At 72.7% G+C, this 114,941-nt stretch carries 92 protein-coding genes, 4 tRNA genes, 19 pseudogenes and 1 riboswitch (2 of these 116 only partly in view); of the genes and pseudogenes, 52 read left to right on the top strand and 63 right to left on the bottom strand.

The features are described from left to right. A protein-coding gene (locus DA06_RS10755) for an alanine/glycine:cation symporter family protein (protein ID WP_043499879.1) crosses the window boundary here: on the top strand, positions 1-475 show its end. 950 nt of this gene lie to the left of the window's left edge; 475 of the gene's 1,425 nt are visible here — the last part of the coding sequence; the start codon falls outside the window, past its left edge; it ends in the stop codon at positions 473-475. Positions 476-523: 48 nt separating this feature from the next. Here the strand turns inward: DA06_RS10755 and DA06_RS10750 are convergent, their stop codons facing one another. Beyond that, positions 524-646: a hypothetical protein gene (locus DA06_RS10750; RefSeq protein WP_418607667.1), complete on the bottom strand. Its 123-nt coding sequence runs from the start codon at positions 644-646 to the stop codon at positions 524-526. A 20-nt stretch (positions 647-666) separates the two neighbouring features. Then, complete coding sequence (locus DA06_RS10745) at positions 667-1,038, bottom strand: Rv2175c family DNA-binding protein (protein WP_043499873.1); 372 nt, start codon at positions 1,036-1,038, stop codon at positions 667-669. Positions 1,039-1,219: 181 nt separating this feature from the next. Between DA06_RS10745 and DA06_RS10740 the strand changes: the two genes are divergently transcribed. Beyond that, on the top strand, positions 1,220-2,698 hold the full coding sequence (locus tag DA06_RS10740; RefSeq protein WP_418607666.1) for a LysM peptidoglycan-binding domain-containing protein: 1,479 nt from the start codon (positions 1,220-1,222) through the stop codon (positions 2,696-2,698). 282 nt (positions 2,699-2,980) lie between these two features. After that, positions 2,981-3,691 (top strand): annotated as a pseudogene (locus tag DA06_RS10735) (protein kinase domain-containing protein); the annotation flags it as partial. Here the strand turns inward: DA06_RS10735 and DA06_RS10730 are convergent. After that, positions 3,645-4,898 carry an MBL fold metallo-hydrolase gene (locus tag DA06_RS10730; protein ID WP_418607665.1) on the bottom strand — a complete coding sequence of 418 codons (1,254 nt, stop codon included), beginning with the start codon at positions 4,896-4,898 and terminating at the stop codon, positions 3,645-3,647. The pseudogene DA06_RS10735 and the gene DA06_RS10730 overlap by 47 nt on opposite strands. A gap of 115 nt (positions 4,899-5,013) precedes the next feature. On the opposite strand from DA06_RS10730, the gene DA06_RS10725 reads away from it, so the two are divergent. Then, positions 5,014-5,958 carry a PadR family transcriptional regulator gene (locus DA06_RS10725; protein WP_418607664.1) on the top strand — a complete coding sequence of 315 codons (945 nt, stop codon included), beginning with the start codon at positions 5,014-5,016 and terminating at the stop codon, positions 5,956-5,958. A gap of 275 nt (positions 5,959-6,233) precedes the next feature. Here DA06_RS10725 and tsaD read toward each other — a convergent pair. The 3 genes and pseudogenes from tsaD to DA06_RS10710 all read right to left on the bottom strand — a co-directional run bounded on the left by tsaD (position 6,234) and on the right by DA06_RS10710 (position 9,925). Further along, a pseudogene (tsaD, locus tag DA06_RS10720) lies at positions 6,234-7,278 on the bottom strand (tRNA (adenosine(37)-N6)-threonylcarbamoyltransferase complex transferase subunit TsaD). Positions 7,279-7,444: 166 nt separating this feature from the next. Further along, positions 7,445-9,607 carry a 4-alpha-glucanotransferase gene (gene malQ / locus DA06_RS10715; RefSeq protein ID WP_052436630.1) on the bottom strand — a complete coding sequence of 721 codons (2,163 nt, stop codon included), beginning with the start codon at positions 9,605-9,607 and terminating at the stop codon, positions 7,445-7,447. An 87-nt stretch (positions 9,608-9,694) separates the two neighbouring features. Beyond that, positions 9,695-9,925 (bottom strand): glucose PTS transporter subunit EIIB, encoded by a 231-nt coding sequence (locus DA06_RS10710; RefSeq protein WP_043499863.1) that lies wholly within the window; start codon positions 9,923-9,925, stop codon positions 9,695-9,697. Positions 9,926-10,199: 274 nt separating this feature from the next. Here DA06_RS10710 and DA06_RS10705 point away from each other — a divergent pair, with 274 nt between their 5' ends. The 3 genes from DA06_RS10705 to DA06_RS10695 all read left to right on the top strand — a co-directional run bounded on the left by DA06_RS10705 (position 10,200) and on the right by DA06_RS10695 (position 12,888). Beyond that, on the top strand, positions 10,200-10,334 hold the full coding sequence (locus DA06_RS10705; protein ID WP_418607662.1) for a hypothetical protein: 135 nt from the start codon (positions 10,200-10,202) through the stop codon (positions 10,332-10,334). 1,055 nt (positions 10,335-11,389) lie between these two features. Continuing rightward, the gene (locus DA06_RS10700) at positions 11,390-11,869 is read left to right on the top strand and encodes a hypothetical protein (RefSeq protein WP_043499855.1); all 480 of its coding nucleotides are present in this window, start codon (positions 11,390-11,392) and stop codon (positions 11,867-11,869) included. Positions 11,870-11,928: 59 nt separating this feature from the next. After that, positions 11,929-12,888, top strand: a complete 960-nt coding sequence (locus DA06_RS10695) for a tetratricopeptide repeat protein (protein WP_418607660.1) — start codon at positions 11,929-11,931, stop codon at positions 12,886-12,888. A gap of 228 nt (positions 12,889-13,116) precedes the next feature. Here the strand turns inward: DA06_RS10695 and glgB are convergent, their stop codons facing one another. From glgB to DA06_RS10655, 8 genes and pseudogenes are all read right to left on the bottom strand, one after another. Further along, entirely contained in the window at positions 13,117-15,387 is a 2,271-nt protein-coding gene (glgB, locus tag DA06_RS10690) for a 1,4-alpha-glucan branching protein GlgB (protein WP_052436629.1), read from the bottom strand. Positions 15,388-15,519: 132 nt separating this feature from the next. Further along, complete coding sequence (locus tag DA06_RS10685; protein ID WP_418607658.1) at positions 15,520-17,628, bottom strand: TSUP family transporter; 2,109 nt, start codon at positions 17,626-17,628, stop codon at positions 15,520-15,522. A 13-nt stretch (positions 17,629-17,641) separates the two neighbouring features. Beyond that, positions 17,642-18,808 carry a mandelate racemase/muconate lactonizing enzyme family protein gene (locus DA06_RS10680; RefSeq protein ID WP_043499840.1) on the bottom strand — a complete coding sequence of 389 codons (1,167 nt, stop codon included), beginning with the start codon at positions 18,806-18,808 and terminating at the stop codon, positions 17,642-17,644. Further along, positions 18,805-19,881 (bottom strand): tartrate dehydrogenase, encoded by a 1,077-nt coding sequence (locus DA06_RS10675; RefSeq protein ID WP_043499837.1) that lies wholly within the window; start codon positions 19,879-19,881, stop codon positions 18,805-18,807. Before DA06_RS10675 ends, DA06_RS10680 begins: the two co-directional genes overlap by 4 nt. Positions 19,882-19,971: 90 nt before the next feature. After that, entirely contained in the window at positions 19,972-20,439 is a 468-nt protein-coding gene (locus DA06_RS10670) for a tripartite tricarboxylate transporter TctB family protein (RefSeq protein WP_052436626.1), read from the bottom strand. Positions 20,440-20,441: 2 nt separating this feature from the next. Continuing rightward, a complete protein-coding gene (locus DA06_RS10665; protein ID WP_418607655.1) occupies positions 20,442-22,034 on the bottom strand; it encodes a tripartite tricarboxylate transporter permease in 1,593 nt (530 codons plus the stop codon). Between the two features lie 63 nt (positions 22,035-22,097). Next, positions 22,098-23,081, bottom strand: coding sequence for a tripartite tricarboxylate transporter substrate binding protein (locus tag DA06_RS10660; RefSeq protein ID WP_043499835.1), 984 nt, complete (start codon positions 23,079-23,081; stop codon positions 22,098-22,100). A 45-nt stretch (positions 23,082-23,126) separates the two neighbouring features. Beyond that, positions 23,127-24,258: pseudogene (locus DA06_RS10655) on the bottom strand (tartrate dehydrogenase). A gap of 257 nt (positions 24,259-24,515) precedes the next feature. Here DA06_RS10655 and DA06_RS10650 point away from each other — a divergent pair. Continuing rightward, on the top strand, positions 24,516-25,439 hold the full coding sequence (locus DA06_RS10650; RefSeq protein WP_418607652.1) for a LysR family transcriptional regulator: 924 nt from the start codon (positions 24,516-24,518) through the stop codon (positions 25,437-25,439). A gap of 230 nt (positions 25,440-25,669) precedes the next feature. Beyond that, positions 25,670-26,008: an STAS domain-containing protein gene (locus DA06_RS10645; RefSeq protein ID WP_052436625.1), complete on the top strand. Its 339-nt coding sequence runs from the start codon at positions 25,670-25,672 to the stop codon at positions 26,006-26,008. A 139-nt stretch (positions 26,009-26,147) separates the two neighbouring features. Here the strand turns inward: DA06_RS10645 and DA06_RS10640 are convergent, their stop codons facing one another. Then, positions 26,148-27,470, bottom strand: a complete 1,323-nt coding sequence (locus DA06_RS10640) for an ANTAR domain-containing protein (protein WP_418607650.1) — start codon at positions 27,468-27,470, stop codon at positions 26,148-26,150. Between the two features lie 112 nt (positions 27,471-27,582). Between DA06_RS10640 and DA06_RS10635 the strand changes: the two genes are divergently transcribed. The 11 genes and pseudogenes from DA06_RS10635 to DA06_RS10585 all read left to right on the top strand — a co-directional run bounded on the left by DA06_RS10635 (position 27,583) and on the right by DA06_RS10585 (position 36,312). After that, the gene (locus DA06_RS10635; protein WP_052436623.1) at positions 27,583-28,044 is read left to right on the top strand and encodes a hypothetical protein; all 462 of its coding nucleotides are present in this window, start codon (positions 27,583-27,585) and stop codon (positions 28,042-28,044) included. Further along, complete coding sequence (locus tag DA06_RS10630; RefSeq protein ID WP_043499831.1) at positions 28,031-29,065, top strand: chemotaxis protein CheB; 1,035 nt, start codon at positions 28,031-28,033, stop codon at positions 29,063-29,065. The genes DA06_RS10635 and DA06_RS10630 overlap by 14 nt, the downstream gene beginning before the upstream one ends. Before the next feature lie 9 nt (positions 29,066-29,074). Continuing rightward, positions 29,075-29,374 (top strand): annotated as a pseudogene (locus DA06_RS10625) (hypothetical protein); the annotation flags it as partial. A gap of 253 nt (positions 29,375-29,627) precedes the next feature. Continuing rightward, positions 29,628-29,993, top strand: a pseudogene (locus DA06_RS10620) (CheR family methyltransferase); the annotation flags it as partial. A 175-nt stretch (positions 29,994-30,168) separates the two neighbouring features. Then, complete coding sequence (locus tag DA06_RS10615) at positions 30,169-31,110, top strand: PAS domain-containing protein (RefSeq protein ID WP_418607648.1); 942 nt, start codon at positions 30,169-30,171, stop codon at positions 31,108-31,110. A gap of 256 nt (positions 31,111-31,366) precedes the next feature. Beyond that, on the top strand, positions 31,367-31,636 hold the full coding sequence (locus DA06_RS10610) for a hypothetical protein (RefSeq protein ID WP_418607647.1): 270 nt from the start codon (positions 31,367-31,369) through the stop codon (positions 31,634-31,636). 308 nt (positions 31,637-31,944) lie between these two features. Then, positions 31,945-33,150, top strand: a complete 1,206-nt coding sequence (locus tag DA06_RS10605; protein WP_043499828.1) for a hypothetical protein — start codon at positions 31,945-31,947, stop codon at positions 33,148-33,150. Between the two features lie 78 nt (positions 33,151-33,228). Next, entirely contained in the window at positions 33,229-34,476 is a 1,248-nt protein-coding gene (locus tag DA06_RS10600) for a hypothetical protein (RefSeq protein WP_052436622.1), read from the top strand. After that, a complete protein-coding gene (locus DA06_RS10595; RefSeq protein WP_418607645.1) occupies positions 34,473-34,739 on the top strand; it encodes a hypothetical protein in 267 nt (88 codons plus the stop codon). The genes DA06_RS10600 and DA06_RS10595 overlap by 4 nt, the downstream gene beginning before the upstream one ends. Beyond that, positions 34,736-35,440: a response regulator transcription factor gene (locus DA06_RS10590; protein ID WP_052436621.1), complete on the top strand. Its 705-nt coding sequence runs from the start codon at positions 34,736-34,738 to the stop codon at positions 35,438-35,440. Before DA06_RS10595 ends, DA06_RS10590 begins: the two co-directional genes overlap by 4 nt. 320 nt (positions 35,441-35,760) lie before the next feature. Continuing rightward, entirely contained in the window at positions 35,761-36,312 is a 552-nt protein-coding gene (locus DA06_RS10585) for a low molecular weight protein-tyrosine-phosphatase (RefSeq protein ID WP_043499821.1), read from the top strand. A 7-nt stretch (positions 36,313-36,319) separates the two neighbouring features. Here the strand turns inward: DA06_RS10585 and DA06_RS10580 are convergent, their stop codons facing one another. From DA06_RS10580 to DA06_RS10565, 4 genes and pseudogenes are all read right to left on the bottom strand, one after another. Beyond that, positions 36,320-36,892, bottom strand: coding sequence for a phosphoribosyltransferase (locus DA06_RS10580; protein ID WP_043499818.1), 573 nt, complete (start codon positions 36,890-36,892; stop codon positions 36,320-36,322). Positions 36,893-37,216: 324 nt separating this feature from the next. Next, positions 37,217-37,366 (bottom strand): annotated as a pseudogene (locus DA06_RS10575) (DMT family transporter); the annotation flags it as partial. A gap of 63 nt (positions 37,367-37,429) precedes the next feature. After that, positions 37,430-37,745 (bottom strand): annotated as a pseudogene (locus tag DA06_RS10570) (DMT family transporter). A gap of 10 nt (positions 37,746-37,755) precedes the next feature. Further along, a riboswitch (guanidine-III (ykkC-III) riboswitch) is annotated at positions 37,756-37,821 on the bottom strand. A gap of 116 nt (positions 37,822-37,937) precedes the next feature. After that, positions 37,938-38,393, bottom strand: coding sequence for a hypothetical protein (locus DA06_RS10565; protein ID WP_418607642.1), 456 nt, complete (start codon positions 38,391-38,393; stop codon positions 37,938-37,940). 302 nt (positions 38,394-38,695) lie between these two features. On the opposite strand from DA06_RS10565, the gene msrA reads away from it, so the two are divergent. From msrA to DA06_RS10550, 3 genes are all read left to right on the top strand, one after another. Beyond that, entirely contained in the window at positions 38,696-39,394 is a 699-nt protein-coding gene (gene msrA, locus DA06_RS10560; protein WP_043499813.1) for a peptide-methionine (S)-S-oxide reductase MsrA, read from the top strand. Between the two features lie 99 nt (positions 39,395-39,493). After that, positions 39,494-39,895, top strand: a complete 402-nt coding sequence (locus tag DA06_RS10555) for an FKBP-type peptidyl-prolyl cis-trans isomerase (protein WP_043499810.1) — start codon at positions 39,494-39,496, stop codon at positions 39,893-39,895. A 203-nt stretch (positions 39,896-40,098) separates the two neighbouring features. After that, a complete protein-coding gene (locus DA06_RS10550; RefSeq protein WP_418607639.1) occupies positions 40,099-40,266 on the top strand; it encodes a hypothetical protein in 168 nt (55 codons plus the stop codon). Between the two features lie 92 nt (positions 40,267-40,358). Here the strand turns inward: DA06_RS10550 and DA06_RS10545 are convergent, their stop codons facing one another. Next, positions 40,359-40,802: a hypothetical protein gene (locus tag DA06_RS10545; RefSeq protein ID WP_052436620.1), complete on the bottom strand. Its 444-nt coding sequence runs from the start codon at positions 40,800-40,802 to the stop codon at positions 40,359-40,361. A 256-nt stretch (positions 40,803-41,058) separates the two neighbouring features. Here DA06_RS10545 and hisF point away from each other — a divergent pair. From hisF to DA06_RS10530, 3 genes and pseudogenes are all read left to right on the top strand, one after another. Next, positions 41,059-41,828, top strand: a pseudogene (gene hisF / locus DA06_RS10540) (imidazole glycerol phosphate synthase subunit HisF). Positions 41,829-41,895: 67 nt separating this feature from the next. Next, positions 41,896-42,618, top strand: coding sequence for a hypothetical protein (locus DA06_RS10535; protein ID WP_043499804.1), 723 nt, complete (start codon positions 41,896-41,898; stop codon positions 42,616-42,618). Positions 42,619-42,690: 72 nt separating this feature from the next. After that, positions 42,691-43,155 carry a hypothetical protein gene (locus DA06_RS10530; protein WP_043499802.1) on the top strand — a complete coding sequence of 155 codons (465 nt, stop codon included), beginning with the start codon at positions 42,691-42,693 and terminating at the stop codon, positions 43,153-43,155. A gap of 9 nt (positions 43,156-43,164) precedes the next feature. Here the strand turns inward: DA06_RS10530 and DA06_RS10525 are convergent, their stop codons facing one another. Then, positions 43,165-43,422, bottom strand: a complete 258-nt coding sequence (locus DA06_RS10525) for an ATP-binding domain-containing protein (RefSeq protein WP_418607637.1) — start codon at positions 43,420-43,422, stop codon at positions 43,165-43,167. On the opposite strand from DA06_RS10525, the pseudogene DA06_RS10520 reads away from it, so the two are divergent. After that, a pseudogene (locus tag DA06_RS10520) lies at positions 43,409-43,897 on the top strand (NAD(P)/FAD-dependent oxidoreductase); the annotation flags it as partial. The gene DA06_RS10525 and the pseudogene DA06_RS10520 sit on opposite strands and share 14 nt — an antisense overlap. A 24-nt stretch (positions 43,898-43,921) precedes the next feature. Here the strand turns inward: DA06_RS10520 and DA06_RS10515 are convergent. Continuing rightward, positions 43,922-45,097 (bottom strand): ScyD/ScyE family protein, encoded by a 1,176-nt coding sequence (locus DA06_RS10515; RefSeq protein ID WP_418607636.1) that lies wholly within the window; start codon positions 45,095-45,097, stop codon positions 43,922-43,924. A gap of 255 nt (positions 45,098-45,352) precedes the next feature. Here DA06_RS10515 and DA06_RS10510 point away from each other — a divergent pair, with 255 nt between their 5' ends. The 3 genes from DA06_RS10510 to DA06_RS10500 are packed head-to-tail and all read left to right on the top strand — an operon-like array spanning position 45,353 to position 48,980. Then, positions 45,353-46,795 (top strand): DUF6049 family protein, encoded by a 1,443-nt coding sequence (locus DA06_RS10510; protein ID WP_418607635.1) that lies wholly within the window; start codon positions 45,353-45,355, stop codon positions 46,793-46,795. Continuing rightward, a complete protein-coding gene (gene murJ / locus DA06_RS10505; RefSeq protein WP_418607634.1) occupies positions 46,795-48,681 on the top strand; it encodes a murein biosynthesis integral membrane protein MurJ in 1,887 nt (628 codons plus the stop codon). The genes DA06_RS10510 and murJ overlap by 1 nt, the downstream gene beginning before the upstream one ends. Next, entirely contained in the window at positions 48,597-48,980 is a 384-nt protein-coding gene (locus DA06_RS10500; protein WP_043499767.1) for a very short patch repair endonuclease, read from the top strand. Before murJ ends, DA06_RS10500 begins: the two co-directional genes overlap by 85 nt. 19 nt (positions 48,981-48,999) lie before the next feature. On the opposite strand, the gene DA06_RS10495 is transcribed toward DA06_RS10500, so the two are convergent. The 5 genes from DA06_RS10495 to DA06_RS10475 all read right to left on the bottom strand — a co-directional run bounded on the left by DA06_RS10495 (position 49,000) and on the right by DA06_RS10475 (position 53,635). Next, positions 49,000-49,755, bottom strand: a complete 756-nt coding sequence (locus DA06_RS10495) for a trimeric intracellular cation channel family protein (protein WP_418607633.1) — start codon at positions 49,753-49,755, stop codon at positions 49,000-49,002. 140 nt (positions 49,756-49,895) lie between these two features. Further along, positions 49,896-50,813 (bottom strand): ABC transporter permease, encoded by a 918-nt coding sequence (locus DA06_RS10490; RefSeq protein ID WP_052436616.1) that lies wholly within the window; start codon positions 50,811-50,813, stop codon positions 49,896-49,898. Further along, positions 50,810-51,742, bottom strand: a complete 933-nt coding sequence (locus DA06_RS10485) for an ABC transporter ATP-binding protein (RefSeq protein WP_043499765.1) — start codon at positions 51,740-51,742, stop codon at positions 50,810-50,812. Before DA06_RS10485 ends, DA06_RS10490 begins: the two co-directional genes overlap by 4 nt. Before the next feature lie 191 nt (positions 51,743-51,933). Beyond that, positions 51,934-53,142, bottom strand: coding sequence for a phospholipase D-like domain-containing protein (locus tag DA06_RS10480; protein WP_052436615.1), 1,209 nt, complete (start codon positions 53,140-53,142; stop codon positions 51,934-51,936). Between the two features lie 103 nt (positions 53,143-53,245). Next, a complete protein-coding gene (locus DA06_RS10475) occupies positions 53,246-53,635 on the bottom strand; it encodes a hypothetical protein (RefSeq protein ID WP_043499763.1) in 390 nt (129 codons plus the stop codon). A gap of 196 nt (positions 53,636-53,831) precedes the next feature. On the opposite strand from DA06_RS10475, the gene DA06_RS10470 reads away from it, so the two are divergent. Together DA06_RS10470 and DA06_RS10465 are read left to right on the top strand one after the other, a co-directional pair. Further along, positions 53,832-54,101 carry a hypothetical protein gene (locus DA06_RS10470; RefSeq protein ID WP_043499762.1) on the top strand — a complete coding sequence of 90 codons (270 nt, stop codon included), beginning with the start codon at positions 53,832-53,834 and terminating at the stop codon, positions 54,099-54,101. Positions 54,102-54,267: 166 nt separating this feature from the next. Then, positions 54,268-54,675: a DUF4440 domain-containing protein gene (locus DA06_RS10465; RefSeq protein ID WP_043499760.1), complete on the top strand. Its 408-nt coding sequence runs from the start codon at positions 54,268-54,270 to the stop codon at positions 54,673-54,675. 2,991 nt (positions 54,676-57,666) lie between these two features. Here DA06_RS10465 and DA06_RS10460 read toward each other — a convergent pair. The 10 genes and pseudogenes from DA06_RS10460 to DA06_RS10415 form a co-directional block, all read right to left on the bottom strand. Next, positions 57,667-59,271: a xylulokinase gene (locus DA06_RS10460; RefSeq protein WP_043499746.1), complete on the bottom strand. Its 1,605-nt coding sequence runs from the start codon at positions 59,269-59,271 to the stop codon at positions 57,667-57,669. Positions 59,272-59,380: 109 nt separating this feature from the next. Next, a pseudogene (locus DA06_RS10455) lies at positions 59,381-60,173 on the bottom strand (ABC transporter ATP-binding protein). Beyond that, positions 60,173-61,075 (bottom strand): ABC transporter permease, encoded by a 903-nt coding sequence (locus DA06_RS10450; RefSeq protein WP_043499745.1) that lies wholly within the window; start codon positions 61,073-61,075, stop codon positions 60,173-60,175. The pseudogene DA06_RS10455 and the gene DA06_RS10450 overlap by 1 nt, the downstream one beginning before the upstream one ends. Positions 61,076-61,079: 4 nt before the next feature. Further along, positions 61,080-62,078 carry an ABC transporter substrate-binding protein gene (locus DA06_RS10445; RefSeq protein ID WP_052436614.1) on the bottom strand — a complete coding sequence of 333 codons (999 nt, stop codon included), beginning with the start codon at positions 62,076-62,078 and terminating at the stop codon, positions 61,080-61,082. Between the two features lie 356 nt (positions 62,079-62,434). Continuing rightward, on the bottom strand, positions 62,435-62,737 hold the full coding sequence (locus tag DA06_RS10440) for a hypothetical protein (RefSeq protein WP_043499743.1): 303 nt from the start codon (positions 62,735-62,737) through the stop codon (positions 62,435-62,437). Between the two features lie 39 nt (positions 62,738-62,776). Further along, positions 62,777-63,049, bottom strand: coding sequence for a hypothetical protein (locus DA06_RS10435; protein WP_418607630.1), 273 nt, complete (start codon positions 63,047-63,049; stop codon positions 62,777-62,779). A 271-nt stretch (positions 63,050-63,320) separates the two neighbouring features. Further along, complete coding sequence (gene dinB, locus DA06_RS10430) at positions 63,321-64,577, bottom strand: DNA polymerase IV (RefSeq protein WP_043499741.1); 1,257 nt, start codon at positions 64,575-64,577, stop codon at positions 63,321-63,323. A gap of 119 nt (positions 64,578-64,696) precedes the next feature. Further along, the gene (locus DA06_RS10425; RefSeq protein WP_418607628.1) at positions 64,697-65,623 is read right to left on the bottom strand and encodes a tripartite tricarboxylate transporter substrate binding protein; all 927 of its coding nucleotides are present in this window, start codon (positions 65,621-65,623) and stop codon (positions 64,697-64,699) included. A 166-nt stretch (positions 65,624-65,789) separates the two neighbouring features. After that, positions 65,790-67,415 (bottom strand): tripartite tricarboxylate transporter permease, encoded by a 1,626-nt coding sequence (locus DA06_RS10420; protein WP_418607626.1) that lies wholly within the window; start codon positions 67,413-67,415, stop codon positions 65,790-65,792. A gap of 12 nt (positions 67,416-67,427) precedes the next feature. Beyond that, positions 67,428-67,964 carry a tripartite tricarboxylate transporter TctB family protein gene (locus DA06_RS10415; RefSeq protein ID WP_043499736.1) on the bottom strand — a complete coding sequence of 179 codons (537 nt, stop codon included), beginning with the start codon at positions 67,962-67,964 and terminating at the stop codon, positions 67,428-67,430. Positions 67,965-68,254: 290 nt separating this feature from the next. Between DA06_RS10415 and DA06_RS10410 the strand changes: the two genes are divergently transcribed. After that, positions 68,255-69,025 carry a triose-phosphate isomerase family protein gene (locus DA06_RS10410; RefSeq protein WP_043499734.1) on the top strand — a complete coding sequence of 257 codons (771 nt, stop codon included), beginning with the start codon at positions 68,255-68,257 and terminating at the stop codon, positions 69,023-69,025. Between the two features lie 56 nt (positions 69,026-69,081). Here the strand turns inward: DA06_RS10410 and DA06_RS10405 are convergent, their stop codons facing one another. The 3 genes from DA06_RS10405 to DA06_RS10395 form a co-directional block, all read right to left on the bottom strand. Further along, complete coding sequence (locus DA06_RS10405) at positions 69,082-69,402, bottom strand: 4-hydroxythreonine-4-phosphate dehydrogenase PdxA (RefSeq protein ID WP_418607971.1); 321 nt, start codon at positions 69,400-69,402, stop codon at positions 69,082-69,084. Next, complete coding sequence (locus DA06_RS10400; protein WP_418607625.1) at positions 69,332-70,096, bottom strand: 4-hydroxythreonine-4-phosphate dehydrogenase PdxA; 765 nt, start codon at positions 70,094-70,096, stop codon at positions 69,332-69,334. The genes DA06_RS10405 and DA06_RS10400 overlap by 71 nt, the downstream gene beginning before the upstream one ends. A 298-nt stretch (positions 70,097-70,394) precedes the next feature. Beyond that, the gene (locus DA06_RS10395; RefSeq protein WP_043499732.1) at positions 70,395-71,105 is read right to left on the bottom strand and encodes a GntR family transcriptional regulator; all 711 of its coding nucleotides are present in this window, start codon (positions 71,103-71,105) and stop codon (positions 70,395-70,397) included. Between the two features lie 87 nt (positions 71,106-71,192). Between DA06_RS10395 and DA06_RS10390 the strand changes: the two genes are divergently transcribed. Next, positions 71,193-72,179, top strand: a complete 987-nt coding sequence (locus DA06_RS10390) for a sugar phosphate isomerase/epimerase family protein (RefSeq protein ID WP_052436613.1) — start codon at positions 71,193-71,195, stop codon at positions 72,177-72,179. Between the two features lie 145 nt (positions 72,180-72,324). Continuing rightward, positions 72,325-74,109 (top strand): dihydroxyacetone kinase family protein, encoded by a 1,785-nt coding sequence (locus tag DA06_RS10385; protein WP_418607623.1) that lies wholly within the window; start codon positions 72,325-72,327, stop codon positions 74,107-74,109. Between the two features lie 92 nt (positions 74,110-74,201). Here DA06_RS10385 and DA06_RS10380 read toward each other — a convergent pair whose 3' ends face one another. The 5 genes and pseudogenes from DA06_RS10380 to tkt form a co-directional block, all read right to left on the bottom strand. Then, a complete protein-coding gene (locus DA06_RS10380; RefSeq protein ID WP_043499723.1) occupies positions 74,202-75,125 on the bottom strand; it encodes a glucose-6-phosphate dehydrogenase assembly protein OpcA in 924 nt (307 codons plus the stop codon). Between the two features lie 91 nt (positions 75,126-75,216). Next, a pseudogene (gene zwf / locus DA06_RS10375) lies at positions 75,217-76,769 on the bottom strand (glucose-6-phosphate dehydrogenase). After that, positions 76,733-78,412, bottom strand: coding sequence for a glucose-6-phosphate isomerase (locus tag DA06_RS10370; RefSeq protein WP_418607620.1), 1,680 nt, complete (start codon positions 78,410-78,412; stop codon positions 76,733-76,735). The pseudogene zwf and the gene DA06_RS10370 overlap by 37 nt, the downstream one beginning before the upstream one ends. Continuing rightward, positions 78,409-79,548 (bottom strand): transaldolase, encoded by a 1,140-nt coding sequence (gene tal, locus DA06_RS10365; RefSeq protein ID WP_043499721.1) that lies wholly within the window; start codon positions 79,546-79,548, stop codon positions 78,409-78,411. Before tal ends, DA06_RS10370 begins: the two co-directional genes overlap by 4 nt. A 45-nt stretch (positions 79,549-79,593) precedes the next feature. Further along, a pseudogene (tkt, locus tag DA06_RS10360) lies at positions 79,594-81,775 on the bottom strand (transketolase). Positions 81,776-82,176: 401 nt separating this feature from the next. On the opposite strand from tkt, the gene DA06_RS10355 reads away from it, so the two are divergent. Together DA06_RS10355 and DA06_RS10350 are read left to right on the top strand one after the other, a co-directional pair. Beyond that, entirely contained in the window at positions 82,177-83,121 is a 945-nt protein-coding gene (locus DA06_RS10355) for a heme o synthase (RefSeq protein ID WP_418607618.1), read from the top strand. A gap of 10 nt (positions 83,122-83,131) precedes the next feature. After that, positions 83,132-84,068, top strand: a pseudogene (locus DA06_RS10350) (site-specific tyrosine recombinase XerD). 160 nt (positions 84,069-84,228) lie between these two features. On the opposite strand, the pseudogene DA06_RS10345 reads toward DA06_RS10350, so the two are convergent. From DA06_RS10345 to DA06_RS10305, 9 genes and pseudogenes are all read right to left on the bottom strand, one after another. Then, positions 84,229-84,432: pseudogene (locus DA06_RS10345) on the bottom strand (IS30 family transposase); the annotation flags it as partial. Positions 84,433-84,696: 264 nt separating this feature from the next. Beyond that, on the bottom strand, positions 84,697-86,352 hold the full coding sequence (locus tag DA06_RS10340) for a glycosyltransferase family 4 protein (RefSeq protein WP_418607616.1): 1,656 nt from the start codon (positions 86,350-86,352) through the stop codon (positions 84,697-84,699). A gap of 138 nt (positions 86,353-86,490) precedes the next feature. Beyond that, a complete protein-coding gene (locus DA06_RS10335) occupies positions 86,491-87,465 on the bottom strand; it encodes a phosphatidylinositol mannoside acyltransferase (protein ID WP_043499700.1) in 975 nt (324 codons plus the stop codon). Next, positions 87,462-88,112 (bottom strand): phosphatidylinositol phosphate synthase, encoded by a 651-nt coding sequence (gene pgsA / locus DA06_RS10330; RefSeq protein WP_043499712.1) that lies wholly within the window; start codon positions 88,110-88,112, stop codon positions 87,462-87,464. Before pgsA ends, DA06_RS10335 begins: the two co-directional genes overlap by 4 nt. Continuing rightward, a pseudogene (locus DA06_RS10325) lies at positions 88,112-88,634 on the bottom strand (HIT family protein). Before DA06_RS10325 ends, pgsA begins: the two are co-directional and overlap by 1 nt. A gap of 65 nt (positions 88,635-88,699) precedes the next feature. Continuing rightward, positions 88,700-90,724, bottom strand: coding sequence for a threonine--tRNA ligase (gene thrS / locus DA06_RS10320; RefSeq protein WP_418607613.1), 2,025 nt, complete (start codon positions 90,722-90,724; stop codon positions 88,700-88,702). A gap of 263 nt (positions 90,725-90,987) precedes the next feature. Then, positions 90,988-91,059 (bottom strand) — tRNA-Val (locus DA06_RS10315). 18 nt (positions 91,060-91,077) lie between these two features. Then, positions 91,078-91,148, bottom strand: a tRNA-Cys gene (locus DA06_RS10310). A gap of 33 nt (positions 91,149-91,181) precedes the next feature. Then, positions 91,182-91,254, bottom strand: a tRNA-Gly gene (locus DA06_RS10305). Positions 91,255-91,390: 136 nt separating this feature from the next. On the opposite strand from DA06_RS10305, the gene DA06_RS10300 reads away from it, so the two are divergent. Further along, a complete protein-coding gene (locus tag DA06_RS10300) occupies positions 91,391-92,218 on the top strand; it encodes an aminotransferase class IV (protein WP_043499707.1) in 828 nt (275 codons plus the stop codon). A 141-nt stretch (positions 92,219-92,359) separates the two neighbouring features. Continuing rightward, positions 92,360-92,431, top strand: a tRNA-Val gene (locus tag DA06_RS10295). Between the two features lie 181 nt (positions 92,432-92,612). Here the strand turns inward: DA06_RS10295 and DA06_RS10290 are convergent. Continuing rightward, positions 92,613-93,233 carry a YgjV family protein gene (locus tag DA06_RS10290; RefSeq protein WP_043499705.1) on the bottom strand — a complete coding sequence of 207 codons (621 nt, stop codon included), beginning with the start codon at positions 93,231-93,233 and terminating at the stop codon, positions 92,613-92,615. A gap of 186 nt (positions 93,234-93,419) precedes the next feature. Between DA06_RS10290 and glgX the strand changes: the two are divergent. The 4 genes and pseudogenes from glgX (at position 93,420) to DA06_RS10270 (ending at position 99,868) form a co-directional block, all read left to right on the top strand. Next, positions 93,420-95,542, top strand: a pseudogene (glgX, locus tag DA06_RS10285) (glycogen debranching protein GlgX). Next, the gene (gene treY / locus DA06_RS10280; protein WP_043499698.1) at positions 95,539-98,049 is read left to right on the top strand and encodes a malto-oligosyltrehalose synthase; all 2,511 of its coding nucleotides are present in this window, start codon (positions 95,539-95,541) and stop codon (positions 98,047-98,049) included. Before glgX ends, treY begins: the two are co-directional and overlap by 4 nt. 48 nt (positions 98,050-98,097) lie before the next feature. After that, complete coding sequence (gene treZ / locus DA06_RS10275) at positions 98,098-99,726, top strand: malto-oligosyltrehalose trehalohydrolase (protein WP_418607611.1); 1,629 nt, start codon at positions 98,098-98,100, stop codon at positions 99,724-99,726. After that, on the top strand, positions 99,629-99,868 hold the full coding sequence (locus DA06_RS10270; RefSeq protein ID WP_418607970.1) for a hypothetical protein: 240 nt from the start codon (positions 99,629-99,631) through the stop codon (positions 99,866-99,868). Before treZ ends, DA06_RS10270 begins: the two co-directional genes overlap by 98 nt. Positions 99,869-99,875: 7 nt before the next feature. Here the strand turns inward: DA06_RS10270 and DA06_RS10265 are convergent, their stop codons facing one another. The 3 genes and pseudogenes from DA06_RS10265 to DA06_RS10255 form a co-directional block, all read right to left on the bottom strand. Then, a complete protein-coding gene (locus tag DA06_RS10265) occupies positions 99,876-100,277 on the bottom strand; it encodes a DUF2399 domain-containing protein (RefSeq protein WP_418607968.1) in 402 nt (133 codons plus the stop codon). Positions 100,278-100,535: 258 nt separating this feature from the next. Next, positions 100,536-101,117 (bottom strand): annotated as a pseudogene (locus DA06_RS10260) (TIGR02679 domain-containing protein); the annotation flags it as partial. 88 nt (positions 101,118-101,205) lie between these two features. Beyond that, positions 101,206-101,847 (bottom strand): SbcC/MukB-like Walker B domain-containing protein, encoded by a 642-nt coding sequence (locus tag DA06_RS10255; protein ID WP_418607609.1) that lies wholly within the window; start codon positions 101,845-101,847, stop codon positions 101,206-101,208. Between DA06_RS10255 and DA06_RS10250 the strand changes: the two genes are divergently transcribed. The 5 genes and pseudogenes from DA06_RS10250 to DA06_RS10230 all read left to right on the top strand — a co-directional run bounded on the left by DA06_RS10250 (position 101,825) and on the right by DA06_RS10230 (position 106,608). Next, a complete protein-coding gene (locus DA06_RS10250) occupies positions 101,825-102,865 on the top strand; it encodes a hypothetical protein (RefSeq protein WP_418607607.1) in 1,041 nt (346 codons plus the stop codon). The two genes, DA06_RS10255 and DA06_RS10250, sit on opposite strands and share 23 nt — an antisense overlap. After that, the gene (locus DA06_RS10245) at positions 102,862-104,301 is read left to right on the top strand and encodes a hypothetical protein (RefSeq protein WP_043499684.1); all 1,440 of its coding nucleotides are present in this window, start codon (positions 102,862-102,864) and stop codon (positions 104,299-104,301) included. Before DA06_RS10250 ends, DA06_RS10245 begins: the two co-directional genes overlap by 4 nt. Positions 104,302-104,680: 379 nt before the next feature. Further along, a pseudogene (locus DA06_RS10240) lies at positions 104,681-105,004 on the top strand (alpha/beta hydrolase); the annotation flags it as partial. 229 nt (positions 105,005-105,233) lie between these two features. Further along, entirely contained in the window at positions 105,234-105,848 is a 615-nt protein-coding gene (locus DA06_RS10235; RefSeq protein ID WP_418607606.1) for a methyltransferase domain-containing protein, read from the top strand. Positions 105,849-106,278: 430 nt separating this feature from the next. Continuing rightward, complete coding sequence (locus DA06_RS10230; RefSeq protein WP_043499682.1) at positions 106,279-106,608, top strand: VOC family protein; 330 nt, start codon at positions 106,279-106,281, stop codon at positions 106,606-106,608. A gap of 50 nt (positions 106,609-106,658) precedes the next feature. Here the strand turns inward: DA06_RS10230 and DA06_RS10225 are convergent, their stop codons facing one another. Beyond that, the gene (locus DA06_RS10225) at positions 106,659-106,892 is read right to left on the bottom strand and encodes a hypothetical protein (RefSeq protein ID WP_043499679.1); all 234 of its coding nucleotides are present in this window, start codon (positions 106,890-106,892) and stop codon (positions 106,659-106,661) included. A 316-nt stretch (positions 106,893-107,208) separates the two neighbouring features. Then, positions 107,209-107,841 (bottom strand): hypothetical protein, encoded by a 633-nt coding sequence (locus DA06_RS10220; RefSeq protein WP_043499677.1) that lies wholly within the window; start codon positions 107,839-107,841, stop codon positions 107,209-107,211. Positions 107,842-108,101: 260 nt separating this feature from the next. On the opposite strand from DA06_RS10220, the gene DA06_RS10215 reads away from it, so the two are divergent. After that, positions 108,102-108,623, top strand: coding sequence for a PadR family transcriptional regulator (locus DA06_RS10215; protein ID WP_043499675.1), 522 nt, complete (start codon positions 108,102-108,104; stop codon positions 108,621-108,623). Positions 108,624-108,650: 27 nt separating this feature from the next. Further along, complete coding sequence (locus DA06_RS10210) at positions 108,651-109,409, top strand: alpha/beta fold hydrolase (RefSeq protein WP_043499673.1); 759 nt, start codon at positions 108,651-108,653, stop codon at positions 109,407-109,409. Positions 109,410-109,836: 427 nt separating this feature from the next. Here DA06_RS10210 and DA06_RS10205 read toward each other — a convergent pair whose 3' ends face one another. Then, on the bottom strand, positions 109,837-110,373 hold the full coding sequence (locus tag DA06_RS10205) for a DUF416 family protein (RefSeq protein WP_418607604.1): 537 nt from the start codon (positions 110,371-110,373) through the stop codon (positions 109,837-109,839). 960 nt (positions 110,374-111,333) lie between these two features. Beyond that, positions 111,334-111,579 (bottom strand): RHS repeat-associated core domain-containing protein, encoded by a 246-nt coding sequence (locus DA06_RS10200; RefSeq protein ID WP_043499668.1) that lies wholly within the window; start codon positions 111,577-111,579, stop codon positions 111,334-111,336. Between the two features lie 492 nt (positions 111,580-112,071). Between DA06_RS10200 and DA06_RS10195 the strand changes: the two genes are divergently transcribed. Beyond that, on the top strand, positions 112,072-112,266 hold the full coding sequence (locus tag DA06_RS10195) for a hypothetical protein (RefSeq protein WP_043499667.1): 195 nt from the start codon (positions 112,072-112,074) through the stop codon (positions 112,264-112,266). 27 nt (positions 112,267-112,293) lie between these two features. On the opposite strand, the gene dnaB is transcribed toward DA06_RS10195, so the two are convergent. Continuing rightward, positions 112,294-113,655 (bottom strand): replicative DNA helicase, encoded by a 1,362-nt coding sequence (dnaB, locus tag DA06_RS10190; RefSeq protein WP_043499666.1) that lies wholly within the window; start codon positions 113,653-113,655, stop codon positions 112,294-112,296. Positions 113,656-114,023: 368 nt separating this feature from the next. On the opposite strand from dnaB, the pseudogene DA06_RS10185 reads away from it, so the two are divergent. Then, positions 114,024-114,941 (top strand): annotated as a pseudogene (locus DA06_RS10185) (MATE family efflux transporter); it runs 394 nt beyond the window's last position.

The following is a 114,941-nucleotide window of genomic DNA, read 5'->3' as shown; positions in this document are numbered from 1 at the left end:
CATCGTCGTGTCCATGACCGGGCTGGTGATCATCACCACCGGCGCGTGGAGCAGCGGCGTCGAGGGGGCCGGGATGACGGCGGAGGCGTTCAACATCGGGCTCGGGCCGTGGGGCCACTACATCGTGACGATCTCCGTCATCTTCTTCGCCTTCTCCACCGTGCTCGGGTGGGCGTACTACGGCGAGCGGTGCATCGAGCGCCTCGCGGGCATCAGGGGCGTGCTGCCCTACCGGATCCTCTTCACGCTCGTGGTGTTCGTCGGGGCGACCACGGAGCTCACGGTCGTCTGGAACTTCTCCGACGTCATGAACGGGCTGATGGCCCTGCCCAACCTCGTCGGACTCGTCATCTGCGCCGGCCTGATCACGCGCGAGACGAAGGCGTACCTCGCCCACGACCCGAGTCTGCTCGAGGAGCCCTCGGTCTCGACGCTGGAGGGCACGGCCGCGCTGGAGCGCCTGGCGCGACGCTGAGCGGTCCCCCGGCCGGCGGTCAGTCCGCCGGCCGGGGCTGCCGGGACTTCAGCGGGCAGGCCGGGAGCCGCCGCCCGTGGACGACGGCGTACCGGCGTCCTCCGCCGCGTCGTCCGGATCCTCGGGCGTGCGCGGCTCCACGGCCACGTCCACGGCCGGCAGGTCGAGCACGAAGAGCCGTCCGGAAGAGGTCAGAAGGCGATCGTCTGGGCGGCCCGGCGCACCGCGTGCGTACGGCGCGCCCGGAGCGCGGCGATCGGCGTCTGCTCGAGCTCGTCGTGCCGGCTGTAGAGCCAGCGGAACGACTCCTCCGCGTCGTAGCCCGAGTCGGCCAGCAGCATCAGGGTGCCGCGCAGGGCGGGCAGCGGACCGGGGCCGTCCGGCTCGTCGGGACCGAGAAGGAGCTCGGCCGGCACGGAGGCGGCGCCGTTCGGGCCGTGCGGCACGGCCAGCAGCTTGTGGTCGCGCAGCATGGCGCGGACGTCCCGCAGGCGGACGCCCATCAGCTCGGCCACCTCGGGGACCGAGTACCAGCGCGCGGGTTCCCCGGGCAAGACGCTCACAGGAACAGCCTATTCGGATATCCGGACAAGCGGTTGTCGACACGCCACACTAGTCGCTACTGTCACACTTGTTTCAGTAGTCACATGTGCACCACCGATCACACAGTTCACACGAGTAGCCCCGGAGACGGGACTCGGGCGTCTGCAGCCGGTGTCCCCGTGCACGTTCCTTGGAGGATCGATGTCGAAGGTCGAGAACAGCTCTCGCACCACTGCCCGCACCCAGGCGGGACGGGCCGGTATCGGTCTGGCCCTCGCCGCTACGACCGCCGTGGGAGTCACCGTGCCGGCGGCGTCGGCGCACGCCGCCCCCGCCCAGCCCGCGGCGAGCGTGCACGGTGCGGTGCAGGGGGCCACGGCTCTCACCGCTCTGGCGCCGGCTGCGGCGCCCACGATGACGTACCGGGTCCGGGCGGGAGACACGGTCTCTCACATCGCCGCCCGTACCGGCTCCTCGGTGAGCGCGATCGTCCGGACCAACGGCCTGGACTCCCGTGCGCTGATCCGCATCGGCCAGATGCTGAAGATCCCCTCGGCGGCGACCTCCGACGCGCGGCCGGCCACCGCGAGCACAGCAGGCGGCGCGGTGACGCACACCGTCGCCCCGGGCGAGACCGTCTCCGGGGTGGCGCTGAAGTACGGCACGACCGTTGCCGCCGTCGTGCGGGCCAACGGCCTCTCCTCGCCGGACCGCATCTACGTGGGCCAGCGGCTCAAGGTCTCCGGCGCCGCGTCGCTGCCGACCTCCTCCGCTCCCGGCGCGACCTCCGTGCCGACGGCGCCGGCGTCGGCCCCGGCGGGCACCCACACCGTACGTGCCGGGGAGACCGTCTCGGGGCTGGCGAAGAGGTACGGCACGACCGTCCGGGCGATCATCAGCGCGAACAACCTTCGCTCCTCCGGGCTGATCTACGTCGGGCAGAGGCTCGTCGTCTCCGGCTCCGCACCCGCCTCGTCCGCCGCGCCGGCGAGCGCCGCGCCCACCGCCACGTCCGGGCGGTACACCGTCGTGGCCGGCGACACGGTCTCCGGTCTGGCCAAGAGGTGGGGCACGACGGTCTCCGCCGTCATCGACGCCAACAGGCTCGGCGGGAACGGCCTGATCTACGTCGGCCAGCGGCTCCAGGTCCCGTCCACGGCGTCGGCGACGCCGTCCACCACGCCCACGTCCAGCCCCCTGGTGCCGAACAGCTTCATGGGACGTACCTACCCCGAGGCCACCGTCGCCTCCGCGAACGCCAACAAGGCCACGCTGCTGGCGACCGGCGTCCCGTCTCGGGCGCACATGCAGTCGCTGGTGGCCCAGGTCGCCCGCCAGATGGGGGTCGACCCCGCACTGGCCCAGGCCCACGCGTACCAGGAGTCCGGGTTCAACCACGCCTCCGTCTCCCCCGCCAACGCCATCGGCACGATGCAGGTGATCCCCTCCTCCGGCGAGTGGGCCTCCCAGCTCGTGGGCCGCAGGCTCAACCTCCTCGACCCCTACGACAACGTGGTGGCCGGCGTGGCGATCATCCGCCAGCTGCAGCGCACGGCGCCGGACCTCGAGTCCGGTATCGCCGGCTACTACCAGGGCCTCGCCTCGGTGAAGCGCAACGGCATGTTCTCCGACACCAAGATGTACGTCTCGAACGTCAAGGCGCACATGAACCGCTTCTGAGGTCGTCAGCACCGAAAGGCCGGCCATCGGGCCCGGCCTTTCGGCGTCCCCGGGGCCAGGTCGGGCCCTCGGCGCCCCGGGCCCGGGCCGACCCTCGGCGTCCCCGTGCCCTGCCCGGCCCCCGGCGTCCCCACCGCCAGGCCCCGTCGCCCGCTCACGACGGCGACGTCCGCCCCGCGGTACGAGGATCCGGCCACGTACGGGCGAGACACGGCACGCCGCCCGCTCGGTGCGCGCCCGGGCGGTTACCCTCACGACGTGGACGCCACGACCCTCGACCCGATGATCGGCCACCTGGTCGACGACCGGTACGAGGTCATCTCGCGCATCGCACGGGGCGGCATGGCGACGGTGTACCGGGCGACCGACCGTCGCCTGGACCGCACCGTCGCGGTGAAGGTGATGCACGCCCACCTGGCGGAGAGCCCCGACTTCGTGGCCCGGTTCCGCCGGGAGGCGCGCGCGGCCGCCCGGCTCGCGCACCCGGGCATCGTCGCGGTGCACGACCAGGGTCTCGCGGGCGAGGCGAGCTACCTGACGATGGAGTACGTCGACGGACCCAACCTGCGCACGGTGCTGCGACGCGAGGGGGCCCTGGCGCTGGGCGAGGCGCTCACCCTGGCCGACCAGATCCTCGACGCCCTGGCCTGCGCGCACCGCGCCGGGCTCGTGCACCGCGACATCAAGCCCGAGAACGTCCTGCTGACGCCGGACGGACGGGCCAAGGTCGCCGACTTCGGGCTGGCCCGCGCCGTGACCGAGGCGACCGCCGCGTCGACGGGAACGGTCCTGGGCACGGTCGCCTACCTCGCGCCGGAGATCGTCACCGACGGGCGCGCGGATCCGCGGGCGGACGTCTACGCGGTGGGGGTGCTGCTCTACGAGCTGGTCACGGGCCGGCAGCCGTTCACCGGCGAGGCCCCGATCCGTGTCGCCTTCCAGCACGTCAACGGGCGCGTCCCGTCCCCGTCCGCCGTCGTGCCGTGGCTGCCCAAGGAGGTCGACGAGCTGGTGGCGGCGCTGACCGCGCGCGAGCTCGACGAGAGGCCCGAGGACGCCGCGGCCGCGCTGGCCTGGTGCGCCGCTGCACCACCACGCTCGACCCGTGCCGCACCTCGGCCAGCTCGGCGAACGACGCGCGGGGCAGCGTGGCGAGCGGTCCGTCCGTCCACCACTGCGGCCGGCCGCTCGCCGCGGCCGCCGGCCGGTCGATACCGATCCGGGCCAGCTCGCGCTGCGCCTCGGCGACCTGCCCAGGGGTCTCTCCGAGCAGCGTGACGGGCGTCCCCCACGGCAGCAGCCACCCGAGGTAGGTGGCGAAGCTGCCGTCGAGCCCGAAGTTGTAGGTGCCGGGCACGTGGCCGGCCGCGAACACCGTGCGGCTGCGCAGGTCCACCAGCCACTCGCGGGCCTCCAGCCGCCGCCGCAGCTCCGCCCTGTCAGCCTCCGCGGGCGCACCGAGGTCGGGCTCCTCCGGGCCCGCCGCGTTGAGCGGGGCCATGTGGACGTAGTACGCGGGGTAGGTGTCGAGGCCGGCCAGCACGTCCGCCACGTAGGCCTCCTCGTCCTGGGTCAGGACCGGGTTGACCTGGCGCTCCCGCCCGATCGTCGAGGCGGCGACGGTGTCACCGCCGGCCGCGGTGGTGCAGAAGCTGCCGAACCCGTGGGTGGGCAGGAGGCGGGTGTCGTCGGGCAGGTGGTCGGCGAGCCGCCGGGCGCTGCGGTACTGGTGGCGCGCGAGCTCGTGGGTGCTCGCCGGGCCGAGCAGGTCCGGCCGTCCGGTGGAGCCGAAGAGGAGCGACCCGCCCGAGAAGAGCGCCGGCGCCTCCCCCTGCAGGACGTAGGAGAGGTGGGTGAACGTGTGGCCCGGCGTCGCCAGGGCGCGCACGCGCAGCTCCGGGCTGACCGTGACGACGTCGCCGTCCGAGACCGGCGTACGGTCGAACGACACGTTGTCGTCGGCGTTGACCAGGTACTGCGCCCCCGTCCGTCGGGCGAGGGCGTACCCGCCGGTGACGTAGTCGTTGTGGACGTGCGTCTCGAGGACGTGGGTGATCGCCACGCCCGAGCGGTTGGCGGCGTCCAGGACCCGGTCGACGTCGCGCTGCGGGTCCACGACGAACGCGACCCGCCCGTCGTGGACCAGGTAGCTCCTGTCGCCCAGGGACGGAGTCTCGACGGCGATGATGGTGACGACCACCGGCCGGTCCTTTCCGCGCGGGCGGGGATCCTCACAGGTGGCCCCGCCCCTCGTGTGCAGTATGCACCTGCACCCGCTAGTTGCGTATACCTAGTAGCGCTTATAACCTTCGAGCGTGCCCGCCCGATCCCCGGCCACCCGGGACCCGCAGCTGCTCAAGGGCGTCCTGCCGATGCTCGTCCTGGCCCTGCTCCGCGAGCAGGACTCCTACGGCTACGAGCTCGTCACGCGCCTGCAGGACTCCGGCCTCACCGACGTCGCGACCGGGTCGGTCTACCCCGTGCTCACCCGGCTCGAGCGCGACGGCCATCTGGCGTCGTACCTCGTGGCGTCTCCGGCGGGACCGGCGCGCAAGTACTACACCCCCACCGACGCCGGCCTGGACCACCTCGGCGTCCAGCGACGCAGCTGGCAGCAGCTCGGCGACGTCGTCGCCGTCGTCATGACCCCCCGGCCCGCGCCGGACCCGACCCGTCCCGGAGGCACGACCATGACCGCACCCGGCTCCGCCGCCGCGACAGCCCCTCGTGCCGGTCTGCGCGACCGCCTCCGCCGTGAGCGGTACCTGCTCGCGCTGGTGCTGTGGCTGGACGACGACTATCCCGCCGCCCAGCGCCGGGCCCTCGTCGCCCAGCTGCGGGGAGACCTCGACGCCGCCGCGGCGGACACCTCGATGCCCGACGCGATCAGCTCGCTGGGCCCCGCCCGCCGCCTGGCCGGGGAGTACAGCGACCTGCTCGACCGCCGACGGCCGCGCTGGGGCCTGGGCGCGGCGTGCGCGGCCGGGTGGCTCCTCCTGGCGCTCGTGGCGACCGCGATCTTCGCCTGGGCGCTGTGGCAGGTGGCTCCGGCGACGGGAACGGGCGGCGCCACGGCCCGGCTGCTGTGGGCCGAGCTCACGGTGGTGAACACACCCCGGGAGTCGTCGCTCGCCTGGCGTTCCGGCTTCCCTTGGACGCTGATCGTCACCCTGGCGGTGTTCGCGGTCGGCGCGCGAGCCTGGCGGGCGTTCCCGCGACGGAGGCGCCCCGCCGAGAACGCACCCGCGGGACAGAACTGACCCGGCAGGCGGGTGGCGCACGGTCCGCCCGACCTGGTTCCTCGCCCCGCCGACGCCTGCCGGTACGCGCCCGACCTGGTTCATCGGCCCGACCCCTGCCCGTCCGCGCCCGACCGTCACCGCCAGACCACGTTCCTCGTCCTGCCGACGCCAGCCCGTCCGCGCCCGACCAGGTTCCCCGCACCGCCGGCGCCCTGACCGGTTCCTCGCCAGCCCCCCCGACACCTGACCGGTTCCTCGCCGCCGACCCGATGCCGGCCCGCCGTCGCGCAGGCTCAGACGCGCACGAGCTCCAGCGGCATGCCGGAGTCGGTCGGCAGGTCCAGCGGCGACGGTGCCGCGCCGGACCGCACCAGCGCCGAGCCGAGGGCGGCGATCATGGCCCCGTTGTCCGTGCAGTAGCGGATGGGGGGGGATCCGCACCGTGATCCCGTGCGCCTCCGCCCGCTCGGCGGCGAGCTCGCGCAGCCGCGAGTTGGCGGAGAAGCCCCCGCCGATGACGAGGGTGTCGCACCCGCTGCGCTCGCACGCCGCGAGCGACTTGGTGACCAGGACGTCGGCGACGGCCTCGGAGAAGCCGGCTGCGACGTCGGCCGCCGGGACCTCCTCGCCGCGGTCCTGGCAGGCCTCGACGTACCGGGCCACCGCGGTCTTGAGACCGGAGAACGAGAAGTCGTACGGGTGACGCGCCTTGTCCTTGCCGGACGTCAGGCCGCGCGGGAAGCGGATGGCGCCGCGGTCGCCCTCGCGGGAGAGCCGGTCGACGTGCGGGCCGCCGGGGTACGGCAGGCCGAGGAGCCGGCCGACCTTGTCGAACGCCTCGCCGGCGGCGTCGTCGAGGGTCTGGCCGAGCTCGACGACGCCGGTGGCGATGTCGTCGACGAGCAGCAGCGAGGTGTGGCCGCCGGAGACGACCAGGGCGACGAACCGGTCGGGGAACGGGCCGTGGACGAGCTCGTCCACGGCCGCGTGGCCGATGACGTGGTTGACCCCGTAGAGCGGCTTGCCCGTGGCGAGCGCGAGAGCCTTGGCACCGGAGACGCCGACCGTCAGGGAGCCGACGAGCCCGGGCCCGGCCGTGACCGCGACGGCGTCGAGCTGGCCGAGGTCGACGTCGGCGACCCCGAGGGCGGCGTCGAGGGTGGGCACGAAGGCCTCGAGGTGCGCACGCGACGCGACCTCAGGGACGATCCCGCCGTAACGGGCGTGCTCGTCCATGGAGGAGGCCGTGACGTCGGCGAGCAGCTCCCGGCCACGCACGAGGGCGAAGCCGGTCTCGTCGCAGGAGGTCTCGATGCCGAGGATGAGGGGTTCGCTCACCGGACCAGGGTAGTCGCCCGCCGGCGTCGGGCGCGGACCGGGGCACGGCGGCGCAGGACGGCCGCGCGCCACTGCTGGTCCACACCGCTGGCGACCGTCCGGTCGGGCGACGGACGCGTGCCAGGCACCCGGGAGGCCGGGGCGCCGGCGCGAGGGGGGCTGGGCGTCAGGCGAGGCGGTCGTCGTCGCCGAGGGCGGCGCGCACGGCGGCGACGAGGGAGAGCAACCGGGCAGAACCGGGAAGGTCCTCGACCATGACCACCTGCTCGGCGCCGTCCGCCAGGGGCAGCTTCCAGTTGGGGTACTCGGTGTCGGTGCCCGGCTGGTTCTGGGCCCGCCGCTCCCCCACCGCGTCGGTGAGCGAGACGCCCACCAGCACCGCCGGCGTGCGCAGCACGTACGCGTGCAGCGCCTCGACGAGCTCCCGCTCCGTGGGCTCGTCACCGACCAGCCCGTGCTCGCGCAGGCGCGCCACCATGCGCTCACGCTCCGTCCGCGCCTCGCCGCGCACCTTCTCCACGGGCTCGGTCAGCAGTCCGAGCCGCTCGCGCAGGTCGACGTGCTCCTCGGCGAGGTAGCCGGCCACAGGCGGGAGGTCGTGGGTGTCGACGGTCGCGAGCACCAGGTTCCGGTAGGCGTCGGGCTGGAGGGGGTGTCCGGCGTCGTCCTTCTCGAACCACAGCACGGACGTGCCGAGCACGCCGCGGTCCTCGAGGTAGTCCCGCACCCACGGCTCCACCGTTCCCAGGTCCTCACCCACGACGGCGGCGCCGGCTCGGGCGGCCTCCAGGAGCAGCACGCCCACCATTGCCTCGTGGTCGTAGCGGACGTACGTGCCCTCCTCCGCGCCCATGCCGTCCGGGATCCACCACAGGCGGAACAGACCGAGGATGTGGTCCACGCGCACCGCGCCGGCGTGGCGGAGCACCGTGCGGGCCATCTCGCGCAGCGGGGCGTAGGAGGTGCGCGCCAGGGCGTCGGGCCGCCACGGCGGCTGGCTCCAGTTCTGCCCCTGCTGGTTGTACATGTCCGGCGGCGCGCCGACGCCGATGCCCTGGGCGAACGCCTCCCGGTCGATCCAGGAGTCGGCGCCGCCCGGGTGCACGCCCACGGCGAGGTCGTGCATCACGCCCAGGCCCATGCCGGAGTCCTTGGCGACCTGCTGGGCACGGGCCAGCTGCTCGTCCGCGACCCACTGGAGCCAGATGTAGAAGTCGACGCGTCCGGCGAGCTCCCGGCGGGCACGGGCCACGTACGGCGAGCGGATGTCGCCCAGCTCCTCGGGCCAGCCGGTCGCGGCGTACTTCTCGTGCAGCGCGCACCACAGGGCGAAGTCCTCCAGCCCCTGGCCCTCCTCGGCCCGGAACCGGTCGAGCGCGCGCTGCCGCGACCGGCTGCGACCGGCCGCGAACACCACCTCGAGCGCCTCCCGCTTGGCGGCCCAGACGGCGTCGCGGTCGATCGGCGCGTTCGTGGCGTTGGTGCCGCGGACCTCCTCGGCGGCCCACTCCACCAGCGCCCGCTGCGGGCCCGGCAGGTACGCGACCTCGCGGACCTCCTCCGGGCGCACGTAGATCGGGTTGACGAACCGGCGTGTGACCGGCAGGTACGGCGAGGGCGTCATGCGACCGCTCGGCTCCGCGGCGTGCAGCGGGTTGATCAGGAGAAAGTCGGCCCCGAGGTCCCCGGAGAAGCTGGTCAGCTCGGCGAGGTCGGACAGGTCCCCGATCCCCCACGAACGCGCCGAGCGCACCGAGTACAGCTGCGCCATCAGCCCCCACCCGCGCGCGGTCGCCACGGCGGGCCGCGGCAGCCGGTCCGGGGTCACCGCGAGCGGCGAACGGCTCTCGGCACCGCCGTCGACGCGGGCCACCAGCTCGTGCCACCCCGCGGGCAGGTCGGCGGGGAGGACGAAGGTCGCCCGCCCGGTGAGGACGCCGTCCACCTCGCGCGGGGGCACCCAGAGGTCCTTCTGCCCCAGCCGCCGCGTCCCGCCGTCCTCGAGCTCCACGACGACGGCGACCTCGGAGCCGTCGGGGACGTGGACGGCCACGTCCTGCTCACGTCCCTCCCGCACCACCACGGACGGCGGCAGCACCGCGCGCCACGGCGCGACCTCGACCTCGGCGAGCGAGCCCCGGACAGCGTCCTCGGTGCCCGCCGGAACGCCGAGCGCCGCGAGGACGGCACGGATCGTGCCCGCCGAGACGACGCGGTGCTCGCCGGTGTAGTCCCAGAACTCCGTGGCGACGCCGAAGCTGTCCGCCAGCCGGCGCAGCTCGGGAGAGGGGATGGTGGTGTCCGCGGCCGGTGCCGGGCTCGACGTCATGGTGCTCCTCGGTGTCGACGGACGTGCACCGCCGTGGGTTCCGTGCCGGGGGTCCTGCCCACGCCGGCACGAGTTCGGCCCGCGGCGCTACAGCAGCGCGCTGATCTGCTCGGCCAGGTCGTCCGCCTCGGGGCCCACGACGATCTGCACGACACGGCCGACCCGCACCACGCCGAACGCACCGGTGGCCTTCAGGTCGCTCTCCCCCACCACGGCAGGGTCGCGGACCTCCACGCGCAGGCGGGTGATGCACGGCTCCACGTCGACGACGTTCGGCGCACCCCCCAGGGCGGCCACGATGCTCTCGGCCTTGTTCATCGAAACTCCTCCAGCTGGGTTGAGACGGTCTGCGTGCGGGATTTGTCACGTTCCCGCGACCTCCCCCGAGCCTACCCGCGCGGCAAGCGTGCACCATCGGATCGCCTCGCGCACGCAGGCCGCCGGGCCCTCGCGGCCGCGCGGTCGGCGGCACGCGCCCGGTGCCTGACCGGCAGCTCCACCCCGGTCCCCGTGGGGCGCACCCGGCGCGTGCGGCGAGCGGGAACGTCCGTGACGGGCATGATGGGGGGCAGCCGTCAGGACAGGAGTTCCCATGAACAACGAGGCCACGGGCAAGGACGCCCCGGGCACCGCCACGTCCGGAGCCGCCGACCTCCACGCGTCGGGGTCACGCCACGGCGGCCGCACCGAGCGGGCAGGAGCGCGGGACGGACGACCACGCCGTTGAGGCGGGGGTGGCGAGCGGCGCCGGAGTCGTCCCGGCGTCCGACCGGGCCGCCGAGTTCCGCACCGTCCACGAGCCGGCCGAGGAGCTCCAGCCGGCGGAGGAGCGCGCGCGGGAGGAGGCCGCCCGCTGGACCGAGGGAGAGACCGCGGACGACGGGGCCCCCGTCCCGGATCCGAGGAGACGGCGGCGATGCCGGTCGTGGAGTCGACCGAGGAGACGGCCGCGATGCCGGTCGTGGAGTCGACCGAGCAGACGGCGGCGATGCCGGTCGTGGAGTCGACCGAGGAGACGGCCGCGATGCCCGTGGTCGAGCCGACCGAGGAGCGCCAGGCCGGACCGCCCGGGGCCGGCGAGCCCGCGACCGGAGAACCTGGGACCACGCGCCCGGGTCCGACCAGCGGGCGGGCGCCGGCGAGCAGCAGGACGACCGCCAGGGATGGCGCTCGTTGTGGGGGTTCGGCACGAGACGACGACCGAGCGACGAGGGGGAGGAGCAGCGATGAACCGCGTACGGACCCGACGCGTGCGCGCCGCCCTCGCCGGCGCCGGTCTATCGGTCGCGCTCCTGGCCGGCTGCAGCGCACAGCTGCCGCAGCCCCAGCCGGAGGAGGTCGCCGACACGCCACCGCCCGCCCTCGACGAGGACCGGCTGGGCCGGATCCTCGAGGAGGTGCAGACCACCGTCGCGGAGGCTGACGAGGCTCGCGACCCCGAGCTGCTGAGCCCACGGGTCACCGGTCCCGCGCTGGACATGCGCGGCGCCGAGTACCGGCTCGCCGAGGCGACCGACGGGGACAACGCGCCCGACCCCCTGACCACGGCGCCGCAGGTGGCCGCGGTGTCGGCCACCGAGGACTTCCCGCGCCCCGTCGTCGTCATCTCCCAGGTCCCCGAGGGGGCGAACCTCCCGCTGCTGCTGGCGCTGGAGCAGTCCGAGGCCCGCGAGCAGTACAAGCTCTGGGGATGGGTGACTCTCTTCCCCGGTATCGAGACCCCGGCGATGTCGCACCCCGACGCAGGGTCCGCCGTCGTCCCCCCCGGACGCGGACAACCTCGTGATGCCGCCGGCGGACGTCGTCGTGCGGTACGTCGACACCCTCAACAAGAGCGACTCCGAGTACGCCGACCAGTTCGCCGACGACCCCTACAAGAAGTCCAGGGCCGAGAGCACCACCCAGCTCGACACCGCGATCGAGGCCGCCGGCGAGGCCAGGGTCACCGCCGAGCCCGGTGACGACGGCCCGCTCTCGCTGGCCACGGCCGACGGCGGAGCGGTCGTCATCGGGGAGCTGCGCTCGACCCTCACCCTGCGCAAGACGGTCCCCGGCTCCGAGCTGCGGGCCGGCGGCACCGTGGGCGCCCTGCTCGGCGACAACACCGAGGTGCTGGGCACGGTCTCCGGTACCTCCGACGTGCTCGTGGCGTTCTACGTGCCCCCCTCCGACGCGGACGACAAGACCGTCCGCCCGCTCGGGGCCAACACGGTTCTCGTGGAGGTCACCCGTGACGACGCCGCGGCGCCGGCCGAGGAGTAGCCGGTCCGGGCCGTGGTCGGCGTAGGGTCAGCAGCAGCGAACCCGGACGAAGGAAAGTGATGAGCGAGCCCACGCCTGGCATGAACCTCTACGGCGCCGTCGACCTGTCGTCGCTGGCGACGCCGCGGCAGCAGACCACGGGCGTCCCGGCCGGCCCCGGCGGGGCGGGAGACGGTGCGGGCGCCGCGGTCCCGGGCGCGGTCGTCGTCAAGGTGACCACGGCGACCTTCGGGGAGACGGTCCAGCTGTCGACGCAGGTGCCGGTCCTCGTCGACCTGTACTCGGCACGGTCGGCCGCCTCGGCGCAGCTCAGCCCCGTGCTGGAGAAGCTCGCCCGGGAGTACGGAGGCCGGTTCCAGCTGGCCCAGGTCGACGTCGACGCCGACGCGCAGATCGCGGCCGCGTTCCAGGTGCAGTCCGTGCCGACCGTCGTCGCTGTCGTCGGCGGGCAGCCGATCCCGCTGTTCCAGGGGGCGTACCCGGAGGAGCAGATCCGCCAGGTGCTGGACGAGGTCCTGCGCATCGCCGCCCAGAACGGTGTCACCGGCGTGCTGTCGCAGGAGAGCGGGGAGCCGGGCGAGGAGGAGCCGGCCGAGCCGCCGTTGCCGCCCCTGCACGCCGAGGCGCTGGAGGCGATCGAGCGTGGCGACCTGGACGCCGCCGAGGACGCGTACACCAGGGCTCTGAAGGAGAACCCGGGCGACGGCGAGGCACGCGCGGCGCTCCTGCAGGTGCAGCTGATCCGCCGGGTGGACCACGACGACCCGCAGGAGGTGCTCGCCGCCGCTGCGGACGCGGCGCCGGCCGACGTGGCGGCCCACCTGGCGGCGGCCGACGTCGAGGCGGCCACGGGCCGGTTCGGTGCCGCGTTCGAGCGGCTTGTCCGGGTGGTGCGCTTCACCTCTGGCGACGAGCGGGAGCAGGCTCGTCTGCGGCTGCTCGAGCTGTTCGAGATCGCGGGACCGACGCACCCGGACGTCAGCCCCGCGCGCCGGGCGCTCGCCAGCGCGCTGTACTGAGGAGGAGCACGGCCGCAGAGCCCGCGCGACGAGACAGCCGGGCAGCCACGCGCCTACCGGTGCGGCACCCCTGCGACGAGATCGAGGTTCTGGCTCGGAATCGAACCAGAACCTCGATCTCGTCAGGGCCGTGCGGGTGGTGCCGCGGTCATGCCGGTCCGGCTGCGGTCATGCCGGCCGGGCTGCGATCACGCCGGCCCGGCTGCGGTCACGCTGGCCCGGCTGCGGTCACGCCGGTGGGGCCACCCTCGTCCCCGTGGTGCCGGCGTCGACGGAGCTCTCGGGAACGAACCAGACGGCGCCCATGGGGGGCACGCGCAGCGCGGCCGACGCCGGCCGGCCGTGCCACTGCGGGCCGGAGGCGTCGACCCGGCCGAGGTTGCCCACCCCCGAACCGCCGTACTCGGCCGCGTCCGTGTTGAGGACCTCGCGCCAGCCGCCTGCCATGGGGAACCCGACCCGGTACCCCTCGTGCGGGGTGCCGGCGAAGTTCACCACGCAGACGACGACGTCCTGGCCGTCCTTGCTCCGGCGCAGGTAGCTGAGCGTGTTGTGGTCGCCGTCGCCGGCCTCGATCCACTCGAAGCCGGTGTGGGAGAAGTCGTCCGACCACAGGGCCGGGTGCGCGCTGTAGATCTCGTTCAGCCGCGCCACCAGGGCGGCGACGCCGGCGTGGCCCGGGTCGTCCATGTGCCACCAGTCCAGCCCGCGTGCCTCGTTCCACTCGGCCTCCTGGGCGAACTCCTGCCCCATGAAGAGCAGCTGCTTGCCCGGGTGGGACCACTGGTAGGCCAGCAGCGCCCGCACACCCGCGAGCTGCTGCCAGCGGTCTCCCGGCATCTTGGTCAGCAGGGAACCCTTGCCGTGCACGACCTCGTCGTGGCTCAGGGGCAGGACGAACTGCTCGGAGAACGCGTAGACGAGCGAGAACGTCAGCTCGCCGTGGTGGTAGCGGCGGTTGATGGGCTCCTCCGCGAGGTAGCGGAGGGTGTCGTTCATCCAGCCCATGTTCCACTTCAGCCCGAAGCCGAGGCCGCCGACCGACGTCGGTGCGGTGACGCCCGGGAAGGCCGTGGACTCCTCGGCGATCATCATGATGCCGGGGACCTTGCGGTAGGCCGTCGCGTTCGTCTCCTGCAGGAAGCTGATCGCCTCGAGGTTCTCGCGGCCGCCGCGCACGTTGGGCCGCCACTGACCCGGCTGACGGGAGTAGTCCAGGTAGAGCATGGAGGCCACGGCGTCCACCCGCAGGCCGTCGACGTGGAACTCCTGCAGCCAGTAGAGAGCGTTCGCCACGAGGAAGTTGCGCACCTCCCGCCGGCCGAAGTTGAACACGTACGTGCCCCAGTCCTGGTGCTCGCCGCGCAGCGGGTCCGGGTCCTCGTACAGGGCGGTGCCGTCGAACCGGGCCAGCGCCCACGCGTCCTTGGGGAAGTGCGCGGGCACCCAGTCGACGATGACGCCGATGCCGGCCCGGTGGAGGCTGTCGACGAGGAAGCGGAACTCGTCCGGGGTGCCGAACCGGGCGCTGGGCGCGTAGTACGAGGTGACCTGGTAGCCCCAGGAGCCGCCGAACGGATGCTCCGCCACGGGCATGAGCTCCACGTGCGTGAAGCCGTGCCGGCGCACGTGCTCGATGAGCTGGTCGGCCAGCTCGCGGTAGCTCAGACCGGGCCGCCACGAGCCGAGGTGGACCTCGTAGACGCTCATCGGCCCGGAGTGCGGGTCGGTCGAGGCCCGCCGCTCCAGCCAGTCCTCGTCGCCCCACTCGTAGGTGGACTCGTCGACCACCGAGGCGGTCGCGGGCGGTTCCTCGGTGCGCCGCGCCATCGGGTCGGCCTTCTGGTGCCAGGAGCCGTCGTGGTAGCCGATCTCGAACTTGTAGCGCTCGCCGGCGCCGATCCCCGGCACGAACAGCTCCCAGACGCCGGAGGCGCCGAGCGAGCGCATGGAGCTGCCCTGTCCGTCCCAGGCGTTGAAGTCGCCGACGACGCGCACGGCCCTGGCGTTCGGCGCCCAGACGGTGAAGCTGACGCCGCTGACCTCGCCGATCTCGCCGGGGAACCTGCGCACGTGGGCGCCGAGAGCGTTCCACAGCTCCTCGTGCCGGCCCTCGCCGATCAGGTAGCGGTCCATCTCGCCGACGGACGGCAGGAACCGGTACGGGTCGTCGACGACGGACGTCTCGTGGCCGTAGGTCACCCGGATGCGGTAGTCGGGAATCTGGTCCCCGGGCAGGACCGCCACCCACACGCCGTCCTGCTCGTGGGCGGCCTCGTAGGTCTCGTGGGCGGTCACGACGGCGACGGCGTCGGCCAGGTGCCGGACGGTGCGCACGGTGACGCCGGAGGGCCCGAGGTGGGCGCCCAGGACGGAGTGCGGGTCGTGGTACCGGCCGAGGGCGACCTCGTGCAGGAGCCCCGGGTCGACGGGGACCGGACCGGCGGCGGGGTCGGACGGCGCGCCGGAGACGGCCTCGGTGTGTGGTTCACGATCCATGGGTCTCACTCTTCCATCAGCCGTGCGGGCGCGCTCATCGTCGCCCGCCGGGGCCCGGTCAGGCCCCGAGGATCCGTTTGACGCCCGCCAGCGGGATGTGCAGCCAGTCGGGCCTGTTCCGCGCCTCGTACGTCACCTCGTACAGGGCCTTGTCGAGCTCCAGCGCGTGCAGCAGGGCCGGTTCGTCCCGGGGGTCGCTGCGGGAGATGTGGGCGTAGCGTCGAGGAACGCCTCCCGCGCGCGGCGTGCCCAGCCCTCGCCGTCGGCGCCCGGCACGGAGCCCGCCGCGTAGTCGAAGGAGCGCAGCATGCCGGCCACGTCGCGCTGGGGCAGGTCCGGCAGCGTCCGCTCGGCGAGCGGGCGCAGGGGCTCACCCTCGAAGTCGAGGAGCACCCAGCCGCGGCCCGGCACGTCGAGGACCTGCCCGAGGTGGTAGTCGCCGTGGATGCGCTGCAGCCGCGGCCACCACGCGGACGCCCCCGCACGGAGGAGCGCCTCCACGCGCTCGGCGCTGCCGGCGAGGTCGGGCACGTGCTCGCAGGCGGTGGCGTACCTGGCGCGCCAGCCTCTCAGCGCCTCCGCCCGTGCCGCCTCGCCGGGCTCCGCGGTCGGCAGGACGGCGGCGAGGGTCGCGTGCACCTCCGCCGTCGCCTCCCCGAGAGCACGGGCCCGCGGGGCGATGTCCTGCCCCCTTTCGAGCGCGTCGAGGGCGACCCGCCACGCGTCCGGCGCGCCGGGCAGGAACTCCTGCGCGAGGGCCAGGTGCCCGGAGAGCTGGTGCGCGCCGTCAGGCGCCGGCCACTGGCCGAGCAGGTCGCCGACCGGCCGTGGCACGCGGGTGGAGCCGGCGCGGGCGAGGGCCTGCTGCACCTCCACGTCGGGGTTGCGGCCCGGGTGCAGCACCCGGAACACCTTGAGGATCACCGGCCGTTCGTCGCCGTCGTCGGGATCGACGGTGTCGAGGATGATCGAGGTGTTCGACTGCTCACCGCGCAGCACGCGCGAGCCGCGCACGGTCAGCGCCGGCAGCAGGCCGGTCCGGTGACCGCGGGCGCGGCCGGTCCCGGGCGGCCCGTCGGAGGCGAGCTCGAGCTCCTCGGTGACCGCGTGCAGCAGCGCCGCCGCACCGACCGGGTCGTGGCAGGCGTCGTAGACCCACCGCTGCCCGAGCTCGGAGTGCTGCGTGGTGGTCACGAGCGCGTGCTCGTGACCGGTCAGGGGAGCGCCGCGGTAGGTCAGCGGGACCTGGTACAGCACCGGCGTGCTGCCGCCGCGGTCGAGGAGGAACCAGGTCTCGATCCCCACCTCGCCGGCCGGGTCGTGCAGCCGCAGGCCGCCGACCCGCTCCAGCCTGGGTTCGGTGCCCTTGCCGGTGTACCAGCGCTGGCGTGCCACCCACGCCGGCAGGAACTCGGAGAACGGTGGGTCGACGGTAGCCATCAGTCCTCCGGCGTGACGGCGACGGGGTCGGACTCGAGGCCGGTCCACGGCGCGAGGGAACCTCGGGCGCCGGGCCCGCGTGCGGGGCCCCCGGGGGAGCGGGCGGCGGGAGCGGCGACCCGGCGCGCGGTCCGCGGCGAGGCCCGCCTCGCCACCCCGTCCGCCGAGCAGCACGCCGACCGGCACGGCGGCCAGCACGGCCAACACCGGCCAGCCGACGGGGAACTCGTCCGGACCGGCGGCGCCGACGGCGAACTTCGTCGCGAGCGAGACCGTCCCCATGGTCAGGAAGAGCGGCTGCAGCGTCGCGGCGAAGGGCCGCTGCTGCCACCCGGTCGCCCTGGCGTAGACCAGCATGGCCGGCGCCGCCACGCCGACGGCCGTGTTGAGGAAGCCGCCCGCCACACCCGCCGCCAGGCCCGCGGCCCGGCCGGGGAAGATCGGCATCCTCCGCCACAGCGCCGCCCCGCCCAGCCCGGCGAGCACCACCGTTCCGATGACCACCTCCAGCGGCCCCTGGTCCACCTCGCGCACCAGCAGCGCGGCGGGGACGGACCCGAGGACGACCACGGGTGCGACGGCCGCGTACCGGCGCCAGTCGACGTCGGCGCGTGCCGCGAACGTCATGAGCAGGGCGGACACGATGGTCACCGTGTTGGTCAGGACCACTCCGGCGACCGGCCCGATCATCAGCACGAGCGCCGGTGCGACCACGAGGCCCGTGCCCATGCCGCTCGTGCGCTGCAGGACACACCCCAGCACGACGGCTGCGACCGCCAGCGGCAGCAGTCCGGCGCTCACGCGACCACCGAGCTCACTCCCCCAAGCCTGCCATCAGTGTGTAGAGGTCCTTCTTCCCCTCGAAGCCGATGCCCGGCAGGTCCGGCATGGTGATGTACCCGTCCTCCACCTGTACGCCGTCGGGAAAGCCGCCGAAGGGCTGGAAGAGGTCGGGGTAGGACTCGTTGCCCCCCAGCCCGAGCCCCGCTGCGATGTTGAGGGACATCTGGTGCCCGCCGTGCGGGATGCAGCGGCTCGGTGACCAGTCGTGCTCGCGCAGCATGTCCAGCGTGCGCAGGTACTCGACCAGCCCGTAGCTCAGGGCGCAGTCGAACTGGAGCCAGTCCTTGTCCCGACGCAGGCCCCCGTACCGGATGAGGTTGCGCGCGTCCTGCATGGAGAACAGGTCCTCGCCCGTGGCGAGGGGGTGCTCGTACGCGGCGGCGATCTGAGCCTGGAGCTCGAAGTCGAGCGGGTCACCGGGTTCCTCGTACCAGAACAGGTCGTACTGCGAGAGCATCTCGGCGTAGCGCAACGCGGTCTCCCGGTCGAAGCGGCCGTTGGCGTCCACCGCCAGCCGCTGGCCGGGCCCGAGCACGTCGAGCACCGCCTCGATGCGCCGTCGGTCGGCGTCGAGGTCCGCTCCCCCGATCTTCTTCTTCACCACGGTGTAGCCCCGGTCGGTGTAGCCGCGCATCTCGTCCTGCAGCGCGTTCAGGTCCTGCCCGGGGTGGTAGTACCCGCCGGCGGCGTAGACGAAGATGCGGCGGTCCGGCCGGCCGTCGCCGTAGCGGTCCGCGAGGAGCTGGAACAGCGGCTTCTCCTCGATCTTCGCGACGGCGTCCCAGACGGCCATGTCGATGGTGCCGACGGCCACCGAGCGCTCTCCGTGACCCCCCGGCTTCTCGTTGGTCATCATGGTGCGCCAGACAGCGGCCGGATCGAGGTTGTCGCCCGTCTCGTCGAGCAGCGTCGTCGGGTCCGCCTCGAGCACCCGCGGGATGAACCGCTCGCGCATCATCGAGCCCTGCCCGTAGCGGCCGTTCGAGTTGAAGCCGTACCCCACCACGGGTCGCCCGTCCCGTACCGCGTCGGTCACGACCGCCACGAGGCTCAGCGTCATGCGGCTGAAGTCGATGTACGCGTTGCGGATGGGCGAGCTGATGGGGAAGGTCTGCTCCCTGATGTCGACGATCCTCATCGGGCCACCTCCCGCTCGAGGGCGGCGACCAGCTCGTCGGTGACCTCCTGGGTGGAGGCCGTCCCGCCGAGGTCCGGCGTCCGTACCCCGGTGACGGAGAGCACGTGCGAGACCGCGTCCATCACGGTCGCGGCGGCCTCCTCGTGCCCGAGGTGGGCGAGCATCATCGCCCCGGCCCACACCTGGCCGAGCGGGTTGGCGCGCCCCTGCCCGGCGATGTCCGGCGCGGAACCGTGCACGGGCTCGAACATCGACGGGTACTGGCCCTCGGGGTTGATGTTGCCCGACGGTGCAATGCCGATGCTGCCGATGATCGCCGCCCCGAGGTCGGTGAGGATGTCGCCGAAGAGGTTCGAGGCGACGACGACGTCGAAGCGCGCCGGGTCGAGCACGAAGAGCGCAGCGAGCGCGTCGATGTGGAACTCGCTGGTCGCCACGTCCGGGTACTGCGCCGCGAGCTCGCGGAAGATCTCGTCCCAGAACGGCATGGTGTGGATGATCCCGTTGGACTTCGTGGCCGAGGCCAGCCGCTTGCCCCGCACCTGGGCCAGGTCGTACGCGTAGCGCATGGCCCGTTCCACGCCGCGCCGGGTGAAGACCGACTCCTGGATGGCGAACTCGTCCGGCGTCTCGCGGTACATCCGCCCGCCCGTCTCCGAGTACTCCCCCTCGTTGTTCTCCCGGACCACGACGAAGTCGATGCCGCCGGCCGGAACGTCTCGCAGCGGGCTGTCGATACCGGGCAGCAGCTTCACGGGGCGGAGGTTGATGTACTGACGGAAGGCACGGCGGATCGGGATGAGCAGGCCCCAGAGGGAGACGTGGTCGGGCACCCCCGGGTAGCCCACCGCACCGAGGAAGATCTGGTCGAACTCCCGCAGCTGGTCGAGCCCGTTGGGCGGCATCATTCGACCCGTGCGGGCGTAGTACTCGCACGACCACTCCAGCTCGCTCCACTCGAAGCGGATGCCGAAACTGCTGCCGACCGTGTCGAGCACTCTCTGGGCCGCGGGCATCACCTCCTTGCCGATGCCGTCGCCGGGGATGGCGGCGATCCGGTAGGTCGTGTCCATGTCGTCTCCGTTGCAGATCGGCGCACTCCGGCCAGGGGCCGGCGCGTGGTTCAACTCGGCTGGGTAGCAGGGGCGGGGGGGGTCGGGCGGTCACACGCCGAGCTCGGGCAGGCGGACGTAGAGGACCTCCGTGAACACCAGGTAGAACGCCCCGACGACGACCGCCGCGACGGCGACGTCGAGCAGGACGCCCTTGACGGTCGGCCGCTCGGTCCGCATGAGCACGGCCATGAGTGCGAAGAACAGCACCCCACCCACGAGGTAGCCGAGGAGCGGCAGGGCGGCTGTCCAGGCGACGAGCAGCACGACGGCCAGGATCAGCCCGCGCAGCGGCATCTGCTCGAGCTCCTCGGTGTCGGCGCCGACGCGCCGGCCGAGGAGGCCGAGCACCAGGAGCAGCAGCCCCAGGGCACCCAGGAGGATGATCACCGGGTCGGCGAACGTGCCGCCGTGCTGGGTCGTGTAGTCGCGCTGGGACCAGAACAGGGCGGCGACGGCGACGGTCAGTGCCCCGACGACGGCGTTGACCCTGCTGGCGGAGGCGAGTGCGGCGGCCATGGTCAGTCCTTCCTCAGCGTGTCGGCGATGACCACGACGTCGTCGCCCGGTGCACCGGCGGCGGTCGACGTGTCTCCGGCGGCCGCCGCGGCGGTGCGCGCCCGCCGTTGCCGCCACCGCCGCACGAACGGCCAGAGCAGGGAGAGCACCGTCATCGCGATGAGCACGAGGCTCAACGGGCGGGTGAAGAAGGAGGCCCACGGGTTGGCGTCGCCCTGGGCGGTCAGCAGCCCCTGGACGAGGCCGGTCTCGGCGATGCTGCCGAGGATGAGTCCGAGCACGATCGGTGCCGAGCTGATCCCGGCCAGGCTCAGGAAGTAGGCCAGGACGCCGAGGGCGAGCATGATGAAGACGTCCACCACGGACGAGCGAACGGCGTACGCGCCGACGATGGTCAGCACGGTGATGCCGGGGGCGAGATACCGGGCCGGCAGGGCGATGACCCCTCGCTGGAGCGCCCGTCCTGCGACGAGGCCTACGGGCACCATCATGACCGCCGACACGGCCAGGGCGATGATGAAGGTGTAGACCAGGTCGCCCGAGGTGGTGAACAGCTCGGCGCCCGGACGTAGGCCGTGCAGCAGGAGGACGCCGAGGATGATGGCGTCCGGCGGGGTGCCCGGGACCCCGATGGTGAGCGTGGGGATCATCCCGCCGCCGACGGTGGCGTTGTTGGCCGACTCGGCGGCGACGACGCCGTCGACCTCGCCCTTGCCGTAGTTCTCGGGGTGCTTCGACGACCGCTTCGCCTCGTTGTAGGCGACGAGGTTGGCGATGCTGCCGCCGGCGCCGGGCAGGATGCCGATGACCGTGCCGATGACGCTGGACCGGACGAGGTTCACCGGGCGGCTGAAGATCAGGCGCACCATGTGCCACAGCGTCTGGCGGTGCTCGCGTTCCTCGACCATCTGCGCCTCGCGGCCCTTGCGGGCCACGAGGCGGATGACCTCCGGGATGGTGAACAGCCCCACCATGGCGGGCACCAGCGGGACACCGCCCTGGAGCATCGGTTCGCCGAAGGTGAACCGGACCTCGCCGCCGACGGGCGCGATGCCCACCGTCGCCAGCAGGAGCCCGATGACACCGCCGATGAGGCCCTTGAGCAGGGAACCGCTGGCCATGCTGATGATGATCGTCAGGCCGAAGACGGCGACCCAGAAGTACTCCTGGGGTCCGAACCGCAGCGAGAAGTCGGCCAGCGGCGGGGCGAGGAAGATCAGCGCGACGACGCCGACGATCCCGCCCACGAGCGATCCCATCGTGGCGCCCACGACGGCGAGCTCGCTCTTGCCCTTCTTCGTCATCTGGTAGCCCTCCAGCGCGGTTGCGATGGAGGACGGTGTTCCCGGGGCGTTGACGAGGATGGCGGTGAACGAGCCGCCGTAGATGGCGCCCATGTAGAACGCACCGAGAAGCACCAGGGCCCGGGTGGGCTCCATGACGAAGGTGAACGGCACGAGCAGCGCCAGCCCCATCGTCGCGCTGAGGCCCGGCATGGCCCCGATCGCCATGCCGGCAGCCGTCCCGACGAGCACGAGCAGCAGCATGGAGGGGGCAAGGTTGGCGACAGCGCCGCTACCGAGGAGATCGAGCATGGCATCTCCTTTCTAGGTCTTGCCCGCCCGCAGGCTGTGCGGGCGGGTGGCCTCCTCGGTCGGTCAGAGCATGCCGAGCCGCTCGAAGAGGTCCTGGTAGACCTCCGTGCGCTCGGCGGTGAACTCGGTGGCCTCCTCCGGGCCCATGTTCTCCAGCACGAAGCCCTGCTCCTCGAACTGCTTGGCGAGCTCGGGGTCCTCGTTGACCTCCGCGAAGGTCTCGGCGAGCTTGTCCACGATCGCGTCCGGCGTCTCCGGCGGCACCGCGACGCCGCGGTAGGCGCCGTCGACGAGGTCGATGCCCTGCTCCGCGAACGTCGGGTAGTCCTCGAGGCCCGGCAGCCGCTCGTCGGTGGCGACGGCGAGGGTGCGGATCTGGTCCCCGAGCTGGTCGATCATGGGGGTGTAGGTCATCAGCGCGTCGACGTGGCCGCCCAGCAGCGCGGGAACCGCGGCGCCGGTGCCGGAGAACGGGGTGTAGGTCGTCTCGATGCCCGCCTCGTCGTTGAGCAGGAGCGTGCCGACGTGGTTGGCGCTGAAGTCGCCGCTGCCGCCGACCGAGAGGCCGCCGGGGTTCTCCTTCGCGGCGGCGATGAAGTCGTCGAGAGTCTTGATGTCGCTGTCGGCCGGCACCGCGAGGATGTTCGGCGTGCTCTGGAAGATGTAGACCTGCTTGAGCTGCCCGGTCTCGTACCCGGCGTCCTCGCGCATCATCGGCTGGAGGATGATGTGCGGGAGGTTGTGCCCCATGATCGTGTAGCCGTCCGCCTCGGTGCGCGTGAGCTCCGACCAGGCGAGCGCTCCGCCGCCGCCCGGCTTGTAGGAGACGGTGACCTCGGTGCCGAGTGCATCCTGGAGCGGCTCCTGCTGCAGCCGCGCGGTGATGTCCGACTCGCCTCCGGCGTCGAAGGCGATGATGTAGTCGACCGGGCGCTCCGGATAGCTCTCGGCCGCCTCGTCGGACTGGGCGGCCTCGTTCCCGCCGCACGCGGCGACCATGGTGCTCAGGGCGATGAGTGGCAGGGCGAACTTGGCAATGCGCTTCATGGTGATCCTCCGTTGGATCGGTGTGGGGTTGCCGGGTTGCGTGGCCTAGCGGGTGGTGGCGGTCTCCTCTCGGGTCGCGGGCCGGGGGGCGTCCCGCAGGGCCGCGACGAGCGCCTCGGTGACCTCCGCCGTCGAGGCGGTGCCGCCGAGGTCGCGGGTCAGGGTGCCGGACGCCGTCACGGCGTCGATCGCCAGGCGGACCCTGTCCGCGGCGTCCGGGTGCCCCAGGTGGTCGAGCATGAGCGCGCCGCTGGCGACGGCGCCGATCGGGTTGGCAACGCCCTGCCCGGCGATGTCCGGGGCCGAGCCGTGCACGGGCTCGAACATCGAGGGAAAGCGGCGCTCCGGGTTGAGGTTCGCGCTGGCTGCAAGACCGAGACTCCCGGCGAGCGCGCTGCCGAGGTCGGAGAGGATGTCGGCGTTGAGGTTCGACGCGACGACCACCGAGAGCGTCTCCGGGTGCAGGACGAAGCGCGCCGCCATCGCGTCCACCAGGACGCTCTCGGTCTCCACGTCGGGGGTAGTCGGCGGAGACCCGGCGGAAGACCTCGTCCCACAGGACCATGCCGTACTGCTGGGCGTTGGACTTCGTCACGCTCGCGACCTTCCTGCGGTCGCGGGTGCGGGCCAGGTCGAAGGCGAAGCGCATGATGCGCTCGCAGCCCACCTCGGTGAACAGCGACGTCTGGACGGCGACTTCGCCTCCCTCCCGTGCGGAGAGGTTCCGGCCGCCGAGCCCGGCGTACTCGCCCTCGCTGTTCTCGCGGACGACGACCCAGTCGAGCTCGGTGGTGCCCGCCTTCCGCAGCGGACTTGTCACCCCGGGGTGGAACCGCACGGGGCGAACGTTCGCCCACTGGTCGAAGCCCTGGCAGATGGCGAGCCGCAGTCCCCAGAGACTCACGTGGTCAGGCACGCCGGGCCAGCCGACCGCCCCGAAGTAGATGGCGTCGAAGTCCCTGAGAACCTCGAGACCGTCGTCGGGCATCATCCGGCCCGTCTCGCCGAAGTGGTCGGAGCCCCAGGGCAGCTCCTTCCATTCGAAGCTGAAGGAGCCGGACAGCCGCGCCGCCTCGTCGAGCACGGCCCGGCCGGCGGCGACGACCTCACGTCCCACGCCGTCGCCGGGGATGGCGGCGATGTGGAAGGTGGTGCCCTGCTGAGACGTGCTCGTCATGTTCTGCTCCAGGCCGGCCGAGGTATGCGTTAACCCGGCAGTGAACTCACTCGCCCGTCATGTGTCTAAGACCAACGACCGATATGTCCGATAGGCAAGGGCTATCTCACTTGGGGCCGTAACACACGTGACCTGCAGGTCCACTGCTGATCACGCGGCTTCAATAGGTATCGATGCGGTAACGCCCGCCCTGAGGTCGACGGTGCGGTGCCGACGGGAACGGCCGGCCGGTTGCGCGCCGGCTGGCGTGCGGACGCATGGGACGCACTACGGTGTGCGGCGTGGACGCGCGCCAGCTCCAGTACTTTCTCGCCGTCGTCGACGAGGGCGGGGTCCATGCGGCGGCGGAGAAGCTGTTCGTCGCTCAGCCCTCCGTCTCGCAGTCGCTGCGGGCGCTCCAGCGTGACCTCGGCGCCGAGCTGTTCACCCGCACGGGACGGCGGCTGCAGCTGACCGCTGCCGGTGAGGCACTCATCGCGCCGGCGCGGCAGGTGCTGCACTGGATGGACCTGTCCCGGGCGCACGTCGAGGCGGTTCACGGGCTGCGAACGGGGCGCCTGGTGATCGCGACCATGCCTTCCCAGGCGGTCCACCCCCTGCCTACCGTCATCGATCGTTTCGTGGCCCGGTACCCGTTGGTGCAGATCTCCATCCGGTCCGCCGGCACACCGCAGGACGTGATGTCGCTGATCCGTTCGGGCGGCGTGGAGCTCGGGGTCATGGCGGTGACGAGTGCCGTGGACACCGAGGGTCTGGCGGTCCACCCGATGGGCCGGCAGAGCTTCATCGTGGTGTCTTCGCGCGACTCCAACCTGCCGGCCCGCGGCCCCCTGACCTACGACCAGCTCGAGGGGCAGCGCCTGATCATCGGCCAGCCGGGAACGGGGATGCGGCGGGTCGCAGATCAGGTCATCGCCGCCAACCGGTCCACGGTGGCCGTTGTCGAGACGGAGCACCGAGAAGCGGTCCTGCCGATGGTGCTGGAGGGGACCGGCATCGCGATCGTGGCGGAGCCCTGGCGCAGCCTGGCCAGGGAGGCAGGTCTCGTGGTGCACGACCTGGTGACTCAGGAGCACCTGGAGATCTTCATCGTCCATCGCCAGGTAGAGCTGAGCCCCGCCGCGCGGGCGTTCCTGCTCTTCACGGTCCCGTCCGCGCTGACGCGCCGCCCCTCGCCCTGACCGCGGAGGTGGCTTTCCGCCCTGCCGGACCTCTCGAGCAGCGCGGCGGTGGAGGAGAGATCTCCGATGGTCATACATCGTCTGCAACTGCCCGGCTCATCTTGTCGACAGCACCGCGCGAACAGGTGCACACTCGATGAAGACGGAACGTCGTCCCCAGGCTCCAGCTCAGCGGCCGGGGACCGGAAGCACGGACGCGGAGCCGCGTCCTGGGCGAGGTGACGACGTCGATGACCACCACCACCGACCCGGCTGCGCGCTGGCGCGAGCAGGGCACCGTCGCGGTCCTGACCACCGGCGGCTCGGTGCGGCTCGTGCTGTCCGGGCCGATCGACCAGCTCTGCGCCGCGGATCTCGACGAGGCGGTCCGGGAGGCGGTCGTCGCCGGGCTGCCGGTCGAGGTCGACACCCGCAACGTGACGTTCATGGACTCCTCGGCCGTGGCGGCGCTGCAGGCCCTCACACGGGCCAGTCCGCTGCGGGCGACGTTCATCAGGCCGACCGACCTGGTGCGTTTCCTCCTCCAGGTGACCCACCTGGGCGACTCGGTGGAGATCAGGGGGAACTAGCGCCATATTGAGGCGGGGGGACGGGCCGGGCCGCTGGTGCAGGGGGCGTCGGCGGCCCGGCCCTCGTCTCGACGTCGTCGGAGCGAACCTCCTACGCCCGAGGCCGTGCCTCTCCGCGCCCGCCCTCCTGGACGCGCCCTCACGGCTCCTCCGCGTCGGCACCCCTCACCCGGCGGCGACCGGCCGCCTCCTGCACGATCCGGGCGGCCAGCACGCGCAGCTTGACGTTGCTGTCGCGGCTCATCTTCACCAGCTGGGAGAAGGCCTCGTCGGCGTCGACACCGGCCCTCGCCATGATCACGCCCTTCGCCTGCTCGATCGTGGCCCGGGACTCCAGCGCGAGAGCGAGCGTGCGGGCCGTACCCTCCAGCTCGGCCTTGAGGTCGATCTCGTGCAGGACCGCGCCCATGGCCGAGACCAGCAGCTCGGCGACCTTGCGCTGGCCGTCGTCCAGGCCGTGCGTCCCCTCGCTGCAGACGGTGAGGATCCCGACGGGGGCGTTGCCCGCCGCGATCGGCAGCGCCATGACGGACCGCACGCCCGACCCCACCGCGAGCTCGGCGAAGTGCGGCCAGGCCCCGTGCTCGTGCAGTTCCGGGACCTGCACGACGCGCCGCTCGTCCCACGCCTCGATGCCCGGCCCCTCGAGCGCGACCATCTGCGCACCGTCGACGAGCTGGGCGAGCTTGGAGGTGGTGCCGACGAGGTCGGGCTCGCGGGGCGTCCCGACGGTGCAGCTCACCCCGACGTCGGGGCCGAGCGCCCGTGCGCAGATCTCCGCCATCCGCTGCACGGTGGCCGCGCGGCGCATCCGGTGCAGCGGCAGCTCGCTGATCTCGACCAGCGCGGCGGCCGCCGTCGGCCGCAGGACGGCCGGGAGGTCGAACTCGGACCCGCCGTCGGCGAGCAGGATCCACGTGACCTCGGTGACGTCCGTGACCAGGTCGTAGGAGACGCTGGCCACGAGCTCCACGCTGGCCGGGCCGCCGCCTCGGGGCACGAGCGCGACCACCTGACGAAGGGACGAGCGCTCCCGCGCCGCGGACGCGAGCCGACGGCGCAGCTCCGGGCGGTCCTCCGCCAGGACGAAGCTGATCAGCGGGCGCCCGATGAGCCGGTCGGCCCGTACGCGGAGCAGCGAGGCGGCGGCCGCGTTGCCCGAGCGGATCAGCCCGTTCGGGTCGGTGACGACCACGGCGACCGGCAGCATCTGGATCAGTCGTTCGTGCTGCCACCGCCCGGTCCGGTGGCTCTCCAGCAGCCGCGCGACCTCGACCCGCTGGGCGCGGATCTCCTCGTCCGCGACACGCAGCTCCTCGTGCGCCGACTCCAGGTCCGTGAGCAGGACGTCCGGGTCGGCCCGGTTCAGCGCACCGCGCACGGCCTCGATCTGCTCCTCGAGCGCGTCGAGCTGAGAGTCGAAGGCGTTGGCCGGACCGCTGGCCGGCAGGTGCTCCGTCACGAGCGGCTCCTCGCGTCGTGTTCGCACCAGGGCCTCACCCGTGACCACCGCCCGGTGGTGGCCGACCCCGGGACCACCACACCGTGGTAGGCACCGAGAGTACCGTGGTGATGTGGAGCAGGCGAGGGCCGACGAGGCCGGACGTCGTCGAGACCAGGCCGCCGAACGGCTGAGAGAGCTCGCCGCTCTCCGGTCGCGGCTGGCCGCCGGCGACGCCGTCACCCGCGAGGATCTCGAGCGCGCGCTGGAGCGTGCCGAGGAGTCCCGCGTGCTCGCGGACGAGGCCCACGAGCACGCCGCTCAGGCGCACCATCGCGCAGCCCTGGCCCACCTCGCGGCGGCGGAGCTGCTGGACGTGCTCGACGTCGGCCGGGCCGGCGACGCCGGCGGCGCCGTGCGCGCCGCCGCCCACCGCGCTGCCGCCCGTGCGGACTTCAGCTCGGAGCAGGAGGACATCGACGAGGCGCGGCAGCACGACGCGCGTGGACCGACCCGACGGGCGGCGGAGGGCACCCCCGGCACGATGGGCCGAGAAACGACCGACGAGCAGGGAGCACGACGTGGCCAGACGTGACGTCGTCGTCGTCGGGGCCTCCGCCGGCGGCGTGGAGGCTCTGCGCCAGCTCGTGGCGGGGCTGCCGCCGGACTTCCCCGCCAGCGTGCTCGTCGTGCTCCACGTGCCGGCGACCGGAACCAGCGCACTGCCGCGGATACTCGACCGTGCCGGTCCGCTGCCCGCCCGGCACGCGACGGAGGGTGATCGGCTCCGGCACGGCGAGATCCTCGTCGCCGCCCCCGACCAGCACCTGATTCTCTACGACGACGCCGTGACGCTCTCGCGCGGCCCCCGCGAGAACGGGCACCGCCCCGCCGTCGACGTCCTGTTCCGCTCCGCCGCAGCCGCTCTCGGGCCCCGGGTCATCGCCGTCGTCCTCTCCGGCGCCCTCGACGACGGCGCCGCCGGGATGGTGGCCGTGAAGCTACGCGGCGGCGTCGGCATCTGCCAGGACCCGACCGAGGCGCTTCACGAGTCGATGCCCTCGTCGGCCATGCAGGCCGCGCCCGTCGATCACGTCCTCCCGGCCACGCTCATGCCCGCTCTGCTGACCCAGCTTGTCCAGGAGGAGGTGCCGTACGCGCCTGTCGAGGCTCCCGAGCTGATGCGGGTGGAGGCGCGGATGGCGGACTTCGACCTTGACGCGCTCGACGACGACCGCCCCGGCGAGCGGTCCGACTACACCTGTCCGGACTGCCACGGTCCCCTGTACGAGATCGTGGAGGGTGGCCTTGTGCGCTTTCGCTGCCGGGTGGGGCACGCCTGGTCTGTGGCCAGCCTCGTGGCGCAGCAGTCGGCCACGCTCCAGGGCGCCCTCTGGATGGCCCTGAGGTCGCTGGAGGAGAAGGCCACGCTGACGCGCCGGCTGGGCCGGCAGGCGGAGGACCAGGGCAGGCCCCTCAGCTCGCGGGCGTTCGACGCCGAGGCCGACGAGGTGGGGCGCGCCGTCGGGACGTTGCGAGACCTCATCGACGAGATCACCGCACGACCCGCGCTGACAGGGCAGGAGATCGAGGCGACCAGTGAACGGGACAGCTGACGGCGGCGTGTGGCCGGTGCGCCCGGCCGGTCAGGAGGCCGCCGGTTCCGCGGCCGGTGGTGCCCACGGGACGCCACGGACGGCTCCGGCGGCGGGACGGCCACGGACGGCTCCGGCGGTGGGACGACGGTGGACGGGCGTGCCGCCGGCACTCCGCAGTCGCAGGAGTCCGAACTCGCCCTTCCGGAGAGCAGCGACGCGGCCGCCCGGGGCGCCGACCCGGCCTTCGAGTCGCTGCTGCAGTTTCTCAAGGAGGAGCGCGGCTTCGACTTCACCGGGTACAAGCGCAGCAGCCTGGTCCGCCGGGTCCGGCGGCGGATGGAGTCCGTGCGTCTGACGGACTTCGACCAGTACCACGACCACCTCATGCTCCACCCGGGCGAGTTCACGGCGCTGTTCAACACGATCCTCATCAACGTCACGGGCTTCTTCCGCGACCCCGACGCCTGGGACTATCTCGCGAGGACGGTCGTCCCGGAGCTGCTGCAGCGGCGGGACGGGCACGACGTGCGGGGTGTGGAGCGCGGGGTGCGCCTCCGGCGAGGAGGCGTACTCGCTGGCGATGGTCCTCGCCGAGGCGATGGGCATGGACGCCGTGCGCGAACGGGTCAAGATCTACGCCACCGACGTCGACGAGGAGGCGCTGGCTCACGCGCGCCTGGGGACGTACACGGAGATGCAGGTCCAGGCGATCCCCGAACCCATGCGTGCCAAGTACCTGGAGGCCACCGGCGACCGCTTCGTCTTCCGCAAGGACCTGCGACGGGTGGTGATCTTCGGGCGCAACGACCTCGTGCAGGACGCCCCGATCTCCCACGTCGACATCCTCGCGTGCCGCAACACGTTCATGTACTTCAACGCCGAGACTCAGGCGCAGATCCTCAACCGGCTCCACTTCGCGCTGCAGCCCGACGGCGTCCTCTTCCTCGGCAAGGCCGAGATGCTGCTGACCCACTCCACGCAGTTCCGGCCCGTCGAGCTCCGGCAGCGGATCTTCCGCAAGCTGCCCGGCTCCCCGCGCAACCGCAGCCTGATTCTGCCCCCCGGCGCCCCATCCCGCCGGCGACACCTCCGAGCTCGCGCGGCTGCGCAACGCCGCGCTCATGGCGACGTCCCCGGCGACGATCGTGCTGGACGTCGTGGGACACCTCGCGTTCAGCAACCGGCGCGCCTCGCAGCTCTTCGGCGTCGGCACGCGCGACCTCGGGCGCCCGTTCCAGGACCTCGACCTCTCGTACCGACCGGTCGAGCTCCGGACGCACATCGCGGAGGCCGTCCAGACGCGCCAGCCCGTCTATCTGCGGGACGTGCGCTGGGAGCGGATCCCGGGCGAGCCGGCGGCGTTCGACGTTCTGATCACCCCGCTCGCGGACGAGTCGGGCCGCCTCGGGGTCTCCGTGACCTTCACCGACGTCACGCCCTACCGTCAGCTGCACAGCGAGCTGGAGAGCGCCAACCGTCAGCTCGAGAACGCCTACGCGGAGCTGCAGAGCAGCAACGAGGAGCTCGAGACCACCAACGAGGAGCTGCAGTCCACGGTCGAGGAGCTCGAGACCACCAACGAGGAGCTCCAGAGCACGAACGAGGAGCTCGAGACCATGAACGAGGAGCTGCAGTCGATGAACGACGAGCTCCACGCCACGAACGAGGCGCTGCGCGAGGGGCAGGACGAGATCAACCGGCTCAACTCGTTCATGGTGTCCGTGCTCGGCAGCATGACGAGCGGCGTCGTCGTGGTCGGCGAGGACCTTCAGGTGCTGGCGTGGAACTCCACCGCCGAGGACCTGTGGGGCGTGCGCAGCGACGAGGCCGTCGGCGAGCACTTCCTCAACCTCGACATCGGACTACCGGTCGACCAGCTCCGACAGCCGCTCCAGAACCAGATCGCCGGCCCCGCCGCGGGACCCGAGCGGCTCGAGGTCGAGGCGGTCAACCGGCGTGGACGCCGGATGCGGGTGCGGCTGACCGTCTCGCGCCTGTCGGTCGACTCCGAGCCGCCGTCGGGCGCGGTGATCATCATGGACCCGGCCGGACAGGTCGACTGAGGCCCGCCCCGCGCCGGGAGACCCGAGCGGCCGCCCTGCCATCATGTGCGGATGAGCAACGAGGCCGACGACCTGCTTCTCTTCTGCGACCGGGCGGTGCGCGAGATGGGAGAGATCCTCCTGACGATGGGCGACCAGCTCGCCAACGACCGCCCCGACCTGCCCGGCGCCAACTCTCCGTACGCGATCCTCAACCACTGCCTCGGCGTGATCGAGTACTGGATCGGCGCCGTCGTCGTCGGGCGCCCGGATCACCGTGACCGCGACGCCGAGTTCACGGCGTCCGGGCCGGTGTCCCCCCCTGGTCGTGCGGTCCGGGGAGGCGCTCGCCCGCCTGCACGACGACGTCGCTGGCCTCGACCTGGAGGCGCCGGTGGAGGGAGCGCCGAGCAAGCTGTGGATGGCGCCGGACCGGCCACTCACCCGGCGGGCGGCGCTGGTGCACGTCCTCGTGGAGCTCGTCCAGCACCACGGACAGATGGAGCTCACGCGGGACATCCTGCTCGCCCGCGAGGGCGGGAACTGACACGCCGGACGCGGTTCGGCGACAGCCATCGGTGCGTCCGGCGCACGTGCGGCGATGCGGACCGCGGGGCGGACGAGCCCCCTGTGCCCGTCCGCCCCGCGCCCAGCTGACCGACACCGCCGCGAGGCGACCTTCCGGCCGTGCCGGTACAGGAACAGCCGACCACGGTCGCGCCGGGAACGCGATGCGAGTGCCTGGTGATGTCTGGGTGAATACGTCGGTCACCCCGGGGGCGAGCGAAGGGGGCTTCGCGCGCGCCGGGTGGCGGGGTCGCTCCGGTCGCACCATCCGGACGTCGTCGGTATCTTGTGAGCCACATCACCTCGCAGGAGACGGACATGGCGCTCGAGCGCGACCCGCACCGCGAGGCCGGGGACTCCCGCCTCGCACGCTGGGCCGCGCGCGGCCTCGCCGCCCTGGGAGGTGCCGGGCTGGCGGTGCTCCTCTCGGCAGGCCTGGCGAGCTCGGCGGCCGCCGACGAGAGCGGATCGGTCCTCGGTGAAGTGACCGCGTCCGTCACGGAGACGGTGAACGAGGTGACCCGCCCGGTCACCTCCGACCTGGTCGAGCCGGTCGCCCGTGACGTCGTCGAGCCGGCGACCGCGAAGGTGGCGGAACCTGTCGTGCGTGACGTCGTCGAGCCGACGGTCGAGGAGGCGGTTGCACCCGTACCGGAGGCTGCCGAGCCCGTCGTCCGAGCGGTCACCCCGCCCTCGTCCGACGACGTCGGCGAGCGCATCGCCGAGGGCGTCGCCGAGCCGGTCGTGCGGCACGCCGTCGAGCCCCTCGCCGAGGTGGCCGCGCCGCTGACGAGCGACGTCGCGGCACCGGTGACGGCGGCCCTCCATGACGCTGCCGCACCGGCCGGGGACCTCGTCGGGCCGGTGGGTGCAGCAGCGGGACCGCTGGTGGACGCCGTCCGCACCTCCGCCGTCACCGATGCCCTCACGCCGGTTCCCGGCCCGGCGACCGCACCGGTTCTCTCGGTTCTCGGCCCGGCGACCGCACCCGTCCTGTCGGTCCTCGCCCCCGTGACGGCACCGATCGTGGACCTCGCTCCGCTCCCCACGACCGCGACCACCTCCCCGGCGGCGTGGGAGGCGGGGCGGGATCCCGCCCGAGCTGCCGTGCAGTCGCGCCCGGCGGCGACCGACTCCGTGACCTCACACGTGGAGAGCGTCCTTCCCCGCGGCGACCTGCCGCGGCACGACGGCGCTGCCCGGGGCACCGCGGAGGCGGCCTCCGTGCCCAGCGCACCCGACGTCGCGACGCAGCCCGGACCGTCGCCTGCTGCTGCCCGGCACACCGGAACGCCGCCGCCCGCGCGCCCCGACCATGCCCCGGCACCCGCGGGTCCCGGCACGACCACCACCGCAGCCGCCTCTTCGGGTGCGTACGCGGATGTCGCGCGGGGTCTGAGGCTGCCTGACGCCGACCTCAGCTTCTCCCCCGCCGCGGCTCCGCCGCCGGCCTTTCTGGACGTCCTCCTCGAGGTCGCTGTAGCCCCTGACTGATGGCACCGCGGGCGGCGCGCTGCCGCCCTGCCGGCCGGCGCCCCACGGGCGCGATCCCATCAACCAGGAGGAACTTCCATGTATGTCTACGTCCGACGAGCGCTGCGTACGGCGCTCCTCACCGGCGGTCTGCTCGTCGCCGGAACCGCGGCGGCACAGGCCGCCACCGACGACGGCGGACTGGTCGGCGGCATCGCCGACGACGTCACCGTCGTCGCACCCGTCACCGCCCCCGTGACCGTCGAGGGAGCCGCGGTCAGCGTCCTGGGTGACGCCACCACGGCGTCCGGCACCTCGACGCCGGCGCCGGACCCGGCCGACGTCATCGTCACCGACGCCCCGACGGACAGCTCCACCGACGGCGACGTGGTCGGCGACATCGCCGACGACATCACGGTCGTCGCACCCGTCACCGCCCCCGTGGCCGTCGGCTGCACCTCGGTCGCCGTGGCCGGGGACGCGGACGCCGGCTGCTCCGGCGCGAGCAGCAGCGGAGCTTCGGACGTCGTGGTCACCGACAGCAGCGACGCCGACGGCTCGGACGACGGCGGACCGGTCGGCGACATCGCCGACGACGTCACCGTCGTCGCACCCGTCACCGCCCCCGTGACCGTCGAGGGAGCCGCGGTCAGCGTCCTGGGCGACGCCACCACGGAGTCCGGCACACCCACGCCGGCACCGGACCCCGCAGACGTGACCGTCACGGACGCCACCGCCGACGGAACGTCCGGCGGCAACGACGGCCTCGTCGGGGACGTCCTCACGGGATCCGACGTCGTCACCCCGGTCACCGCACCCATCACCCTCGACGGCAACGCGGTCAGCGTCCTCGGTGACGCCACGGCCACGTCGGGCGACGGCGCTCCCGCAACCGCTCCGGCCGACATCACCGTCACCGACGCGGCCGACGACGACACCACCGCCGCCGGCGACGACGGCCTCGTCGGCGACGTCCTCGCCGGCACCGACGTCGTCACCCCCGTGAGCGCACCCATCACCCTCAACGGCAACGCCGTCGGCATCCTCGGTGACGCCACGGCAGACGGGACGGCAGCCCCTGTCGCCCCGGTTGCCCCCACCACCCCGGAGGAGCCGACCGTTCCCGGTCTTCGCGAGGAGCCGGTGCTGCCGACGATCCCCGCTGAGCCGTCCTACCCGGACGTCCCGGCCGGCGACCCGTCGGACCTTGACGTCAGCGGCGAGCGAGTCGCCGGCGTGCGTCCGGGTTCGGCGTCGCCTCCGGGTCCGGCGTCGCTCCCGGTTTCGGTGTCGGGGCCGGCTTCGGTGCCGGCACCGCCGCCGGCATCGGCACGACGGTCCCCGTGACGTCCGGAGCCGCCGCGGCGGACGCTCGCGGATCGCTCCGGCTGGAGGGCGGGCGCGACGCCCTCTCCGACACCGGGGTCGGCGCGGGAGGGATGGTGGCCCTGTCGGCCGTGCTGCTCGCCGGCGGCCCCCCCGGCGCCGGGGTCGGCCTGACCGGGATGACCGAGCGGGCGCACCTCGTCGGGGGCCTGCTCGAGCACGGCGTCGAGGAGGACGGCGCCTTCGCCATGAGAGCGTGGCTGCCGTGGGAGGAGGACGAGTGAGTCTCGAGGTCAGCACCCCCGACGGGCGAGGGGCGGCGCGTGCGGACGCGCACGTGCGGGTCGCGATCGTCGACGACGACGCCCTCGTGCGCGCCGGTCTGCGTATGATCCTCGGCGGGGACCCGAGGATCGACGTCGTCGGCGAGGGCGGCGACGGTCACGAGGGGCTCGCCCTGATCGAGCGCGAACGTCCCGACGTGGTGCTCATGGACATCCGGATGCCCCGGCTCGACGGGCTGGTGGCCACCCGCCGCCTGACCGAGCGCGGCTCGCCCGCCCGGGTGATCGTGCTGACCACCTTCGACACCGACGAGATGGTGCTCACCGCGCTGCGGCACGGGGCCGCCGGGTTCCTCCTCAAGGACACGCCGCCGGAGGACCTGGTGCTCGCGGTGGGGCGGGTGGCCCGAGGAGAGCCGATGCTCTCGCCGAGCGTCACCGCCCAGCTCATCGCCGCCGTCGCGCAGCCGCCGGACGACGGCCGAGAACGCTCCGCCAGGGAGCGGCTCGCCCGCCTGACCGACCGGGAGCGGGAGGTCGCGGTCGCCGTCGGGCGCGGGCTGTCGAACGCCGAGATCGCGCGCAAGCTCTACATGGGCGTGGCGACCGTGAAGACCCACGTCGGCCACCTGTTCGCCAAGCTCGAGGCGGCGAACCGGGTGCAGATCGCCCGCTGCGTGCACGACGCCGGGCTGGTCTGAGGGCATGGAAGAACCCGCGGGTTCCCGGCCTGCTGGCCGGGTGCCGTGATGGACGAGTCACGGCCCCCGCGGGCTCCGGTGACCACCTGGTTCTCGCCGCCCGCCGGGCGGGAGGACCCTCGGGTCCGTCCACAGACGGGCTAGCGGGTAGCCACCTCACGCGTCCGAAGAATATTCACCTCTGGACCACCTCCCTTCTCGTGTGCGCACAACCGTAGGTCGCGGAGCCCGCCGTGTCACCACCTTTTTCCGACGACGGCGCCTGGGAGGTTGGTCACGACGGCGGGCCGGCGCCCCAGGCCCCTGGCACCATGGACGGCATGACCGCCCCTGCCGACCGGCCCTTCCGCGTCCTCGTCGTGTGCACCGGCAACATCTGCCGCTCGCCGATGGGCGAGGTCGTGCTCCGCGAGCGGCTGGCGGAGGCCGGCCTGGACGGCGCCGTCGAGGTAGCGTCGGCGGGCATCAGCGACGAGGAGCACGGCAACCCCATCGACCGCCGGGCCCGCGCGGTCCTGGCGGAGCACGGGTACCCGGTGCCGCACCACCGCGCGCACCAGGTGGCCCCGCACGAGCTCGCCGACTACGACCTCGCGCTCGCGATGACCAACCAGCACGCCCGCGCGCTGCGTCTGCGCGCCGAGCGGGACGCCGACCCGCGCACGGCCGAGGTCCGCCTGTGGCGCGAGTTCGACGACACCGCGCCGGAGCTGGCGACCGCGGGGGAGTACGACCTCGACGTGCCCGATCCCTGGTACGGCGACCACGGCGGCTTCTACGACACCCTCGACGTCGTCGAACGCGGCGCCGACGGGCTGGTGGCGCACCTGCGCGAGCGGCTCGGCGACCGTGCCGAGAAGGTCAGCAGCTGACCTTCGGTCAGAGCTCTTCGGTGACCGGCGGCTGGGACGACCACGGGAACATGATCCAGCGGTCGGTCCGGCGCCACACGTAGTCCGGGTCGATGACGGAGCGCGGCTTGGCGTAGATGACCGCCGAGCGGGCGTCGACGGCGCCGGAGAAGTCGGGCGCACCGTCGCCGTCGTGGTCGTCGCCGGGAAGGCCCTTGGACCGGACGAGGTCCATCACCAGGGCGAGCGTCCTGCCCGAGTCCGCGACGTCGTCGACCACCAGGACCTTCCGGCCCGGCAGGTCGGAGGTGTCCATGAGCGGCGGCAGCACCACGGGCTCGGGGAGCGTCTCGGCGACGCCCGTGTAGAACTCCACGTTCAGGGTGCCCATGGCCTTGGTGCCGAGCGCGTAGGCGACCGCTCCCGCCGGCACCAGCCCGCCGCGCGCGACGGCGACGACCAGGTCCGGGATCCAGCCGGACCGCACGACCTCGCGCGCCAGCTCGCGTGCGGCCTCGCCGAACTCCTCCCAGCCGAGGACCTCCCGCTCCTCGGTCGCGGAGGTGGTGGCGCCGTCGTCGAATGCCGTGGCTTCGCTCATCGCGCCATCGTAGGACCTCGCCGCACGGGCCTCAGGTCGCCGCTGCTTCAGGTCCGGGGAGGTGTCCGGCGGGAGCCGGGCTCCGGCTGCGCACGCGACGCGTCGTCGGCCGCGGCTCGCGGTTCGCCGTCGGACCCACCACCTGAGCCGCTGCCGGGCATGGCCCACCCGGGGGGCGTCGGACCCGGCACGGGACGCGCCGCCGACCGCCGCCCGCGGCCCCGCGGGGACCAGCTTGAGGCCGATCACGGCCGCGATGATGCCGCTGATGAAGACGACCTTGGGGAGCGAGACGCTCTCGGCGCCCGTGGCCATCGCGTAGGTCACGGTGAGCGCCGCGCCGACGCCCGTCCACACCGCGTAGGCGGTGCCGATCGGGATGTGCCGGGCTGCGTGCGCCAGCCCCAGCGTGCTGAGCACCATGGCGACGAGGAAGACGACCGTCGGCGCCAGCTCGGAGAGTCCGTCGGACATCCCCAGGGCGGTGGCCCAGACGGCCTCCAGGACGGCGCTGACGAGCAGGACGATCCACGGCACTCAGCTCACCGCCTTCAGTCCGACGACCGAACCGACCAGCAGGACCAGGAGCAGCGTCCGGGCGAGCGTCGCGCGCTCCTGGCCGGTGACCACCCCCCCACAGGACGGTCAGCGTGGCGCCGATGCCGACCCAGACGGCGTAGGCGGTGCCGGTGGGCAGGTCGACCATCGCCCAGGCGAGACCGGCCATGCTCAGGGTGGCGGAGACGAGAAACAGGACGGTGGGACGCCACCGCCGGAACCCGTCGGAGGCGGACAACGCCGTGGCCCAGACGGCCTCCAGCATGCCGGAGACGACGAGCACGATCCACGCCATGACAACTCCTCGTGAGTCAGTCTTGTCGTGGTGCGGGTACTGCTCCCTCGTCCGCGAACCCGGTCGGGGTTCCGTCACGGACTCTACCGAAACGGCGCTCGCCGGGGAACGTCAGACCGGTCACCGCACCTGTGGGGGAGCAGCGAGCGCCGACCGGGGCTGGTCACCGCGCCGCGTCCGCCGCTCCGGCGGCTACCCGCGCAGCGAGACGTGCACGTGGTCGTAGTGGCCGCCGGTGGCGTCGCCGGGGTCGTACACCCCGCCGCCGGTGTAGGGCGCCCAGCCTTGCTCGGCCCGGTCGGCCACCCAGATCCGGCCCTGCCAGATCACGTAGGACACGTCCAGCGCCGCCGCGTGCGCCCGCAACCACTGCGCCACCCGCCAGCCGTCCACCAGGTCCGCGCCGGCGGGGAACTGTCCCGCGACGCCGAAGAAGACGTCGCAGCCGCGCCCGGCCGGGTGGTCCGACGCGGGGTTCCAGGCGTGCTCCGACCAGCAGGTCACCGGCCTCGGCCCGACGCCCGAGGTCAGCTGATCGACCAGCCACGCCGTCGCGCCGGTGACGCATCCGCCGGTGCCGCTGGGGTCGGGGACGGTGCAGCCGGTCCGCCCGCCGGTCCACGGTTCAGGCGGTGGCGGGAGCGCCACCACCGGTCGCCGGGTCCGTGGCGCGCCGCAGCCGGCCGCGCAGGCTGCGGCGCCCGCCGTCGTCGTCGCTCTGGTCAGGCATGATCCCCGCAATCGCCGTGGAGGGGTAGGTTCTTGGCTCAGCCTACGGCGCGCGGCCGCAACTCCGTGCTCGCCGGCTCCGTCCTCGCCCGGCGAGTCGGGCCGGGCACCCCCCGTCGAGCCGGGCGGCGACCCCCGCCGTCCCGGGGACCGGAAGATCGGGAAGAACGGCTCCACCCCGGGTGTTCGCACCGATGGACTCAACCTCAGGAGGCACGCTCATGTTCGGACTTGGCCGCAGGACGCAGATGGTCACCGCGGAGGAGGCTCTGCCCGGCCGCACGACGCCGGGCTACCCGGTGCCCAGCACCCACGAGGTGCTCGGCACCCCGCTGCAGGGTCCCTGGCCCGCCGGCTCGGAGGTCATGTACGTGGCGATGGGCTGCTTCTGGGGCGCCGAGCGCATCTTCTGGCGCCAGCCCGGGGTCGTCTCCACCGCGGCCGGCTACCTCGGCGGATTCACGACGTACCCCACCTACGAGGAGGTGTGCACCGGGCTGACGGGTCACGTCGAGGCCGTGCAGGTGGTCTACGACCCGGCGAAGACCTCCCCGGAGCTGCTGCTGAAGGCGTTCTGGGAGAACCACGACCCCACCACGCCGGACCGGCAGGGCAACGACGTCGGCACCCAGTACCGCTCGGGCGTCTACTGGACGACCCCCGGCCAGGAGGCGGCGGCCCGCGCGACCCGCGCCGCGTTCCAGCGGGTCCTCACCGAGCACGGCCACGGCGCGATCTCCACCGAGCTGCTGCCGTTCGCGGGCGAGTTCTTCTACGCCGAGGACTACCACCAGCAGTACCTGGACAAGAACCCCGGCGGCTACTGCAACCACGGCCCCAACGGCATGACGTGCCCCGTGGGTCTCGTGCGCCAGGACCAGCTCCCCGCCCAGGAGGACGTCCTGCCCCCACGCGCCTGACTCCGCCGCCGGGGGTCTCTTCCCCCGCGAGCCCGGCCCGGGCGGCACGTACGCTGGGTCCCCAGCCCGGCGCCGTCGGGCCCGACCCGAGAGGACCACATGACCGCGCTCCCCACCGCCACCGGCGGCTTCGGCGACAAGCCCGAGCTGACCTTCCCCGACTCCGGCGCGCCGGAGGGCCTGCAGGTGCAGGTGCTCGAGCAGGGTTCGGGCGACACCGTCCAGGCGGGTCAGACGATCGTCGTGAACTACCTGGGCCAGACCTGGGGCGGGCACGTCTTCGACAACTCCTACGACCGGGGCAGCACGATCTCCTTCCCCATCGGGATGGGCGTCGTCATCGGCGGCTGGGACGACGGCCTGGTCGGCCAGCAGATCGGCTCCCGCCTGATGCTGTCGATCCCGCCGGAGCACGGGTACGGCCCGCGCGGCGTGCCGCAGGCCGGCATCGGGGGCACCGACACCCTCGTCTTCGTGGTCGACGTCGTCGGCGTGGAGTGAGCTTGGCCCGGGCGGGGCAGCCTGGGGCCGGCGGGCGACCCCGCCCGGGCGGCAGCCTCGTCCGGGCCGGCACGTCTCACGGCGGGAGCCACGCCGAGAGGTAGCCCCGCAGTCGCCGCCTCCGTGGCCTGCTGGCGCTCCTGCTGTGCCTCGCCCTCCCGCGACCTCTCTGGCGCTCCGCCGCGTTCGCCACCACCGCCGTCATGCTGCTGCTCGGGTCCGCCATGAGCACGACGGCGGCCGCCGTGGCGCGGGTCGGCGCCGTTGTGGTGGCCGCGGTGCTGGTGCTGCTCGGGGGGTGCGCTGCTGGCCGGTCTCGGGCGGATCATCCCCGACGAGGCCGTCGAGGTGGCGGCCGACGGCGCCCGTGAGCGCCGTCGGGACGTCGAGCCCCCACCAGCCGGGTGAGGAGCGGTGACATCCGCCGTCCGGGTGCCAGCAGTCGTCCCCGGTCGGGCGGCGGTCAGCCGGTGCGCAGCACGAGGTCGGCGGCGGCACGGGCGTCCCGGGCGTCGAGGAGGGCCCGCTCCTGGGCGGCCCAGTCGTCCCACAGGTGGGCCCAGCTGCCGTTGTCCCGCGCCAGGGCACGCTCCCGGCGCACGTCCGCCGGGGCGTCGAGCCACACGAGCACGTCCACGAACGGTGCGCACACCGCCGATCCCGCCCCGCAGCCCTCGACGAGGACCACCACGGGCATCGGGTCGCCCGGTGCGGGGACCGTGAGCCGCTCGCCGAGGGCCCCACGGTTCCAGTCGTAGGTCCGCACCGAGCCGGGCACGCCGCGGCTGAGCGGCTCCAGCACTCCCGAGACGACGGCCCCCAGCCCGACCGCCAGCCCGTGCCAGCCCCGGTACGCGCTCTCCAGAGCGAGGACGACGACGGCCCCGGCACCGTCCAGCCCGGGCACGGCGGCGAGCCGGGGCGGCCAGGTCCGCGGCGAGCTCCGACTTGCCCGAGCCCGACCGGCCGTCGACCCCGACGACGACCGGGCCCCGCGAGCCCCCCGCGCTCCTCGAGGGCGGCCCGCACCAGCGGGACCACGACCGCACCGTCGGGACGTGGCGTTCGTCGCGGTTCCTGGACGGTCATGTCGGACGACGCTACCTGGCGGCTAGCCTCTTCCTGCGGCGCCCGAGGAGCGGGCGGCCGCGGAGGAGGACGGAATGAGTGTGGCGGTCCGGGTCATCCCGTGCCTGGACGTGGCGGACGGGCGCGTGGTCAAGGGCGTGAACTTCCAGGGCCTGCGCGACGCCGGAGACCCGGTCGAGCTCGCGCGGCGCTACGACGCCGAGGGCGCCGACGAGATCACGTTCCTCGACGTGTCCGCCTCTGCCGAGGCACGGGAGACCACCATGGAGGTCGTCTCGCGCACGGCGGAGCAGGTGTTCGTTCCCCTGACCGTCGGCGGCGGGGTGCGCTCGGTCGAGGACGTCTCCCGGCTGCTCAAGGCCGGCGCGGACAAGGTGGGGGTGAACACGGCGGCGATCGCGCGGCCGGAGCTCATCAGCGAGATCGCTGAACGGTTCGGCCGCCAGGTGCTGGTGCTCTCGGTGGACGCGCGCCGCACCGCCGGCGGGGCCACCACGCCCTCCGGCTACGAGGTCACCACCCACGGCGGCCGCACGGGCACCGGCATCGACGCCGTCGAGTGGGCGGTGCGCGGCGCCGAGCTCGCGCCGGCGAGATCCTCCTGAACTCGATGGACGCCGACGGCACCACCGACGGGTTCGACCTGACGATGCTCGACGACGTGCGCGCCCGCGTGGACGTCCCGCTCATCGCCTCCGGCGGTGCCGGCACGGCGGACCACTTCACGCAGGCCGCCCGGCACGGCGCCGACGCGGTGCTGGCCGCCTCGGTGTTCCACTTCGGGACCCTGACCGTCGGCGAGGTCAAGGACGAGATGCGGGCCGCCGGACTCGAGGTGCGCTGAGCCGTGGCCTGGTGGCCGTGGGGGGCGCACCGAGGACGAGCGCGAGCGCGACGAGCTGCTCGCCCGCGTGACGGTGCTGGTCCAGAAGGACCACGAGCGTCACATCCCGGCCGAGCGCGCCGAGTGGGAGGCGATGCCGGACTGGAGGAAGCGCGGCGGGTTCCGTCCCTACGCGTTCGTGACGCCCTCGCTCCGGGAGTTCGCGCCCACCACGCTGCGCGCGATCGAACGGGCGGCGCCGAGCCTGTCGGGACCAGAGGGCCAGGGGGTCTACCGCTTCCTGCGATCGCAGCTGCGCAGGCGGGTGTGGTCCTGGGACGAGGCGACCGTCGAGGCCAACGTCCTCGACGGCCTCGTGCTGGCCGAGCTCGCGTCCGAGCTGGTGGAGAACTGGCGCGTCCGCCGTCGGCTGCGCCGGGCGTTCGAGCTCGGCGAGACCGGGAGCCTGTACGAGGGCGCCCTCGAGCCGTACGGCAGGGCGACCCTGACCGCCGTGCTCCGCACCGCCGTCGCCCTGGACGCGGTCCTCACCACCCGGGCCGTCCGGGACATGCCGCGGGACCTCGGCTACGCGGGCATGGACGTCTGGGGAGACCTCATGGACGGCGTCGTCCCCATGACGCCCGCTCTGGTGACGCTGATCCACGAGGCGCCGCCGTCGCCCGAGGAGCTCGTCGCGATGTCGCGCGACGGTCGGCTGGGCGGGCTCGGCGTCCACCCGGCGGACCTCGACGACGAGCTGCACCGACGCCTCCTCGCCGGGCTGCGGGAGCGCCTCGCCGAGGGGTGACCTTGGGCCCTCGATAGCGCCCGGCCGCCGTGCCTAGCCTGGGGCCAGGTGGGCGACCCGAGGGAGGTCCACATGTCGCACGCAACGGTGCACGAGCGCCCCGCCGTCGGCGCGAGGCGTGCCGGCTACACCATCGCCGTGCTCGTGAACGCGGCGATGCTCTACGCGGTCAACGCCTGGCCCGGGTGGCAGGCGGTGCCCTTCCTGACCGCGGACACCGCCACGGTGATCCCGGCGGTGAACGCCTCGATCCTCGTGAGCCTCGTCGTCAACGCCGTCTACGTGGTGCACGACCCGGCCTGGCTCAGGGCACTCGGGGACCTCATGACGAGCGCCGTCGGCGTCGTCGCCCTCGTCCGGCTGTGGCAGGTGTTCCCGTTCGACTACGGCGACGCGACCTTCGACTGGGAGCTGGTCACCCGCTGGGTGGTCGGCGTCGGGATCGCGGGCAGCGCGATCGCGATCGTCGTCGCGCTGGTCTCGCTGGTGCGGGCGCTGGCGGACGTCGCCGCCGGCCCGGCCCCGAGAGCGCTCTGAACCGCGGGCCTACGTGCCGCTGAGCGGCAGGTGCGCCAGCACCTCCGGCGGCTCGCCGGTGTGCACGACGGTCAGCTCGCGGGTGGGCCGGGTCATCGCGACGTACAGGTCGTTGAGCCCCCGCCCGGCCGCCAGGATCTCGGCCGGCTCCGCCACGACGACGGCGTCGAACTCGAGCCCCTTCGCCGCGCCGGGGGACAGGACGACGACGTCGGCGCGCAGGTCGAGCGCCCCGGCCCGGGCGCCAGCGCCCAGGGCGCCGCTCACGCACCAGGGGAAGTACGCGGGGCGGGTGGTGGGGGACGCGCTCGCGGCCCGGGCCGCCGGCCACCTGCCGGGACCGCCGGAGCCGTGGAGCCGCTACGCGTCGACCGCCGACCACGTGGCCGTCCCGCAGGTTGTCTTCACCGACCCGCAGGTGGCGCAGGTGGGGCTGCGCGCCGACCAGGCGGAGGAACGTGGGCGCCCGGTGCGCACCGTGCACCAGGACCTCGGGGAGATCGCCGGGGCCTCCCTGCTCGCCGACGACTACGCGGGGTGGGCGGAGCTCGTGGTCGACGACGAGCGCGACGTGGTCCTCGGCGCCACGTTCGTGGGGCAGGGCGTCTCCGAGCTCCTGCACGCCGCCACGATCGCCGTCGTCGGGCAGGTGCCGCTCGCGCGGCTGTGGCACGCGGTGCCGGCCTACCCGACGACGAGCGAGGTGTGGCTGCGCCTGCTGGAGACCGACCGCGCCCGTTGACGGGATCGGTCCGGGGCGCCGGGGTCACTCGTTCAGGGTGAAGTGCAGCACCTCGCCCTTGTTCGCCATGGCGGAGTTGTTCGACACGTAGAGGTCGTCGCCGTCCACGGCGAGGCCGCCGGGCATGGTCAGCTCGTCGGTGAGCACCTTGTGCTTGTCGGTGTCGTCGCTGTCGACCCAGTGCAGTGCGCCCTTCGGGTCGCCGGACAGCAGGCCGTTCGTGGTGAACTCCAGGACGAGCAGGTCGCCGTCGTCGGTGAACCCGAGGTCGATGACGTTGGTGAAGCCGTCCGCGAAGACCTCCGGGTCCTCGCCGTCCTCGAAGCGCCAGACCGTCGCCGTGCCCTTCGGGAACGGGAAGCCGGTGAGCTGGCTGACGTACAGGTCGCCGTCGGGGCCGCGCACGACCGTGGTCGGCACGGCGTCGGGGCTGAGGCGACCCATGGGGGAGTCGACGGCGGCTTCCTTCGGGAAGACGAAGATCGTGGAGATGTCCCCGTCACGGTCCACCCGCAGCAGCGAGTTCCCGCCGGCGTCGGCCACCGCGAACCCGCGCCGGTACGAGGCGAGCGAGTTCGGGTTGGTGTCGAAGTCGTCCTTCTCGGGGTTGACCTTCCGCTCGTAGTCGCCGATGTCGGCGACCTCCTCCACCTCGTCGCCGTCGACCTCCTGCACCGTGGCGAGCTTTGCCGCAAGCATGCGGTGCTTGCCGGCCGGCACCCTGTCGCGCACGGCCGGGTCCGCGCCGAGCCCGATGGTCGCGAACAGGTCGTCGCCGGCGAAGTCGACGTCGGAGGGGCCGATCCCCTCGTTCCCGTCCGCCTTCAGGGCGACGGAAGGCAGTCCCTCGACCACGTCGCTGACGCCGTTGCGATGGAGCCTGCCGCTGTGGCCGCGCATGTCCAGCTCGGTGATCTTCCCCGTCGCGCCGAGGCAGACGTCGGCGCCGGTCGGGCCGGGGAAGCAGGGGGCGCTGGTGTCGCGGCCGCGGCCCTCGCCGGCCTGGGCGACGAAGACGTCACCGTCATCGTCCACCGTGAGGCCGCGGGGGTTGTCGAGCTTGTTCGCAAGCACCTTTCGGTCCTCGAGCGTGACGTCCCCGTCATCGTGCTCGTCGGCGACGCTCGGGCCGACGCCGAGGAGAGGAACGACGAGGAGTGCCGCTGCGGCACCGGGCACAGCCAGTCGGGTCGGTCTCACGACGCGCACCTCCGATCCGCGGGTCGACCCTGCTGGCGCACCGGGCGGGTCGGGAGGGACAGAAGGCGCGCGTCGATGCGGCCTGCGGCCAGATCAGTTTCCGTGGCGCGCGAGAGAGCGGTCAACGACACCGGTGGAGAAAGGGGGCGGACCCCGGTACGTGGGCCGCCTCACCCCCCACGACGGACGCCGGTGCAGGGCCGGAGAAGGGGCGTCTACCCTACGCCGGGTCTGCCCCCGTACCTCGGAGTCCCCATGTGTCCCCGTCCAGCCAGCGCCCCCACGACGACCCGGCGCCTCGCCGTCGTCGGATCCTCCGGCGGCAACCTCTACAGCCACGGCGGCGACGACCCGGTCGGGCTCGTCGGGCACGTCCGCCGCCAGGCCGCCGCGGCCGGGATGGAGGTGGTGGCCGTCCAGCTCGTGGCGGTGAGCGCGTCGATGGACGGCGCCACGGACGACACCCCCGCGCGCCTGTACTCGCTCGTGGAGGGTGACGTCGCGGTCGTCGCCTCCGGCATGCTCGCCGAGGTGAACGAGGCGGCGCGCGCCCAGGACGCCGAGCTGGCCCGCGCGGCCGCGGACGGCGAGATCGACGGCCTCGTGCTGACCGTCCTTCCGGTCACGGCCGCGACCCCCGCTGGACGAGCTGACCTACACGCCCGAGAGCCGCGCGGACCTGGCGGTGGGCAGCAGCGGCGACCCGCACACGGTGCCGGCCGTCCTGGTCGACGACCGCGCCTCCGCCGTCCTGGCCGGGCAGATGCTGCCGCGCGTCGCAGCGGCGAGGACGACCCGGTCGATCTCGACCCGCTCGACGCCCGCCAGCTGCTGCTCGCCGACACCGCGGTGATCTCCCGCGAGCGCCCCTCCGACCCCCGGGCCGTCGTCCTCGCGCTGCCGCGGGACCAGGCCGGTGACACCGACGAGCTGGCGCGCAGCCTCGAGGCGGTGCTCGACGCCCCCTGGGTGGAGCCGACAGACCTCTCGGCCGTCGTCGACAGGGAGGCGCCCGAGCTCGAGCGCGGCACCCTCCCGGAGAGGGAGGTCGACCCGGACGAGATCGGCACCGGCGAGCTGGCCGCCATGGACGCCACCGTCGCCAGGGCGCGCTCCTTCGCGTCCGTGACCTCGTCGCCGGCGCAGGTGGTCGACCCGGTGGTGAACGAGCTCGAGACGGCGCTCTCGGCCGCGTGGCGCGAGCGCCCGGCGGGCCGCGCCGAGCTGCTGGACCGCGTGGCCGCCCAGGTCTCCGAGCTCGACACGCAGCTCGTGGCGATGGAGTCCTCGACGTTCAACCTCATCAACTCCTCCGCGGGACTGCCCGTCCACGTGCGGAACGACCTGTCCACGGACGCCACGGTCCAGGTCGCCCTGGAGCCCTCCGACCAGCGCCTCCAGGTTCCCGGGCCGGTCACGCTCACGGTCCCGGCCAGGTCCCAGTCCTCGGTCACCGTGCCGGTGCGTGCCGTCGGCAGCGGCGACGTCAACGTCTCGGTCGAGCTCCTCAACGCCGAGGGCCGCCCGGTGGGCACGCCCGCCGACCTGCGGGTGCGCGCCCGCCCGGACTGGGAGAACGTGGGCACCGCCGTCCTCGCGGGCGTGCTGGGACTCATGCTCGTCGTCGGGCTGGTCCGCACGGTGCGCCGGGGCCGGCGGATGGACCCGGACACGCCACTGCCGGAGGAGGAGACCTGATGAGCGCCGCACGCCCGCGGGGGGTGGCCGGATCGTCGGCCGTGATGTTCGCGGGCACCCTGGTCTCGCGCGTGCTCGGCATGGTCAAGTCGCCGCTGCTGCTCGGTGCCGCCATCGGCATCAACTTCGGCGCCGCGAACGCGTTCTCGGTGGCCAACAAGCTGCCGAACCTCATCTACATGCTCATCGCGGGCGGCGTGCTCAACGCCGTCCTCGTCCCGCAGATCGTCCGGGCGATCCGGGGCGACGCCGACCGCGGCCAGGCCTACGTCAACCGGCTGCTCACGGTGGCGATGGTCGGCCTCGGCGCGGTCACCGTCCTGCTCACGCTCGCCGCGCCGATGCTGGTCAGCCTCTACGCGGTGAACCTGCCGCCGGAGTGGTACGACGTCGCCGTCACGTTCGGGTACTGGTGCATCCCCCAGCTGTTCTTCTACGGGATGTACACGCTGCTGGGGCAGGTGCTCAACGCCCGCGAGATCTTCGGCCCGTACATGTGGGCGCCGGCGCTGAACAACGTCGTGGCCATCCTCGGCCTGGGGGCGTACCTGCTGGTGTTCGGCGGCACGGCCTCCGTGGCCGCCGACGACGCCGGCGCGTGGGACACCCGGCGCGTGGCGCTGCTGGCGGGCACCGCGACGCTCGGCATCGTCGCCCAGGCCGTCGTGCTGCTCGTGCCGCTGCACCGGTCGGGGTTCCGCTACCGCCCGCAGTGGGGGCTGCGCGGCTCGGGCCTGGGCCGGGCGAGCCGGATGGCGATGTGGGTCTTCGCCGCCCTGGCCGCCAACCAGGCCGCGTACGTCGTCGTCTCCAACGCCGCCGCGTACGCGTTCCGGGCGGGCGACGGCGCCCGCGACGTGGCCGGCAACGGCGCCTACGACACCGCCTTCCTCATCTACACGCTTCCGACCTCCCTGGTCACGGTCTCCCTGGTCACCGCGCTCTTCACGCGCATGTCGGCCAGGGCCGCGGCGGCGGACCTCGGCGCGGTCCGCGCCGACCTCTCGGTGGGCCTGCGGACGGTGTCGGTGTTCACGGTGTTCGCCACCGGGGCGCTCATGGTGCTGGCGCTCCCGGTGGTGCGGATCATCGCCGCCACCGTCTCCTACGCGGAGGTGCAGTCGATCGCGCGCGTCGTGGTCGCGATGCTGGGTGGCCTCGTGGCGGTCGGCGTGTTCACGATGTGCCAGCGGGTGTACTACGCGTTCGAGGACGCCCGCGGCCTGTTCCGCCTGCAGATCCCCATGGTGCTGGTCCTCGCCGTCGGCGCCGCGGCCTCCATGCTGCTGCCGCCCCGGTGGACCGTGGTGGGGATCGGCGTCGCGATGACGCTGTCGAACTGGACCGGCGCCCTCGTGACCTACCTGGGCCTGCGCCCGCACCTGCGCACGCTCGACGGTGGTCGGGTGCTGCGCACGCACGTGCGCCTCGTCCTCGCGGCGTTCCCCGCGACCCTCCTCGGCTGGGGGCTGCTGCACCTGCTCGGGGTGGACTCCGGCCTGGGCGTCCTCGGAGCCCTGTGGCGCATCGCGGTGGTCGGGGCGGTCATGGGGGTGCTGTACGTCGTGGGGCTGCGCCGGCTCCGCGTCGACGAGCTCGACACGCTCGCGCGTCCGGCCGGGAAGGTGCTCGTCAGGGTCGGCCGGCGGGTTCCCGACCCCGCGGGCCGGATGCTCGTCCGCGCGGGGGCTGCCGCGGCGCCGCCCCTTCGCCGTCGGGCGCCGGCCTACGCTGGCGAGGTGAGCGTCACGCGAGTCCCGCCCCCACCCCGGGGGCGTCGTCCGCCGCGGTCTCCCGGCGGATGTCCGTCGCACCGCGGCGCGACACCGGCTGCGAGCTGCTGCTGCGCCGCCGTCTCCATGCGGCCGGCCTGCGGTACCGGGTGAACTACCCCGTGCCGGGCAACCGCCGCCGGACCATCGACATCGCCTTCACGCGGGCCCGGGTGGCGGTGTTCGTGGACGGGTGCTTCTGGCACGGGTGCCCCGAGCACGGCACGCAGCCGCGCGCCAACGCGCAGTGGTGGTCGCAGAAGCTGGCCGCGAACCAGGCGCGCGACGCCGACACGACGGCGCTGCTCGAGGCCGCCGGCTGGTCCGTGGTACGGGTGTGGGAGCACAGCGACCCGGCCGAGGCCGCACAGCTGGTGACCGACGCCGTCCGCGAACACCGGCGGCCTGCCTGACCGCGCGCCGGTCCGGCGGCTAGCCAGCTGCCCGCTCGGGTCGGACGGCTACCGCGGCCTCGGCGCCGATCCGTCGTCCAGCGGCGACGGCCCCCCCGCGCCGCCATCGCGGCCGCAGGTTCGGCAGCTGCACGGTGGGGGCGTACGGGAGCGACCACTGCCGCCAGTGCGCCACGATGCTCAGGCCCGCGCCGACGACGATCGCCAGCCCCATCCCGAGGGTCTCCTCGCCGATCCGGTACATGCCGATGACGACGAGCGAGGCGAGCACCGCCGACGTGGCGTACAGCGTGTTCCCGCCGAAGATCACGGGCGGCTGCCCGACGACGACGTCGCGGATCATCCCGCCGCCCACGGCCGTGATGACGCCGAGCATGACGGCCGGGAGCAGCCCGAGACCGGCGGCGAGCGCCTTGGTGGAGCCCGTCGCCGCCCAGCAGCCGAGCACGAGCGCGTCCCCGACCAGGAAGGTGCGGGACCACCACCGCCCGCCGAGCGGGACGAGGAACGCGACGAGCGCCCCTGACATGGCGGTGCCGAGGTAGAACGGGTCCGTCAGAGCCAGGGGCGTGCCGGCCTGGAGGAGGGTGTCGCGCAGCATCCCGCCGCCGAGCGCGGAGACGATGGCGAGGATGACGAAGCCGGCGAGGTCGAACCGGCGCTGCCGGGCGATCGTGCCGCCGAGGACGCCGTTGAGGAAGACGCCCGTGAGGTCGAGCGCCCGGAAGACGTCCGGCAGGAGCGTGCTGAGCTGTTCCGAGACTTCTGCCGCCACGCTCGATGATCTCCCCGCCAGCGGCTGCGCCGCCAACCAGGCGAGACGCGCGGGTGCAGTGCCGACCCCTGGACCGCGGGACGCGGACGTCCGGGCCGCGCGCGTCAGGCGCGGACCGCCGCGTCACGCCCGGCCGCTCGTCAGGCGTCCCGACGACGCAGCATGACGGCCCCGGCCACGAGCGCGGCGACCGCCCAGGCACCGACGACCGCCACGCCCTCCCAGGCGCTGAGCAGCTCGTTGGAGCCGAGCATGTCCCCGAGGCTGAGGAAGGAGACCGCGGCCGGCAGCGGCAGGACGGAGACCAGGTCCTGGACCCAGTCGATCTGGACGAACTGCAGCACGCCGGGCAGCAGGAGCAGCAGGCCGAGGACGGCGGTGATCGTCCCGGCGGTGTGCCGGAGGACCGCCCCCAGGCCGAGCGCCATGAACGCCGCAGCCATGAAGAAGAACGCCATCCCCCCGAACACCTGCCAGGTGGTCGAGTCGCTCAGGGACGGCACCAGGTCGTGGTCGGTGAGGGCAGGACGGGCGGCCAGGTAGCCCCCGACGATGCTGGCCGCGCTGACGGCGACGGTCAGCACCACCAGCGCGAGGGCCTTGGCCGCGAGAACCGGCAGCCGGGCCGGCACGGCGGCGAAGGTGGAGCGGATCATCCCTGTCGAGTACTCGCCGGTCATGAGGAGCGCGCCGAGCACCGCGATCGTGACCGTGGCGAACTGGTAGCCGCCGATGACGACCTCGGCGCCGTAGAGCGTGGCACCCGCGGCGGCCGCGTCCTCGGCGAAGTACTGGAGCGAGGAGGCCTGCGCGAGGCCGAGCAGCGTCATGACGGCGACGGTGATGCCCAACGTCCACCAGGTGGAGCGCAGCGAGAGCAGCTTGATCCACTCGCCCTTCATCACGCCGAGGAAGTTCAGGCGCGCCGAGCCGGCGGGGTGGACGACCGCGGCGCCGGGCCGGCCGGGACCGGTCGCCCGGGAGCCGGGGGCAGTGGACGGGACGGTGGGTGCCGCCGCGCCGCCGGGGCTGACCGAGGTGGTGGCGGTGGTGCTCATCGGGCGGCCTCCATGGCCTCGTGTGTGGTCTCGGAGCGGTACTCGACGGCGTCCTGCGTGAGGGTCATGTAGGCGTCCTCCAGGCTCGCCCGCTGGACGCTGAGCTCGTGCAGGACGATGCGGTGCCGGGCCGCGGTCTCGCCGACCAGCTCGGGGGTGACGCCGCGGACCGCCAGCGCACCGTTCTCGGTGACGTCGACGGCCGCGCCCGCTGCCTGGATCAGGGACGCGAACTCCGCCGCCTGCGGGGTGCGGACGTTCACGACCGCTCCGGTGGCGGAGTCGATGACGTCCTGGACGGCGCCGGTCGCGATGATCTCGCCGCGGCCGATGACGACGAGCCGGTCGGCGGTCTGCGCCATCTCGCTCATCAGGTGCGAGGAGAGGAAGACGGTCCGTCCCTCGGCGGCCAGCTGCCGGACCAGCGTCCGCACCCACTTGACCCCCTCGGGGTCCAGGCCGTTGACCGGCTCGTCGAGGATCAGGGTGCGCGGGTCGCCGAGCAGGGCGGAGGCGATGCCGAGGCGCTGCCCCATGCCGAGCGAGAAGCCCCCGACCCGCTTGCCCGCGACGGCGGAAAGTCCGGTCATCTCGATGACCTCGTCCACGCGCCGCACAGGGATCCCGTGGGTGGCGGCCATCGTGCGCAGGTGCGAGCGGGCGCTGCGGCCGCTGTGCACCGCCTTGGCGTCCAGGAGCGCGCCGACCTCCTTCAACGGCGAGCGGTGCTGGGCGTAGAGCTTGCCGTTGACGGTCACGGAGCCCGACGTCGGCCGGTCGAGACCGACGATCATCCGCATGGTGGTGGACTTGCCCGCACCGTTCGGACCGAGGAAGCCGGTGACGGTGCCGGGCGGGATGGTGAAGCTGATGCCGTTGACGGCGGTCTTCGCGCCGTACCGCTTGGTGAGGTTGCGTGCCTCAATCATGTTGAGCCCTCTGTCGTCGGTCCCAGGCCTACGGCGGTGTCGTGCAGCCGCTCGTGCGCACCGGTGCTGTCGGGACTCAGTCAATTCGGACCGCGCTGTCTGCGGATCGGGGATGCGCCTGATTTCTCCCCTGAGGGTCCGCGCCGATGACTCAGGGTCGAAACAGACGACCAGGTGATGCCACCCTTCGGCTACCGCAGCACCACCTCGGCGGCCCCCGCGGCGTCCCACATCGTCTCGAAATTGTCCTCGTACTGCTCGTACACGGCCTTGCTGCGCAGCTCGAGCAGGGTCTCGTCGTTCCGGTACAGCGAGGTGTGGGTGTAGTTGTGGCTGCCGGTCAGCACGAGCCGGCCCGCGGACTCCTGCCCGGTGGCGCCGTCGACGAGGAGGTACTTGGAGTGGATCCGCCCCGGCAGGGACGAGCCGCTGCCGAGCTCCCGCAGCTCGATGTCGGCCTCGGTCAGCACCTGCTCGATCTCGGCGTCGATCGGACCGTGCACGACTCGCACGTCGCAGCCGTTCGCGGCCATCCCGGCGAGCCGCTCTGCGACCCGGAGGCGCGAGCCGTCCCACTCCGACATCCCGACCCGGATCTCGGTACGGCCGCCAGCCTTGCACCCGAGCCCCTCGAGCCGGTCGAGCACCGGGTCGGTGTCCAGGCTGGGGAAGAAGTGCGCGGTCACCGGGCCCGCCGGCCCGCCAGCCGTCCGGACGGAACGGTAGTAGTCGGGATCCTGCACCTCGGCCACCAGGTCCTCGAAGTACCCGTCATAGGCGGCGTAGAGCTGGTCGTTGCCGGTGAGGGTGACGGCGTTGTTCCAGTACGTCTCGGAGTTGAGGTCGGTGAAGTTCGCCGAGGACTGGACGACGACGTTCTCCTCCCCGCCCGTCTCCGAGAACAGGTAGAACTTGTTGTGCTGGCCCTTCGTCCCCTGGCACGAAGTGGTGTTGCCCTCGGGCGACACGTGGCCGCACACGTGCACCCAGGAACCGGTGGTCGTGTCCCGGCCCAGCTCCTCGAGGAGCCTGACAGAAGCCGCCTTGTCCACCTGCCAGCCGTCCAGGACCACCTGGACGTCGACCCCTCGGTCCCGTGCCGCGAGCAGCACGTCGGTGAAGTCCATGCCGGCGTCGCCGGAGATCACGAAGTGCGCGATGCGGATCTGCGAGCCGGCAGGCGCCTGCTGGACGAGGTTGCAGACCTGCTCGACGACGGCGGTCGCATCGTCGGCCACCGGATTGTTGAAGGTGGCGCCGGTCCGGACCGGGGACAGCGAGACGTTCTGGCACGGCCCGGCAGCGGTCGACGCTGCCTGCACGGAGGTGGGGAGGGCCGTCGAGGCCAGGGCTGCGGCAGAGAGCGAGAGGGCGGCGAGGCGGTGGGGCCAACGGGACACGGGAGCTCCATTCGTTGTCGGACGGTCGGTCCGCACGCTAGGGAGCCCCGGTGACTCGGCGGTGACGCGCCGTGGAGCGTCCGGCAAACAGCCGGGCGGTGACTCAGCGCACCGGTGCGAAGGCCTCCGGGTCCCGCGCATGAGCGGCCTGGAAGGCGGCGTCGAGCACCGCGTCCTCGCCCAGTTCCGCCCAGTACAGGTTGTTCCCGCGCTCCTCGAGGGCATCGAGCGCCGCCGCGTCCTGCACACCGTTCGCCTCGACGGCGAACACCGCGATCTTCCGCGCGATCGAGGTGAGGCCGAGCCACTCCAGCCCGGCGACGCCGTCGGCGAGCTCCCTGTGCTCGAGAGTCTCGACGGCGTTGAGCAGGCCCCCGTTCATGACCTGGCCGTGCAGCACGAGCGCGTCGTGCAGCGCACGGTCGCCGGCGCGGAAGTCCTCCGCGCCGTCGAACCCGGCGGCGCGGTTCCAGATCTCGCCCAGAATGTCCACCGGCGCACGGTAGCGCCTGTGAGACGCACCACGCCGCCGAACTCGTGCGCGGGCGCCCGAGCCTGCCACCTGAGCGGACACCGAAACGTCCGTTTTGCGGCCGGATTCCGCCGAAAACCCTCGCTTATGCCGGCGCTCCGTCGACCGGTACGGTGCCGCTCGGAACACGATCGCAGCAGGACCGGAAGGACATCCCGTGCAGACCATCACCGCCGCCCCCAGCTGGGCAGACCCGGCCGAGATCACCGACCCGGCCGACCGCGCCGCGGGCATGCGCCGGTCCCCGATCAAGGTGGCAACTTTCGGGGCGGGAGAGGTCCGCACCGTCATCGTCGACGACGGCGACGGCCCCCGCCTCCACCTGCAGGCGCGCACGGTGGACGGCCTCACGCTCGAGCAGGCCACCGCCCTGGTGGAGACCCTGACCGAGCAGCTGGAGATCCTGCGCCGGGCCACCGCGGAGTAGGCGGTACCCCGCGGCCGGCGAGCAAGCCGCACGCCGCCACCTCTCGGCCGCCGACTTGGCCGCAGCGCCGCACGTCCCGACTCCGCGGAGCAGTCCCGCCCCCGGGCGCGGGACTGCGGCGCCGGGCGCACAATGGCCGGACGACGTTCCGATTCCGGAGGCGGCCATGGGCGACCGCGAGGAGTTCCTCCGCTGGATCGGCACGCGCCTGAAGGATGCGGAGGTGGCGCTGTACAACGGCGACGCCAACCCACGGCTGGCCATCTGGTCGAACGCCGAGCCGGTCAGCGTGCTGGGCGCGTGGCGGTCGGCGAACGGGTCGCACGAGGTGGCGGCCCTGTTCCACGGGCTCGGGCGCACGTTCTCGGAGTGCACGTCGTTCGCGCACGAGGTGATCGCGGCCCACGTCAGCGGCGACCAGGCGTACACGGCGGGCTACGAGCACATGAGCGCCTCCGTCAACGGGAGACCGCGGGCGTACACCTTGCGGGTCACCCAGGTGTACCGGCGGGAGGACGGTGAGTGGAGGGTCGCCCACCGTCACGCGGACGTGCTCGAGGAACGCGACCGGTAGGACGGTGAACTCTCGGGGCGGGTTCAGACCGGGTGGGGCAAGGGCGGGCTCGCGGCCATGGCTCGCGTGCGCGGGGCCGTCCGGCCAGCCGTATGGCGCGCGGCCGGCCACGGCGGCCGCGGGCGACACCGCGGTGACCGTCGCGTCTACCTCGTTGACCGCGACCACGGCGTGGCGGGCGGTCGCGGCGAGGCCGGCGGCGACCGGGGCGGACGGGGCGTCGATCGACGCCTCGACCGTGGTCATCTCGATGCGCGCGGGCCTCTCCGCGGTGCCGACCGCGTTCACGACGAGGCCGGACACGGGCTCGCCGCTGTAGCCGACGGTGACGTCGCGGAGGGTCACGTTGCGGACGGTGCCGGCAAGGTCGCGCACGAGACCGAGCGAGCCGTGGGCCGCGCTCGGCGCGTAGGTCAGGCCGGTGATCGTGCTGCCCTGCCCGTCGAGCCAGCCGTCGAAGCGGTCGATGCCGGGGAAGGGCTCACGCCCGGCGAAGTCGAGGTCGTCGGTGATCATGAACCGCTTGCCGCCCTCGAGGGTGGCGTCGCCGCCGTTGAGGCCGTCGGCGAGCATCTCCAGGTCGGCGGCGCTGCGGATCTCGAACGGTGCGCGCTCCGTGCCGGCACCGAGCAGGTACCGGCGCTCGGGAACGGGGTGGCCGCGGGAGGTGTCCCACGTCCAGTCGTCGGTCAGGTCCCAGCCCAGCGCCTCGTACGTGGTCCGCCGGGCGAGCGCCTCCGCGGTCGTGTCGGTGCCGTGCATGTTGCCCTCGCCCGGCGCCTCGGGCTTCTCGCCGGCGACGAGGATCTGCTCGTTCGCGAGGTTGTCCTCGGTCACGAAGCCGGGCGTGCGGTGGATCGCGACGACGCGTCCCGGCCCGACGGCGGTGCGGCCGCCGCGGTAGCTCACCTCGCCGCCGTGGAGGACGTTGTCGGTGATGTAGGTGTCGCCGGCCTCCTCGCTGTAGCCGCCGCCCTGGTAGGCGAGGACCATCGCGCCGTGGGCACGTGCCCCGCCGGAGGACACCTCGGCGTCGACGAGGTTGCGGCGGATCTCGACGCCGTGGCGGGCGTAGCCGACGACGGCGCTGGGGTAGCGGGCGCTGTCGAACGAGCCGGTCACCCAGTTGTCCGTGACGATCACGCCGCCCTGTGCGTTCTCGACGATGCCCGCGGTGTACGGGGCGCCCGACTGCAGGTCGGCCTCGAGGACGGAGTTGCCGTCGAGCACCGCGCCGTTGCGCGCGTCGAGCACGAGGCCGGCGACGCGCACGTTCTCGCGGATGCGCACGCGGAGCCCGTCGAGGGTGAGGTCACGGATGGTGCCGCCGTCGAGGAGACGGACGAGCGCGCGCGTCTCGTCCCCGCCGGCGCCGACGCCGTAGTCGATGTTGAAGATCTTGTGGCCCGCGCCGTCGAGGACGCCGGAGAACCGGTCGATCCCGGCGAAGACGCCGCCTCCGAAGTCGATGTTGGCGGTGAGGCGCAGGTGCGCCGTCCCGTAGGTGGCGAGGTCGCCGTTGACGGCGCCGGCGGCCGCGACGAGGTCACCGGCGTCGGCGATCTGGTAGGGGTCCTGCTCGGTGCCCCGGCCGTCGACGCCCTCGAGGTCGGCGCCCGGCTCCGACTCGGGCAGTGGCTCCGGCTCCGCGAGGTCCTCGCCCGTGCCGGACAGCACGGGTACGGGGCGCGCGAGCTCCTCGCTCCACCGCCAGGTGTCCGCGAGGTCCCAGCCGAGCGCCTCGTACGTGGCCGGCCGGCCGAGCGCCTCGGCGTCGGTGTCCGTGCCGTGCCTGTTCTGGTCGCCAGGTCCGTCGACCTGCTCGCCGGCCACGAGGATGGCGTCGTTCGCGAGGTTGTTCTCCGCGACCACCCCGGGCGTGCGCGGCCGCGCGACGACGCGGGCGGGGTCGACGACGCTGTCGCCGCCGCGGTACGTCACCTCGCCGCCCAGCAGCACGTTGTCGCGGATGACGAGCTCGGGGTTCTCGGTGTTGTGGAAGCCCGCGTAGCCCAGCAGCATCGCCCCGTAGGCGCTGTTGCCGCCGGAGACGACCGTCGCGTCGACGAGGTTGCGGCTGATCTCCACGCCGTGCCGCCCGTAGCCGACGACGGCGCTCGGGTACCGGGCGGAGTCGAAGGTTCCCTGGACCGAGTTGTCGGCGATCACGACGCCGTCCTGCGCGTCCGCGGCGATGCCCGCCGTGTACTGGCTGCCCGACCTCAGGTTCGCGTCGAGGATCGTGTTGCGCTCGATCACCGATGCGCCCCGCGCCTCGACGACGATGCCCGCCACCCTCGAGTTCGCCTCGATCAGCGAGGTGACGCCGTCGAGGGTGAGGTCGTGGACGTGCGCGCCGTCGTCGAGCACGCGGAACAGGCCGCGCTCGTCGCTGGCCGCCCCGGGGCCGTACATGATGTCCCGGATGCTGTGTCCCGCACCGTCGAGCACGCCGGTGAACCGGTCGATGCCGCCGAACTCCTGGCCGGCGAAGTCGAGGTTGGCCGTGAGCTCGAGGTGGGCGTCGACCCACGCGGGGTCACCGGTGTTGATCTGGTCGGCGACCGCGACGAGCTCTGCGGCGGAGTCGACGAGGTACGGCGCCTCCGCGGTGCCGGCGCCCTCGACGCCGTCGAGGGGCCCGGCCGCCAGGGCGGGAACGCCTGGAGCGAGCACGAGGCTCGCCGCGAGGGCGAGCCAGAGCGCGGGTCTGAGGACATGTGCCGACGGCATCAGGGATCTCCATGACACCGATCGCAGCACGCCCGGGCCGCCGCGCGATCGGCGCGGTGGGGGTGCGGTGTGCGGCCCGGGAACCGCTCGACCTAACCACCCGAGGGTGTCCGTAACGGGGCCGCAAGGTGAACGGCGAATGGCCTGGCGGCGACGTGCCGCCCGTGTCTGCGCAGGTCAGCGACGGTGCCGGTCGTGACGCCCCGCGCCGGGTGGGGAGCGGTGGGCCGCGAGGCCCACACGCTGGGCGCCGGTCCGCTACGGCTCGATCGTCTCGGCGGCCGCGCGCTCGACGGCCAGGCCGGCAAGGTAGCGGTCGAGGAAGGCCGCGAAGCCCTCGAGGTCTGCGGGGTCGGGCTCGACGACGTCCGTGGCGGCGTCCCGGAAGATTCGGGTGCGCAGGTAGGTGTCGAGGTCTTGGTCCGCAGCAGCGCCGAGGTAGGCGGCGAGCACCGCCATTCCCCACGGGCCGCCCTCGCTCGCCGTCCGGGCGACCGCGACGGGGGCCCGGACGGCCGCGGCGAGGAGGCGCTGGGCCACGCCGGCGGTCCGGAACATGCCGCCGTGGGCGAACAGGGTCTCGACCTCGACCCCCTCGGCCTCCAGGACGCGCATACCGAGGCTCAGCGTGCCGAACGCGCCGTAGACCTGGGTGCGGACGAAGTTGGCCAGGGTCAGCCGGCTGCCCGGGGTGCGCACGACGAGCGGACGCCCCTGCGCCAGACCCGTGATCGGCTCCCCGGAGAGGTAGTTGTAGGCGAGCAGGCCTCCTCCGTCGGCGTCGCCGTCGAGGGCCTCGCGCAACAGCGTTGCGAAGACGGCGTCCGGTTCGGCCGGGTGACCGAGGGCCGCCGCGAACTGGCCGAACACCCCGGCCCAGGCGCCCAGCTCGCTGGCGCCGTTGTTGCAGTGCACCATCGCGACCAGGTCGCCGGCCGGCGTCGTTACCACGTCGAGCTCGGGGTGCACCCGCTCCAGCGGATGCTCGAGCACGACCATGGCGAAGATCGACGTGCCGACGCTGACGTTGCCGGTACGCGGCGCAACCGCGTTCGTCGCGACCATGCCGGTGCCGGCGTCACCCTCCGGCGGGCACAGCGGGATCCCCGCCCGCAGCGTGCCGGACGGGTCGAGCAGCGCGGCGCCCTCCTCGGTGAGGCGGCCGGCCGCCTGCCCGGCCACGAGCACCTCGGGCAGCAGCTCCTCGAGCCGCATGCCCGGGCAGCGCTCGGCCACGAGCTCGTCGAACTGCGCCAGCATGCGGCGGTCGTAGTCACGGGTCGCCGGGTCGACCGGGAACATGCCCGAGGCGTCACCGACCCCGAGCACCTGGCGGCCGGTGAGGCGGTGGTGGACGTAGCCGGCGAGCGTGGTGAGGGACCGCAGGCCGGGCACGTGGGGCTCGTCGTCGAGCACCGCCTGGTAGAGATGGGCGACCGACCAGCGCAGCGGGATGTTGTACCCGAAGAGCTCGGTGAGCTCGGTCGCGGCCCGCTCGGTCGTCGTGTTCCGCCAGGTCCGGAACGGGACCAGCAGCTCGCCGTCACCGTCGAGGGCCAGGTAGCCGTGCATCATCGCCGAGATGCCGAGCGCACCGAAGGTCGTCGGTCGCACGCCGTACCGCCGCTCGGTGTCGGCGAGCAGCGACGCGACGCACTCCTGCAGGCCGGTCCACACGGCGTCGACGGAGTACGTCCACATCTGGCCGACGAACTGGTTCTCCCAGCTGTGGCTGCCGCCGGCGAGAACGGCCCCGTCCGCGCCGACGAGCGTCGCCTTGATCCTGGTGGAGCCGAGCTCGATGCCGACGGCGGTGCGACCCCCGGCGATGGCGTCGGAGGCCCCTTGAGGATTTACGGCCATGTCTCTCCCATCCACAGACGACTAACGGGACGGTACCGGAGCGGCGGTGCGCCCAGCACGGAACGGCACGGCCGCCCTGCGGCGAGCGACGCCGCGCTGACCGGACGCGTTACTGCAGCAGGGTGCGGTCGTCCAGGCCGCCGCCCTTGATCTTCTCGAACTCGCCGAGCAGGTCGGCCGGCGTCGTGCGTGCCTTCCGGGCCTCGTCGACGTCGAGGATGATCCGGCCCTCGTGCATCATGATCAGCCGCGTGCCCATGCTCAGGGCCTGCTCCATGTTGTGGGTGACCATGAGCGTGGTGAGCCGGTGCCGCTCGACGAGCTCGCCGGTGAGCCGCGTGATGAGGGCCGCCCGCTGGGGGGTCCAGCGCCGCGGTGTGCTCGTCGAGCAGGAGGATCTGCGGCTCGGAGAAGGTGGCCATGAGCAGGGACAGCGCCTGGCGCTGGCCGCCGGAGAGAAGACCGACCTTGGCCTTGAGCCGGTCCTCCAGGCCGAGCTCGAGGCTGGCGAGCTCCTCGCGGAAGCGGCCGCGCTTGGCGGACGTGACGCCGCGGGCCAGCCCCCGCCGTCGTCCGCGCTCGAGCGCGATGGCGAGGTTCTCCTCGATGGTCATGTGCGGGGCCGTGCCGGCCATCGGGTCCTGGAACACCCGGCCGATGTAGCGGGCCCGCCGGAAGTCGGCGAGGCGGGTGACGTCCCGGCCGTCCACCCGGGCGCTCCCCCGCTCCGGGCGCAGCTTGCCGGAGACGACGTTGAGCAGGGTGGACTTCCCGGCCCCGTTCGAGCCGATGACGGTGACGAACTCCCCCGCGGCGAGGTGCAGGTCGAGGTCGCGGAGCGCGACCCGCTCGTTGACGCTGCCGGGGAAGAACGTCTGGGTGACCTTGTCGACGTCGAGCATCAGGCCTCCGCCCCCGACGTCGCCGCGCGCACGCGCCGGGCGGGCCGGAACCGCCGCAGGACCGACCACTGCGGCAGCACCAGCGCGAGCACCACCAGCACGGCGGAGACGAGTTTCATGTCGTTGGCCTTCAGGCCGGACTCCAGGGCGACCTGGATGAAGACCCGGTAGAGGACGGAGCCGAGGACCACCGCGAGGGTCGCGACGAAGATGACCCGCTGGCCGATGATCGCCTGGCCGATGATGACGGACGCGAGGCCGGCGACGATGAGCCCGATGCCCATGCCGATGTCGGAGAAGCCCTGGTACTGGGCGATGAGCGCCCCGCAGACGGCGACGAGGCCGTTGGACAGCGCGAGGCCGAGGACCTTCATGCGGTCGGTCGAGACGCCGAGGGAGCGGATCATCTCCTCGTTGTCACCGGTGGCCTGCATCGCCAGGCCCGTGTCGGTGTGGAGGAACCAGTCCAGGATCAGCTTCAATACGAGGGCACCGACGGCGAAGATGCCGACGGAGGCGAACGTGCCGAGGAGGCCGGCGTCGCGCAGCGGGGTCAGGAGCGTGTCCTCCCGCAGCAGCGGCAGGTTGGCCTTGTCGCCCATGATCCGCAGGTTGATCGAGTACAGCCCGATCTGGGTGAGGATGCCGGCGAGCAGCCCGTTGATCCTGCCCCTGGTGTGCAGGAGCCCGGTGACGACGCCGGCGATGAGGCCGGCGACCCCGGCCACCGCCGTCGCCAGCAGCGGCGGCGTGCCGGAGATGATGAGCGTCGCCGCGGTCGCGCCGCCGGTGGTGAACGACCCGTCGACCGTGAGGTCGGGGAAGTCGAGGATCCGGAAGGTGAGGTAGACCCCCAGCGCCATGACGGCGTAGATCAGGCCCAGCTCGACGGCGACGACCACGGGGCTACTCGACGACCGAGTCGGCGCGGTCGAGGACCGACTGCGGGATCTCGACGCCCATGAGCTCGGCGGCGCGGGAGTTGACGACGAGGGTGAGCTCCTCGAGCGTCTCGACCGGCATCTCGGCCGGGTCCGCGCCCTCGTCGAGGATCTTCACGGCCATCAGACCGGTCTGGTAACCGAGCTTGTCGTAGTCGATCCCGTAGGTGGCGAGGCCGCCCCGCTCGACGCTGTCGGACTCGCCGACGATGACCGGGACCTGGCGCTGCTCGCCGACGGCGAGGACGGACTCCAGCGCCGAGACGACGGCGTTGTCCGTCGGCACGTAGAACGCGTCGACCTCGAGGGACTGGGCCGCCTGCTGCACCTCGGCCGAGGTGCTCACGGTCGCCTCCTCGAGCGTGAGCCCGAGCTCCTCGGCCGCCTCGCGCGCGAGCTCCACCTGCACCTCGGAGTTGACCTCGCCGGAGCTGTAGACGACGCCGACGGTCTCCGCGTCGGGCGCGATCTCGGCGAGCAGCTCGAGCTGCTCCTTCACCGGGTTCAGGTCGGAGGTGCCGGTGAGGTTCCCGCCCGGGGCCTCCCAGCTGTCGACGAGGCCGGCCTCTGCGGGCTCGGTCACCGCGGTGAACAGGACCGGGACGTCCGTGATGGCCTGGGCGGCGGCCTGTGCCGTCGGGGTGGCGATGGCGAGCACGAGGTCCTTGCCGTCGGAGGCGAAGGTGTTCGCGATCGACGTCGCGGTGGACTGGTCGCCCTGGGCGTTCTGCTCGTCGTAGTTCGCGTCGATCCCGTTCTCCTCCAGCGCGCGCTTGAAGCCCTCGCGAGCGGCGTCGAGGGAGGGGTGGGAGACGATCTGGGTGATGCCGATCTCGACCGTCTCCCCGGCCGCGGCCCCGGTGCCGTCCGCGGCGGGGTCGGCGTCGTCGCCGCCCGCGCCGCATCCGGCGAGGAGAAGGGCGGACGCTGCCAGGGCGCCGACGAGACGCACGGGACGCTTCATGGTGGAGGGGATTCCTTTCGGCGGAGGGTGCCGTTCGCTCGGGAGGGTAGACGGTCGTTCACCATCTGGTCGATCCCCTCTCGCCTGATGGGCACCCCGGCGCCCCCCTGAGGGCCGGATCAGGGCCCGACCAGGGTCCGCCCCCGATCCCCGGGTCACGTGGTCGCTGGTTGCCTGGGACCCATGAACACCGCCCTGGCACGGGTGTCGCACCTGCACCGGCCGCTGATGCTCCTCTCCGCCGCGATGGCCGTGACGGCCGTCGTCTCGCTCGTGGGTCTCGCGGTCGACGACCGCGTCGTCGCCGGAGCACCGGTCTGGCTGAAGCCGTTCAAGTTCTCCGTCTCGCTCGCCGTCTACGGCGTGACGTGGGCGTGGCTCATGTCCCTGCGGCCCCGGGCGTCCCGGCTGCTGTGGTGGGCGGGCACGGTCATCGCGGTCGCGTCGGCCGTGGAGATGGTCGTCCTGCTCACGCAGGTGGTGCGCGGGAGAATGAGCCACTTCAACACGAGCACACCTGTGGACGGCGCCCTGTTCTCGGTCATGGGCATGACCGTGACGGTGCTCTGGACGGCGACGCTGCTCGCCGCGCTGCTGCTGGCGTTCCAGCGCCTCGGCGACCGGCCTGCCCGGTGGGCGATCCGGCTCGGCATGGGCATCTCGCTGGTGGGGCTCGCGCTCGGCGGACTGATGATCGGTCAGGACTCCGGCGTCGAGGGCATCACCGGGGCGCACAGCGTCGGGGTGCCCGACGGCGGGCCCGGGATGCCGGTCACCGGCTGGAGCACCACGGGCGGAGACCTGCGGATCCCGCACTTCGTCGGGATGCACGCGCTCCAGGCGCTGCCGTTGCTCGCGATGGTGCTGCACGGCCTTGCCGGACGCCTCCCGCGGCTCGCGGACGAGATGGTGCGGGCGCGCCTCGTGGTCGTGGCGGGCGCCGTCCACGCCGGCCTGGTGGCGCTGGTCACCTGGCAGGCGCTGCGCGGTCAGCCGCTGGTGCATCCCGACGGCTCCACCCTCGCGGCGGCGGGACTGCTCGCCGGCGTCGCGGTCGCCGGGGTGTGGTGGTCCCTTCGCCCGCGGCCGCGCGGCACGGCCGGGGCGAGCGGCCGACGGCGCACGGTCGGCCGCCGCGTCAGAGGTCCCGCTCGGGTAGGTCCCGCAGGTCGTCGGAGACCCCTGCGCGTCAGGGGTCGCGCCCGGACAGCCCCGCAGGCCGTCGGGCACCCCGCCGCCCTGTCAGAGGTCCCGCTCGGCCAGCTCCCGGAACTCGTCGGGCACCCCGCCGCCACGTCGCACGGTTGCCGGCAGGTAGCCCACCGCGTCCCTGCCGAACCTCGCACGGGCGGCGTCCATGGACCGGTCGAGCGCCCACCTGGCCGAGCCGGCGGCCGAGCCGGGCCGCCACGGGTCCTCGGGCTCGAGCGGGAGCTCGAGCTGCACGACGGCCTGCCGGGTCAGGTTGGACACGGAGATGGCGAGCAGGGTGATCTCGACGGCCTCGCCCTGGTCACGGAGCGCCTGCCGCACGAGCCGCTCCGCCACCTCGGTGAGGGTCAGCGTCGCCGAGACCGGCACCGGGAGGGTGTGGGAGCGGGTCACCGTTCGCATGCCGGCGAACCGCACCCGGACGGTGACCGTGCGCCCCGCCCTCCCCTTCGCCCGGAGCCGGCCGGCGACCCGCTCCGCCAGGTGACCGAGCACGGCCCGGACGAGCTCCGGCGTCGGCTCCCGGCGCCCCAGGGCGGACTGGGCGCCCACAGAGCGGGCCCGGCCGGAGCTGGTGACCCTTCTCGGGTCGTCGTTGCGCGCGAGGGCGTGCAGCGTCGCCCCCGTCGCCCTCCCGAGCAGCCTCTCGAGCGCGGGCCCGGGCTCGCCGACGAGGTCGCCGATGGTGCGGATCCCCCGGTCGGCCAGCCGCTGCTCCGTCACGGGACCGACACCCCACATGAGGCTGACGGGCAGCGGGTCGAGGAACTCGCGTTCGTGCTCGGGCTCGACGACCACCAGCCCGTCGGGCTTCGCGACCTGGGAGGCGATCTTCGCGAGGTGCTTGGTGCGCGCGGCGCCGACCGAGATCGGGAGCCCGATCTCGCTGCGGACCCGCTGCCGGATCCTGGTGCCTATCGTTCCCGGCGTGCCGAACAGGTGCGTCGAGCCCGAGACGTCGAGGAACGCCTCGTCGATGGAGATTCGCTGGACCACCGGGGTGTAGTCGCCGAGGACGCTCATCACCCGGTCGGCCAGCTCCTGGTACCGGCCGAAGTGGCCACGGACGAAGACGAGGTCGGGGCACAGCCGGGCGGCCCGCCAGCCGGGCATCCCACCCTGCACGCCGTGCCTCTTGGCCTCGTAGGATGCCGCGAGAACCACGCCACCCCTCGCGCTCCCGCCGACGGCGACCGGGCGCCCGCGCAGCGAGGGGTCCAGCAGCTGCTCGACCGAGGCGTAGAACGCGTCGAGGTCAGCGTGCAGGATGGTCGGCCCGCCGGGCATGCAACCAGGCTAGTCGTACGCGTGTTCGAGCGGAAGGGTGGCCGCGCCACGGCCCGCCGCCAGACGGCGGGGGTGGTGGCGTTTCCGCCACCACCCCCGCCGTCGAGATCAGAGAGCCCTTACTCCAGGCCGGCGGCCAGATCGGCCTCGTACTCCTCGAGGTAGGAGACGAAGTCGTCACCGAACAGCGGGTCGGCCTGCATGAAGTTGGTCGACATGTACTCCTCGAACGCCTCGGTCTCGACGTACTCCTTGCTGGCGTTGACCCAGTACTCCTTCGCCTCGTCGGAGATGCCGCCCGGGGCGATGATCCCGCGGTACTGCGAGAACGTGACGTCGATGCCCTGCTCGACCGTCGTGGGGATGTCCTTGAGCGCCTCGTACTCGTAGCGCTCCTCCGCGATCACGCACAGCGCCTTGAGGTCGCCCGACTCGAGCTGCCCGATGACCTCGCCCGGGTTGGTCAGCGCCACGTCGACGTGACCGCCGAGCGCGGCTGCGATCGCCTCGCCGCCCGACTCGTAGGGCACGCGCTGGAACGTGACGTCCTGGTCCTTCTCGATCAGGCCGAACTGGATGGCGTCGTTGCCTGTGACACCGCCGGAGACGGAGACCTTCACGTCGCCGGCGCGGGCGGCGTCGACCACGTCCGTGCAGGTCTCGTACGACGCCCCGGACGGGACGACCATGATCGTGGAGTCCTGCCCCACCTTCATGATCGGCGTGAACGACTCCCAGCTGAACGGCACGTCCTCGGTCAGCGCGAGGTTGACGAGCGCGGTCTCGGTCGCCAGCAGAGCGGTGGCGTCGCCCTCGAGACCCATGAAGTTGGCGTAGCCGACGGCGCCGCCACCACCCTCCTGGTTCTCCACGGAGATCGTCTTTCCGGTGACCTCCTCCAGCCCGGCGGCGATGGAGCGGCCGGAGAGGTCCGAACCTCCCCCGGGACCCATGGGCACGATCATGCTGAGGCGGTCGCCCGGGTCGAAGCCTTCGGAGCCGCCGTCCTCGGTAGCGGATCCGCCGGAGCAGGCGCTCAGCGTCAACGCTGCCGCTCCAAGTCCTGCGACGATTGCTGCACGACGAACATTCATAGTTGTGAGTCCTCCTTGACCGAACTCTGTGTGGGGGATGGGTCGAGCTTCGTCCGCGGCGGGGACGCCGAGGAACCTGGTGGTGCGAAGGGGAGAGGGTGCGTGACCGCGTCGCGGGTCACTCCTCCTGGTGGGGCGTCACCCGGGCGTTCCCGGCTCCGACGGTCTCGGACGAGGCCTGCTCGACGTCCGTCGTGGAACGTCCGGCGGCCGGACGGTCCGGACCGGTGACGGCACCGTCCGCCGGATCCGCACCTGCGGTGGCCGGCCGGCCGCGGGAGGCGATGCGCTTGGCGGCCGCCGGCACGAGCATGATCAGCGCCGTAAGCACGAGAATCCCGAGGGAGAGCGGCTCGGTGAAGATCACCGTGAGGTCGCCGTTCGCGTACGACGACGTCTGGACCAGAGCCTTCTCGACCATCGGGCCGAGCACGAGGCCGAGGATCAGCGGCGCCGTCGGGTAGTCGAACTTCTTCATGAAGAACCCCGCCGCGCCGGCGACCAGCAGGACCGGAAGCGCGAAGAGATTGTTCTGGACCGCGAAGGCACCCATCATGCTGAAGAAGATGATCGCCGGGTACAGGAACGCGTAGCGCATCCGCAGCACCTGCGCGAACACAGGGGCGAGCGGCAGGTTGAGCACCAGCAGGATCACGTTGCCGATGAAGAACGAGGTCAGCAGACCCCACACCAGGCTGGGCTGGTTCTCGAAGAGCAGCGGGCCGGGCTGGACGCCGTACATGACGAAGGCGCCGAGCAGCACCGCCGTCGTCGTCCCCCCGGGGACGCCGAGGGCGAGCGTGGGGATGAAGTTGGCGTTGGCCGCGGCGTTGTTCGCCGACTCCGCGGCGGCGACGCCCTGGACAGCTCCCTTGCCGAACTCCTTGCGGTTCGGGCTCACCTGCTTCTCGACGCCGTAGCCGACGAGCGCGGCCAGCGTCGAGCCGGCCCCGGGCAGGGTGCCGAGAGCGAAGCCGATGCCGCTGCCCCGCAGGATGGCGGAGAAGGACGCCCTGATGTCCTTGAACCTGATGACCATGTCACGCATCCGGGTGCGGATAGGCTCCACGCCGCCGGTGCCGATCTGGCTCACGACCTCGCCGATCGCGAAGACGCCGATCATGACGACGACGAAGTCGATGCCGCCCAGCAGGTTCACGCTGCCGAAGGTGAACCGGGACTCCGCGAAGCCCGAGGACATCCCGACCGTGGAGAGAAGGATGCCGAGGCCCGCCATGATCAGGCCCTTCGCCAGGTTGTCCCCGGAGAAGGAGATGATCGTCAGCAGTCCCATGATCATGATCGCCAGCATCTCGGCGGGGCCGAAGCGCAGGGCGAACGACGCGATCGGCGCGGCGATGAGCATCAGCAGGATCAGGGAGAGGATGGCCGCCACGAACGAGCCGATAGCCGCGATCGCGAGCGCCTTCCCTGCCTGCCCCTTGCGGGCGAGCGCGTAGCCGTCGACGACGGTCGCGACGGCGTTGGCGTCACCGGGCGTGGCGATGAGGACGGCGGCGATCGTGCCCCCGTACTGGCAGCCGTAGTAGATGCCGGCGAGCATGATGAGCGCCGTCACCGGCTCCATCGTGAGAGTCAGCGGCAGGAGGATGGCCACACCGGTGGTCGCGCCGAGCCCCGGCAGCATGCCGATGACCGTGCCCAGCACCACCCCGATGAAGCACCACAGCACGTTCTCCGGGGTCAGAGAGGTCTGGAACCCCAGGACAATGTTCTCGAGCATCTGTCTTCTCTCTCAGACCAGGCCGAGCATTCCGGCGGGCAGCGGGACGTTGAGCGCCACACCGAACACCAGGTACCCGAAGAGGAAGGCGCCGGCGCCGCCGACGAGCGCCACCTTCCACGGCATGTTCTCGATGAACTTCAGCAGCACCACGACCATGGCCGTCAGCGCCAGCAGGAGCCCGACGATGTAGGAGAGGACGACCGCGAGGAGGATGACGGCGAACACGAGGACGACCGCGCGGTTGCGCTGGCCCGCGTTGCGCCCGAAGACGTCGAGCTCCTCGGCAGCGCCCTGTGCCTCGGCGGGCGCATTCGTCGCACCGACGGCAGCGGCCGACGCCCGCTCCTTCCGGAAGGCGTTGGCGCCGTCCCACAGGGACGCGGCGACCATGACCACGCCGGCGACGGCGGGCATGAGGCCGGCGCCGACCAGGCCCTCGGCGGTGCGCACGCCGTAGCCGACGCCACCCACGAGCGCGCCGACGCCGATCACCAGCAGCACCAGCCGCATCAACCACGGCCCGCGGGCGACTGCCGCCCCGTTCACGACCAGCCTCCTCGGACCGGCACCGACGGTGTCGCCGTCCGAGCGGCGGCCATGGGGGCCCGCCCCCCGCGACCGCAGCCTTTGCCTGTTCATTGATGGTTGCCTCCTTGCAAGTGAGCCACCGTGCTCACCATCGCTACAGCATCGATCCCATAGGATCTATTAGACAGGGAGTGTGCCACCTCACCGTCCGCAAGCGCAATCGGCCTGCGTGGCGCACTCGAGTTGCTGCAGACATCCGCGTGGAACGGCGCGACGGATTCATTGCCTGACCGACCCGGGAGAAACAGATGACGAGCCCTCTGGTGGCCGTGAGCCTCAAGATGTACTTCGACCGAAAGCGCTCCCTGGAGTACTTCGACGCCGTCCGCGACCTCGCGCTCCACACTCCCGCGGTCCGCGGCGGCGACGTCAGGCTGGCGGTCCTGCCGGACTTTCTTACCCTGCCCGCGGCCTGCGCGGCGCTGTCGTCCACGGCTGCGCTCGTCGGGGCCCAGGACCTTGCGCCAGCCGACCGCGGCGCGTTCACCGGCGAGGTGTCCGGCGCGGACCTCGCGGCCCTCGGCTGCTCCTGCGTGGAGATCGGCCACGCCGAACGCCGGACGATCTTCGGCGAGGACGACGCCATGATCGCCGCCAAGACGGCTGCCGCGGTCCGCAACGGCCTCATCCCGTTCCTCTGCGTGGGCGAGGCCGAACGCACGACGCCGGAGGAGGCCGCCCACGAGTGCTTCCGGCAGGTCGAGCGCGCCCTTGCGAACACCGGCCGGCCGGCCGAGACGTGGATCGCCTACGAGCCTTACTGGGCGATCGGCGCCGCGGAGCCGGCGCCGGCCGACTACGTCCGCGCGGTGTGCGCCCAGCTCCGGGCCAGCCTCACCCACCTGGGAGACGCGGTCACGCTCGTCTACGGCGGCTCCGCCGGTCCGGGGCTCCTCGCACGCCTGGGCGACGCCGTCGACGGCCTCTTCCTCGGCCGGTTCGCCCACGACCCCTCTGCCCTTGCCGAGGTGGTCGCCGAGGCGGCGGCCGCCAGGACGGGTGCGGCAACGCCCGCCTGAGCTGGGCGGTGGGCGCACGAAGGGGCCGGTGCCAGCACCGGCCCCTTGCGCGCGCGTCACACCGCAGCGGGAACGCGCTGCTCCTGCGTGCGGCGACCGAGCTGGACGGCGATGTCGAACGCACGCTGCGTCGGCCCGAGGTTCGCCTTGTTCTGCCCCACGATCCCGTACGCGGTGCCGTGCGCCGGCGTCGCGATGGGGACAGGCAGCCCACCCTGGACGGTGACGCCCTGGTCGAATCCCATGAGCTTCATCGCGATCTGTCCCTGGTCGTGGTACATCGTCACCACACCGTCGTACTCGCCGTCACGTGCGGCGATGAAGATCGTGTCGCAGGGGTAGGGACCCTGCGCGTCCACGCCCTCGACCTGGGCCAGCCGGACACCGGGGGCGATGTGGTCGATCTCCTCGCGGCCGAACTGCCCGTTCTCCCCCGGCATGCGGGTTGAGCGCGCACACCGCGAGACGCGGCTTGTCGATCCCGTTGGCCCGGATCACGTCGTTGAGCAGACGGATCGCATCGAGGACGGACCGGGCGCTGATGCGCTCCGGCACCTCCGCGAGCGCACAGTGGGACGTCACCCGGGAGGTCGTGAGACCCGGGACGAAGTTGAGCTCGGAGGTGACGCCGTCGTGCTCCAGCTCCTTGGCGAACCAGCGGAGCTCGTCCTCCTCGTGCATGCCGGCGTCATGGAGTGCGGACTTGTTCAGAGACAGGAACATGATGGAGTCAACCCTGCCCTGCCTGTACATCTCGAGGCTGTCGAGCAGGTCGTGGAGCACGCGCGAGCCCCCCGCGACGGAGGCGACGCCACGCTCGACCGGCTGGTCGGCCAGCTTCGAGCCGACGAGGGTGACCCGGCCGGGCTCAGGGACGGTCGCGGTCGGCACCTCGACACCGGCCTCCGCGGCGTACCGGTCCACCTCGGCCTGGGAGGCCAGCAGATGGATCTCGGCCTTCTCACGGTTCTCCTCCACGGCGAGCAGCTTCATCGCCAGTTCCGGCCCGACGCCGGAGAGGTCGCCAAGCGTGAGCGCGAGCCGGGGGCGGGTCACGTCGGTCATGGTCATCTTCTCCTCGCAGTAGTGACGCGCGCGGGCCAGGCCGAGCGCCTTGCGACGGCACGTCGACACAGGGTCCGCAGCGGCGGGACGCACCCACCGTGCGCGACGGGAAGCCTCCCCGTCGAGCCGTCGACCACCCGGGCCATACCCGGGTAGCCACGTTCGATCCTATTGGATCTTTGATCCGACTCCAACCTGGCCCACCGCTCTCGGGCCTGCACGGCCCCAGCAGGCGCGGCGCCCACTCCGGATGACGCGGCCCGGCTCGCGCGCATCCCGACGCGTCCGGGACCTGGACCGGCGCCTACTCCGGCGTAGCGGCCGCCTCGGCCTGCGCCCGGCCGGAGACACGCTCGAGGTGCTCGCGCATGGCGTCCACGGCGACCGCCGCGTCGCCGCTCTCGAAGGCCGCGAGGATGCCGGCGTGCTCGTGCAGCGCGTCCATCGCGTCGGTGAGCCCGACGTCCATCGTCTGCCGCATGCGATGGACGTTGGCACCGAGGATCGAGGCCATCTGCTGGATGAAGCGGTTGCCGCAGGACCGGATGATCGCCTCGTGGAACGCCCAGTCCGCTCGGAAGTACTCGAGGATCTGCTCCTGGGTGGCGTCCTGCACACCGGCCGGCCCGTCGAGCCCGTAGCGCCGGGTGACCGCCTCGTGGGCGGCGTGGACGGACCTGAGCGTCTCGACGATCCCCTCGGCAGCGACGGCGCGCTCCACGGCGGCGAGCTCGATCACCTTCCTGGCGTCGACCAGTTCGGCCATCTGCCGCGCGGAGAGCGGCGAGGTGACGGTGTACCCCTTGAGGGCGGCTCGCGTGACGAGCCCCGTGTGCTCGAGCTGGACCAGCGCCTCGCGCACCGGCGTGGGCGAGACACCGAGCTCCCGGGCCAGCGAGTCGATGCTCAGCGACTGACCCGGGGCGAGCTGCTGGGTCATGAGCATCTCCAGCAGGGCGTCATGGACGTCGTCCCTGAGCACCTTCCGGGTCAGGTGGGCCGTTCGAGTCGCCATGTTCGGTGACCCTCCTCAGGGTGTGTCATGTAGTCTCACCAAGATCCTATATGCTCCAGGATCTCTGGAGAGCCTCAGAAGGAGACGATGTTGTCCTGGACTTCCGACACGTGGCCGATCGGTGCCGCGCTGCTGCAGTATCCCGGCACGCTGCCGGACGGCACAAGGACCGCCGCGGCGGGCGACGGCGAGTGGGCCAAGGTGCTGCGCGAGGTGCGCCTCGCGGGCTTCGACCATGTCGACCTGACCGACACCTGGCTGCCGGTGGGTGAGCTGGCGACCGACCGTCTGCACGCCCTCGGCGCGTTGCTGCGCGACGAAGGGCTGGGCGTCAGCGCGATCTCCGTGTCGCGCCGGTCGGTCGTCGACCACGACCCCGTCGCCGCGGCGGCGAACGTCGCGTACTCGTACCGCACGGTCGACGCCGCGGTCGAGCTCGGGGTGCGCACCGTGTGCCTCGGCCTGCACCAGCCGCTGACCCCCGCGCAGCAGACGGCGACCTGGTTCTGGCACGAGCCCGGCGCCGCCGACCCCGACGACCCCGAGGTGTACCGCCACGCCGTCGAGACGTTCCGCCAGCTCGGCCGCTACGCGGCCGAACGCGGGGTGCTTCTCTCCCTGGAGATGTACGAGGACACGTACCTGGGTACCGCGGACTCCTGCGTGCGCATGGTGACGGACATCGGCCTGGAGAACGTCGGCATCAACCCCGACGTCGGCAACCTGATCCGGCTGCACCGACCGGTCGAGGACTGGCGCACACAGTTCGGCAAGATGCTGCCGTACACCAACTACATGCACGTGAAGAACTACTTCCGTGACCTCGACGTCGCGACCGGGGCCTACTTCAGCGCCCCGGCACCCCTCGAGCTCGGCTTCATCAACTACCGCGCGGTCGTCGACATGGCGCTCGAGGCGGGCTTCGACGGGACGTTCTGCGTGGAGCACTACGGCGGCGACGGGCTGTCCGTGGCCGCCCGAAACCGCGACTACCTGCGCACGATCCTGGCCGCCAAGCTGTCCCTCCGGGGCGACCGCGCCCAGGACGGCCTCCAGACGGCCGGCGCCGTCTGACCTCACCGTCGCCGGGTGCGATCGAGCCTCCCGGTAGCGACCCGGCACGCGACCCGCTGACTCACCGGCCCTCACCCCTCATCTGTACTCAGATATCCAATAGGACGCAGCCTGTACGACAGGCGTCGGAGCGAAGGAGATCCGCATGACCCGCCTCTTCAACGACCCGAAGCAGTTCGCCGACGATGCGCTGGCGGGCATGGCGCTCGCCTACCCCGGCTACCTCCAGGGCGTGCACGGCGGCGTGGTCCGGGCGACGGAGAGCCCGCGCGGCTCGGTCTCGGTCGTCATCGGCGGCGGTTCCGGCCACTACCCGGCGTTCGCCGGCTGGGTCGGACCGGGGCTCGCCCACGGTGCCGTGTGCGGGAACGTCTTCGCGTCGCCGTCGGCGTCGCAGGTCTGCTCCGTGACCCGGGCGGCCGACAACGGCGGCGGCACGCTTCTGATGTACGGCAACTACGCCGGCGACGTCCTGCACTTCGGTCAGGCCGCCGAGCGCCTGCGGTCCGAGGGGCTCGACGTCCGCACGCTCGCCGTCTCCGACGACGTCGCCTCGAACACGCCCGAGAACCACCTGGACCGGCGCGGCGTCACCGGCGACCTCGTCGTCTTCAAGGTCGCCGGCGCCGCGGCAGAACGGGGCGACGACCTGGACAGGGTCGAGCGCCTCGCCCTCCGCGCGAACGAGCGGACCCGCTCGCTCGGTGTCGCGTTCCACGGGTGCACGCTCCCCGGGGCGGACGAGCCGCTCTTCACCGTCCCCTCGGGGATGATGAGCGTCGGCCTCGGCGTCCACGGCGAACCGGGTGTGCGCGACGTGCCCATGGGAACTGCCGCCGAGATCGCGGACCTGCTCGTCGAGGGCGTGCTCGCCGAGGAGCCTCGGCGTGGTCAGGACGGTTACGAGGGGCGCGCCGTCGTCATCCTCAACGGGCTGGGGACGATCAAGAACGAAGAGCTCTTCGTCGTCTACCGGCGGGTGGCGCAGCGGCTCGAGGACGCCGGTGTCACACCGGTCCTGCCCGAGGTCGGGGAGATGATGTCGTCCCTCGACATGGCCGGGCTCTCGCTCACCGTCACTTTCCTCGACGCCGAGCTCGAGGCGCTGTGGTCCACGCCCGTCGACACGATCGCCTTCCGGCGGGGCGCGGTGCAGCACCGCGGCCGGCGTGACGTGGTCTCGCGGGAGGTCGTGTCGGACACCGTGCCCGAGGCGTGCGACCCGTCGCGCGAGCTGGCGCAGCGGATCGCCGGCGTCCTGGCGGTCCTGAAGGACACCGCGGTGGCGGCCGAGCCAGAGCTGGGGCGGATGGACGCGATCGCCGGCGACGGCGACCACGGCCAGGGCATGAGCTACGGCAGCACGGGCGCCTGGCGAGCCGCGACCGAGGCTCTGGCCCGCACGACAGCCCACCACGGCACACCGCCGGCCGTGGCACCGTGCCCCGCCGTGCCGGCGCCGGCACGCTCGTCCTCGACGATGCGGCCGGCCGATTCCTTGCGGTCGTCGGCCGCGCCTGCCCCGTCCTCGGCAGGAGTGACGTCCTCGGCCGGGCGTGCGTCGTGGCCTGCAGAGGGGACGTCGTCGGCCGGGCGTGCGTCGTGCCCGGCAGGGGTGACGTCGCCGGCAGGGGCCGCCGTCGACGGCCGGCGACGACGTCACGACGCCGGCAGCGCCGGGTCGACCACGACCACCGGCCCCCGGCCGGAGAGGTCCACCTGCGGCACCGGAGCCGCGCCGCAAGCCGTGAGGGAATCCGAGAACCGGCGCTCGAGCACCGACACGCCCGCACCACCGCCGGCGACCCCGGCCCGCCCCCCGCTCTCAAACATGAGTACAACACTAGGCCGACCCACCGACATCGGCACCGGACCGGCCCGGAACTGTGGACGCTCGGCAGGTGAGCGCGCGGCCCTGTCCCTGTGCTAGCGGCTACCGGATCGATCGCAAGCCTGGCACGGGCCGCGAGACGCTGCACGCACGAGCCGGTTTGGCACGAGGCTCCCGGGAGGCTCCGAACCCTACGCCTGTGCGAGCTCGCGAAGCCCCTGCGTCAGGACACGCCCGTAGGTGAGGTCCGGGTCGAGCCGGCGAAGCTCCTCGATGAGGGTGTTCTCGGTGTTGCGCTGCGGCAGGTTCACGTGCTGGTCGGGCCTTCCCGGCCGGCTGAGCACGGCGACGGTCGAACCCTCCGGACGGACGATGCTGATCGGGCCGAGGTTCTGCTCGAGGACGACCGACTCGATCCCGCTGTGCCCTCGGTCGACGACCGTCACGGGGCAGCCGAGCGAGACGCGCAGCCACGCGGCGAGCAGGTCGACGCTCGGGTGCTCCGGCGCGCCCGCCACCCTGGCGGCCAGCACCGGCTCGGTCGGCGGCTCGTCCAGCGCCGCTGCGAGGAGTGCCCGCCACAGCGTCAGCCCGCCCCAGGCGAGGTCCGTGTCGCCGGGTGCGTAACCGTCCGCCAGCGCGTCCAACGTCTGGACCGGTGCCTCACAACGCACCGACTCGGTGATCCGGCGCTGCGCCATCGCACCGATCGGGTCGGCCGAGGGGGTCGCGGGGGGAGTGGACGGCCACCACGCGACGATCGGCGCGTCCGGCAGCAACAACGGCATGACGAGCGTGTCGGGCGCCGTGCCGGCCCCGCCGCGCGGACGCAGAACCACGACCTCGGACGCGCCGGCGTGCCCGCCGACGCGAATCTCCGCGTCGAGTCCCGCCGGCTTCTCCGAGTCGTCCGGGAGCACGACGATCACACGCATGGGGTGCTCGTGGGACGCGCCGTTGGCCGTCCGGATCGCCCGCTCGGACGAGGCTTCGTCGTCGGGCAGGATCACGAGGGTCAGCACCCGCCCGAGGGCGACGGCGCCGCCCTCGTCCCGAAGCGAGACGAGGCGGGACCCCACCTCGGCAGAGTTGGTGCTGCGGAGGGTGACGATCATTCGTAGCTCCTTGTCGTGGCCGACGCCGTCGTGGCCGACACCGTAGTGGCCGACACCGTCGTGCTCGGCGATGTCGTGACCGATCCCGTTCTCACGGCCGGCGCCAGGTGCGTCCGTCGCGCGCCAGCATCGCGTCCGCCGAGGCGGGCCCCCAGGAGCCGGGAGCGTACTGCTCCGGCTGCCCGCGCCGCGCCCAGTGGTCGAGGATGGGGTCGAGGATCTGCCAGGACAGCTCGACCTCCTTCTGACGCGGGAACAGCGGCGGGTCGCCGAGCAGGACGTCGAGGATGAGACGCTCGTAGGCCTCGGGGGAGTCCTGCGTGAACGCGTGGCCGTAGCCGAAGTCCATCGTGACGTCGCGGACCTCCATCGCGGTCCCCGGCACCTTGGCGCCGAAGCGGATGGTCACGCCCTCGTCCGGCTGGACCCGGATGACGAGCGCGTTCGCCCCGAGCTCCTGCGTCGACGTCAGGTCGAACGGCAGGTGCGGCGCCCGCTTGAACACGACGGCGATCTCCGTGACCCGCCGGCCGAGCCGCTTGCCGGCACGCAGGTAGAACGGCACGCCCGCCCAGCGCCGCGTGTCGACGTCCAGCCGGACCGCGGCGTAGGACTCGGTCTCCGAGGTCGACGGGATGCCGTCCTCGTCGAGGTAGCCGCGGACCTCCTGGCCCCCCTGCCAGCCGCCCGCGTACTGCCCGCGGGCGGTGTGGGCGTCGAGGTCCTCGGGGACCTTGACGGCCGAGAGGATCTTCTCCTTCTCCGCCCGCAGCGCATCGGCCTCGAAGGAGACCGGCTCCTCCATCGCCGTGAGCGCGAGCAGCTGCAGCAGGTGGTTCTGGATGACGTCCCGAGCCGCCCCCGATACCGTCGTAGTACCCCCGCGCGCGAGCCGATGCCGATGGACTCGGCCATCGTGATCTGCACGTGGTCGACGTAGTTGGCGTTCCAGATCGGCTCGAACAGCTGGTTGGCGAAACGCAGCGCCAGGATGTTCTGGACCGTCTCCTTGCCGAGGTAGTGGTCGATACGGAACACCGAGTCCGGCGGGAAGACCTCCGAGACGACGGCATCGAGATCGCGCGCCGACGACAGGTCGTGCCCGAACGGCTTCTCGATCACCACCCGCCGCCAGCTGTCCGGCTCGGAGCCCGACAGCCCGGAGCGGGCCAGCTGCCGCAGCACCAGCGGGAACGCGTTCGGCGGCACCGACAGGTAGAACGCGTGGTTGCCACCCGTGCCGCGCTCCGCGTCCAGGTTGGTGACGGTCTGCGCCAGCTGGTCGAACGCGTGGTCGTCGTCGAACTCGCCCTGGACGAACCGGAAGCCCGTCACGAGCTGGTTCCACGTCCGCTCGTCGAACGGTGTGCGGGCGTTGTCACGCACCGCGTCGTGGACCACCTCGGCGAAGTCCTCGTCGCTCCACGAGCGTCGGCCGAAGCCCGTCAGGGCGAACGACGGCGGCAGCAGGCCGCGGTTGGCGAGGTCGTAGACCGCGGGCATGAGCTTCTTCTTCGCCAGATCCCCGGTCACCCCGAAGATGACCAGGCTCGAGGGCCCGGCGATACGTGGCAGGCGGCGGTCGAGCGGGTCGCGGAGCGGGTTGTTCACCGCGCCGGTCCCGTGAGTACGCCGGCGAGCCACGCGAGCGCGTCCCGGTTGCCCACGTGCAGGCGCAGCACCGGACGCCCGGCCTCGGCCAGGACGCGGGCGTCGCCGGCCGCCTGGGCGGAGACGAGCGTGGCGAAGTCGAAGTCACGCCCCGGGATCTGCACGGCCGCCGTCGGTGTGCCGGTGATCTGCAGGAACACGCCGTTGGCGGGTCCGCCCTTGTGGTACTGCCCCGTGGAGTGGAGGAAGCGCGGCCCCCACCCGAAGGTGACCGGGCGGCCCGTGCGCCGGGCCAGCCCGTCGCGCACGCCGTCGAGGATGCTCGCGGCCCGGCCCTCGCGGTCGAGGTAGGCCATCACCGCGAGGTACCCGTCCTCGCCCAGCCGGGCCAGGAGCCGTTCGAGGGCCTCGTCCACGGAGCTTGCGCCGTCGAGAAGGCCCGACGACGCACGGACCTCGATCCCGGAGTCCTCGAACGCGGGGGGCTGGGGCGCCGGGGTCGACTCGAGCAGGCCGCGGGCCGCCGCCTTGGCGGACTCGACGTTCGGCTGGTCGAAGGGGTTGATGCCGAGCAGCCGGCCCGCCACCGCCACGGCGTGCTCCCACAGCAGCATGGTGCCGCCGAGGGTCCCGGAGACGGTGACCTCCGTGCGGGCCGCCTCGTCCTCGACCCCCTTGTCCGTCTCGTCCGTGAGCGGGGTGAGCAGGACGGGCAGCACGTCGCGTGCCACGTCGGTGAGCTCGGGCGCCCTCGGCCCGACGACGACGGGCAGCAGCCCGGTGCCCTCCTTGCCGGTGGACTCGGCGACGAGCTGCTCCGCCCAGTCGCCGAAGTGGAACAGGCCCGAGCCGGCGTCGCGGACGACGATCTTGTCGCGCAGCGGGTCGGTGCCCGCCAGGGCGGCGCCCAGCACGAGCGCCGGGTTCGCCTCGGAGTCCTCGGCGAAGAACTCGGCGACCGCCGCCGCCTCGTCCAGGAGCTCCTCGACGTCGACCCCCGCGAGCGCGGCCGGGACGAGACCGAACGCGGTGAGCGCGGAGAAGCGGCCGCCGACGTTCGGGTCCGCCTCGAACACGGCGCGGTAGCCAGCCTCCTCCGCCGCCTGCTGCAGCGGAGAGCCGGGGTCGGTCACGACGACGATCCGGCTGGCCGCGTCGATGCCGGCCGCCGTGAAGGCCGCCTCGAAGGTGCGGCGCTGGGAGTCGGTCTCCACGGTCGACCCGGACTTGGAGGAGACGACGACCACCGTCGCCCTCAGGTCGCCCTCGAGCGCCCGGTGGACCTGGTCGGGGTGCGTGGAGTCGAGCACGACCAGCTGCTCGCCGGCGGTGCCCGCGATGACCTCGGGCGCGAGCGAGGAGCCGCCCATGCCGCACAGGACGACGCGGTCGACGCCCTCCTCGAGGAGCTCCTCGCGGAGCTTCGCCAGCGGCTCGAGCAGCGGACGGGAGGTCTCGTGCAGCCGGGTCCAGCCCAGGCGGACCGCCGCCTCGGACTCGGCGGCCTCGCCCCACAGCGTGGCGTCCTGGGCGCTGAGCCGGCTGGCGACCCTGTCGTCGACGAGCCGGGGAAGGTGGGTGGACACGGCGCGTGCGGCGTCCCCGGTGGCGCTCACCTCGATGAGCGCGCCCTCCTCAGGGCCCGCCCACGCGATCGTCGCTGCGGACGCGCTCATTTGGCGGCCTCCTGCGTCACGGTGCGGCCCTGCAGAGCGGCCTCGACGGTCTCGAGCAGCTCGGCCCAGCTCTTCTCGAACTTCTCCACGCCCTCGTCCTCGAGCACCTGCACGACGTCGGTGTAGGACACGCCCACGCGCTCGAGCTCGTCCAAAAGGTGACGAGACTCGGCGTAGGTGCCGTGGACGGTGTCGCCGCGCAGCTCCGAGTGGTCGGCCACGGCCTGCAGCGTCTTCTCGGGCATGGTGTTGACCACGCCGTCGACGACGAGCTCGTCCACGTACATCGTGTCCGGGTACGCCGGGTCCTTCACGCCCGTGGACGCCCACAGGGGGCGCTGCGGGTGGGCGCCGGCCGCGGCAAGCTCCTCCCAGCGCGGGGTGGAGAAGATCTCCTCGTACGCCTCGAAGGCGAGGCGGGCGTTGGCGACGCCGGCCCTGCCGCGCAGCGCCTTCGCCTCCTCCGTGCCGATCGCGTCGAGGCGCGCGTCGATCTCGGCGTCCACGCGGGAGACGAAGAAGGAGGCCACGGAGCGGATCCCGCTCAGGTCGATGCCCGCGGCGTGGGCGCGCTCGAGCCCGTCGAGGTACGCGGCGGCCACTGCGCGGTAGCGGTCGAGGGAGAAGATCAGCGTGACGTTGACGCTGACGCCCTCGCTGATCGCCTGCGTGATGGCGGGCAGTCCCTCCATGGTGGCGGGGATCTTCACGAAGAGGTTCGGGCGGTCCACGGTCTGCCACAGCACGCGGGCCTGCTCGATCGTCCGGTCGGTGTCCTTCGCGAGCCGGGGGTCCACCTCGATGGACACCCGGCCGTCCTCACCTCCGGTGGCGTCGTAGACGTCCCGCAGCAGGTCGCAGGCGTGGCGGACGTCGTCGGTGGTGACGGCGAGGACCGCCTCGTCCACGCTGGCGCCCTGTCTCGCGAGCGTGGCCATCTGCTCGTCGTAGGAGTCGCCCTTCGACAGGGCGCCGGCGAAGATCGTCGGGTTGGTGGTCACGCCCACCACGTGCTTCTCGTCGACCAGGGCCCTCAGGCCACCGCCGGTCAGACGCTCCCGGGAGAGGTCGTCCAGCCAGACGGAGACACCGAGCTCGCTGAGGCTGCCGAGCCGGTCGGTGCTGCTGTCACTCATCGTTGCTCCTTGTTCGCGGGAAGTTGTGGTGGACGTGACCGTCGATCACTTCGGCAGGTCGCCGGTGCCCGCCTGGGTCGGGACCTGCTCGGCCCGCGGCGCGGCGTCGCCACGTGCCGCCGCGATGGACTCCTTCGCGGCGGCGGCGACGGCCTCGGCGGTGATGCCGAACTTCTCGTAGATGACCTTGTAGTCGGCCGACGCGCCGTAGTGCTCCAGCGAGACGGCACGGCCGGCGTCGCCGATGAGGTGGTGCCAGCTCATGGCGATCCCGGCCTCGACGGAGACCCTGGCGCGGACCGAGGACGGGAGCACCCGCTCGCGGTAGGCCTCGTCCTGCTCGGCGAACCACTCCTGGCTCGGCACCGAGACGACACGCGCCGCGACACCCTCGCCCGCCAGCTGCTCACGGGCGGCGAGCGCCAGCTGCACCTCGGAGCCGGTGGCGAGGAGGATCACGTCCGGCTCGCCGTCGGTGGCCTCGGCCAGGATGTAGGCCCCGCGCAGGGTGCCCTCGGCGGACGCCAGGGTCTTGCCGTCGGCCGCGCCGTCCCCGCGGTCCGGGTTCGGCACGTCCTGGCGGGTCAGGATGATGCCCGCGGGGCGGTCGGTGCGCTCGAGGATGCCGCGCCAGGCGTAGGCGGTCTCCGCGGCGTCGGCCGGGCGGACGACGTCCAGGCCCGGGATGGCGCGCAGCGCGCTGAGGTGCTCGACCGGCTGGTGGGTCGGGCCGTCCTCGCCGAGGCCGATCGAGTCGTGCGTCCACACGAACGTCGACGGCGCACCCATGAGCGCGGCGAGACGCACGGCCGGGCGCATGTAGTCGGAGAAGGTGAGGAACGTGCCGCCGTAGGGCCGGGTGAGCCCGTGCAGGGTGATGCCGTTGAGGATCGCGCCCATGGCGTGCTCGCGGATGCCGAAGTGCAGGGTCCGGCCGTACTCGTGGCCCGGGAACATCTTCGTGGAGCGCTCCACGGGGGTGGAAGGACGGCTCGCCCTTCATCGTGGTGTTGTTCGAGCCCGCGAGGTCGGCGGAGCCGCCCCAGAGCTCGGGCAGGGTGGCGGCGAGGGAGGAGAGCACCTCGCCGGAGGCCTTACGGGTGGAGACGGCCTTGCCGCCCTCGAAGGCGGGCAGGGCGCCGGTCCAGCCCTCGGGCAGCTCGCGACCGCGGAGCCGGTCGAGCAGGGCCGCGTTCTCGGGGCTGGCGGCGCGCCAGGCCTCGTAGGCGGCGTCCCACTCCTCGTGCGCGGCGGCCGCGCGGGCGCTCACGGTCCCACGGGTGTGCTCGATGACCTCGGGGGCAACCTCGAAGCTCGACTCGGGGTCGAAGCCGAGGACGTTCTTGAGCGCCTTGACCTCGTCGCCGCCCAGCGCGGAGCCGTGGATGGCCCCGGTGTTCTGCTTGGTGGGCGAGGGCCAGCCGATGATGGTGCGCAGGGAGATGATCGACGGGCGGTCGGTCTCCGCCTTCGCCGCCTCGATCGCGGCGTGGAGGCCGTCGACGTCCTCGCGGTACTCCGTGTCGCCGTGTGTCCAGTCCACGCGCTGCGTGTGCCAGCCGTACGCCTCGTACCGGCCCAGCACGTCCTCGGTGAAGGCGATGTTGGTGTCGTCCTCGATCGAGATGCGGTTGTCGTCGTAGATGACGACGAGGTTGCCGAGCTGCTGGGTCCCGGCGAGCGAGGACGCCTCGGAGGTCACACCCTCTTGGAGGTCGCCGTCGGAGGCGACGACGTAGACAAAGTGGTCGAACGGGCTGGACCCGGCGGCGGCGTCGGGGTCGAGCAGGCCGCGCTCCTTGCGGGCGGCGTACGCCATGCCGACGGCGGAGGCCAGGCCCTGCCCGAGCGGGCCGGTGGTGATCTCGACGCCCTTGGTGTGGCGGTACTCCGGGTGACCCGGGGTCTTCGAGCCCCATGTGCGCAGCGCCTGAAGGTCCTCGAGCTCGAGACCCATGCCCGCCAGGTACAGCTGGACGTACTGCGTGAGGGAGGAGTGTCCGGCCGAGAGCACGAAGCGGTCGCGCCCGAGCCACTGGTCGTCGGCCGGGTCGAGCCGCATCACCTTCTGGAAGAGCAGGTACGCGGCCGGGGCGAGCGACATGGCCGTCCCGGGGTGCCCGTTGCCGACCTTCTGGACGGCGTCGGCGGCGAGGACGCGGGCGGTGTCGACCGCGCGCTGGTCGAGCTCCGACCACTCGAGGGCGGGGGCGGGCGTTGTGTTCACTGGTCCTCGTTTCCGTCCCGGATCTGCCGGGACCTCGTCGCACGGTGGCTCGCTCGTCCGCAGACGGCAGGCGACACGTTCTGTACGTCCGCGACTTTACCGTCGCGCGGAGTGCCGGGCCCCGGGGGGCCACCAGTTGTCCCGAGGGGTGGTCCGCCACGCCGGCGGGCTGTGGCGGAGGTCACACCACGAGGGCGGGCCGGGCCGCCGTCGCCCCTTCCGTGGCCCGCCGGCGTGACCCCTCCGACATGCCAGGATGCCCGCTTCCCCGGGCAGTCCCCGTACCATGGGCGGACGGAGGACGGGCGGGACACGCCCGCCGTCACGAGCCGGTGCGTCCACCGGCGGAGCAGGAGCGAGAGATCCGCGTGCACAGTGCCCAGCCAGCCGCGAGCCACCCCGTGGCCGACGCCGCCCCGTCCGGGTCCGGCGCCGCAGCGGGCCCGTTGCACCCCACGACCACGCGCCGGGCCCGGTGGCGCGCCTACGTGGCGCTGACCAAGCCGCGCATCATCGAGCTGCTGCTGGTCACCACGGTGCCGACGATGATCCTCGCCGCGGACGGCTGGCCCGGCACGTGGCTGCTGCTGGCCACACTCGTGGGCGGCTCCTTCGCCGCCGGCTCGGCGAACGCGTTCAACATGTACCTCGACCGCGACATCGACCGGCTGATGAACCGGACGAAGCAGCGCCCCCTGGTCACGGGCGAGCTCACCGACCGTCAGGCGATCGTCTTCGCCACCGCCCTCGGGGTCGTCTCGATCGTCTGGTTCGCCGCCCTGGTGAACCTCGCGGCGGCATGGCTCGCGCTGGCGGCGATCCTGCTCTACGTCGTCTTCTACACGATCCTGCTCAAGCGGCGGACCTCCCAGAACATCGTCTGGGGCGGGGTCGCCGGCTGCATGCCCGTGCTGATCGGCTGGGCGGCCGTCACCGGCACCGTCGGCTGGGCGCCGGTGGTGCTGTTCCTCGTCATCTTCTTCTGGACACCGCCGCACTACTGGCCGCTGTCGATGAAGTTCCGCAAGGACTACGCCCGCGCCAGGGTGCCGATGCTGCCGGTGGTCGCCGACGACGTGCGTGTCGCCCGGCAGATCCTCGCCTACACCGCCGCCATGATCGTCTGCACGCTCGCGCTCGTCCCCGTGGCCGGCATGGGCCTGCTCTACACCGCGGTGGCCGTGGTCGCCGGCGCCTGGTTCCTGGCCGCCTGCATCAGGCTCTACCGCCGGGCGCTGAACCCCGAGCGCGGCAAGCTGGCCGCGATGAAGGTGTTCCACGGCTCCATCACCTACCTGTCCGTGGTGTTCCTCGCCGTGGCGGTCGATCCGTTCCTGCCCGTCTGACGCCGCGGCGATGACGTCGGGGCTCGGTCGCGCGCGGGCGGAGTACCTCGCCCACCTCGCGGTCGAGCGCGGTGTCAGCGACCACACCCTGGCGGCCTACACCCGCGACCTGGACCGCTACGGCGCCTTCCTCGCCGCCCGCGGACGCGACGCGCTCGACGAGGTCACCGAGGCCGACGTCGTCGCCTACGTCGAGGCCATCCGGACCGGGGACGACGGCGGAACCGCCCTCGCGCCGTCGTCCGCGGCCCGTGCCGTCACCGCGGTGCGCGGCTGGCACCGCTTCGCCCACGCCCGAGGGGACGACCGGCGCACGACCCCAGCGCGGCCGTGCGGCCGCCGTCGACCTCGCGGCGCCCTGCCCAAGGCGATCCCCGGTCGACCGGGTGGAGGCGCTGCTCGACGCCGCGTCGCTGGGGGAGGGGCCCGTCCCGCTGCGCGACCGGGCCCTGCTGGAGGTGCTGTACGGCACCGGCGCGCGCATCAGCGAGGCCGTGGGGCTGGCGGTGGACGATCTGGACCTCGACGGCGACGTCGCCGCGCTGCGCCTGTTCGGCAAGGGCCGCAAGGAGCGGGTGGTGCCCGTGGGGAGCTACGCTGTCGGGGCGCTCGAGGCCTACCTGGTGCGGGGCCGGCCGGAGCTGGCCCGCGCGGGCCGGGGCAACGCCGCGCTGTTCCTCAACACCCGCGGAAACCCGCTCAGCCGGCAGAGCGCCTGGGCGGTGCTCCAGACCGCGGCCGGCCGGGCCGGGCTGACCGAGCACATCTCCCCGCACACGCTGCGGCACTCCTTCGCCACCCACCTGCTGGCAGGTGGGGCCGACGTGCGCGTGGTGCAGGAGCTGCTGGGCCACGCGTCCGTGACGACGACGCAGATCTACACGCAGGTCACCGTGCAGACCCTGCGCGAGGTCTACGCCGCCGCACACCCGCGAGCTCTGAGCTGACCCCCCCTTCGCGGCGAGACGTCAACTTCTCCGCGAGAGGTCATCTTCTCCGCGAGAGGTGGCGGTCTCAAGGGGGTGGTTGCAGCACCGGCTTGTTGGTGGGTGGAGAGTAGCGCCTCGAGAGCCTCGGCCGGGGGTGCGCCAGTCCAGGGTCATGCGGGGGGCGGCCGTTGAGGAGGGCGGCGACCTCGTCGAGGCGTTCGGGGCCGTGGACCGACAGGTCGGTGCCCTTGGGGAAGTACTGGCGCAGCAGGCCGTTGGTGTTCTCGTTGGAGCCGCGCTGCCAGGGGCTGTGCGGGTCGCAGAAGTACACCGGCAGGTCGGTGGCGAAGGTGATCTCGGCGTGGCGGGCCATCTCCCGGCCTGGTCCCAGGTCAGCGATCCTGCGGCCGGGGCGACCCGTAGCCGCCCGGCGCCGGCGACTGCCCGTAGCCGCCCGGCGCTGGGGACTGCCCGTAATCGCCGGGCGCTGGGGACGCGCCTGAGGGGTGGGAGCCGGGCCCGCCGGCAGGGCCGCTCCGCGGGTCCCGGGGCGCGAACGGTGACGGACCGCTTGACGACATGGGCCCAAGCGTAGGGCGCGGCGTGCGCGTGCCGCCCGGGCGGCTCACCGGCCTCGGCTCCCGCCTCAGTCCACGGGCAGGGCGTCGTCCATGTCGAACGGCTCGGGCAGCGGCGCACGTCCGGCCAGGTGGAACGCCCGTACCAGCGTGTTGGCCCGGAGCCGGCGCACCTGCTCCACGTGCGAGTTGTGGAACCGCCGGGCCAGCTGCAGGCGGTACCAGGCCTGGTGCAGCTGCGTCATGACGTCGGCGGCGCGGGGGTCGGAGGCGAGCTCGTCGCGCTCCTCGCGCGGACCCAGGACCGCACGCAACGTCCGGCTCAGCTCGCTCTCGAGCAGCCCGCGGTCGGCCGAGACTCCGGTGCCGGCCTCCACCCCCGCCAGCGGCCCCGTCTCGGGACTGCCCGCGAGACCGTCGCGGACGAGCTCGTCCGCCGCGGCGTCGCAGGCGCGCAGCGCGACGTCGGAGACCACCATCGCCTCCGCCGGGTCCAGCGCACCGCACGCCGCCAGCTCGGTGGCGGCGGTGGCTCGGCGCGCGAGCTGCGCCTCCAGCGTGGCGCGTGACCGCAGCACCGTGCGGTGCAGGCGGTCGACCCGGACGGCCTGCCGCCACAGCACCGCGAGCACGGCGGCCACGACGCCGAGGACGACGAGCACCCACTCGGTCACGCCCACGTGCGCTCCGTCGCGGCGGCCCGGAACCTGCCGAACATCGTTCGCGAGCGTGGGTCCTCCCGGACCCTGGCGTGCGCGGTGGACAGGACCATGTCGTAGACGGCCAGGACCTGGCTGGTGACCGTGGACCAGTCGTAGCGGCGCACGGCGGTCGCGGCACGCTCGCGCACGGGGGGCCGTCTCCGCGCGGTGGCTGAGCACGTCGACGAGCGTGCGCGCCAGGCTCGAGGCGTCCCCGCGCCGGAACAGCCGGCCGACGGCGCCGTCCTCGAGCACCGCCTGGAAGGCCGGGATGTCGGCAGCGACGGTCAGCGAGCCGCCGCTCATCGCCTCGACCAGCACGATGCCGAAGCTCTCGCCGCCGGTCTGCGGGGCGACGTAGACGTCGACCGAGGCGAACAGGCTCGCCTTCTCCTCGTCGCTGACGCCGCCCAGGAAGGTCACGGCGTCCCCGAACCGGGCCAGGGCGGCCCGTTCGGCGGCGGCCTCGCCGCGTCCGGCGACGAGGAACCGGGCGCCCGGGACCTCCGCGAGCACCGGCCCGACCGCGTCCGCGAGGATCGGCAGTCCCTTCCGGGGCTCGTCGAGACGTCCGAGGAACGCCACGGTGGGGCGGTCGTCGGTCCCGACCCACCTGGGGTCGCGCGGCGCCTGCGCGAACCGGTCCACGTAGACCCCGTTGGGGACGATCACCGCGTCCCCGCCGAGGTGCTGGACGAGGGTACGGCGCGCCTCGGCCGAGACGGCGATGCGCCCGGTGATCTTCTCCAGCATCGGCACCACGACGGGGGAGATCGCCTGCAGCCCGCGGGACCGCTCCATCGACGTGTGGAAGGTTCCGACCACAGGTCCGTCCGCCGCCCAGAGAGCCAGCATGCTCAGCGAGGGCAGGAACGGCTCGTGGATGTGGAGCAGGTCGAAGTCGCCCTCGCTCACCCAGCGGCGCACCCGTGCCCCCACAACCGGGCCGAAGTTCAGCCGCGCGACCGACCCGTTGTACGGGATGGCGACGGTCCTGCCGCTGGCCACCACGTACTCCGGCACGGGGGGTGGAGTCGTCCGCCGGGGCGAGCACGCTGACCTCGTGGCCGAGGCGGATGAGCTCCTCGGCGAGGTCGCGCACGTGGAACTGCACGCCGCCGGGCGCGTCGAAGGAGTACGGGCACACCAGGCCGATGCGCATCAGCTCTCCTCCCCCGCCCGGCCATCCGGTCCGGAGGAGGCGGCGCGCGCGAGACGCGCCGGGTCGAGGTCGGCGAGGAAGACCCGCTGCAGCATGTGCCACTGAGCGGGGTGCTCGTGGATCTTCGCGCCGAGCGCGTCGACCCAGCGCTGCGTGAGGGTGGCGATGTCGGCGGCTCCGTCGTCGTCCGTGGCGTCGACGCGCGGGAGGAACTCGATGACGATCCCCCACCGGGAACCGGCAGCCCGGCGGCGGGCGCCGCTGAGCCGCTCGTGGCGGATCATCGTCGGGTGCAGCGGCAGGCCGGTGGCGAGGGCCAGGGCCGCCGGGCCCGGGGCCACCCGGGCGCGCTCCCCGAGGAGGTCGACCTCGACGCCGGTGGCGGTGAGGTCCCGGTCGGCCAGGAGCGGGATCACGCTCGCGGAGGTCCGCGCGTGACGGATGAGCTGACGGAAGACCCCGCCGCCCTTCTCGAACGGGATGATCGTCATGCCCAGCCCGGTGCGGAAGTCGAGGAAGCCCTGGAAGATCTCCTCGGGCTGGAGGTGCTCGGCGACGGTGACGACGGGACCGAGGCTCTTGGTGGCCCAGGCTCCCGCGAGGTCCCAGTTGCCGAGGTGCCCGAGGGCGCACACCACCGAACGGCCCTCGGTGAGCGCCTCGCGGACGGGCGCGTCGCCGACCACCCGGACGCGGGCCCGGAGCCGGCCCTCGTCCAGGCGGGGAAGCTGGAACGCCTCGCAGTAGTAGCGCAGGTAGGCGCGCAGCCCCTCGCGGGACAGGCGGCGGATCGCGCGCCGGTCCAGCTCGGGACGCACCCGCAGCAGGTTCCGCTCGAGCTGGGCGGTGCCGCCGGCCCGCAGCGCCCACGCGAGGTCGGCCACCACCGTGAAAAGACCGCGGGCGAGAGGCTCGGGAAGATGCTCGACGCCGGCCCTCGCGAGGGAGAAGACCCTGACGACGTCGAGCCTCACCGGGCCTCCCCCGTGCCCGTCCCCGCCCCGTGGCGCCCCCCGGACTGGACGTACACGGCCCGCATGCGCTGCAGCACGGTGTAGGCGCTGGCGAGGGCGAGCAGCGCCAGCGCGCCGGTGAGCACCGCGGCGGGCAGCCCGAGGCCGACCAGCAGGACGGCGGCGAGGACGACGACGATCCGGTCGGCACGCTCGGCGAGGCCGACGTTGGCGGTCATGCCGAGGGACTCGGCCCGCGCCTTGGCGTAGGGCACCACCGCACCGAGCACGAGGGAGACGAGCGCGAGACCCGCCGTGAGGTTCCCGAGGGAGCCGCCCAGGTGGCGCAGCGCCCACACGGCCACGCCGGCGAAGATGGCGGCGTCGGCGAAGCGGTCCATCGTGGAGTCGAGGAACGCGCCCCACCGCGACTCGCTGCCCGTGAGGCGCGCCATCTGCCCGTCGAGGTTGTCCGCAACGACGAGCGCGCCCAGCAGCAGCGCGCCGGCGGTGAGGTGGCCGGCGGGCAGGAGCGTCAGCGCCGCCGCGGAGGTGAGCACCGTGCCGGTGACGGTCACGACGTCGGGGCTGACGCCGAGGCGGACGAGAGCGCGGGCGGCGGGGCCGAAGACGACGCGCGCGAAGCCCCGGGCGTTGGTGCTGAGCACTAGGCCTCCCCGCCCGAGGTCCGGGCCGCCGCGGCCCACTCGCCCGCGACGAGGTCCCGCGTCTCCCCCAGGACCTGCGGCAGGGCCTTGGTCCGTGCGACGACCGGGAGGAAGTTCGAGTCCCCGCCCCACCGGGGCACGACGTGCTGGTGGAGGTGGGCGGCGATGCCGGCGCCGGCGACCGTCCCCTGGTTCATGCCGAGGTTGAACCCGTGGGGCGCGGACACGGCCCGCAGCACGCGCATGGCCGTGACCGTCAGCACCCCGATCTCGTCGCGCTCGGCGTCGGTCAGCTCGGTGAGGTCGGCCACGTGCCGGTACGGGCACACGAGCAGGTGGCCGGGGGTTGTAGGGGTAGAGGTTGAGGACCACGTACGCGGCGGTGCCTCGATGGACGATCAGCCCCTCCTCGTCGCTCCGCGAGGGCGCGCGGCAGAAGGGGCAGGCGCCCTCGCCGTCGTCGTCCGGCTTGTCCTGCCCGCCGACGTAGACCATGCGGTGCGGCGTCCACAGCCGCTCCATGGCGTCCGGGACGCCGGGGTGGGCGCCGGCGCGCTCCGCCGTCCGGCGGTCCAGGTCCTCCTGGCTCACACCTGCTCCCGCGCCGCGATCTTCCCGACGATCTCCTCGATCGCCTCGGCCACCGGCACCTGGTTGCGCTGGGAGCCGTCGCGGTAGCGGAAGGAGACCGCGCCGGCCTCGACGTCCTCGCCGCCGGCGATGAGGACGAAGGGTGCCTTCTCCTTGGCGGCGTTGCGGATCTTCTTGCCGAACCGGTCGTCGGAGGAGTCGAGCTGGACGCGGACGCCGCGGGCGCGGAGCTGGTCGAGGACGCCGCGAAGGTAGTCGTCGAAGACGTCGGCGACGGGCACGCCGACCACCTGGACCGGGGAGAGCCAGGCGGGGAAGGCGCCGGCGTAGTGCTCGAGCAGCACGCCGAAGAACCGCTCGATGGACCCGAACAGCGCGCGGTGGATCATCACCGGGCGCTGCCGGCTGCCGTCAGGGGCCGTGTACTCGAGCTCGAAGAGCTCGGGCTCGAAGAAGTCGAGCTGGATCGTGGACAGCTGCCAGGTGCGCCCGATGGCGTCCTTGGCCTGGACGGAGATCTTGGGCCCGTAGAACGCGGCGCCGCCGGGGTCCGGCACCAGCTCGAGCCCGGAGGCGGTGGCCACCTCCTCCAGGGTGCGCGTGGCCTCCTCCCAGGTGGCCTCGTCCCCCACCGACTTCTCGGGGTCCCGCGTGGACAGCTCGAGGTAGAACTCCTCGAGCCCGTAGTCCTTGAGGAGGTCCAGCACGAAGGTCAGCAGGCTCGCGAGCTCGTCCTTCATCTGCTCGCGGGTGCAGTAGATGTGGGCGTCGTCCTGGGTGAAGCCGCGGGCGCGGGTGAGGCCGTGCACCACCCCGGACTTCTCGTACCGGTAGACGTGCCCGAACTCGAAGAGCCGCAGCGGCAGCTCGCGGTAGGAGCGCCCGCGCGAGTTGTACACGAGGTTGTGCATCGGGCAGTTCATGGGCTTGAGGTAGTAGTCCTGGCCCTGCCGGGTGATGTTGCCCTCGGCGTCGCGCGCCTCGTCCAGGTGCATCGGGGGGTACATCCCGTCGGCGTACCACTCCAGGTGCCTGGAGGTCTCGAAGAGCTGCGCCTTGGTGATGTGCGGGGTGTTGACGAAGGAGTAGCCGGCCTCGACGTGGCGGCGGCGGGAGTACTCCTCCATCTCCATCCGGATCATCGCACCCTTGGGGTGGAAGACGGGCAGGCCCGACCCGATCTCGTCGGGGAAGGAGAACAGGTCCAGCTCGGCGCCCAGGCGGCGGTGGTCGCGGCGCTCCGCCTCGGCCAGGCGCTCGGTGTACGCCCGGAGCTCGTCCTTGGAGGGCCAGGCGGTGCCGTAGACGCGCTGCAGCTGAGGGTTCTTCTCGCTGCCGCGCCAGTAGGCGGCGGCGCTGCGCATGAGCTGGAACCCGTTCCCGATCAGCTTCGTGGAGGGCAGGTGCGGGCCGCGGCACAGGTCCTTCCAGGCCACCTCGCCGCCGCGCCGGACGTTGTCGTAGATGGTCAGCTCGCCGCCGCCCACCTCGACCGAGGAGCCCTCGGCCACCTCGCCCTCGGCGTCCCCGCCCGGCCCCTTCAGGCCGATCAGCTCGAGCTTGTACGGCTCGCCGGCCAGCTCGGCGCGCGCCTCCTCCTCGCTGACGACCCGACGGCGGAAGGTCTGACCCTCCTTGACGATCCGCGCCATCGTCTTCTCGAGGTTCTTCAGGTCCTCGGGGGTGAACGGCGTCTCGACGTCGAAGTCGTAGTAGAAGCCGTTCTCGACGGGGGGCCCGATGCCGAGCCTGGCGTCCGGGTTCACCTGCTGCACCGCCTGCGCGAGCACGTGCGCGGCGGAGTGGCGCAGGACCGACAGGCCCGCGGGGCTGTCGATCGTCACGGGCTCGACCCTCGCGCCGACCGGCAGGTCGGCGAGGTCCACGGAGAGGTCCTTCAGCTCCCCGTCCACCGCCAGCGCGACCACGTCGCGCCGGTCGGCGAAGAGCTCGGTCCCCGTGGTGCTCTCGGTGACCGTCTGCTCGACGCCGTCGATGGTCAGGAAGTGGTCGATGGTCACGGGGACAGCTCCTCGCAGGTGCGGACAGGACCTCACGATCGTACCGACGCGGGGCACCGCTGCCGCACCACGTGACCGGCGCTCCGCAGCCGCACGTGACCGGTCGCGGGTGTCGTCGACGGGCCTGACGCGCACCCTGCGCACCCGGCGGGCCCGTGGGCCGCGTACGCGGCAGGCGCGACGTCGTGAGCCGGGCCGTCCTGGCAGAGAAACGCTCGAGGCCCCGCGGTCGGCTCGTGAGCCGGCCGCGGGGCCTCGTTCGGTGGGCGATACTGGGATCGAACCAGTGACCTCTTCCGTGTCAGGGAAGCGCGCTACCGCTGCGCCAATCGCCCAGGTCCTGCACCGCAGAGAGGTGGCGACGGGATTCGAACCCGTGTATACGGCTTTGCAGGCCGCTGCCTCGCCTCTCGGCCACGCCACCCTGAGGGATGCCCACCGGGTGGTGGTGCCTCCGAGCGGATGACGGGACTCGAACCCGCGACCCTCACCTTGGCAAGGTGATGCTCTACCAACTGAGCCACATCCGCGTGTGCCATCCGGTGCGTCCTGCGCTCCGGTGGAACGTCCAGAACTTTAACCACCACGCAGGGGAAAGTCCAAACCGCAGAGTGGTGAAATCGTCGTGATCAGTGACACAGTGCCTCCATGCCACCCGGGAACCGCGTGATCGTCTGGTTCGACGGCCGCCTGCGCGGACACGCCGAGCCGCTGGTCCTTGCCACCGACCACGGACTGACGGTAGGCGACGGCGTCTTCGAGGCGTGCGAGCTCCTGGGCGGACGCCCGTTCGCGCTCACCCGGCACCTCGAGAGGCTCGAACGTTCGGCCTCGGGGCTCGGCCTGCCGCCGCCCGACCGCGAGCTCGTCCGCCGTGCCGTCGCGGAGGTGGCCGCGGCGTGGGGCGAGTCGCTCGGCCGGGTGCGGATCGTGTGGACCGCCGGGCCGGGCCCGCTCGGGTCCGACGCAGCCTGGGGGCCGGGGACGCTGCTGGTCGCCGCCTCCGCCGTCGGCGCTCCCCGGGCGGTCTCGGTGTCGGTGGTGCCGTTCACCCGCAACGAGCGCTCGGCGATCGCCGGCCTGAAGACCATCTCCTACGCGGAGAACGTCCGCGCCCTCGCGTGGGCGCACGAGCACGGCGGGGACGAGGCCGTCTTCGCCAACACCCGCGGCGAGCTGTGCGAGGGCACCGGCACGAACATCTTCCTGGAGGTCGACGGCGCCCTGGTCACCCCGCCGCTGGAGTCGGGCTGCCTCGCGGGCGTCACCCGGGCCCTCGTCGTCGAGTGGGCGCGCGAGGCCGGCGTGGAGGTCCGGGAGGAGACGTTGCCGCTCGACGCGATCCACCGCGCGGAGCACGCGGCGCTGACGTCCTCGACCCGCGGGGTCGTGCCCGTCGTCGCCGTCGACGGGCGGGAGCTCAGCCCGGGGCCGCTGACCGGGCGGGTCGCGGAGATCTACACGCGCCGCCACCTCGAGGCGCCCGATCCGTAGGCGCCGGGGACACCCCGACGGGGCGGTGTGGCCTTCCTCTCATGCGCTCAGGGGCCTGCCGGTTTCACGAACGGGCACCGCGTTCGCTAACATCACTTCTCGCACCCGAACGCGCCGGCCGCGGCCGGCACCGAGGGCCGCGGGCGATTGGCTCAGTGGTAGAGCGCCTCGTTCACACCGAGGAGGTCACTGGTTCGAACCCAGTATCGCCCACAAGCAGCGAAGGCCGCCCCGCACCGCCGGGGCGGCCTTCGTCGTCAGGCGTCCGGCTTTCGTCGTGAGGCGTCCGGGTTCGTCAGTGAGGCGTCCGGCCTTCGTCGTCAGGCGTCCGGGCCGTACCCCCGCGCGGGGCGAGATCCAGGCTCGTGGGCGTCCCTCACCTCGCGCGGGTCCCTCACGTCGCGCGGGCGAGGTCCAGCTCGTAGGCGTCCCCCACCTCGGTGAAACCGATGCGCCCGTAGTACGGCTCCCGGACGCCCGGGGCGCTGCGCACCCGGCGGTAGCCGTCCTCGAGAAGGATGTCGCTGGCGTTGAAGACGAACTCGCCGGGCGTGAAGTCGCGGTACTTCTCCACCACGTGGTCCAGGTCGATCTGGGCGACGCCGTCCCCCGCGTCGTGGAGCAGCACGTACCCGACCGTCTCCTCCCCCTTGACGATGAGGTAGGCCGCCCCGCCGGGCACGGGGCCGCGGAAGCCCGGCGTGAATCTCTCGATCTCGGCGCGGTGCCGTGCGAGGAGGTGGTGCAGGTACTCCCCCGCCGGGTCCACCCGGAGGACTCCGTAGGCCTCCTCCGAGTGCCGCTGCCCGAGCAGCCGGTACAGGTTGACGGTCTGGACGGCGGCGAGCACCACGTTCAGGCCCACCACGGGCCAGACGCCGAGCACGGCGTTGTAGACGATCTGCAGCAGGCAGCCGACGAGGTTGATGAACCGCAGCCGCAGGATCCGCTGCTGCATCATCGACCAGACCACCACGGCCGACCCGAGCCAACCGACGATCTCCAGCACCGGCATCGCGGTCACCCCCAGGTATCGGACGAGCGGAACGTGGCAGCGTCGCCGCGATCCTCCCACGCCAGTCACGTCGGCGGCCGGTCCCGGCGACGGGCGGCACGGGCCGCGCGTGAGCCGTCTCACGCACCGGGCACCGGGAGCGCTCTCGGGGAGCCGTCCAACGGTGCCCGTGCCAAGGTATGCCACATGCAGACCTGGCCCGGCCGCCCCTATCCGCTTGGAGCCACCTTCGACGGTTCCGGTACGAACTTCGCACTATTCTCCAGCGTCGCCGAGCGCGTGGAGCTGTGCCTCCTGGACGACGACGGGACGGAGGAGCGCGTCGATCTCACAGAGGTCGACGCCCACGTCTGGCACGGCTACCTGCCCTCGGTCCAGCCCGGGCAGCGCTACGGCTACCGGGTCCACGGCCCGTACGACCCGGCCGCCGGCCACCGGTGCGACCCGTCGAAGCTCCTGCTCGACCCGTACGCCAAGGCGATCGACGGGCAGATCGACGCCGACCCCTCCCTGTACTCGTACTCCTTCGACGACCCCGAGCAGCGCAACGAGGAGGACTCGGCCGGACACACGATGACGTCCGTCGTCGTCAACCCCTTCTTCGACTGGGGCTACGACCGTCCCCCGAACCGCGACTACCACGAGACCGTCATCTACGAGGCCCACGTCAAGGGCATGACCAAGCTGCACCCGGAGGTCCCCGAGGAGCTGCGCGGCACCTACTCGGGCATGTCCCACCCGGCGGTGGTCCAGCACCTCGTGGAGCTCGGTGTCACCGCGGTGGAGCTGATGCCGGTGCACCAGTTCGTCAACGACCCCCACCTGCAGGAGAAGGGCCTGAGCAACTACTGGGGCTACAACTCCATCGGGTTCTTCGCCCCGCACAACGGCTACGCCGCCTACGGCACCCGCGGCGAGCAGGTCCAGGAGTTCAAGACCCTCGTCAAGGCGCTGCACGAGGCGGGCATCGAGGTCATCCTGGACGTCGTCTACAACCACACCGCCGAGGGCAACCACCTCGGCCCCACGCTGTCCTTCCGGGGGATCGACAACGCCGCGTACTACCGCCTCGTGGACGGCGACGAGGCGCACTACTTCGACACCACCGGTACGGGCAACTCCCCTGCTGATGCGCTCCCCCGCACACGCTGCAGATGATCATGGACTCGCTGCGGTACTGGATCGAGGAGATGCACGTCGACGGCTTCCGCTTCGACCTCGCCTCGACGCTGGCCCGTGAGCTGCACGAGGTCGACCGGCTGTCGGCGTTCTTCGACATCATCCAGCAGGACCCGGTCATCTCCCAGGTCAAGCTCATCGCCGAGCCGTGGGACGTCGGCGAGGGCGGGTACCAGGTGGGCGGGTTCCCCCCGCTCTGGTCGGAGTGGAACGGCAAGTACCGCGACACGGTCCGCGACTTCTGGCGCGGCGAGCCCTCGACCCTGGGCGAGTTCGCCAGCCGGCTCACCGGTTCGGCGGACCTGTACGAGCACAGCGGCCGCCTGCCCGTCTCCTCGATCAACTTCGTCACCGCCCACGACGGCTTCTCCCTGCGTGACCTCGTCTCCTACAACGAGAAGCACAACGAGGCCAACGGCGAGGGCGGGGCCGACGGCGAGTCGCACAACCGGTCGTGGAACTGCGGCGTGGAGGGGCCCACCGACGACCCGGAGGTCCTGGCCCTGCGAGCTCGCCAGCAGCGGAACTTCCTCGCCACGCTCCTGCTGAGCCATGGCGTGCCGATGATCCTGCACGGCGACGAGCTCAGCCGCACCAAGGGCGGGAACAACAACACGTACTGCCAGGACAACGAGCTCTCGTGGCTCGACTGGGAGCTCGACGAGCACGCCGAGGACCAGCTCGACTTCACCCGCCGGCTCATCGCGCTGCGCGCCGAGCAGCCCGTGTTCCGCCGTCGCCGGTTCTTCGCCGGCCTGCCCGAGCACGGCGGCGAGTCGGAGATCGGCGACATCGAGTGGTTCAACCCCTCGGCGGAGCACATGGCCGACGAGGACTGGAGCACCTGGTTCGCGAGGTCCGTGATGGTCTTCCTCAACGGGCAGGCGATCCCGGAGCCGGACGCCCGCGGCGAGCGCGTCGTCGGGGACTCCTTCCTGGTCCTGTTCAACGCCGCCGCGGAGCCCATCGAGTTCTCCCTCCCGGGCGAGGAGTACGGACCCACCTGGGAGGTCGTCGTCGACACCGTCGAGCCCGACGTCCCCGAGCGCACCCTCGAGGCGCGCGAGACCCTGCAGGTCGAGGCGCGCAGCGTCGTCGTGCTGCGCGGCCCGAAGGAGGACCGCGAGTGAGCGGCCAGGCGTCCGGGGCGGCGGCCGCCCACCTCCCCGGGCCCGGCCGGCGCCTGCCCGTGAGCACCTACCGCCTCCAGCTCGGCCCCGACCTGACGTTCGCCGACGCCGAGGCCGCGCTGCCCTACCTGGACTCCCTCGGCGTGACCGACCTCTACCTGTCGCCCGTCCTCCAGGCCGCCCCCGGGTCGACCCACGGCTACGACGTCGTCGACCACAGCCGGATCAGCGCCGAGATGGGCGGGCGCGAGGGGCTGGAGTCCCTCGCCGCGGCCGCCCACTCGCGCGGCATGGGCGTCGTCGTCGACGTCGTCCCCAACCACATGGCCGTGCCGACGCCCGTGTGGCACAACCGGGCCCTGTGGTCGGTGCTCAAGCACGGCGTCTCCTCGCCGTTCGCCACCTGGTTCGACGTCGACCTGGAGTCGGGCGACGGGCTGCTCATGCCTGTCCTCGGCAACCGGATCGGGTCCGTGCTCGCGTCGGGCGAGCTCACCCTCGACCGGATGGTCGTCCCCAGCGAGCCGGACGAGGGCGAGCAGGTGGTGCTGCGCTACTACGACCACGTGTTCCCCGTGCGCCCGGAGACCGAGCATCTGCCGCTGGCGGAGCTGATCGAGCGGCAGCACTACCGCCTGGCCTACTGGCGGGTGGCCGACGAGGAGCTGAACTACCGGCGCTTCTTCGACGTCGGCACCCTGGCGGCGGTGCGGGTGGAGGACGCGCAGGTCTTCGACGCCACGCACGCCCTGCTCCTCGAGCTCTTCCACGACGGCGTGATCGACGCCTTCCGCATCGACCACCCGGACGGGCTGGCGGAGCCGCGCGGCTACCTGCGCCGGCTGCACGAGGCGACCGGTGGCGCGTGGGTGGCCGCGGAGAAGATCCTCGAGGGCGAGGAGGAGCTGCCCGAGGACTGGCCCGTGGCCGGCACGACCGGCTACGACGCCGCCTGGCGCCTGCACGCGCTGCAGGTCGATCCCGGGGGCGCCGTCCCGCTGGCCGCCCTGATGCAGGAGCTCACCGGGGACCCGGCGAACCTTCCGGCGGTGATCGAGGAGGCCAAGCGGCAGATCGTCGCGACCTCCCTCTTCGCCGAGATCGACCGCCTCACGCGCCTGCTGACCGAGATCTGCGACGGCGACATCCGGCTGCGTGACCACACCTACCGGTCGCTGCAGGACTGCGTCGTCGAGCTCGTCGTCGCCTTCCCGCGCTACCGCGCGTACGTGGTGCCCGGCGAGGACGCGCCGCCGGCCGCGGAGCGCCTCCTGCGGGAGGCCGCCGACGTCGCGCGCGCCCGCCTGGAGCCGGACCGCCACGACACCCTCGACGTCGTCGTCGACCTGCTCCTGGGGCGGGAGGTCGGCAGCGCCGGCCGCACGCACGAGGAGCGGCGCACCGAGCTGATGGTGCGCTTCCCGCAGGTGTGCGGCGCCGTGATGGCCAAGGGGGTCGAGGACACCGCCTACTACCGGTGGACGCACCTGGTGAGCCTGTGCGAGGTCGGCGGCGCGCCGGACCGGTTCGGCGTCGACCCCGACGAGCTGCACGGCTGGGCCGCGCGCACCCTCACCGCCTGGCCGGCCACGATGACCGCCGGCTCCACGCACGACACCAAGCGCGGGGAGGACGTGCGCTCGCGCATCGGGGTCCTCGGCGGGCACGCCGAGACCTGGACCGAGCTCGTGCGCTCGCTGCGGGCCGCGACCGCGGAGCTGCGCCCCGCGGATCTCGACGGGCGCACCGAGAACCTGCTCTGGCAGACGCTCGCGGGGACGTGGACCGACACCGGACCGATCCCGGCCGAGCGGCTCCAGGCGTACCTGGTCAAGGCGTCCCGCGAGCAGAAGTCGTGGACCACCTGGACGGCGCCGGACGAGGCCCGCGAGGAGGCGATGAACCGCTACGCGGCCGCGCTGCTCGAGCATCCCGACGTCGTCGCCGCCTTCAGCTCGTGGGTCGAGCAGACCGCCAGCGCGGTGCGACGGTCCGTGCTCGGCACGAAGCTGCTCCAGCTCGCCGTGCCGGGCGTCGCCGACGTCTACCAGGGCACGGAGGTCACGCAGACGTCGCTGGTGGACCCGGACAACCGCCGCCCGGTCGACCTCGACGCCCTCGCCGGCGTGCTCGCCGGCCTCGACGCCGGTCGCTCGCCCTCCGGCCTGGACGAGGAGAAGCTGCTCGTCACCGCCTCGGCGCTCCGCCTGCGCCGGAGGCACCCCGCTGCGTTCGTCGGGCCGGGGGCCGGGTACGAGCCGCTCCCGACGACGACCGGCCACGCGCTCGCCTTCGCCCGCTCGGACGCCGACGGGCCGCGTGTCGTGGCCGTCGCGACGCGGCTCGTCGCCGAGCCGGCACCGGCACGCGCCCTCGCCGACCAGACCGTCGTCCTGCCGGACGGGACCTGGCGCGACGTCCTGACCGGTACGGAGCACCGGGCCGGGCCCGCCCGCCTGGGGGACCTTCTCGCGGCCCTCCCCGTCGCCCTCCTGGAGCGCGCATGACCGAGCATCTGCGGGTGTGGGCACCCCGCCGCGTCCGGCGTCGACCTCGTGCTGCCCGGGACCGGCTCTCCCGGGACCGGCTCTCCCGGGGCGGCCGACGGCCCAGGCCCGTCCGGCGGCGGCACGCCGGTGCCGATGGTCGCCGAGGGGGGCGGCTGGTGGCGGTCGCCGTCGCCGGTCCCCGCGGGCACCGACTACGCGTTCTCCCTGGAGGGCGGACCGGCGATGCCCGACCCGCGCAGCCCGTGGCAGCCGTACGGCGTCCACGGGCCGTCCCGCACGTTCGACGCCGGGGCGCACCAGTGGTCCGACGGCGCGTGGGCCGGACGCTCGGTCCTCGGCGCGGTCGTCTACGAGCTCCACATCGGCACGTTCACGCCGGAGGGCACCCTCGACGCCGCCGTCGGCCGGCTCGACCACCTCGTGGCTCTCGGCGTCGACATGGTCGAGCTCATGCCCGTGGCCGCGTTCCCCGGTACGCGCGGCTGGGGCTACGACGGCGTGGCGCTGTACGCGGTCCACGACCCGTACGGCGGGCCCGCGGCGCTGCAGCGTTTCGTCGACGCCGCGCACGCCCGGGGCGTCGCCGTCTGCCTGGACGTGGTCTACAACCATCTCGGCCCCTCGGGGAACTATCTCGGCGCCTTCGGGCCGTACTTCACCGAGCGGCACCACACCCCGTGGGGCGCGGCCGTCAACCTCGACGGGGACGACGCCGCCGAGGTGCGCACGTTCGTCGTCGACAACGCCCTGCGGTGGTTGCGGGACTTCCACATCGACGCCCTCCGCCTCGACGCGGTCCACGCGCTCGTGGACGACTCGCCCCGCCACCTGCTCGCCGAGCTCAGCGACGCCGTGGCCGACCTCGAGGGCGAGGTGGGGCGTCCGCTCTCCCTGGTGGCGGAGTCCGACCTCAACGACGCGAAGATGGTCACGGCCACCGCGGCCGGCGGCCTCGGCATGACGGCGCAGTGGAACGACGACCTCCACCACGCCCTGCACGCGCTGGTGACCGGGGAGCGGCAGGGGTACTACGCGGACTTCGGGAGCCCGGAGACGCTGGCGAAGGCGCTCACCGACGTCTTCGTCCACGCCGGCGAGTTCTCCAGCTTCCGCGGCAAGGTGTGGGGTGCACCGGTGCCCCCCGACGTGGACCGCCGGCGCTTTGTGGTCTTCTCCCAGGACCACGACCAGGTCGGCAACCGCGCGCTCGGCGACCGGCCGAGCCGTGCTCTCTCCCCCGGCCGGCTGGCCGTCAGCGCGGCCGCCGTCCTGCTGGGTCCGGGCACCCCCCATGCTGTTCATGGGAGAGGAGTGGGGCGCCGCGACGCCGTTCCAGTACTTCACCGACCACGCAGAGCCGGAGCTCGCCCGGGCGGTGCAGGAGGGACGCGCCAAGGAGTTCGGCACCCACGGGTGGGCCGAGCTCTACGGCCACGAGATCGAGGTGCCGGACCCGCAGGCGCCGGAGACGGTCGAGGCGTCCCGGCTGGACTGGACGGAGCCGGAGAGGCCCGAGCACGCGCGGGTGCTGGAGTTCTACCGGGATCTCATCCGGCTCCGGCGCACCGAGCCGGACATCGCCGCCGGCGAGCGGCCCGCCGTCGACGTCGCCGACGACGGGGCCTGGCTGGTCCTGCACCGCGGGGCGGTCGACGTCGTGCTCGTCCTCGCTGACGGCGCCACCGTCGTGCCGCTGCCCACGGGCGACGCAGGGTCGCCCGACGTGGTGCTGTCGTGGGGCGAGACCGCGCTCGCGCCCGACGGCACGTCCCTCACGGTGCAGGGTCCCGGCGTGGCGGTGCTGCGCAGCACCTGACCGCCGCTCAGGCTCCCGCGGCGCCCAGGTCGGCGAGCAGGAGCCCGAGCTGCGCCTCTTCGTGGATCGCGGCGCCGTGCGTGGTCATCGCCTCCGCGAGCCGGGGATCCCACGGGGTGGCCGGCACTACGCCGGTGAGCGGAAGCCGCACCAGTCCGTCGATCGGGCCGAGCGCCGCGAGATAGTCCTCCTCGCCGAACCGCCACGGGCGTACCCCACGGGTGAAGAGCCTCGCGGCCATCGCGACGCCGGCGACGTCGAAGTCCCCGTGGTACCGCACGTCGGCACCGGCGGCCACCAGGGCGTCGAAGACCCGGACGGCGACCATTGCCGGGTTGCCCGCGGTGCACAGCAGCGCACCTGGCGCCCCGCGCGCGCCGCAGCCTGAAGGACCTGGGGGTTCTCGCACACGTGCACCCGTTGGCCCCGGCCCGTCCAGGCCGCCGCCGCCGCCGTGCGCCACTCCTGCATCGTGACGTGCGTGACGACGCCCAGGTCGGCGCGGGCGCGCATCATCTGGGCCCACGGCCCCGTCCCGGTGGGACGTAGCCCCCACACCAGCACCGTGCCCGACACGTCGTCCGGCGCCACGCCCGCGCGCAGCCAGAGCGCCCGCCGCTCCGCCGCGGTAGCGGGCCGCTCCTCCCCCGGCAGCGAGGGCTAACGCCCGCAGGACGAGCGCACCGGCCACCTTGCCGTCGTCGAGCGCGTGGGCGTCACCGCAGCACGTGCTCGCCAGCTCGGCGAGCTCGAGCACTGGCGGTGCGCCCCCGAGGGCGTCGTCCGCCGTCGGCAGGTAGCCACCGGGAGCGAGGCGCGCGAGCACCGCCACGGCATGCTCGACGACCGTTCGTGCTGATGCCCCGGCCCGGGTCAGCGCCCCGCGGCGCCGTACCCAGGACCGCCACGCCGGGGCCCACGGTGCGTCCTGGAGTCCGTGACGGGCCAGCGTCTCGCCGAGGTGGTCGGCGAGGCGGGCCCGCTCGGCCTCCTCACCCGCGAGCTGTGCCTTTCGGTCCTCGACCGGGAGGCCGAGAGCCGCAAGGACGTCCACGAGACCCCGCCGCGCGGCGGAGTCCCGGAGCGCGGCGTCGAGCTCCGCGAGGTCGATCCCGCCGCGCCGCGGCGAGGTCCGGGATCCCAGCAGCCCGGCGAGGTGCTCGGCACCGGCGTCGTCGAGCCTGACGTGCAACGTGCCCGTAGCGGCACGACCGTTCTTGCGAAGCCGCGCGCGCACGGCGTGCCACATCGCGTCGAGGGTCGGGTCGGCGAGATACGCCCGTAGCTCGGAGCTCAGTACCGTCGGCGCGTTCTCGGGACCGGCGGAGCTCATACCGTCAGGTGCCGGAAGCGGCCGTCCCAGTGCGTGTGGACGGCGACGGCGGGGGTGCCCTCTGCTCGGAGGATCTCGTACTCATCGGCGCACGGGGACCTGGGGGGTAGGTGACCCACAGGTTGTGCGCCGTCATGCAGAAGTCGAGGTCAAGGCGCACGAGCAGGCCCATGAGCTCACCGATGGTCGGGTCGTCGACCTTGGCGAAGGCGTCGTCGAGCAGCACCAGGCGCAGCGCCGTGTCGCCGAGACCGGACAGGTACGCGTCCGCCGCGGCGAAGAGCGTCACGTAGGAGACGAAGCGGGTCTCTCCCTGGGACAGCTTGGCCCGGCCCCGCAGCTCGCGCCGGTCGTTCGGCCCGGGCCCGAGGATGGTCACCCGCATGTGGTGCCAGTCGCGGTAGTCGAGGGCACTCTTGAGGTGCTGCGCGTAGCCCGCCGTCTCGTCGAGCGCGAACTGCTCGTCCACCTGCTCCCGCAGGAGTCCGATCAGCTCCTCGGTGCGCTCGCCCGGCCGCACGGCGGCCGCCGTCCGGACGAGCTCCTTGATGCGGTGGACCCGGCTGCCGTCGGGTGCGTCCAGCACCCACGCCAGCCGCACCCCGATGCCGTGGCTGGTGCTGATGCTGCGCAGGCTCTCGTTCATCGCGTCCACGAGCTGCTCGGACTGCGACAGTCGCCGGCGCAGCTCCTCCCCCCACCCCGCCGATGACGAAGTTCGTGAACACCTCGTGCTCCCGGCTGGTCAGGGCCTCCCGTGCCCGTTCGACGCGGGCACGCAGGTCAGCTGCGGCCTCGGCCACCGGACGTCGGCCGATGGTGTCGACCAGCTCGACGAGGTGGACGTCCTCGGCGACGGTGGGCACCACGTCGAAACCGCCCTGCAGGTCGGCCTCGAGCTTCTGCCGGGCGCGCAGCAGGGCGTTGAGGTCGGCGGTCGCGGTCCCGGCGACGGCGGACCGCACCGTGTCGGCGGCCGCGCGGACAAGGTCCGGCGTGACCGGCCCGTCCGCCGGCAGGTCCAGGTCACCGCCGCCGGCGGCCGCCACCACCCCCGGCAGGGCCACCTGGCGGCGCAGTCTCTCCAGCGCACCGGAGAGCTGCCGTTCCGACGATGCTTCGGCGTCCGCAGCGGTCTCGGCGTCCCGGCGGGCCACGGCCTCCTGCTCGCCGAGCTTCTGCGCGACCACCCGGGCGTCACGCAGCTCGCGGGCGACCCGACGCTGCTCATCCTCGGTCGCGGCCAGCCGGCGGTGGACCTCACTCGCCTCCTGCCCGAGGCTCTCGGAGAGCGCGTCGACCTCCGCCGCCTCGCGGTGCCACTCGTCCCAGGCCTCCTCGGCACGGAGCTCGGCCTCGGCGCGGCGTTCCCGGTGCCCGTCGAGCCGTGCCGCCTCCTCGGCGTGCCGGTCCCGCCGGTGCGCGAGAGCGGTCCCGGACATGCCGGCCCCGTCCTCGCCCCACGCGCCGCCCGGGACCGCGCGCGCGCGTTCCTGTCCACCTACCGGCCCCCGGACCACGGCTCCTTCACCGCCCGCGTGGACGCTTACCGCACTCTCAACCTGGGCCTGCACGCCCTCCGCGCCGCCCGGCGGCTCAAGGACGAGCGCGTCGCGCAGGCACTCGCGCTGCTCGAGCACGACACCACCGGAGGTGCACGATGACCACCACCACGGACGCGGCCGTCACCGCGCTCGCGCCCTTCGCGGTGCTGCCCGACTGGCTCGCGGCCCCCATGCGGCCGGGCGCGCTGGAACGGTCGCTGAGGCGGCACGTACCGGAGCTCGCCGTCGGCCGCCTCCGGCTCGTGGACTGCCGCACCGACCGGCTCCGGGCGAAGGGTGACCAGTGGCTGACGCGCTGCCGCGCCTGGGTCGCCAGGGACGATGCGGCGGGCGGTGAGCCGGTCGAGCTCGTGCTCGCCGGCACCCTCCGTCCGCCCGGCGCGCCGGAGCCGGCCCTCACGGGCGCCGACGTCCCGTTCGGTCAGCCAGGGTATGAGGTGTACCTGCCGGACCTGCGTCTGCACCTCGCCGTGGAGGAGGCCGACCCTGGCCTCCCCGCTCTCGCCGGGCTCGCGGACCCGGAGGCGTCCGCCAGGCTCATCGAGCGGATGCTTCGCGAGGGCGGCTACCCGCAGGCGCGGGTCGCGTCGAGCACCCCGCACGTCGTCCGGTACAAGCCGGGCAGCCGGTGCACGATCGTCTACGACGTCGCCTACGACCCGCCCTCCCCAGAGCTGCCCTGCCCGGTCGTGGCCAAGACGCACCAGGGCGACAAGGGGTCCGTCGCCCACGAGGCGATGACGGCTCTGTGGAGCACGCCGCTCGCCGCGGGCGACGTCGTCCGGCTGGCCGAGCCGCTCGGGTACCTGCCCGGGCAACGCGTCCTCCTGCAGGGCCCGGTGCCCGAGGACAGGACCCTGAAGGAGCTCGCCCGCGAGGCCTTCGAGCACGGTGACCCGGACACCCTGGACCAGCTGCGTACGGAGCTCGGGCGCACCGCCGTCGCCCTCGCTGCGCTGCACCGCAGCGGCGCGCTCTACCGCCGCACCGTCACCTGGCGGGACGAGCTCGCGGAGACCCGCGAGGTCCTGGACCGTCTCTCCCTCAGCGTCCCCGGCCTGTGCCGCGCGGCCGAGCCGATGCTCGCCCGGCTGGAGGCGCTGGACCGTGCCGTGCCGGCGGACCCGCCGGTCAGCGCGCACCACGACTTCCGCCCCGCGCAGGTGCTCCTGGACCATGGCGCGGTCGGGTTCATCGACTTCGACGGCGCCGCCATGGCGGAGCCCGGTCTCGACCTCGGTCGCTTCCGGGGCAAGCTGCGGGACATCGGGGTCACCGCGTTGTCGGCACACGAGGCGGGCTACCGGCCGGACCTCCTGCGGGCGAGGCTGAAGCTGCTCGACGAGCTGTGCGACGAGTTCCTCGACGCCTACCGGGCGCACGCCCCGGTGCGGCACGAGCGCGTGCTCCTGTGGGAGACGATCGACCTGCTCACCGCCCTGCTGCACACCTGGTCGAAGGTGCGGCTGCTCCGCGTCGAGCCCCGCCTCGCGATCCTGATGCACCAGCTGCGCACCGCCCGGCTGGAGGCCTGAGCGGCCCGTGGCGGTGCGTCCGGACGCGGGGAGCCAGCGCCGGCCCAGGCGCTGCGACGTGCCGGACGGGCACGAGGACGGCGGCGGCCCGGCGCGTGCATCGGCTCGTCGCTGTGACCCCCCGACGCCGTTCACCGGTGCCGTGCGCCGGCCGCTGTCACGACGGCGGTGGGCGACGGCGCCGACGGGAGGAGGTCCCGGCGATGGCACTGCCCTGGCGGGTCCGGATCCTCGGCGCCGCCGTGCAGAAGGCCGTGGGACCGTATGCGTCCATGCCGGACGCCAAACGCCGGGTGCTACGCCGCCATGCCGGCCCCGCTGGATCATTGATGTTCTCAACGGCGCACCCGACCCGTCGGTCGCCATCTCGGACCTGACCATGCCAGGGCCGGGCGGCGACATCCCGGCCCGGATGTACCGACCGCGCGGCCGGCATTCCGACTCACGGCTGCCGCTCGTCGTCGTGCTTCCCGGCGGCGGCTTCGTCTTCGGCGACAAGGTCATGACGACTTGGCTCTCCAGCCGCCTCGCCGCACGGCTCGGTGCGGTCGTGCTGTCACCCGGCTACCGGCTGGCGCCCGAGGGCCCGGCACCCGCAGCGGGCGAGGACTGCTACGCCTTCGTGGCGTGGACGGCCGACCACGCCGAGACGATCGGCGGGGACGCAGGGCGGCTCGCCGTCGTCGGGGAGAGCGCCGGGGCGACGCTGACCGCCGTCGTCACGCTCATGGCTCGTGAGCGCGGCGCTCACGAGATCCGCGCGGACGCGGAGGCGCGGGCGGCGGGCGTGCGGGCCGAGCACGCGCACTTCACCGACAGCCCCATGGCAACTTCGCGTTCCCCACGCGGTGTGCGGCGTCGGGACCCGCACTCGAGCGACTGGCTCAGTTCCTGCGGCGAGAGCTGGCGCCGGAGCGTCCAGAGGCGGACCGGTGAGGGGGCGCGACCGGACCCGGATCGGGTACGCCCTCGCGTACCGCCTCGGGCTCACGCCGTGGGAGCACCACGGGCGTGTGACGCGGTCCGAGTTCGCGGCGCTGCTGGACCGGGAGGCGTCGATTCACGGACGGTCGCCCGGCCGGGCGCTCGACCCCGGGTGCGGCCGTGGGCAGTACGCCCCTGCACTCGCGGCGAGGGGCTGGGAGGTCGTGGGAGTCGACTGCGTACCGCGGGCCGTAGAGGCCGCGAGCCGCAAAGGCGTCCCCGGTGCCTGCTTCGTGGTCGGCGACGTGACGTCCCTCGAGGCGGCCGGGCTCGGGAGTTTCAACTTCTTCCTCGACGTCGGCTGCTTCCAGGGGCTCTCGCCCGAGCAGCGGCTGGGCGAGGGGCGCGGTGTCTCCGAGCTCGCGAACCCGGGCGCGACGCTGCTGATGCTCGCTCTCGGAGCCACGCGGATGTGCTCCGTCGTCGGCGGCGTGACGCAGGAGGAGGTGGAGGCCGCGTTCCCGGGATGGGAGGTGGTGTCCGTCGACGCTGCGGACACGAGCGGGCTCGGCTGGCCTCTGACGACGACGGCGCCGCGGTGGTATCGGCTGCGGCGGCCCTGAAAGCCTTTCGCTACTCCGCGCGGACCGTGCTCTCCTCGCCTGGACGCCGCTCCGCGTCATGGCCGTCGCGTCCTGACGAACCCGTCGGTCGTGCAGCGTCGGGGTCACGCCCTCGGAGGCCAGGACAGCGGGGACCAGGGGCGCCCTCCCCCACCCCGGCACGTCAGCCGGGAGGACGCGTCGTTCCGGGCGGCGGCGCGACCGGCGGGTCAGGCCCGTGCGCTGGGCGAGGTCCCGCTCGTCGCTACCGACAGCCTCACGCCGTCGTCCCAGGGTCGTGCGCAAGGCCGACGGCGATCCGTTCAGGGTCCTCAGCCCGTTCTCCCATGCCTGGTCAGGAGCAAGGCTGATCCCTTACCCGAACCCCGTCCCGCCCACTATTCCTGCCTGCCCCTAGGCGTCGGGGGGTGTTCGACCGTACGTTTGGACGATGGTCCGCATCGGAGCGATTGTCCTGAACGTGTCCGACACAGCCAGAGCTGCCACGTTCTGGAGCCAGGCGCTGAGGTACCGGCGCGGAGCCAATCCCGACTTCCTGCTGCCGACCGAGGCCGCCGGGCCGAGGCTCCACCTGGACGCGACGGACCGCACCCACCTCGACCTCTGGGCAGCCGACGAGGAGGAGCAGCGTGCCGAGGTGGAACGTCTCGTCTCGCTCGGTGCCACCCGGGTCGAGTGGGACTATCCCGAGGGCGCGGACTTCGTGGTCCTGGCGGATCCCGACGGCAACCTCTTCTGCGTGGTCAACACGGGGAACTAGCCCAGTCTCATAGCGCCGCGTCAGGCACACGGCGGGACGGCGCGGTGTGGTCAGCGCTGATCGCCGTCAACTTGGGGCCGGTGGGGCTCCATCAGATCCTCGGCGGCGTTCTTTCGCCGGGCGGCGCGCATGTACAGCCACGCGACGAGGGCGGCGGCCACGAGGTTGACGACGAGGAGCCAGATCGGGACCGTGCTGAGGAGCCCGTACTCGGTCCAGAACAGACCCTGCGTGATCGCGATGCCGAGGACGGTGGTCCTGACCATCTGGCCGGTTGTCAGCATGTCGCTCCTCAACCCGGTTTCGTTCACCCCACTGCCGCGGCAGTCCGCACTGCGGTGAAGGCGAGCCACACATGAGCGCATGCGTTGCACACGCACCGATGGAGGTGACGGTACGTGAGTTGCCCGCTGCTCGTCGCGCCCTCGTCGCTCGGTTCCACGCCGCAGCCCGGGGCACGCCGCAGCCGGGGCACGCTCGCCGGACGCGGATCGCCAGAAACCGATACGGGCAGGTGCCGGGAGAGCCGGTCAGGCGCGGTGGAGCCCAGATCCGGCGGCAGGGTCGTCGAGGCGCGGACGCGGGTCGTCCACAAGCGGGTCAACCTGCATCGCTGGGAGCGGCAAGGTTCGGGCCGATGATCGCAAACCCGTCCTCGAGCTGCCCGGTGAAGCCGTCGGGCAGGAGCGTCGCGGTCACCCTGCCGCCGTCGCCGGGGTCGAGGCGGACGGTGACGCCCCGCTGGGCGAAGTCCTCGTCGGTGGTGCAGCTGGCCGCCTCGGAGGTGTCGTTCACCCCGGGCCTGTCGAGGACGATGACGATGCATCGGGGCTGGTCTGGGGTGCCCTGCGCGGCGTAGACGGAGGCGCCGTCGACATCTCCGATGTGCTGGCGCTTGTCGTCCTCTTCGCGCTGCGCTGTGTCGGCGGGCTCGTCGAGGGGCGGGTCGGTCTCGTAGTACAGGTCCGTGCGTACCCCACCGCCGCTGAGCGTATAGGTCACCTCACAGGTGAAGGTGCGGTCGCCTGCTTGGCCGGTGACTGTCCAGGCGTGGTCACCCCTGCCACTAGTGGCCTCCACGGTGGCGTCCTGGCCGGTGGCTCGCCGCAGGTGATCGACGCACGCGGCGGTGGCGTCGTGGACGGTGGGTTCGTCGGGGTTGGTGTTTCGCGCGCAGCTCGCGGTGACAGCGAGGAGCGTCGCGGCGAGGAGGACCGCGGTGGTTTGACGCATGGGCGACGGCTCCCGTCCGAGGGTGGCTGGCTGTGACGGTAGCGGGCCCCGAGCATGAATCGCGTGAGGCAAACTTGATTTCTTCCCTGCCGTGGTGGTGCGGGGCGGGCGCTCCATGCGGTTGCCGGCCGTGGAACGGGCCGGTACCCACGAGCAGCTGTCGGAGACGTCATCCGGGTCGGCGTTCTTCATCGCGCGACGCTCACCCCAGCACACCCGGATAGGAGACATGTCATCTAGGTGTGTGGTCTACTATCCCCATGGTCCTCAGCCGCCTGATCCTGGGCCTCCTCGCCCTAGCCCCGATGACCGGGTACGACATCAAGCGACACCTCGATTCGACCGTCCGGCACTTCTGGGCGGCGGACAAGGCGCAGGTGTACCGCGCCCTCGCCTCGCTCGTGAAGGACGGCTACGCCACCGTCGAGGTGGTGCACCAGGAGACCCGACCGGACCGGCAGGAGCACCACATCACCGAAGCTGGCCGGGCAGCGCTCCACGAGTGGCTGGCCTCGCCCCTGTCCGTGCCGGCCGAGCGCGACCCCTTCCTCGCCCGGGCGTTCTTCGCCGGCGAGCTCGGTCGGGATGAGGTGCTCGACCTCCTGGCCCAGCGGCGGGCCCACACCGAGCAGCTGCTCGCCGCGCTCACCGCCATGCAGCGCGCGCCGGGCGCTGCGACCGACCGTTCCGCCTACCTCCGCAACGCCACCCTCGAGAACGGTCTCGCGCACGCGCGCGCCGAGCTCGCCTGGCTCGACACCGTCGAAAGGAACCTGCCGTGACCGAGACCGCGACGCCTACCTACCCCCGTGGAGCACCCCTCGACCGGGGTGCACGCGGACACCACGATCGTCCTGCTCCACGGCGGTAACGTGGCGAACTGGATGTGGGACCCCCAGGTCCACGACCTCGCGGACCACCACCTGCTCACCCCGCACCTGCCGGGTTTCGGCAGCCGCGCCCACGAGCAGTGGGAGTCCCTCGCGGCGACGGCGGACGACGTCGCCGACCTCATCGCCGAGCGTGCCCGGGGCGGGCGGGCGCACGTCGTCGGTCTCTCCCTCGGCGGCGTGGTGACGACCCGGCTGCTCGCGCGGCACCCCGCGGTGGTGGAGTCGGCGCTGATCACCGGCGTCCCGCTGGACGGGATCCACGGGCCGACAAGGTGGCTGAGCGATCTCCAGCTGCGGTGGTGGGACCGGCGCTGGTTCTGGCAGGCACAGTCCCGGGCGTTCGGTCTGCCCGCCGAGGATCGCGACCTCTTCGTCGACCACGGCATGTCGGTCGCAAAGGAGAACGCCGTGCGGCTGATGCGCGAGGTGTACGACGGCGGGGCGCCCGACGGTCTGGCCGCCTACCGTGGTCGCCTGCTCGCCATCGCGGGCGGGAGGGAGTCCGCGGCCGTACGTCGATCGTTCCCCTCGCTGCGCCAGGCGGTCCCACATGCCGAGTGCCGGATCGCGCCCGGGATGCACCACGCGTGGAACATCGAGGACGTCGCCCTGTTCAGCACCGTCGTCCGAACCTGGGTGCACGGATCGGTGGATGAGCGACTGCAGACGGCATAGCGTCCGTGCGCCACAGCCAGCCCATGCCTATGACGTCACTGTCGATCTGGTCCTCGGTCGTCGGGGGCGTGCAGGACACTCGTCCGAACCGCTAGCGCCGCCTTCGTGTAGCGGACGCCATCACTACGCCTTGTTCGGACGATGAACCTGTTCGTACGCGTGAGTTGGAGTTGGCGGTGCGGGTTCCGGGCCTTGACATGCCGACCTCCCGACCGCCTGCACGGCGCCGCCCTGACGGTGTTAGCCACCATGCTGGCCGACCTGCGCCGCGTTAACCGTGCGCCCTGTCCGATCTGGAGGGTCGTGAGCGTACACGGGCAGAGCGTGCGGACCCGCGGATGCGATCAACAACGGACGCGTTCTCCATCGCCCTCGTGACGACTTCCGCGCGGGAGAACAGCGCCCGTACTGTCGTACTGTGCGCTGCTCAGGGCAACCGCTTAGACCACGCATCGCCGAACCGTTGAGCACTGGCCCGAAGCTGCTGCCAATCGAGTCCGGATTCGACAGCGCGGAGATCAAGGGCGATGCTCTCGAGGGCCTCCTGAACCACTGGATGCTCACGCAAGGCGGTTTCCGCCTCTCCGCTATTGAGCTCAATATCTTGTTGCAACTGCTGAGACGCGTAATCTGCCGCCTCGTATAGTTGCAGGGCGGCCCATGTCGCTTCTTGCGGGTCGCCGGTTAGCCAGGTGGATGCCGCATAACCGATGCTGGAAATTGCATTCTGCGCATATCCAGCTTCGCGCGTCCAGCCGACATCATCCTCGTCGGGCATAACTTCGTCGGCGAGTGCGGGAACGCTGGCAAGATCAGCATGCTCTCCGGCAACTGCAAGCCATGTCGCTTCAAGCGCAGAGGCCAATTTATCCAGTTCGCCGTGCGCTGACTTCTCTGCGCACCGCTCCAGAAGCGGCCACAGTCGTTGGGCGCAGGCGACTGCAAATGCCGTCTTTTTCCGCACGGCCGAGCAAGCTAAGCCGGCTGCAAATCTTGTCCCCCATCGTAGGCAAGCACGCTGAACCCTAATCCTCGAACCACCAGGCAGTTGGGCTGGTTATCGTAGCGCCGGAGCGCTCAAGGAAGTCACGACAAGAGTCACAGATTGGGCGCGAAGTCACAGATTGGGCGCGAAGCCACAATACCTTGCGGGTTCAGACTAGCGTTGCGGGCTTGGTTCACGGCGGTAACCTCCGCGTGCAAGTCGGGGTCCTTGGCCAGCATGTCGCCACTGCTAGCAACGTCGCGCTGCAAGGCCGGGGCCGCTGGGAGGTTTCGCAGAGACAGGGCTACCCGACACAGACCCCGGATCTGAGCGCACCGGACCACGCGGACCTTCCGCACGTGCGGAGGGAAGGCGAACCGGGTTCGCTGATCCTCCGTGCGCAACGGTTCCAGTTCCGGCCCTTCGCGCAATTGCGGGTACTCCGACTTGTCGACTGGCGTTCACCGCTGCAGTTGCGGCTCTGTACGCGTACTTAGCCCCGATGGCAGCGGAGCCAACGACTGGAATTGCCGCGGCCATCGAGAACGACGCGTTTAGGTAGTCGCCTTCGGCCGGGTACCAGAACCTTGACTACGTCGGCAGCTTCGCCCACCACGGGCACCATGCAGACGATGTCAAGTACTCCGTGCCCGCCTCCCACCGCGTTCCATGCGCGTACGGCACCGTCGGCAACTCCTCGAGCGACGTTGGCTGCTTCTCGGAATGTGCTTTGGATGGCCCCGGTGACGAGCTGTCCTGCGGGAGAGGACACGGCACGGGGTGACAGCGGTGACGGCCGAATCGACATGCTCTCTGACGACGTTCCTGAGTTGGTGATCGCCGGGGGTTGTCGGATGATGCTGCAGCTTTGTCGACTGCTGCGACGGCTTTGACGACGGTGTCTTCGGCCCATCTCAAGGCGCTTCCGAGGTCGATTCCTCAGTGGCCGTCGGGGTCGAAGACGTTGAGCGGGTCGGCGTTGGCGTAGGTGTACCGGTTAAGGGTTATCGGGTCGGAGAGGTTGCCGACGACGTTGTCGCGTGCCGTGAACCGGCCGGTGGTGAGGTCGTACTGGCGGAAGCCCATGTCCACGAGGCCGGAGGCGGGGTCGGTGTACATGGACTGGAAGCCCAGCGGTGTCGAACCAGTGCCGTACTGCGTTGGTTGCCCGAAGGCCGAGTCCACGGTGGAGGACTTGAGCTGGCCCGTCGATTCGCCCAGAACCGCACCGAGGTCGCCGTGGATCGTGGAGAAGACGTGTCCGGTCGCTGCGCCGGCGGTGGACTGCCCGAGGAGTTCTCCGTTCGGGTCGCGGCTGAGCAGCCTGCCGGGCCTGCGAACCTGCGAACCTGCGAACCTGCGAACCTGCGAACCTGCGAACTCGCGAACCTGCGGGCCTGCGGGCCTGCGGGCCTGCGGGCCTGCGGGCCTGCGGGCCTGCGGGCCTGCGGGCCTGCGGAAGATTTTGTGACGCGCTCCTTCGTCGCTTGTTTCGTCCCGGATTCTTATCTTGTCCCGCCGGTTCCCCACCTTGACCTCTGGTGCCCCGTCGCGGCTCAAACCGAACTGCTGCCAGGAACGGCAGGAAAAACGTCTCTGCAGGGAAGTGAGTCATGGGGCGAAGGTGGTCGTGTACGGCCTGGGTGGGTGTCAGGCGTGCCGGCTGACGGAGCGGGCGTGAAGCGGGAGGGCGTGGAGTACGAGGTGGTGGACCTGGAGGCGAACGCGGCGGCGAGGGAGCTGCTGCTGGCGCTGGAGTTCACCGGTGAGCGACTATCGGAGACGCCATCCGGTCAGAGGCCCGTTGGCGTCGGTCCAGTCCTCACCGCTGATACGACTGATCCCGGACTGATAATGCACACTGACCGTTGATACGCCTCTACTGACGCCCTACAACAACTAACGCGCCATGTCCACGAAGCGCGAGTAGTGGCCCTGGAAGGCGACGACGATGGTGTCTGTCGGGCCGTTTCGGTGCTTGGCGACGATGATGTCGGCCTCGCCCGCTCGCGGCGACTCCTTCTCGTAGGCGTCCTCGCGGTGCAGCAGCATGACGACGTCGGCGTCCTGCTCCAGCGAGCCAGACTCGCGAAGGTCGCTCATCATCGGCTTCTTGTCGGTGCGCTGCTCAGGACCACGGTTCAGCTGCGCGACGGCGATGACGGGCACCTCGAGTTCCTTCGCGAGGAGCTTGAGCGCACGCGAGAACTCCGAGACCTCCTGCTGACGGGACTCCACGCGCTTGCCGGAACTCATCAGCTGCAGGTAGTCGACGACGACAAGGCGGAGGTTGTGCTTCTGCTTGAGCCTGCGGCACTTCGCCCGGATCTCCATCAGCGACATGTTCGGGCTGTCGTCGATGAACATCGGCGCCTCGGACACCCGGCTCATGGCGGTGGCCATGCGGGTCCAGTCCTCCTCGCGCATGGTGCCCTTGCGCATGTTCTGCAGCGGCACCTGCGCCTCGGCGGAGAGCAGACGCATGGTGATCTCGGTGCGACCCATCTCGAGGGAGAAGATGACCGAGGTCTGGCCGTGCTTGATGGACGCCGACCGGCAGATGTCCAGTGCGATCGTCGACTTACCGATGGCCGGACGCGCCGCGATGATGATCATCTGCCCGCCGTGCAGGCCGTTGGTCAGCGCGTCGAGGTCGGCGAAGCCGGTGGGCACGCCGATCATGCCCTCGCCGCGGTCGGCGGCGGCCTCGATCTCCTCCATCGTCGGGTTGATCGTCTCGCGCAGCGGCACGAAGTCCTCGCTGGTGCGCCGCTCGCTGACGGCGTAGACCTCGGCCTGGGCGTTGTTGACGAGGTCCTCGACGTCGCCGCCGTCCGTGGCGTAGCCGAGCTGGACGATCCGGGTGCCGGCCTCGACCAGCCGGCGCAGCACCGCCTGCTCCCGCACGATGCGGGCGTAGTAGCCCGCGTTCGCGGCGGTCGGTACGGAGGAGATGAGGGTGTGCAGGTACGGCGCCCCGCCGACCCGGGCGATCTCGCCGCGCTTGGTCAGCTCCGCGGCCACCGTGACCGCGTCGGCGGGCTCGCCGCGGCCGTACAGGTCGAGGATCGCCTCGTAGACGAACTCGTGGGCGGGCCGGTAGAAGTCGTTGCCGCGCAGCTCCTCGACGACGTCGGCGATCGCGTCCTTGGACAGCAGCATGCCTCCCAGCACGCTTTGCTCGGCGGCGACGTCCTGCGGAGGCGTCCGGTCGAAGCCCTCCCGGCCGTCGGTCGCCGTGCGTTCCTCCGCGATCGTCACCCGATCTCCTCCCCGTTCAGTGCGCTCGGCACAGGTCTACCGCCCACCACCCACGCGAGGGCGGACGGGCGCCATCCTGCGCCCTCGCGAGACTAGGTGGCCCCGGCCGTCCACACCGAATCCCGCCTGTGCACGCAGGCCACCTATCCTGTGGACGGTCTGTGGACCCCATCCCCATCGATGTGCACAGCCTGGGGACAACTCTGTGGGTAACACGGTTGCGATTCGCCAGAACTGGCCGATCCGCGTCCCCAGCCCCGTGCACACACTGTGGAGAAGAAGAGGAAACGAGATTGGTGGACGACACTCCGGGCGCGCGCCACGACCCTCGAGGAGAACCTGAGGGTCGCCGTCCGCATGGACGTGCGCTGGACCGGCAGATCCTGGCGCTGGCGATCCCCGCACTGGGTGCGCTGGTCGCCGAGCCGCTCTTCGTCCTCATCGACTCCGCCATGGTCGGCCACCTCGGCACCGCCGAGCTGGCCGGCCTGTCCCTCTCGTCCACGCTCCTGATGACCGCGGTCGGGATCTTCGTCTTCCTCGCCTACGCCACCACCGCCGCGACCGCCCGGCGCGTCGGGGCGGGGGACCGGGCCGGCGGTGTCGCCGCGGGGGTCGACGGCATGTGGCTCGCCCTGGTCCTCGGCGCGCTCACCACCGCCGCCACCCTTCTCGCGGCGCCGCACCTCGTCGCCGCGATGGGGGCCCCGGAGGCCGTCGTCCCCCACGCCGTCGCCTACCTGCGCTGGTCCGCACCGGGCCTGCCCGGGATGCTCCTCGTGCTCGCCGCCACCGGGACGCTCCGTGGACTGCTCGACACCCGCACGCCGTTCGTCGTCGCCGTGGCGGGAGCGCTGTCCAACATCGCCCTGAACGCGCTCTTCATCTACGGGGCCGGCATGGGGGTCGCCGGCTCCGGGCTCGGGACCGCCCTCGCCCAGACCGGCATGGGCCTGGCCCTGGTGCTCGTCGTCGTGCGCCGTGCGCGCGGCATCGGCGTCGACCTCCGCCCCCGCGGCGCCGGCATCTGGTCCGCGGCCCGGGCGGGCACCCCGCTCCTGGTCCGGACGCTCACGCTGCGCGGGGCGATCCTCGCGACCGTCGCCGTCGCCACCTCGCTCGGCGCCGTGAGCCTCGCCGGCCATCAGGTGGTCAACGCGATGTGGGGCCTGGCGGCCTTCGCCCTGGACGCCCTCGCCATCGCCGCGCAGGCCCTGGTCGGGCAGGCGCTCGGTGCCGGCGACGTCGGGTACGTCCGCGCCCTCATGCGCCGCAACCTGCAGTGG

Source organism: Georgenia sp. SUBG003 (genome assembly GCF_000715355.2).
Lineage (GTDB): Bacteria > Actinomycetota > Actinomycetes > Actinomycetales > Actinomycetaceae > Georgenia.
The sequence above is the reverse complement of the archived record's forward strand: the minus strand, read 5'-3'. Positions and strand labels throughout refer to the sequence as shown.

Excerpts from the sequence above, each read along its gene's own strand:
- DA06_RS10740 (WP_418607666.1), top strand. The coding sequence starts at position 1,220 with ATGTCGAAGGTCGAGAACAGCTCTCGCACCACTGCCCGCACCCAGGCG.
- malQ (WP_052436630.1), bottom strand. The coding sequence starts at position 9,607 with ATGACGTCGAGCCCGGCACCGGCCGCGGACACCACCATCCCCTCTCCC.
- DA06_RS10710 (WP_043499863.1), bottom strand. The coding sequence starts at position 9,925 with ATGAACAAGGCCGAGAGCATCGTGGCCGCCCTGGGGGGTGCGCCGAAC.
- DA06_RS10705 (WP_418607662.1), top strand. The coding sequence starts at position 10,200 with ATGAACAACGAGGCCACGGGCAAGGACGCCCCGGGCACCGCCACGTCC.
- DA06_RS10695 (WP_418607660.1), top strand. The coding sequence starts at position 11,929 with ATGAGCGAGCCCACGCCTGGCATGAACCTCTACGGCGCCGTCGACCTG.
- glgB (WP_052436629.1), bottom strand. The coding sequence starts at position 15,387 with ATGGATCGTGAACCACACACCGAGGCCGTCTCCGGCGCGCCGTCCGAC.
- DA06_RS10680 (WP_043499840.1), bottom strand. The coding sequence starts at position 18,808 with ATGAGGATCGTCGACATCAGGGAGCAGACCTTCCCCATCAGCTCGCCC.
- DA06_RS10675 (WP_043499837.1), bottom strand. The coding sequence starts at position 19,881 with ATGGACACGACCTACCGGATCGCCGCCATCCCCGGCGACGGCATCGGC.
- DA06_RS10670 (WP_052436626.1), bottom strand. The coding sequence starts at position 20,439 with ATGGCCGCCGCACTCGCCTCCGCCAGCAGGGTCAACGCCGTCGTCGGG.
- DA06_RS10665 (WP_418607655.1), bottom strand. The coding sequence starts at position 22,034 with ATGCTCGATCTCCTCGGTAGCGGCGCTGTCGCCAACCTTGCCCCCTCC.
- DA06_RS10660 (WP_043499835.1), bottom strand. The coding sequence starts at position 23,081 with ATGAAGCGCATTGCCAAGTTCGCCCTGCCACTCATCGCCCTGAGCACC.
- DA06_RS10650 (WP_418607652.1), top strand. The coding sequence starts at position 24,516 with ATGGGACGCACTACGGTGTGCGGCGTGGACGCGCGCCAGCTCCAGTAC.
- DA06_RS10645 (WP_052436625.1), top strand. The coding sequence starts at position 25,670 with ATGACCACCACCACCGACCCGGCTGCGCGCTGGCGCGAGCAGGGCACC.
- DA06_RS10615 (WP_418607648.1), top strand. The coding sequence starts at position 30,169 with ATGGCGACGTCCCCGGCGACGATCGTGCTGGACGTCGTGGGACACCTC.
- DA06_RS10600 (WP_052436622.1), top strand. The coding sequence starts at position 33,229 with ATGTATGTCTACGTCCGACGAGCGCTGCGTACGGCGCTCCTCACCGGC.
- DA06_RS10585 (WP_043499821.1), top strand. The coding sequence starts at position 35,761 with ATGACCGCCCCTGCCGACCGGCCCTTCCGCGTCCTCGTCGTGTGCACC.
- DA06_RS10580 (WP_043499818.1), bottom strand. The coding sequence starts at position 36,892 with ATGAGCGAAGCCACGGCATTCGACGACGGCGCCACCACCTCCGCGACC.
- msrA (WP_043499813.1), top strand. The coding sequence starts at position 38,696 with ATGTTCGGACTTGGCCGCAGGACGCAGATGGTCACCGCGGAGGAGGCT.
- DA06_RS10555 (WP_043499810.1), top strand. The coding sequence starts at position 39,494 with ATGACCGCGCTCCCCACCGCCACCGGCGGCTTCGGCGACAAGCCCGAG.
- DA06_RS10550 (WP_418607639.1), top strand. The coding sequence starts at position 40,099 with ATGCTGCTGCTCGGGTCCGCCATGAGCACGACGGCGGCCGCCGTGGCG.
- DA06_RS10530 (WP_043499802.1), top strand. The coding sequence starts at position 42,691 with ATGTCGCACGCAACGGTGCACGAGCGCCCCGCCGTCGGCGCGAGGCGT.
- DA06_RS10510 (WP_418607635.1), top strand. The coding sequence starts at position 45,353 with ATGTGTCCCCGTCCAGCCAGCGCCCCCACGACGACCCGGCGCCTCGCC.
- murJ (WP_418607634.1), top strand. The coding sequence starts at position 46,795 with ATGAGCGCCGCACGCCCGCGGGGGGTGGCCGGATCGTCGGCCGTGATG.
- DA06_RS10500 (WP_043499767.1), top strand. The coding sequence starts at position 48,597 with ATGTCCGTCGCACCGCGGCGCGACACCGGCTGCGAGCTGCTGCTGCGC.
- DA06_RS10490 (WP_052436616.1), bottom strand. The coding sequence starts at position 50,813 with ATGAGCACCACCGCCACCACCTCGGTCAGCCCCGGCGGCGCGGCGGCA.
- DA06_RS10485 (WP_043499765.1), bottom strand. The coding sequence starts at position 51,742 with ATGATTGAGGCACGCAACCTCACCAAGCGGTACGGCGCGAAGACCGCC.
- DA06_RS10465 (WP_043499760.1), top strand. The coding sequence starts at position 54,268 with ATGGGCGACCGCGAGGAGTTCCTCCGCTGGATCGGCACGCGCCTGAAG.
- DA06_RS10460 (WP_043499746.1), bottom strand. The coding sequence starts at position 59,271 with ATGGCCGTAAATCCTCAAGGGGCCTCCGACGCCATCGCCGGGGGTCGC.
- DA06_RS10445 (WP_052436614.1), bottom strand. The coding sequence starts at position 62,078 with ATGAAGCGTCCCGTGCGTCTCGTCGGCGCCCTGGCAGCGTCCGCCCTT.
- DA06_RS10440 (WP_043499743.1), bottom strand. The coding sequence starts at position 62,737 with ATGCCCATGCCGAGCCGGATCGCCCACCGGGCAGGCCGGTCGCCGAGG.
- dinB (WP_043499741.1), bottom strand. The coding sequence starts at position 64,577 with ATGCCCGGCGGGCCGACCATCCTGCACGCTGACCTCGACGCGTTCTAC.
- DA06_RS10420 (WP_418607626.1), bottom strand. The coding sequence starts at position 67,415 with ATGCTCGAGAACATTGTCCTGGGGTTCCAGACCTCTCTGACCCCGGAG.
- DA06_RS10410 (WP_043499734.1), top strand. The coding sequence starts at position 68,255 with ATGACGAGCCCTCTGGTGGCCGTGAGCCTCAAGATGTACTTCGACCGA.
- DA06_RS10400 (WP_418607625.1), bottom strand. The coding sequence starts at position 70,096 with ATGACCATGACCGACGTGACCCGCCCCCGGCTCGCGCTCACGCTTGGC.
- DA06_RS10395 (WP_043499732.1), bottom strand. The coding sequence starts at position 71,105 with ATGGCGACTCGAACGGCCCACCTGACCCGGAAGGTGCTCAGGGACGAC.
- DA06_RS10390 (WP_052436613.1), top strand. The coding sequence starts at position 71,193 with ATGTTGTCCTGGACTTCCGACACGTGGCCGATCGGTGCCGCGCTGCTG.
- DA06_RS10385 (WP_418607623.1), top strand. The coding sequence starts at position 72,325 with ATGACCCGCCTCTTCAACGACCCGAAGCAGTTCGCCGACGATGCGCTG.
- DA06_RS10380 (WP_043499723.1), bottom strand. The coding sequence starts at position 75,125 with ATGATCGTCACCCTCCGCAGCACCAACTCTGCCGAGGTGGGGTCCCGC.
- DA06_RS10370 (WP_418607620.1), bottom strand. The coding sequence starts at position 78,412 with ATGAGCGCGTCCGCAGCGACGATCGCGTGGGCGGGCCCTGAGGAGGGC.
- tal (WP_043499721.1), bottom strand. The coding sequence starts at position 79,548 with ATGAGTGACAGCAGCACCGACCGGCTCGGCAGCCTCAGCGAGCTCGGT.
- DA06_RS10290 (WP_043499705.1), bottom strand. The coding sequence starts at position 93,233 with ATGCCGGTGCTGGAGATCGTCGGTTGGCTCGGGTCGGCCGTGGTGGTC.
- DA06_RS10250 (WP_418607607.1), top strand. The coding sequence starts at position 101,825 with ATGCTGCGCAGGCTCTCGTTCATCGCGTCCACGAGCTGCTCGGACTGC.
- DA06_RS10255 (WP_418607609.1), bottom strand. The coding sequence starts at position 101,847 with ATGAACGAGAGCCTGCGCAGCATCAGCACCAGCCACGGCATCGGGGTG.
- DA06_RS10245 (WP_043499684.1), top strand. The coding sequence starts at position 102,862 with ATGACCACCACCACGGACGCGGCCGTCACCGCGCTCGCGCCCTTCGCG.
- DA06_RS10230 (WP_043499682.1), top strand. The coding sequence starts at position 106,279 with ATGGTCCGCATCGGAGCGATTGTCCTGAACGTGTCCGACACAGCCAGA.
- DA06_RS10225 (WP_043499679.1), bottom strand. The coding sequence starts at position 106,892 with ATGCTGACAACCGGCCAGATGGTCAGGACCACCGTCCTCGGCATCGCG.
- DA06_RS10220 (WP_043499677.1), bottom strand. The coding sequence starts at position 107,841 with ATGCGTCAAACCACCGCGGTCCTCCTCGCCGCGACGCTCCTCGCTGTC.
- DA06_RS10215 (WP_043499675.1), top strand. The coding sequence starts at position 108,102 with ATGGTCCTCAGCCGCCTGATCCTGGGCCTCCTCGCCCTAGCCCCGATG.